Below are 115,343 nucleotides of genomic sequence, written 5' to 3'. Positions count from 1 at the left end.
TGGAGTGCGAGCTGTTCGACGAGACCGGCGGCATCACGCTCACCTTCTACGGCCGCCGCGCGATCCAGGGCATCCAGCCCGGCGCCCGGCTGCGGGCGGAGGGCATGGTCGGCAACACCGACGGCTTCCTGACCATCGCCAACCCCTCCTACGCGCTGCTGCCGCCGAAGAAGGACGAGCCGGAGGCGAACGCGTAGCCGACTCCGCCTCAGCGCCCCGGCCCCTGATGTCCGACACGACATCAGGGGCCGGGGCGTTCGCGGCTCCTGACCTACCTGTATTCGAACAATTCATCGCATGACCCCACTCGCAGGTGCTAATCTCAGCCGCTTTCGCCGCGCTTTCACGCGGCACTCACCTGAAACAGAAAGACGGATTCATGGCGATTCGACGGGCCAAGCAGAAGGCTCAGGTCATTGAGAAGCTCTCCCAGGTGGCGCCCCCCGGTGAGACCTTCATCGCCTGCGTGCACACCGAGACCGGCCCGAGCCCCTGGCTCAACGCGCTGTTCGACGAGATCCCGCTGGTCGGCCTGGTGGTCGCGTTCACCCGCAAGTTCTACTTCCTGACGCTCACCAACACCTCGGTCGTGGTGAACACCGCCAGCCGCTGGACCAACCGCCCGGGCGAGGTCGTCGCGGTCTTCCCGCGCTCCGCCTTCCCGGTGAGCAAGATCAAGCGGGCGCGGGTGTGGAGCTCGATCTACCTGCAGTTCCCCGGCGAGAAGTTCCCGCGCCGGCTCAACATCCACCGCTACTGGCGCAACGAGTTCGACCAGCTGCTGACCGCCGTGCCGAACGCCCCGATCCCCGGCCAGGCCTCGGGCTCGGGCACGTACGCCCAGCAGTAAGCGACAGGGCGGGTTCTCCGGATGCCGGGGAACCCGCCTGCGGGCCTGCGTCGGGCCGGTCAGTAGATCAGGTAGGCGGGCCGCATGCTCGCGTCCTCGATGTCACCGTCGGCCTGCGCGTGCAGCTTGCGGGCCAGCATGTCCAGCGCCCGCGAGGCCGCGACCTCCTCGCCGATCCGGTCGGTGGGGCGGTCGGCCGCGCTGCGCACCGACTCCGCGTGGGCGTTCAGCGCCGGCGCGCGCACCCCGACCAGCCGGGCGTCGCACGCCGTCGTGGTGCCGTCCTCCTCGAAGCTCAGCTCGATGTTCCACTCGTTGTGCATCGTGCGCCTCCTGGCCCCGGTCCGTCACCCCGTTCCCTCCAGCCTCCTCCCGACCCTCGCGGGCGGCAAGGACAGCAGGACGGACTCAGCTCGGGTCAGCCGGCGGGGTGGCCGCGGCGCGGCTCACCGCGCCGGTGGACTGCTTCAGCGCGTCCAGGATCGCCAGCCCCTGGCCGACGATGCCGGCGGCGACCTGGTTGACGCCCTCGGTGCCGTTCAGGATGGTCAGGTTCGAGCCCGCGATGCCCCGGGCCGCCGCGTCCACCAGGGCCGGCAGGTTCTCCACGACCCGGTTGGCGGCGATCAACTCCTGGTTGCCGTTCCTGAGCGAGGCCGCCCGGGCGTCGTTCGCGGCGGCCTGCGCCTCGGCGGTGGTCCGCTCGGCGTACGCGGTGCCGTCCGCCTGGACCCGGATCGCCTGGGCCTCGGCGGTGGCCAGCGTGGTGCGGCGGTAGGCCTCGCCCTCCGCCTCGAACTTCGCCCGGTCGCGCTGCGCCTCGGCCAGCGTGCGCTGGCGGTAGGCCTCCGCGTCGGCCGGGCGGCGGACCTCCGCCTCCAGCCGCTGGGCGGCCAGGTTGGCCTGGCGCTGGGCCAGCGCCGTCTGCTCCTCGATGACCTCCTGCGAGGCCTTGGCCGAGGCCAGCGGGCCGGCCTGGGCGGCCCTCGCGTTGGCCTGCTCGGTCTCGGCCACGAAGCCGGCCCGCTTGATCGCGGTGTCCCGCTCGTACTGCGCCTTCAGCGCCGCCGCCTCCTGCTCGCGCTGGGCGGCCTCCTGGTCGGAGCGCGCCTGGGCGATCCGGGCTTGGCTGGCCACCGCGGCGGCGTGCGGGGCGGCCAGGTTGGTGATGTACCCGGTGGCGTCCTCGATCTCCTGGATCTGCAGGGCGTCCACCACGATGCCCAGCTTCTCCATCTCGTTGTGGCTGCCGGCCTTCACCTCCTGCGCCACCCGGTCGCGCTCGCGGATGATCTGCTCCACCGTCAGGCCGCCGATGATCGAGCGCAGATGGCCCGCGAAGATCCGGCCGACCAGCTCCTCCATCCGGTCCTGTTCGGCCAGGAAGCGGCGGGCCGCGTTGGAGATGGACACCGAGTCGTCGCCGACCTTGAAGACCGTCACGGCACGGACGTTGAGGCGGATGCCCTGCTGGGTGACGCAGTCCTCGGAGATCTCCGCCTCGCGCAGGGCCAGCGACAGCATCCGGGCCTTCTGTTTGATCGGCATCACGAAGCTGCCGTGGCCGGTGACGATCCGGAACTGGGTGTCCTGGGCCTGGCGCTTGGAACCGGAGATCAGCAGCGCCTCGTTCGGCGCGGGAACATGCCAGAACAACATCGCGGGACTCCTCTGACGAGCTATGTGGACGGGAAGGGGACGACGATGACCGAACGGGCGGAGGTCCGCTCCACCACCATGACCTGGGCATGCCGGGCGATCGGTTGATCGGCCCAGGCCGCGAACGCCTCGGTCCCACCGCGCACCGGGACGAGGACCTCGCCCGGGCCGTCGGAGGGGATCGAGACGGTGACCCGCCCCACCGCGCCGACCGGACTCTGCTCCGCGTCGCCCGCCGCCTCCATCAAGCTCACCCGCCCTCCGCCACGGCCGAACCTCCGGCCTCCAATCTAACGATCGCGGGGACGAAAAGAGCCTCCCGCGACAGGCGACGCTCCGGATACCGGGCCGCGCCGCCTCACCCGCGGACGGCTGCCGCCCTGCACCCGTCGGACCCCCGTGCCAGGCTGGCCGCAGAGGAGCACGTCCCCACTCACCAGGAGCTGTCATGTCCTCTGTGAAACCCCTTCCCGACGGATACCCCCGCGTCTCGCCGTACCTGTTCGTCGGCGGCGCGGCCGCCGCGATCGACTTCTACACCACCGTCCTCGGCGCCGAGCAGCGCGGCGACCGGATGACGGGGCCGGACGGCCGGATCGGCCACGCAGAGCTGCAGATCGGCGACTCGGTGATCATGCTGGCCGACGAGAACGTGGAGATGGGCGCGCGCAGCCCCAAGACGATCGGCGGCACGCCCGTGCTGCTGAACGTCTACGTCCCGGACGTCGACGCGGTGTTCGAGGCGGCGCTGGCGCACGGCGCCACGGTGCTGCGGCCGCTGGCCAACCAGTTCTACGGCGACCGCTCCGGCTCGTTCGCCGACCCGTTCGGGCACCACTGGAGTGTGGCCACCCACATCGAGGACGTGTCGCCGCAGGACATGATGGAACGGGCCAAGGCCGCCATGGGCGGCGGCAGCTGAGCCGCTCCCGCCCATCTGTCGGACCCTCCGACCAGGTCGGAGGGTCTTCCCCTACTCTGCCGCCATGACTGTCATACGATCATCCGCCGCGGTGGATCGGCGGACCGGCGCCCATGGCTGACTGGGCGACCATCTCCTCGCTGGCGACCGCCGGCGGCACGCTGGTGCTGGCCGTCGCCTCGTTCGCCTCGATCCGCTCAGCGGACCGCGCCGCGCTCTCCGCCGAGCGCGCCGTCCAGGCCTCGCTGCGCCCGGTGCTGATCTCCTCGCGGGTGGACGACCCGGTCCAGAAGCTGATCTGGATGGACGGCCACTGGACGCGCCTGACCGGCAGCGCCGGGTACGTCCGGGTCGAGGACGGCCGGCTCTACCTCGCCGCCTCGGTGCGCAACGTCGGCGCGGGCCTCGGCGTGATCCACGGCTGGCGGTTCGCCGAGGACGCCACCTACGCCGACCGCCGGCCGGCCTCCCCGGAGTCGTTCCGCCGCCAGTCCCGCGACCTGTACGTCGCCCCCGGGGACATCGGCTTCTGGCACGCGGCGATCCGCGACCCGGCCGACCCCGACCACGCACCGATGATCCAGCGCATGAAGAACCGCGAGCGGATCAACATCGACCTGCTCTACGGGGACCACGAGGGCGGCCAGCGCACCATCAGCCGCTTCGCGATGATCCCGCGCGGTGACGACGACCAGGCCTGGTTCTGCCAGGTCGTCCGCCACTGGAACCTCGACCGGCCCGACCCGCGCTAGCTAACCCTTCATGATCACGTTCTCCAGCGGCTCGCCCTTGGCGAAGCGGGTCAGCTGGGCTCCGATCAGGCGCTTCGCGCGCGGCAGGAACGCCGAGCTGCTGCCGCCGACGTGCGGGCTGATCAGCAGCCCGGGCGCGTGCCAGAGCGGGTGGCCGGCCGGCAGCGGCTCGGGGTCGGTGACGTCCAGCGCCGCCCGCAGCCGCCCGGACGTCAGCTCGGCCAGCAGCGCGCCGGTGTCGACCACCGGGCCGCGCGCCACGTTCACCAGCAGGGCGCCGTCGGGCATCGCGGCCAGGAAGGCGGTGTCCACCAGGCCCCGGGTGGCGTCCGACAGCGGCACCGCCAGGATCACCACGTCGGCGCGCGGGAGCAGCGCGGGCAGCTCGTCGAGCGCCAGCACCGGCCCGTGCGGTGCGCTGCGCGCCGACCTGGCCACCCGCAGCACCTCGCACTCGAAGGGCCGCAGCCGCTCCTCGATCGCCGCGCCGACCGCGCCGTAGCCCACGATCAGCACCGTCCGGTCGGCCAGCGCCGGGTAGAAGCCGACCCGCCACTGCTCGGCGTCCTGGCCTCGGACGAAGCCGGGGATGTCACGCAGCGCCGCCAGCGCGAGGGTGACGGCGAGCTCGGCGGTGGAGGCGTCGTGCACGCCGCGGGCGTTGCAGAGCGTCACGCCGGCCGGGATGTGCGGGAGGATGTCGTCCACCCCGGCGGTCTGCGTCTGCACCACCCGCAGCCGGGGCATGGCGGGCAGCAGCGGCAGCACCGAGCCCGGGTGCAGATAGGTGTAGGGGACGACCAGGACGTCGGTGCGGGCCAGCAGCTCGGCCGGCGGCGGTCCGGGGCGGCCGTCGCAGGAGGCGTTGTCGAACAGGTGCACCTCCAGGTCGGCGGGCAGCCCGGGGATCGACTCGGCGGGGTAGGGCAGCAGGACGACGGGTGCGGTGGCAGCGGTCATGGTCCGCAATCTACCGAGCCGGCGGCCGGTGCCGTTTGGCCTCCCGCTGAGCACTCCGTACGATTCATCGAGTAATCGGGTGGGATCAGCGGATGAAGGAAGCAGCGAAGGCATGACGACGGCAGAGGAGATGCAGGACATCACGGAGACCGAGTTCGGGCCGGGGATCGACCCGGAGCGCCTGCAGTTCTGCCTCGACGTACTCGCCGAGCTGGACGAGCTGGACGTCGACCACCCGGACGCGATCACCGTGCGCCGCGCCGTCGCCGGCATCTTCCGCACCGTGAAGCAGCGCCGCCGCCAGGAGACCCGCGCCGCCAAGTCGGCCAACGACCGCGCCGTGACGGCCGCCACCGCGACCGGTGCGCCCGGCCGGATCGACGACGAGACCGCGGGCGTGTTCGGGCTCTCCACCCCGACCACCACCGAGATCGCCGGCATCCTGCAGCGCCCGCGCTCCTGCTACACCTGCAAGACCCGCTACATCGAGGTGGACGCCTTCTACCACCAGCTCTGCCCGCCGTGCGCCAAGGAGAACCGCTCGCGCCGCGACGCCCGGGCCGACCTGAGCGGCCGCCGCGCGCTGCTCACCGGTGGCCGGGCGAAGATCGGCATGTACATCGCGCTGCGGCTGCTGCGCGACGGCGCGCACACCACCATCACCACGCGCTTCCCCAACGACGCGATCCGCCGCTTCAAGGAGATGCCCGACAGCGCGGACTGGCTGCACCGGCTGAAGATCGTCGGGATCGACCTGCGCGACCCCGCCCAGGTCATCGCGCTGGCGGACTCGGTGGCAGCCGAGGGCCCGCTCGACATCCTGATCAACAACGCGGCGCAGACCGTGCGCCGCTCCCCGCGCGCCTACGCGGAGCTGGTGGCGGCGGAGTCCGCGCCGCTGCCCGCCGGGGAGCTGCCGGCCTCCGAGGTGATCGGCCACTTCGGCAGCGGCGCCGTCGAGCGCCCGGCCCTGCCCGGCCAGGCGGACGGCGCGCACGACGGCCTCACCGCCCAGCAGGTCACCTCGCTCGCGCTGGTCACCGGCTCGGCCTCGCCGGCCCGGATCGAGGCCGGCACCGCGATCGACGCCGGCGGCCTGGTCCCCGACCTGGACGCCACCAACACCTGGGTGCAGACGGTCGACGAGGTCGACCCGATCGAGCTGCTCGAAGTGCAGCTGTGCAACATGACCGCGCCGTTCCTGCTGGTCAGCCGCCTGCGCCAGAGCATGGCGGCGGCCAAGGCGCACCGCAAGTACGTGGTGAACGTCTCCGCGATGGAGGGCCAGTTCAGCCGCGGCTACAAGGGCGCCGGGCACCCGCACACCAACATGGCCAAGGCCGCGCTGAACATGCTGACCCGCACCAGCGCCAAGGAGATGCTGGAGACCGACCGCATCCTGATGACCGCGGTGGACACCGGCTGGATCACCGACGAGCGCCCGCACCCGGACAAGATGCGGCTGGCCGCCGAGGGCTTCCACGCGCCGCTGGACCTGGTGGACGGTGCCGCCCGGGTGTACGACCCGATCGTGCGCGGTGAGCTCGGGGAGGACATCTACGGGTGCTTCCTCAAGGACTACGCGCCCTCCCCCTGGTGACCACCGGGCCCAAGCCGCCGCTGATCGGGGTCGGCGTGATCGTGCCGGCCCCGGACGGGCGGGTGCTGCTCGGGCGCCGGATCACGGCCGGCGAGCAGCCCAGCTGGGGCCTGCCGGGCGGCAAGGTCGACCACGGCGGCGAGTCCTTCGAGCAGGCCGCCGCCCGGGAGCTGGCCGAGGAGACCGGGATCGTGCTGCCCTCGAGGCGGATGCGGGTCCTCGGCGTGCTGCTCGACCACCTCGACGGCCGGGCCCGACTGACCGCCGCCGTGCTCGCGCCGGTCTGCGGCGCGCCCGCGCTGGTCACCGAACCGCACGCCTGCGGCGGCTGGGACCGCTTCGCGCCCGACGCGCTGCCGCAGCCGCTGTTCGCGCCGTCCGGGTGGGTGCTGTCGCGCTGGCGGCCCGGGCTGGTAACGCTGCCGCCGGAGGTCTTCGGGTACCCGGTCGGCGGCCAGGCCGAGTCCGACTCCTGACTCCCGACTCCTGACTCCCTGATCCTGACGGAGAGTCAACTCCGCATCGCCCCGGCCGATCTGCCGGGGCGATCCCTCACCTTCACAACAGTGCAGGTCAGAGCCGCAGCGGCGGCAGTTTTCCGTCAGCGCCTGACAGTTCGGCGCGGCTAAATGATCACGACTCCTGACCCAGTGTGATCACTTTCGGATCACCGTCTACTGACTGGTAGCTGGATAGTTCCGAGAGGTACCTGAAGGTGGCGAGGGGTCAAAAGCCCACGAGGGCCCCACATGCGGACATCTGCCCTGAGTCGATCACAACGGGACCGTGCGGCTCGCGTGAACACCCCGTGAACACCCCGCCTGACCAGCGCTTTTTGCCCTCCGTGGGGACATGGACACCGCAGGTGACGACCCGGTAGGAACTGCTTGATCACCGGGCGATCCGACGCCCGGTCGCCTCGGAGGTACTCCTGGTGAAACACCGAACAGGGAGTTCGCAGCTGCGGACCCTTGCGGGAGCAGTCGCCCTGCTCATGGCGGTCGAGGCCGCCGTCACGGTCTCGGCCACCGGGCAGGCGGTCGCCGCCCAGCCCGCCAAGCGGCCGGCCGCGACAGCGGCCCCGACCCCGGCCAAGACCCCGTCCGGGCCGCTCTCGGCCGCCGACCTGCCGTCGGCGATCGCGACCGCGCGGCTGCGCAAGGCCAAGGTCGAGGTCCTGAGCCAGCGCAGCGCGCAGTCCACCACCTGGGCCAACCCGGACGGCACGCTGACCACGCAGGCCTACGCCGCGCCGATCCGCTTCCAGCAGGGCAGCGGCTGGAGCGACATCGACACCACCCTGCAGACCGCCTCCGACGGCTCGGTCGCGCCCAAGGCGCACCCGTCCGGCCTGAAGCTGGCCGGCGGCGGAAACGGTGCGCTCGCGAGCGAGGGCACCGGCGACCACAACGTCGCGGTGGGCTGGCAGGGCACCCTCCCCAAGCCGTCGCTGCACGGCGACACCGCGACGTACGCCAACGTCACGCCAGGCGCGGACCTGACGATGCAGGCCACCCGGACCGGCTTCGAGGAGAACGTCGTCCTCAGGAGCCGTCCTGCGGCGGGCTACTCCTTCACCGTCCCGATCTCGGCCAAGGGCCTGACGGCCAAGCAGGCCGCCGACGGCTCGGTGACCTTCACCGACGCCAAGGGCCAGCCGGCCGGCAGCATCCCGGCACCGCTGATGTGGGACTCGGCGGTCGACGCCAAGTCGCTGGAGCACCTGCACCAGGCGCCGGTGAAGATGGCCATGGTCCAGACCGGTGACACCGTGAACCTCACGCTCACCCCGGACGCGGCCTTCCTGACGGATCCGAAGACCCAGTACCCGGTCACCGTCGACCCGTCCACCAGCCTGTCCACGGTGCTCGACACCTTCGCCCAGATCAGCTACACCACCCCGCAGTACGCCTCGACCGACCTCAAGCTGGGCACCTACAACGGCGGCGGCGACGTGGCGCGGTCGTTCCTGCAGTTCCCGGTGCAGCAGCTGGACAACACCAAGATCCTCTCCTCCTCGCTCAACCTGTACGAGTACTGGTCCTCCAACTGCACCCAGAACTCCTGGGAGTTGTGGCAGACCAACGCCGCGAGCACGGCGACGGTGTGGACCAACCAGCCCTCCTGGACCACGAAGTACGCCACCACCACGCAGACCGCGGGCTACCCGTCCTCCTGCGGCGGCTCGATAGCCCCCGGCTGGGTGTCGATCGACCCGTCGACCTTCCTGCAGTACGCGGGTGACCACGGGTACAACTACGCCAACATCGGCCTGAAGGCGACCAACGAGAGCGACTCCAACAGCTGGAAGCGCTTCTACTCGGCCAACAACGGCACCGACGTCCCGTACCTGTCGGTGAACTACGCCTCGTACCCGATGGCCTCCACGCCGAACGTCGCTCCGGGCGTCTCGGCCACCACCGGCTCGACCACCACGCTCTACAGCAACACCACCACCCCGCAGCTCCAGGCGAACGTCACGGACGCCGACGGCGGCAACGTGATGGCGCAGTGGAACGTCTACGACACCACGAGCGGCGGCAACACCGAGGTCATCGCCAACCTGAACGGTGCCTGGACCGCCTCCGGCGGCATCTCCAGCGCCACCGTCCCGGCCGGCAAGCTGGTCAACGGCCACACCTACACGGCCTGGCCGTGGGGCTACAGCGGCTCGCTGTGGGCGCGCCAGACCGTCCCCAACGGCCTGGTCTTCACGGTCGACACCACCCTGCCCGGCACCTCGACCGTCTCCTCGACGGACTACCCCGCGGGTGCCTGGGCCAAGGGCGCCGGGCAGTCGGGCAACTTCACCCTCACCCCGCCGACCGGCGGCACCGACACCGCCGCCGTCGTGTGGCAGCTGGACGCCGGTGTGCAGACCTCCGTGCCCACCACGGGCAGCGCGGTCGTCGTGAGCGCCACCCCGGCCACCGACGGCCCGCACACGCTGACCGTCACCACCCGGGACCTGGCCGGCAACCTGTCGGCGCCGACGGTCTACTCCTTCGACGCGGGCAGCGGCGCGGTGACCTCGCCGATTTCCGGCGCCCGCACCGACCGGCGGCTGACGCTGACCTCGGCCGCCTCGTCCTCGACCTGGCAGTCCGTCAAGTTCCAGTACCGCCGCTCCGCCAGCGACAGCTGGAGCGACATCCCGCCCGCCAACGTGACCTCCGGCGGCAACACGCTGTCCGCCTGGCCGGTCGCCGTCACCAACGAGGTCTCCGCGCCGCTGGTCTGGGACGCCGCCACCACCCTGGGCGACGACGGCTCGCTGCAACTGCGGGCCGAGTTCACGGACACCTCCTCGGGGACCCACGACTCCTCGGCCGTCTCCGCGACGCTCGACCGGGTCGCCTCGCAGAGTTCCACCTCACAGGTGGGCCCGGGTTCGCTCAACCTGTCCACGGGTGACCTCACGCTCTCCGCCACCGACGCCTCCGCGTTCGGCATGTCGATCGGCCGGACGGCGGACTCCCGCACCCCGCAGGGCACCACGCCGGCCGGCCAGGTCTCCGCGTTCGGCCCCGGCTGGTCGCTGACCGGTGCCTCGCTCACCGCGCTGACGGACTACACCGAGATCCGGCCGGTGACCTCCACCGCGGTCTCGCTGGTCGAGGGGGCCGGCGCGCAGGTGTCGTTCACCGAGAACGCCGACGGCTCGTGGAGCCCCGAGCCGGGAGCCGGCTCGTTCACCCTGAGCTACAACAGCTCGGCGGACGCCTACACGCTCACCGACAACGCGGGCACCGTCACCGTCTTCACCAGGTCGAGCACCACGGCCGGTGTCTGGGCCGTCAGTTCGACCAGCCCGGGCGGCACCGGCACCGCGGTGCGCTACCGCTTCGACTCGGTGACCACCGGTGGCACCACCACCATGCGGCTGGCCCGGATCGCGGCGCCCACCTCGGCCATCTCCGACCTGGCCGGCTCCTGCCTGACCCCGGCCACGCCGGCGGTCGGCTGCCGGGTGCTGGAGCTCGACTACGCCACCGCGACCACCGCCACCGGCACCACCAGCGGCACGTTCGGCGACTACACCGGACAGGGTTCGACGGTCGCGCTCTGGGCCACCGATCCGTCCCTGGGTACGGAGACCTCCACCGCGGTCGCCCGCTACGCCTACGACTCCACCGGCCTGCTGCGCCAGGAGTGGGACCCGCGGATCAGCCCGACCCTCCCGGTCACCTACGGGTACGACACGGCGGGACACATCACCGGCCTGACGCCGGCCGGCCAGCTCCCCTGGACGCTGACCTACGGCACCGCCGGCACCTCCGGCGACACCAACACCGGACGCCTGCTGAGCGCCTCGCGCCCGACGCTGACGCCGGGTTCGGCGAGCCAGACCAACGGCACCGCCACGACCACCGTGGTCTACGACGTGCCGCTGACCACCGCCGCCGGCGGTCCCAACGCCATGGGCAGCACCGACGTGGCAGGCTGGAACCAGTCCGACGCCCCCACCGACGCCACGGCCGTCTTCCCGGCGGACCAGGTGCCGAGCTCCAACACCGGTACCGGCAACCTGGGTTCGGGGTCCTACACGCGGGCCACCGTGCACTACCTGGACGCCGGCGGTCGGGAGTCCGACACGGCCACCCCTGGTGGGCACATCAGCACCACCTACATCGACAGTGTCGGACGCACGGTCGGCCAGCTGACCGCCGCCAACCGTGAACTCGCGCTCGCGCCGAGCACGACCAACGAGCTCAACGTGCTCGGCCTGGCCGCCATGACCACGGCCCAGCGCGCGGCCCTGCTGTCCACCGAGAAGGTCTACGACAGCACCGACCAGAAGGTGACCGACGTCTACGGTCCGCTGCACGAGGTGACCCTGGGGCATGCCCTGGCCGCCTCCGGGACCAGTGCCGCGCTGGCGGCCGGCGCCGTGGTCGCCGCCCGCACCCACACCCACAACACCTACGACGAGGGCCGGCCCACCGACGGCTCGGCGACCATCGCCGACGCGGTGACCACCGCCGTGACCGGCAGCGCGATCGCCGGCTACAGCACCGACGCCGACACCCAGACCACCACGACCGGCTACGACTGGGTGCTCGGACAGGCCGTCAAGACCACCACCGACCCGGCCGGCCTGGCCATCATCACCACCACCGGCTACAACGCGGCCGGCAACGTCATCTCCAACGCGCAGCCGGCGTCGAACGGTTCGGACGCCGGTACCACCCTGACCAGCTACTACACCGCCACCGGCAGCGCGCCCTGCGGCGGACACCCCGAATGGGCCGACCTGGTCTGCCAGACCTCCCCGGCCGGCGCCATCACCGGCGGCGGAGCCAACCCCTCCCAGCGGGCCACCACCACGACCACCTACAACCTCTACGGATCCCCGGCCACCGTCGCCACCAGCGCCAACGGCGTCACCCGCACCACCACCACGTCCTACGACGCGGCCGGACGGAAGAGCTCGGTCGCCGTCACCGGCGGGATCGGCCAGCCGGTGCAGACCTCGACCACGGCGTACGACGCCGGCACCGGGCTGCCCAGCACCGTCAGCACGCCGGACGGCGCGAGCATCACGACCGCCTACGACCAGCTCGGTCGCGTCATCTCCTCGACCGACGCGAACAGCAACACCTCCACCGTCCAGTACGACGCGCTGGACCGGCCGACCCAGACCACCGACTCGGCGCCGTCGACCACCACCTACACCTACGACACCAGCAAGGACCCGCGCGGCCTGGTGACCAGCCAGACCGACTCCAACGCGGGTACCTTCGGCGCCACCTACAACGCCGACGGGAACATCGCGACCGAGAGCCTGCCCGGCTCCACCGCGCTCACGGTGACGACGGACGAGACCGGCCAGGCGACCTCCCGGGTCTACACCGACGGCTCCGGCAACGTGCTCGTCTCCGACCAGGCCGGGTTCACCGGCACCGGGCTGGAGGTCAGCCGCGCGCTGTCCACCTCCGGCGGCCTGGGCGTCAACGACAACTACGGCTACGACGCCGACAACCGGCTGACCGGTGTCGCCGAGACGGTGATCAGCCACCCCGCCAACAGCGCCGGCATCAGCACCTGCACCAGCCGGCAGTACACCTTCGACAAGAACTCCAACCGGACCGGTCTGACCACCGCCGTCGGCGCGGCCAACGCGGCCTGCCCCACCAGCGGCGGCAGCACGGCGGCGCACAGCTACGACAGCGCCGACCGGCTGGCCGACACCGGCTACACCTACGACGCCCTCGGCCGGGACACCGCTGAGCCGAACGGCATCACCACCTCCTACTACACCAACGACCTGGCCTACCAGCAGACCGCGGGCAGCAACCAGAGCACCTGGCAGCTCGACCCGGCCGGCCGGATCAAGTCCTCCACCAACGCCACCAACACCTCCGGCAGTTGGGTCCAGACCGCGGCCCGGACCGACCACTACGACGGCACCTCGGACTCGCCGGCCTGGACCACCGAGGACGCCCAGGGCCACTACACCCGCGACATCAAGGACATCGCCGGGAACCTGAGCACCGTCTACGCCTCCGCCAACGGCGACCTGCTGCTGCAGCTCACCGACCTGCACGGCGACGTCACCATGGAGCTGCCCACCAACGACGCCAACACCCCGGTCGTCGTGATGGCCACCGACGAGTACGGCAACCCGATCGCGGGCACCGGCACCACCCGCTACGGGTGGCTCGGCGGCGACCAGCGCTCCGCCGAGACGCCCACCGGCGACATCCTGATGGGTGCCCGGCTCTACAACCCCGCACTCGGACGCTTCGCCCAGACCGACCCGGTCTTCCAGGGCTCGGCCACCGCGTACGACTACGTCGACCAGAACCCGGTCACCGGACTGGACCTGGCGGGCACCAACGGCCGCAACGGCGGTTGGTGCGGCCAGAACAGCTTCTGGAAGTGGTGCGACATGTACGCGAGCGAGTACCGCACCCGGATGCTCATCGACGGCCTGTACTTCGGCGCCTCCGTGGCGGGTGCGTGCGGCCTGGCGGGGCTCACCTCCATCATCGGCGCCCCGGCGGCCGCGGTGTGCGGCGCGGTGGGCGCGGAAATGGGCATCTCCGCCGCCGGCCTGAGCTGGATCGACGACATCGGCGGGAACAACGGCCTCTACATGGAGGTCGACTTTTTCGCCCACTGGTCCTGGTGGTGGGGCTGGCACCGGACCTGGATCCCGTGCTGGGCGTACATCTGGCACCAGTAGCAGCTGAGTGACCGGCGGGGTGGGGGCCTCCCCCACCCCGCCGGTCCGCCATGACACCCTCACCGGTGAAACCGACCGCGATCATCCAGGTAGCTCGGGACCAGACATGTCACTTCACACCGCCGACCTCATCTGTTACACCGCCGTGTTCGCCCTGGCACTGGCTCTGATCGGCCTCGGGCTGCTCAGCCTGGCCGGAAAGGGCCCGGGGAGGCGCACGCCGCGCAGCAGGGCCGTGCCGCTGCTCCTGCTCGGCTCCGGGACGGCGCTCTGCACCCTCGCCCGCATCCCCGGCAGCGACCGCCTGCTGTGGGACGCCGTCCTCTCGGTGCCCGGGGTGCTGCTCGTCCTCGCGGGCCTCTACCGGCTGTGGCGCACGCGCTGAGCTTTCGCCGAACAGGCGCGGCGCGGCCGATCACCCTACAGTGGCGCTGATATGCCGTTTTCCCCTCCTGCTGCGTGAAGGGCTTGCTTCCGGAGACCGTCCCCCGCTGGAACGAATGGGGCTGGTGGAGATGACGAACGGGCACCGCTGGATGCGCCGGGCCGCCTTCGCGCTGGCACTCGTCGTGGTGCTGGTGGCCGCCGGCGGCACCTGGCTCTTCTTCCACCTGAACGGCGACATCCACCACTCGGCCCTCTACCTCGCGCCCGGCACGCAGAGCCCGGAGGCGAAGAACAGCGCCGGTCAGAGCCCGATGAACATCCTGGTGATCGGCTCGGACACCCGCGACTCCGCCGCCGACTGCGCGATCGGTGGCGACTGCGGGCCCGGCGCCAACGCCGACGTGGAGATGGTCGTCCACCTCTCCGCGGGCCGCACGGACGCGACGATCATGAGCATCCCGCGCGACACCGTGGTGGACGTCCCGAGCTGCACCGACCCCGCCACCGGCCACAGCTACCCCGCGCAGGCGCAGGTGCAGATCAACTCCAGCCTCCAGAACGGCGGTCCCGGCTGCACGGTGGCCGCCGTCCACGCCCTGACCGGCATCCCCATCGACCACTTCATGATGGTCGACTTCGCCGGTGTGGTGAGCATGTCGGACGCCGTCGGCGGGGTCGACGTCTGCGTCGACAACAACGTCTACGACCCGGACTCGCACCTGAAGCTCGCCAAGGGCACCCACACGCTCAAGGGCCTGGCGGCGCTGGAGTTCCTGCGCACCCGCCACGGCTTCGGCGACGGCGGCGACCTGGGCCGCGAGAGCGCGCAGCACGTGTTCCTCTCGGCGCTGCTGCAGAAGGCCAGGAGCGCCGGCACGCTGACCGATCCGGTGGCCCTCTACAAGCTCGCCGACGCGGCGACCAAGGCGCTGACCGTCGACAACGGGCTGGCCGGGGTGACGAACCTGACGTCAGTGGCCAGGCAGCTCTCCGACGTGCCGAGCGCCCGGACCACCTTCATCACCATGCCCAACGTCCCCTACCCGGCCAACGCCAACTGGCTCAGCCCGGCGCCCGACGCGCCGGCCGTGTTCCGGGCGCTGGCCGACGACCAGCCGCTGCCGCAGAGCGCGGGGGCGTCCCCGTCCGCCTCGCCGGCCGCGGCGCAGGGTCAGCCGCAGCTGTACCTCAAGCTGCCGACGGGACGCGGCGCCGCCGCCGCGGGCGTCCGGCCGCAGGACTTCGCCGCCCCCGCAGCCGCGCCCGGCGCCTCGCCGTCAGCAGACACGCATCCGCTCAACGGCGCGGCACCGACCGGCTGCGTGGCCGTCGGGACCGAGGACACCACGGTGTTCGGGACGCCTGTCGCCGCCTACGCCCTCAACCCGCAGATCCCCGACTCCGCACCCTGACCGCGCTCAGCGGGCGCTCGGTCTAAGACGCGGAGTCCGGCACGTTGGGGAACTTGGCGTAGGCCTGGATCGGCGTCATGCCGACGCCGTTGATCTTCTCGGTGTACTCGTGGCTGACCTGGGCACACTTGCTGCCGTCGTCGGCGGTGGCCGAGTTGGCGTCGCTCAGGGCGGCCTGGGTGTTGACGGGCGCCGGTGTCGCTGCGGCGCCGCCTGCGGCGGTGAAGGTGGTGCCGGTGGTCCAGTCGGTGCCGATGGTCAGCGTGATGCCGGAGCCGGCGCCGGGGACGACGGCGGTGGCGGGCAGGCCCAGCGAGGCGGCGACCTCCTGGGCGTCGCCCTCGCGGCCGGCGGTGTAGCCGACGGTGGTCCGGTCGCTGGCCGGCCCCTTGACGTCGGTGCTCCTGGCGCTGTAACCCTGGGCGATCAGCGCCGACTTGATCGCGACGCCGCGCCCGGTGACCTTGCTGCCGTCCTCGATGTGCACGGCGATCTCGCCGATCGGGGCGCCGGACGGCTTCGCCGCAGGCGGCGGCGTGGCGGGGGCGGCCGGATCGCCGGCCGTGGAGGTGGCCTGGGCGGCGGCGCTGGACTTGTCGCCGCTGCCGGTGGTCAGCGACTGGTCGTTGGTGATCGCGTTGAACAGGTTCCTGGCGGCCGGTGAGACCACCACCTTGGCCGCGTCCCTGGGGTCCGGGACGTTCTGCATGGTGGTGAAGGTGATCCGGTCGGCGGGCACCTTGTTGAGGTCGTCCGCCAGACCGACCATCTGGGGGATGCCGCTCAGGGCGTCGTCCACGGTCAGCGCCTTGGTGGCGGCGTCGGCCAGCGAGTACACGGCGGCGGGGTTGCTGAGGGTACCCGCGCTCTTGAGCTGGCGGACCAGCGAGCCGATGAACATGTGCTGGGTGACGGTGCGGCCCAGGTCGCTGCCGTCGCCGAAGGCGTCCCGGGAGCGGACGAACTGCAGGGCGGACATGCCCTTCAGGGTGTGCTCGCCCTTCTTCAGCTTGAGGTGCGAGTTGGCGTCGTAGACGTCGTCGCTGACGCAGACGGGCACGCCGCCCACCGCGTCGGACATCTTCACCACACCGGTGAAGTCGACGGTGATGAAGTGGTCGATCGGGATCCCGCTCAGCTGGTGGACGGCCGCCACCGTGCAGCCCGGGCCGTAGTCCAGGGTGCTGTTGATCTGGCCGTGCGAGACGGGCTTCATCGAGGTGTGGTTCTGTTCGTCGTTGCAGCCCGGCAGTTGGGTCATGGTGTCGCGCGGGATGCTCATCACGGTGGCGTTGCTGCGGTCCGCCGAGACGTGCAGGACCATCTCGACGTCCGCGTTGGCGCCCGAGCCGCAGTCGCCACCGATCTGGCAGTCGGCCGCGTTGTCGCGGGTGTCCGAGCCGATCACCAGGATGTTGAGCGGGGTGCGGCCGAAGGCGTCCGGCTTCTCGTGGCCGGCATCGCCCGAGGTGCCGGCGAACAGCGCGGAGTGGTGGATGTTCCCGCTGAGCGTCTGGTAGACGTACGCGCCGGCGCCGGCGGTGACCAGCACCAGGCCGGCGCTGGTGTAGGCGAGGATCCGCAGCCCCCGCCGCCGGGGTTTCGGACGGCTCCGGCGGGCCTGGGCGCGGCCGCCGCTCTGCTCTCCGGGTATGCCGGTCATCGGCGGACACCTCCCCGGCGCGTCGTCGTGCGGGGCCGGGAGCGGCTGCGGCCCCCGGTGGATTCATGCTGCTCGGACGTGACCGCGCCGTGGCCGATCATGTGCTCCCCCATCCAGAAGGCCGGCCGTTCCCGGCGTTCTCGGCATGCCCGCCGACCGGCGGGCGCCCACTACCGAAGTGTGACGTTTGATCAGCGCGGTTGGTTGCGTTCGTTCGTCGGCGATCCAGGCCTGCCCAGAGTGGAAGAAGTTCACACAGGTTTTACACGCGAACAGGTGTACGCGCGTAGAACGCTTCGCCAGCATGGGGTCATGACAATCAGGGGACTGCGGCTCGGCCGCATGGGAACGGCGCGGCGACCGCGGATCGCGGCGACGCTGGCGGCGGGGGTGCTCGCCGCCGCCGGGCTGGTGGGCGGGAGCGGGGCGGGCACTGCGGTAGCTGCGTCGCACAACTTCCAGCCGCCGAAGATCAAGCACGTGTGGATGATCATGCTGGAGAACAAATCGTACGAAGCCGCGTTCACCGGCCTCAACCAGAACAGCTATCTGTGGAAGACCCTGCCGCAGTACGGGGAGCTGCTGCGGCAGTACTACGGCACCGGGCACTACAGCCTCGACAACTACATCAGCGCGGTCAGCGGCCAGGCGCCCGCGCCCGCGACCCAGGGCGACTGTCCGCAGTACCAGAACGTCTCCCCCGGTACGCCGGCCGCCGACGGCCAGGTGCACGCGGCCTCGGGCTGCGTCTACCCGGACTCGACGTACACCCTCTTCAACCAGCTCGACGACAAGAACGTCAGCTGGAAGGCGTACATGCAGGACATGGGCAACACGCCCGGCCGCGAGGACCCGTACAAGTGCGGCATCCCCGGAGACCCGTCCGGCGCCGGGGTCGTGGACCCGGGCGGTGCGACGGCGGCCGACCAGTACGTGCCCAAGCACAACCCGACGGCCTGGTTCCACTCGCTGATCGACGACCCGCAGGAGTGCGCGCAGGTCGTCCCGCTGGACGGGCGCCCGGCGCAGCCCGGCCACGACGCGATGAGCGGGCTGGCCGAGGACCTGAAGAGCGAGTCCACCACCCCGCAGTTCTCCTGGATCACCCCGGACAACTGCTCGGACGCGCACGACTCCACCTGCAAGGGCGACAACGGCTCCGGCGACCCGAACAACCACCAGGGCGGCCTCTACGCCTCGGACCTGTTCCTGGAGAAGTGGATCCCGCAGATCATGGCCTCGCCCGCCTTCCAGGACGACGGCATGATCGACATCACCTTCGACGAGGCGTTCCCGCCGTACAAGCTGTACGGGAACTCCACCGGCGACTACACCGGGAACACCGACCCCACCCTCAACACCCCGACCGACACCGCGCAGTCCGTGATCGCCTGCTGCAACGAGCTGCCCGGCCCGAACACCAGCCAGCCCGGCGACCAGGCCTTCGGCCAGGACACCACCCCCGGCGGCGGCATCACCGGCTCGCTGCTGATCTCCCGCTACGTCAAGCCCGGCACGATCAGCGACCAGCCGTACAACCACTACTCCTGGCTGCGCAGCATGGAGGACCTCTTCCACGTCACCAAGGGCGGCATCGACGGGCAGGGGCACCTGGGCTACGCGGGCACTCCGGGCCTGCGGCCGTTCGGTCCGGACGTCTACAACAACCCGGGCGGACACGCGGTGGCGCCCGCGCCGCTGGGCAGCAACGGCGTCTACTCCGCCACCACCAAGCAGCCGCAGGACCAACCCGCGCTGCTGGCACCCGACTTCACCGGTGCCACCGCCGTCGACGACAGTCTGAAGGCCGGAGCCGGTAAGTGATCCAGCGCTTCACCGACCGAGGCCGCGCCCAGCACGGGCGCGGCCTCGGCCGCCGCCTCCCTGGTGCCGTTGCTGTGCTGGGTCTTCTCGTCGCCGCGACGAGTGCGTGCTCGTCGGCCGCGCCGGCCCGGCCGGACCTGGGCCGGGTGGCGATCCCGTCCGCCCCGGGGGCGCCGATCGTGCCGACCGCCTCCCCCGGGCACGCCCAGCTGGTCGCGATGGGCGACGCCGTCCATCTCGACCTCGGCGCGCAGCAGGGGCAGATCACCGCGACCGGTCCCGACCTCGCGCTGCCGGCGCCCGCGCCGGGGGCGGCCCCGGCCGCGCAGTCCCAGGGCAGCATCACGGTGACGCTGCGCGTCCCGGCGGGCAGCGAGGTGCTGAGCGGCGACGCGCTGGCGGTCAGCGACGAGCTGGGCCACGCCGTGCAGGTGACCGCCGACGCGGCGTCCGCCACCGCCGGGCCGGGACACGACGCCGTCCTCCACCTGGCCGGGACCTTCGCCGCGGGCCACTCCACGCTGACCTGGAGCAACGCGGGCAAGCCGCTGGCCACCTGGGACTTCGAGGTCGAGCTCGACTGACACAGGCAGTCAGGTGTCCGAGGTACGGTGAAGACCTTCGCGGGGCGGGCCTGCCGCCACGCTCGGCCCGCTGGAGGCACCTCCCTCATGCTGCTGCAGCACCTGGCGTACCTGCCCAGCCCCTCCCGGGGCGTCTGGCACCTGGGGCCGGTACCGATCCGCGCCTACGCGCTCTGCATCATCGCCGGGATCGCCGCCGCGCTGTGGCTGACCCGCAAGCGCTGGTCGGCGCTCGGCGGCAACCCGGACGACATCACCGACATCGCGGTCTGGGCGGTGCCGTTCGGGATCGTCGGCGGGCGGCTCTACCACGTGATCACCGACCCTGAGCTGTACTTCAAGGCCGGTGAGCAGCCGATCAGGGCGCTGTACATCTGGGACGGCGGCCTCGGCATCTGGGGTGCGGTCGCGCTCGGAGCGGTCGGCGCCTGGATCGGCTGCCGCCGCCGGGGCATCCGGCTGGCCGCCTACGCGGACGCCCTCGCCCCCGGCCTGATCCTGGCCCAGGCGATCGGCCGCTGGGGCAACTACTTCAACCAGGAGCTGTACGGCGACCCCACCCACCTGCCCTGGGGCCTGCTCATCGACCCGGCGCACCGGCCGGCGGCCACCCCGGACATCGCCACCTACCAGCCGACCTTCCTGTACGAGTCGCTCTGGGACCTGGGCGTGGTCGCCCTGCTGCTGTGGGCGGACCGGCGGTTCAGCATGCACTCCGGGCGGCTGTTCGCACTGTACGTCGCCGCCTACACCGCCGGGCGCGGCTGGATCGAGGCCCTGCGCGACGACCACGCCAACCACATCCTGGGGCTGCGCCTCAACGACTGGACCTCGCTGCTCCTCTTCCTGGTCGCCGTCGGCTACCTACTGGCCACCCGCAACCGCCCCGCCCCGGCAAGCACCCTCGGTGAGCGTGACGGGACTGCGTGAGCCGCGGTGCAGCAGGGCGAGCAGCGGTCCGGTCAGCGTGGTGGTGATCAGGGCCATCAGCACCAGGACGGTGTAGAGGTGGCGGCCGATCAGGCCGGCGCTCCAGCCCGCGTTCAGGGCGATCAGCTCGGTCAGGCCCCGGGTGTTCAGCAGCGTCCCGACGATCAGCGCGTCGCGCCGGGCCAGTCCGCCCAGCCGCGCCGCCAGCGCCGCGCCGCCGACCTTCCCGGCCGTCCCGAGCAGCACCACGACGGCGAGCACCAGCCAGTCCTCGGCGTCCAGTTGGCCGATCCGCACGGACAGTCCGGTGACCACGAAGAAGAGCGGCAGCAGGACGGCCCCGGCCTGCTCCACGGAGTGCTGGAGATGCCGGTCGCGGGAGCCGTCGGCATGGCGGGGCATCAGGAGCCCGACCGCCAGGGCGCCGAAGACGACGTGGAGTCCGAGCTCCGCGGTGCACCAGGCGGAGACCGCCAGCACCGCGACGACCACCGGAGCCCGGTCGTGCCCGGCCGACCAGGCCCAGCGCATCCAGCGGCGCAGGGCCGGCCGGACCAGCAGCGCCAGCACCAGTAGGTAGCAGGCGAACCCGGCCACCACGGCGGCGGGTTGGCGTCCGGTGCCGGCGGCCGCGATCGCGACGGCGAGCAGCAGCCAGCCGATCGCGTCGATCACCCCGGCGGCGGTCATCGCCAGCACGGCGGGGACGCTCGTCGTGAGCCCGCGCTCCCGGATGATGCCGGCCAGCACCGGGACCGCCGTGATGGACAGCGCCACGGCCACGAAGAGGATCGAGGGCCCGGACCGGACACCGGCGGCGGCGCCGAGCAGGTCGGCTCCGGACAGCGCCCACCCCAACAGCCCACCCAGCACGAGCGGGAGCAGCAGACTGCCCGCCGAGACCAGCAGGACGCCGCGCTGGCGGCTGCGCAGCACGCGCAGGTCGAGCTCGTAGCCGACCGAGAACAGGAAGAGTACGAGGCCCAGTTGGGCCAGGACGGTGAGGAACGGCAGGACCTCGGCGGGGAACAGCAGCTGCGTCACCCGGGCCGGCAGCAGACCGAGCGCCGTGCCGATCAGCAACTGCCCCACCACGAGGGGCTGTCCGAGCCTTCGGCAGACCGGAGCGGCCAGCGCGGTCAGCGCGGTGATCGCTCCGGTGCCGAGGATCGCCTGCGCCGCCAGGTGCTCGGTGTTCACCGCACGCCCCTCCCGTTCGTCAGTGCCCTTCAGCGCCCTTCGGCTGGTACCAGATATGCCGCGACGCTGCGCAACTTCTCGCAGGTCTCCTCCAGTTCACGCGCCGGGACGGACTGCGCCACGATCCCGGCACCCGCCCGCAGCCACGCCCGTCCAGCCTGCTCGAACACGGCGCGCAGCACCAGGGCGGCATCGAGCACGCCGGAGGCGTCGACGGCCAGCACCGCGCCCCCGTACATCTCGCGTGCCACCTGTTCGTGCTGCCGAACGGCTGCGACGGCGGCCGGCTTGGGCACGCCGGTCGCGGTGATCGCGGGGAAGAGTGCGGCGAACGCGTCCCAGCGGTCCAGGCCCGGCGCGAGTCGGCCGGAGAGCTGCGAGGCGAGGTGCTGCACGCTGCCGCGCTCCTTGACGACCATGAACTCGTCCACCGTGACGCTCTCCGCCGAGCACACGGCGCCGAGTTCGTCGCGGGCGGCCTCCACGGAGATCCGGTGCTCGTGGATCTCCTTGGCGTCGCCCAGCAGTTCGGCGCGCAGCCGCCGGTTCTCGGCGGCGGAGTCGGTGCGGGCCCGGGTGCCCGCCAGCGGCTGGGTCCGGACCAGGCCGTCGGCGGAGACGGTGACGACCAGCTCCGGGCTGAAGCCGGCCGCCCGCAGGCCGTCCATGCCGAGCAGGAAGGACCGGGCCGGGGTGTTGTGGCGCCGACCGAGTACGAAGGTGTCGACCAGGTCGATCGGGCCGGGCAGCGGGACGACCCTGCTGAGCACGACCTTGTCGAAGGCGCCCGCGGCGATGTCGGCCACCGCCTCGGCCACCAGTTTGCGGTACTGCCCGCCGTCGGCCGCCAGGTCGAGGCCGGGCAGCCCGCCCGCCCGGACGTGCTCGGCGGGCACCTCGGACTCGGCGGGCACCTCGGACTCGGCGGGCGCCTCGGACTCGGCGGGCGCCTCGGCGAGTAGCGCGGCGAGCCGGGCCTGCGCGTCCTCCGCGGAGGTGCGCAGCAGCGCGCGGCCGGCCGTGATCCGCACCTCGTCCCTGGGAACGACCAGGTGCAGCAAAGGAGTCGAGGCACTGCCCGGGTGCCCGCCGGCCAGCGCGGCGGCGAGCTCGAAGGCCGCCCAGCCGCAGGCGCGCCAGCCCTCCACCGGCAGTTCGTCCAGCAGGGCGGCCACCACGCGCAACGGATTCCCCTGCCAGGCGACGCTGCGCCGGTCCGTCCCGCAGGCGTAGTGGACGTGCTGCCGGTCCACCCGGATCTCCGCCAGCACCCCGAGACCGACGTACCACGTGTCGCCCTGCTCGTAGAGCACGTGCGTCTCGCCGCGGTGGGCCCTGGCCAGTCGCGCGGCCATGAGCAGCGGGTCGTACGGAGCGTCGACCTCGGTCTCCCGGTAGCACTGGCGTGGAGTCATGGTGTCTCTCCCTGGCGGCTCTTCGGATTCAGGTGCGTGCGAGTTCAGGTGCGTGCGAGGCGTTCGGCCCGCAGTCTCGCGGCGATACCGGTCGCGAGTTCGCGCTTGTCGACCTTGCCCGCGCCGGTCCGCGGGAGGGCGGGCACGACTTCGAGCCGGTCGGGCAACTTGTAGGCGGCCAGCCCCCGTTCGCGCAGGAAGGCGGACAGCTCGGGCAGCGTGGGCGCGGTCCCGTGCGGCACCACGTACGCGCAGGACCGCTCGCCGAGCAGCTGGTCCGGCATGCCGACCAGCGCGGCCTGGGCGACCGACGGGTGCGCCGACAGGTGGTCCTCGACCTCGGCGGCCGGCACCTTCTCCCCGCCGCGGTTGATGACGTCCTTGACCCGCCCCTCGACCACCAGGTGGCCGGTCGGGGTGATCCGCACCAGGTCGCCGGTGCGGTAGTAGCCGTCCGCCGTGAAGGCGGTGGCGTTGTACTCGGCTGCCCGGTAGTAGCCGCGGACCGTGTACGGGCCGCGGACCAGCAGTTCGCCGACCTCGCCGGGCGCCACCTCGCGCTCCTCGCCGTCCACCACCCGCAGTTGGTCCGCCGCGGAGAGCGGGCGGCCCTGGGTGGTGAGCACGGTCTCCTCGGGGTCGTCGGGCCGGGTGAAGCAGAGCAGGCCCTCGGCCATGCCGAACACCTGCTGGAGCCGGCAGCCCAGTTCGGGTCCGACCCGGGCGGCCTCGGCCCGGCCCAACCGCGCGCCGCCGACCTGGAGCAGGCGCAGGCTGGAGAGGTCGGCGTCCGTCCAGGCGGCCTCCGCCAGCCAGAGCGTGAGGAGCGGCGGGGTGAGCGCGGAGACCGTCACCCGCTCGCGGGCGATCAGCGGGAACGCCTGGTCGGGCGAGGCGTCCGGAGCCAGCACGACGGTGCCGCCGACGGCCAGAGTGCCCAGCACGCCGGGGCAGCCGAGGGCGAAGTTGTGCGCGGCCGGCAGGGCCGCCAGATAGACGGTGTCCGTGTCGAGCCCGCAGACCGCCGCGCTCTCGCGGATGTTGTAGAGGTAGTCCCGATGCGTGCGGGGAATGAGTTTTGGCGCACCCGTCGTCCCGCCCGACAGGAGGAGCAGGGCCAGGCCCTCCGACCTGGGATCGGGGAATTCCGATTCCGGTCGATAAGAGGGAAGTGCGGAACCGCCTGACGGCAGGAATAGCTCATCGAGATCGCCGTCCGGATGCCCGGCGACGATGACATGGCGCAACCCCGGATTTCCCTCGCGAACGGCCTCCGCCAGGGTGGTGTAGTCGAATCCGGCACAGCTGTCCGGGATGACGTAACCGACCGCCTCCGCCATCTTACACAGATGATCGATCTCGTTTCTCCGATGTCCGGGCAGGGCCAGGACGGGAATCACACCGAGTCGAAAAAGAGAGAAAATAAGAAGTATGAATTCGATACTGTTCGGGAGGTGGACGACCACACGGTCACCGGCGGCCAGCCCCAGGGCGGCCAACCGGCCTGCCAGCCGCCCGACGGCGGCGTCGAGCTCGCGATAGCCGACCCGTCGCTCCGGGGAGACCAGCGCCGTCCGCTCGGGGAGGCGCCGGGCCTGCGCACGCAGGACTGCATCAAGGGTGTCCGCTCTACGTTTCATCCCACTGATCCGAATATTCCCGAGGAGACGTGAGGAGGTGCAAGGCGGGGCGCATCATGCGGTCGTGCACAATCCAACCGCCGTGCCCCGGCGTACTTTAGCGCCATTTCCATTCACCGTCGGACACCGAGGTGACTTTTGCCGAGAGCGGGAAGCGTGGTGTATTAGTTTCTGGACGCACAACCTTCTGTGCGGCAGTAGGACAAGTACACTGCTATCCGAGCGATGGGCGAGGGATGCTTTCACCGCAGCACGGGATTTCGGCCACTGACCTCACACCGGACGCACTCAGAAATGCGGTCGCCGACCTGCTCGGCTGCGACGCCCGGGACCTGCGGGACACCGAGGACCTCGCCGAGCGCGGTATGGACTCGATCCGGACGATGACGCTGGCCGGCTGGCTGCGTCGGCGGGGGGTGCCGGTGACCTTCCCGGCGCTGGCGCAGGAGCCGACGATCGCCCGCTGGTCGGCACTGGCCGCCGCGCAGCTGCCGGAGCCGCGCAGCGGGCAGGCAGCTGATCGGACGGTGACGGAGCTGGATCCGCAGGCGCCCTTCGCGCTGACGCCGATGCAGCACGCCTACTGGATCGGGCGGCGCGAGGACCAGGTGCTCGGATCGGTCGGCTGCCACGCCTACTTCGAGTTCGACGGCGCGGACCTGGTGCCCGAGCGGCTCGAAGCCGCCGTACGCGCGGTGCTCGCCCGGCACGGCATGCTGCGGGCGCGGTTCCTGGACGACGGCACGCAGCAGATCATGCCGGAGGGTGGTTGGCCCGGCCTGCGGGTACACGATCTGCGCGACGCGGCCGAGCAGTTGAGGGCCGAGCGGCTGGCTGCCGTCCGGGACGCGCTCTCGCACCGCCGGTTGCGCGTGGAGCTGGGCGAGGTGCTGGACGTGCAGCTCTCGCTGCTCCCCGGTGCGGCCACCCGCGTCCACCTCGGCGTGGACCTGCTGGTCGCGGACGTCGAGAGCATCAGAATCCTGCTGGCCGACCTCGCCCGCGCCTACCAGTCTCCCGAACTCCCTTCAGCGGCATCAGAGTTCGAGTTCCCGCAGTATCTCGCCGACCAGTCGGTCCGGCGCGCCGAGGCCAGCCGGGAGGCGCAGTCATACTGGCAGGAGCGGCTCGCCGACCTCCCGGACGGGCCCGGCCTGCCGCTGGCCACCGACCCCGCCCGGATCGGCGCGCCGCGCTTCACCCGGCGGCGCTACCGCCTGGAGCCGGACGCCTGGCAGCGGTTCGGCCGCCGCGCGCGCCAGGGCGGCAGCACCCCGGCGATGGCGCTCGCCGCCGCGTACGCCGAGGTGCTCGGCGCGTTCAGCGAGAGCCCCCGATTCCTGCTCAGCCTGCCGCTGTTCAACCGCGACGCGGTCCACCCGGCCGTCCCCGGCATGGTCGCCGACTTCACCGACCTGCTGCTGCTCACCGTGGACGTCGGCGCCGAGTCCTCGTTCCTGGAGCGCGCCCGTGCGCTTCAGGCCGAGTTCAGGGCCTGCGCCGCGCACAGCGCGTACTCCGGCGTGGACGTGCTGCGCGACCTGGCCCGCGCGCAGGAGGCGCCCGGGGGCCAGCCGCGGCGCGCGCCCGTGGTGTTCGCCTGCACCCTGGGCAACGACCTGGTGGACGGCGAAGTCAGGGAGACCATCGGCGAGTTGGGCTGGATGATCTCGCAGACCCCGCAGGTCTGGCTGGACCACCAGGTGTACGAGTCGCACGGTGGCGTCGAGCTGTGCTGGGACGCGGTCGACGAGCTGTTCCCGGCCGGGCTGGTCGACGACATGTTCGCCTGCTACCGGGAGTTGATCGACCGCCTCGCCGCCGAGCAGTCCGTCTGGGACCGGCCGGTCCGCCCGGCCCTGCCGCCCCGCCAGCAGGCCGTCCGCGCGCGGGTCAACGCCACCGACGGGCCCCGCCCGGTCGTCCGCCTGCACCAGGGCTTCTTCGAACGCGCCGCGCAGCAGCCGGAGCGCCCCGCGCTGCTCTGGGGCTTCGAAGGCGAGGACTCGGCGATGACGTACGCCGAGCTGGCCCAGCGTGCGCTCGGTGTGGCCGGCGCGCTGCGCGCCCGCGGTCTGCGGGCGGCCGAGCCGGTGGCCGTCTCGATCGCCCGGGGGCCCGAGCAGATCGCGGCGGTGCTCGGCGTGCTCGCCGCCGGCGGCAGCTACGTCCCCGTGGGCGTCGACCAGCCGGCCCGGCGGCGGCAGCGGATCCTGGAGCGGGCCGGCGTCCGGCTGCTGCTGACCCACGGGCCCGCCCCCGCCGACCTCCCCGCGACGGTGTCGGCGCTGGACGTCGCGACGGCCTGCGCGCACCCGCCGCTCGCGGAACCCGTCCCGGTACCGGCCGAGGCGCCCGCCTACGTGATCTTCACCTCGGGCACCACCGGCGAGCCGAAGGGCGTCGCGGTCGCCCACGGCGCGGCCGTCAACACCATCGTGGACCTCAACGAGCGCTTCGCAGTCGGCCCCGAGGACCGGGTGCTCGCCGTCTCCGCGCTCGACTTCGACCTGTCGGTCTACGACATCTTCGGTCTGCTCTCCGCCGGTGGCACGCTGGTCCTGCCGCACGAGAGCGAGCGGCGCGACCCCCGGGCCTGGGCCGAGCTGATCGGCCGGCACGGGGTCACCGTGTGGAACTCGGTGCCGGTTCTGCTCGACATGCTGCTCACCACGGCCTCCCTGCGGCTGGACGGGCTGCGGCTCGCGCTGGCGTCGGGCGACTGGATCGGCCTCGACCTGCCCGGACGGCTGGCCGAACGGACCCGGGGGGCCTGCCGGTTCGTCGCGCTGGGCGGCGCGACCGAGGCGTCGATCTGGTCGAACCTCTTCGAGGTGACGGACGTCCCGGCGACCTGGACGTCCGTCCCGTACGGGTTCCCCCTGCGCAACCAGCGGTTCCGGGTGGTCGGGCCGGGCGGCCTGGACCGCCCCGACTGGGTGGCCGGTGAGCTGTGGATCGGCGGTGCCGGGGTGGCGCTCGGGTACCTCGGCGACCCCGGGCTCACGGCGGAGCGGTTCGTGCCGCACGAGGGCGGCCGCTGGTACCGGACGGGTGACCGCGGGCGCTACTGGCCGGACGGCACCCTGGAGTTCCTGGGCCGGATCGACCGGCAGGTCAAGATCCGCGGCGTGCGCACCGAGCTGGGCGAGATCGAGGCCGCCCTCCAGGCGCACCCGGCGGTCGGCCGCTGCACGGTCGCCGCGGTCGGCGACGGCCGGGCCAAGCGGCTGGTGGCGGTGGCGACACCGGTGGCCGGCCGCTCGGCCCTCCCGGCGGCACCTCCCCTGCCGGGCCCGCGTGCCGAATTCGAGCACGCGGAGGCGGACCCCGAGGCGCGCGTGGTCGAGTACGTCCTCACCCGGCTCGCCGCCGGTGAGGCGGGCATCACCGGCACGTCCGCGCCGCTCGCCGAGCTGGCCCGGCGCTGGGGGGCGCCGCCCGAGTGGCAGCCGCTGCTGAGCCTCTGGTTCGACTGGCTCGCCGCGCGCGGTGTGCTCACCGCCGACCGGGACGGCTACGCCGCCGGTCCGCGACTGCCCGCTGTCTGCCGACCTGCCTCCAGTGCTCCTCCGGTCGACGGGCAACTCGCTGTGGTGGCAGCACGGTTGGCCGAACGGATCGATGACCTGGCCGCCGTGGTACGCGGCGATCTCGACCCGCTGACGCTGCTGGACGACCCGGTGCTCGCCCCCGAAGCGCTCGCCGCCCACTCCCCCGGCGCGGATCGCGCGGCGGCCGCGCTGATCGCCGAACTGCCGGGTACGACCAAACCGTTGGAGATCGCCGTGCTCGGCGCCGGCGGCGGCCGCCTGGCCCGGCTGCTGGCCGCCGCACACGCCCGGCACCGGTACACCCTGCTGGACGAGTCCGGCACCCGGCTCAGCGCGGCTGAGGAACAACTGGCCGACTTGTCCGGCCAGTTCACCTATCGGCAGCTGACGGGCCGACTCGTCCCGGCCGAACTACTGGGCCGTTTCGACGTCGTGGTGGCCGACAACGCGCTGCACACCTACGCCGACCCGGCCGACGGCGCGGAGCTCAGCGCGCTGCTACTGGCGCCCGACGGCCTGCTGCTGGCGCTGGAGCGGACCGAACTCCCGCCGCTCGCCCTGATCGCCGCCGCCCTGCCCACCCTCGGCTTCACCCGGCTCGACCCCGTCCGCCGGCAGCGGCGCACCGCGCTGCTCCCGGTCGCGGAGTGGCACCAGGTGCTGGCGGCGGCCGGCCTCCGCCCGTCATCGGCCGCCCCGGACGAGGGGCACGTGCTGCTGCGGGCCGCCAAGGCCCCGGAAGCCGGGCTGCCGGACGAGGCCGCGCTGCGCGACTGGCTGGCCGTCCGGCTGCCGGCCGCGATGATCCCCGACCAGCTGTTCGGCGCGGCCGCGCTGCCGCTCACCGCCAACGGCAAGGTGGACCGCTCGGCGCTGGAGCGCCTGCTCCCCGCCGCCGCACCCGCCGGGTCCGCCGCACTCGCCGTCGGCGACCCGCCGTGCGGGCCGGTGGAGAGCGCGCTCGCCGCCGTCTGGTGCGAGGTGCTGGGCGTCACGCGGGTCGGCCGCGACCAGAGCTTCTTCGCGCTGGGCGGCGACTCGCTGCTGGCCACCCGGCTGGTGAGCCGGCTGCGCGCCGCCGGGCTGGCCGTGGAGCTGTCCGCGGTGTTCGCCTCCCCCGTCCTGAAGGATCTCGCCGCGGGCGTCACCAGGACCGCGCCGGACGCGCCGGGCACCGCCGTCGTCGCCGATCCCGCGCACCGCCACGACCCCTTCCCGCCCACCGACGTGCAGCGCGCCTACTGGACCGGCCGCGCCGCCGGGCTGCCGCTGGGCGGCGTTGGCGCGCACTACTACCTGGAGTTCGACGGTCCCGGGCTCGACCTGGGCCGCCTCGAAGCGGCCTGGAACCAGCTGATCGCCCGCCACGAGATGCTGCGGGCCGTCTTCGACGAGCACGGTGACCAGCGCATCCTGGCCGAGGTCCCGACGGTGGCGATCCCGGTCGAGCGGGCGGCGGCCGGGAGCGCCGAACAGGCGCTCGCCGCGTTCCGCGCGGCCATGTCGCACCAGGTCCGCGACCCGGCCCGGTGGCCGCTGCTCGACCTGCGCGCACTGGAATACGGGCAGGACGGCGAGCAGCGCACCCGGCTGGGGGTGAGCCTGGAGAACATCGTGCTGGACGGCCGCAGCATGATGATCGTGCTCAACGAGCTGGACCGGCTCTACCGCGATCCGCAGGCCCAACTCCCGCCGGTCGACGGCCTGTCGTTCCGCGACTACCTGCTCCAGGCCACGCCGTCCGCCGAGGCCTCCGAGGCCGCCCGGCGGTACTGGACGCACCGGCTGGCCGATCTGCCGCCGGCGCCCCAACTGCCTCTCGCCGCCCACCCGTCGGAGGTCTCCGCGCCGCAATTCGTGCGCCGCTCGGGGCTGCTGGAGGCCGACCGCTGGCAGGCCGTCACCGACCGGGCCCGGGCGTACGGGCTGACACCGTCGGCCGTGCTGCTGGCCGGGTACGCCGAGGTGCTCGGGCGGTGGAGTGCGCACCCCGAACTCACGGTCAACCTCACGCTGTTCGACCGGCAGGAGGTTGATCCGGCCGTCGACGACGTGGTGGGCGACTTCACCTCGCTGCTGCTCGTCGCCTACCGGCCCTCACCCGGCGCCGGGTTCCTCGACCGGGCCCGCGCCCTCCAGCAGCGCCTGGGAGAGGACCTGAGCCACCGCGCCTGGTCGGCCGTCCGGGTGGCGCGCGAGCTGGCCCGCTCGGCGGGCAGCGCGGAGCGGGCGATGCCGGTGGTCTTCACCAGCGCGCTGGGCACCCCGCACGACCTCTCGCTCGACCTCGCCGACTGGCTGCTGCCCCGGGTCTGGGGCATCTCGCAGACCCCGCAGACCTGGCTCGACAACCAGGTCTACGACTCGGCGCGGGGCCTGCACTACGACTGGGACGCGGTGGAACAGCTGTTCCCCGCCGGGCTGTTGGACGCCATGTTCGACGCGTACGGACGCCTGCTGGACTGGCTCGCCGCCTCGGACTGGGACGCGCCCGTCCCCGACCTGCTGCCCGAAGAGCAGCGCGCCGTCCGGGCCCGCGTCAACGCGACGGCCGGGCCGCTGCCGAGCGGCACGCTGCACGAGTCCTTCTTCGCCCGCGCCGAGCGGGAGCCGGAGCGCACGGCCTGCGTCTGGGACGGCGGCAGCCTCGGGTACGGCGAACTGGCGCTGCGGGCACGGCGGGTGGGCGCGCTGCTGGCCGCGAACGGCGTCCGGCCGGGCGGCGCGGTGGCCGTCCACCTTCCCAAGGGCCCGGACCAGATCGCGGCCGTTCTCGGCGTGTTGGCCGCCGGTGCGGCGTACGTGCCGGTCGGGGTGGACCAGCCCGCCGCGCGACGGGAGCGGCTGTACGGAGGGGCCGGGGTCGACTGCGTGCTGACCACGGCGGCGCCGGACGAACGGGCTCCCGACGGGGTCGCCGTGCTGTCCTTCGCGGACCACGAGCGGTACGAGCCGTTGGCTGCGCCGGTGATGGTGGCCGGCGACGCCCTCGCCTACGTCATCTTCACCTCCGGCTCCACCGGCGAGCCCAAGGGCGTCGAGATCACCCACCACGCCGCCCTCAACACCGTCCACGACATCAACCACCGCTACGACGTCGGCCCCGACGACCGCCTGCTGGCCCTCTCCGCCCTCGACTTCGACCTCTCCGTCTACGACATCTTCGGCACCCTCACCACCGGCGCCACCCTCGTCCTCCCCCACGAGAACGACCGACGCAACCCCGAAGCCTGGCTCACCCTCATCAACCACCACCACGTCACGCTCTGGAACAGCGTCCCCACCCTGCTCGACATGCTCCTCACCGCCACCCCGTCCGCTGAATCGAGCACCCACCTCCGCCTCGCCCTCGTCTCCGGCGACTGGGTCCCACTCGACCTCCAGCCCCGCCTCACCACCCACCACCCGAACTGCCGCCTCATCGCCCTCGGCGGCGCCACCGAAGCCTCCATCTGGTCCAACGCCCACGAGGTCCGCGACGTAGACCCCGCCTGGACCTCCATCCCCTACGGCAACCCCCTCACCAACCAACACCACCACACCACCAGCCCCCACGGCCACCAGACCCCCGACTGGGTCCCCGGCGAACTCTGGATCGCCGGCACCGGACTCGCCACCGGCTATCGCAACGACCCCACCCGCACCACCGAGAAGTTCATCCAGCACGACGGCACCCGCTACTACCGCACCGGCGACCTCGCCCGCTACCACCCCGACGGCACCCTCGAATTCCTCGGCCGCACCGACCACCAACTCAAGATCAACGGCCACCGCCTCGAACCCGGCGAGATCGAAGCCACCCTGGCGAGCCACCCGGGCGTGCGCCGAGCGGTGGTGACCGTCGACGACAGCGGTGCGCGGCGGCAGTTGGTGGCGCACACCGTGCCCGACACCGGCCACCAGGTCACCCCGGAGGCCCTGCGCGCCTTCCTCGCCGAGCGGTTGCCCCGGCACGCGGTGCCAAGCCTCATCGCGCCCTGGGACGAACTGCCGCTGACCGCCAACGGCAAGGTCGACCGGGCCGCCCTCGCCGCCCGCACCCCGGAGCCCGCAGCCGGACCGTCCGGCGGCCAACCGCCGCAGACGCCAGCCGAGTTGCTGGTGAGCGCCGTGTGGGCCGAGGTGCTGGGCGTACCCGCACCCTCGTGCGACGGCAACTTCTTCACGCTGGGCGGCGATTCGCTGCTCGCCACCAAGGTGGTGACCCGGCTGCGCGCGGCCGGCGTCGCGGGGGCCGCGATCAGCGCGCTGTTCACCGCGCCCCTGCTCGCCGAATTCGCCGCGACACTCAGTCCGGAGAGCGCGCCGCCGGCCGACCTCCGGCCCGCCGGTATCTCCGCCGATTCGGTGGCACGCCACCAGCCCTTCCCGCCGACCGAGTTGCAGCGCGCCTACTGGGTCGGGCGGTCCTCGGCCTTCACCCTCGGCGGCGTCGGGTCGTACTACTACTGCGAGTTCGAGGAGAGCGACCTCGACCTGGTCCGGCTCGAAGCGGCCTGGAACCGGCTGATCGCCCGGCACGAGATGCTGCGCGCGGTCTTCGACGAGGACGGCAGCCAGCGGATCCTGGCCGAGGTTCCCCCGCTCACCATCCCCATCACCACCGAACCCGCCGCGATGCGCGAGGAGATGTCCCACCAGATCCTCGACCCGTCGCGCTGGCCGCTCTTCGACGTCCGCGCCGTCCGGCACGGCGACGGCCGCACCCGGATCGGCATCGGCCTCGACTACCTGCTGGTCGACGGGCTGAGCATGATGATCCTGTTCTCCGAACTCGATCAGCTCTACCGCGACCCCGACGCCCAACTCCCGCCGATCGGCGTATCGTTCCGCGACTACGCCTGTCAGGTCGCGCCGGATCCGGGCGAACTCGACCGCTCGTCGGCCTACTGGCGCCGGCGCATCCCGCAGCTTCCGCCGCCACCGGCGCTGCCGCTCGCCACCGACCCCACCGCCGTCGCCCGGCCGCGCTTCACCCGCCGGGAGAGCTGGCTCGCTCCCGAGCGCTGGCAGTTGTTGCAGGACCGCGCCCGGCAGTACGGCTTCACTCCCTCCGCCGTGCTGCTCGCCTGCTACGCGGAGGTGCTCGGCAAGTGGAGCACCGATCCCGAACTGACCGTGGCGCTCACCCTGTTCGACCGCCGCGACGTACACGCCGACATCGAGCGCGTCCTCGGCGACTTCACCTCCCTGCTGCCAGTGGCCCACCACCCCGCGCCGGACGAGTCGTTCGAGGCCAGGGTCCGGCGGTTGCAGGACCGGCTGTGGCACGACCTCGACCACCGCGGCGCGCCCGTCCTCGGACTCCTGCGCGAGAGCGCGGGGCCCGCCGCCGCGACCGAGGCGACCCTGCCCGTGGTCTTCACCAGCGCCCTCGGGGTGGCCGACGCGCTCAGCGACGGTCTGCGCCGACCGGTGTGGAGCGTGTCGCAGACGCCGCAGGTCTGGTTGGACGAGCAGGTGATGGTCCGCGACGGCGGCCTGCTGATCACCTGGGACGCGGTGGAGGAGCTCTTCCCCACCGGACTGCTCGACGCGATGTTCGCCGCCCACGGCGACCTGCTCGACTGGGCCTGCCGGACGGACTGGTCCGCGCCGACCCCGGCGCTGCTCCCCGCGGCGCAGCGCGCGGTCCGCGACGCCGTCAACGCGACGGCCGGCCCGCTGCCGACCGGGACGCTGCACGGGGGCTTCTTCGCGCGGGCGGCCGCAGACCCCGACCGCTGCGCCCTGCGCTGGGGCTCGGATAGCCTTCTGACGTACGGCCAGTTGACGTACGGCCAGCTGGCCGAGCGCGCGCTGCGGATCGCCGCGCTGCTGCGGGCGCGGGACGTGCAGCCGGCCGAGCCGGTGGCGGTGACGCTGCCGAAGGGGCCCGACCAGATCGCCGCCGTGCTGGGGGTGCTCGCCGCAGGTGGCGCCTACCTGCCGATCGGGCCGGACCAGCCGAGCAGCCGGCGCGCCCGGATGCTGGCGACCGGAGGCGTCCGGCTCACCCTCGCGCAGGCCGAGATCGCCGCCGCGGACGGGTACGAGCCGTTGGCTGCGCCGGTGCCGGTGGCCGGCGACGCGCTCGCCTACGTCATCTTCACCTCAGGCTCCACGGGCGAGCCCAAGGGCGTCGAAATCACCCACCACGCCGCCCTCAACACCATCCACGACATCAACCACCGCTACGACGTCGGCCCCGACGACCGCCTGCTGGCCCTCTCCGCCCTCGACTTCGACCTCTCCGTCTACGACATCTTCGGCACCCTCACCACCGGCGCCACCCTCGTCCTCCCCCACGAGAACGACCGACGCAACCCCGAAGCCTGGCTCACCCTCATCAACCACCACCACGTCACGCTCTGGAACAGCGTCCCGATGCTCCTGGACATGCTCCTCACCGCAGCCGAGCCCGCGCAGCTCCCGGACTCCCTGCGCCTGGCCCTCGTCTCCGGCGACTGGGTCGGCCTCGACCTCCACCCCCGCCTCACCACCCACCTCCCCCACTGCCGCCTGACCGCCCTGGGCGGCGCCACCGAAGCCTCCATCTGGTCCAACCACCACGACATCACCCAGGTACCAGCCCACTGGACCTCGATCCCCTACGGCCGCCCGCTGCGCAACCAACACCACCGCACCGTCAACCCCCACGGCCACGACACCCCCGACTGGGTCCCCGGCGAACTCTGGATCGGCGGTCTCGGCCTGGCCGACGGCTACCGGGGAGATCCGAACCGAACCACCGAGAAGTTCGTCCAGCACGACGGCACCCGCTGGTACCGCACCGGCGACCTCGCCCGCTACCACCCCGACGGCACCCTCGAATTCCTCGGCCGCACCGACCACCAACTCAAGATCAACGGCCACCGCCTCGAACCCGGCGAGACCGAGGCGGCCCTCACGGCCCATCCCGACGTACGACAGGCCGTCGTCGTCCCCGTCGGCGAACGCGGCGCCTACCGCCTGCACGCCTTCGTCACCGCCGACGCCCCCGGCCCGCATCCGGCCGCGCTCCAGGAGTTCCTGGTCGACCGGCTGCCGCCGTACGCCCGGCCCACCAGCATCACCCTGCTCGACGCGCTCCCGCTGACCGGCAACGGCAAGGTCGACCGCACGGCACTCAAACCCCTGGCAGACACCGGGAGTTCGCTCACCGGCGAGGCCCCGCGCGGCCCGGTCGAGACGGCGCTGGCCGAGCTGTGGGGTGAGCTGCTCGGCACGGCCGCTGTCGCGCGCGACGCCACCTTCTTCGCCCTGGGCGGCGACAGCCTGCAGGCGACGCGCCTGGTCCAACGGCTGCGCGACCGCTTCAGCTGCGAGATCTCCCTGCGCCAGCTACTCGGCGCGCCCACCATCGCCGGGCTCGCCACGCTCATCGGGCCCCAATTCCTCGGCATCGAGGACGAAGACACGGAGGACGGTTCACTGTGACGGTCAGCGAACTCATCGGTGAACTCATCGGTGAACTTGAGAACATCGGCGTCCGGCTGTGGGAGGAGGACGGCGTCCTGCGCTACCGCGCCCCCCGGCACGTGATGACCGAGGAGCGACTCGCCCGGCTGCGGCAGCACAAGCCCGCCGTGCTCGCGGAGTTGCGGCGCAGCGCGGCCGGCCCGCGGCTGACGCCCGACCCGGCGGCGAGGTACGAGCCGTTCCCGCTCACCGACGTCCAGTCCTCGTACCTGCTGGGCCGCAGCAGCGCCTACGAGTTCGGCGGTGTCGGCTGCCAGGCGTATCTGGAGGTCCGGTTCCCGGCCTTCGATCCGGCGCTGGTGGCCGACGCCTGGCAGCAGTTGACGGATCGTCATGACGCGCTGCGGACGATCGTGCACCCGGACGGCTACCAGCAGGTGCTGGCCGAGGTTCCCGAGCAGCACGTCCCGGTCACCGACGCGTGCTTCGTCTCGGCGGCCGAAGAGCAGCAGGCGATCGAGAGCGCCCGGGCCGAGCTGTCCGCCCGCGACTTCCGCCCCGAGCAGTGGCCGCTGCACGAGCTGCGGGTCACCCGGACGGCGCTGCACGTCGTCGTCCACCTCGCGATCGACCTGCTGATCTGCGACTACGCCAGTGTCCAGCTGCTGCTGGGCGAGTTGGAGCAGCTCTGCCTGCGGCCCACCTCGCCGCTGCCCCCGCTGGAGATCGGCTACCGGGACTACCTCGCGGCCGAACGGCAGCTGCGCGACGGCAGGTTGGAGCAGGACCGCGCCTACTGGTGGAGCCGCCTGGACGAGGACGGGCCCGCGGGCGACACCAGGTCGCTGGCCCCCGCACCCGCCCTGCCGCGCGCCGCGCGGGTGCCCGCCGGTACGGCTGCGCGCTTCGAGCGCTTGCAGGCCCGACTGCCCGCCGACGCCTGGCAGCAGCTGCGCGCTCGGGCGGCCGCGCACGGGGTGACCCCGACCGTCGCGCTGCTCACCGCTTACGCGGAGGTGGTCGGCCGCTGGAGCGCCCGGCCCGTCCTCACGTTGGATCTGCCGATGTTCAACCGGCTGCCGCTGCACCCCGAAGTCGGCCGACTGGTGGGCGACTTCACCTCGGTCGAGCTGCTGACCCTGGACACCTCGGCGGGCGGGTCGTTCGCGTCCCGCGCGGCGGCCGCCCAGGCTCAGCTGTGGCAGGACCTCGACCACCAGGCCTGCTCCGGAGTCGAGATCCTGCGCGAGCTCGGTCGCCGGCGGGGCCAGGACGCCGCGCTGATGCCGGTGGTCTTCACCAGCACGGTGGGCGTCGGGGGCGAGGACTCCCCAACCCGGCTGCGCGAGGGCGAGATCGTCCTCGGTCACAGCCGCACCCCGCACGTGTGGATCGACTGCCAGGTCATGGAGCACCACGACTCCCTGCTGCTCGGCTGGGACGTCCGGCGGGATGTCCTCCCCGACGGACTGGCCGAGGACGCCTTCGCCGCCTTCGAGGCGGCCGTGCGGCGGCTGGCATCCTGTGACCAGGCGTGGGAACTCCCGTCGGTCGTCGAGCTGCCCGCCCCCCAGCGCGAGCGCCGCACCCAGGTCAACCGGACCGCTCGGCCACTGCCGGACGGACTGCTGCACGCCGGCGTGGTGGCCCAGGCACGCGCCACCCCAGACCGGACGGCCGTGATCGCGGGCGCCACCGAACTGACCTACCGTCAACTTCTGGCGCGTGCCGCTGCGGTGGCCGAGGAGCTGGCCGCCGACGGCGACCCGGCGGGCCGGGTGGTCGCCGTGCTGATGGACAAGGGCTGGGAGCAGGTGGTCGCCGTGCTCGGCACGCTGCTCGCCGGCGCCGCCTATCTGCCGGTCGACACCGACCAGCCGGCGGCCCGCCGGGACACGCTGCTCGCCGACGCCGGGGTCGCCACGGTACTCGTCCAGCCTTGGTGCGCGGCCGAGTTGCCGGGCCTGCGGGTGCTGACCGTCGACGGGACGACCGAGTCGCAGTCGCCGGTGCGGGAGCCGCTGCGCGACGCCGCGCCGGACGACCTCGCCTACGTGATCTACACCTCGGGCTCGACCGGCACGCCCAAGGGGGTGATGATCAGCCACCGCGCCGCACTGAACACCGTCAGCGACGTCAACGACCGCTTCGCGGTGGGCCCGGACGACCGCGTGCTCGGCCTCGCCGCCCTGGGCTTCGACCTCTCGGTCTACGACGTCTTCGGCCCGCTGGCCCGCGGCGGCGCGCTGGTGCTGCCCGACCCGCAGCGCCGCGCCGACCCCGCGCACTGGGCCGAGCTGATCGCCCGGCACCGGATCACCCTGTGGAACTCCGTCCCCGCCCAACTCCAGATGCTGGACAGCTACTTGGGTACCGACGGCGCCGACCCGGCCTCGCTGCGGCTGGCGCTGCTCTCCGGCGACTGGATCCCCGTCCCGCTGGCCGAGCGGATCGGCCGACGGCTGCCGCAGTGCGAGCTGGTCAGCCTCGGCGGCGCGACCGAGGCGGCGATCTGGTCGATCATCCACGCCATCGATCCCACCGCCGGCACGGCAAGCGTCCCGTACGGCACGCCGCTGGCCAACCAGGGCTGGCACGTGCTCGACGCCGACCTGCACGACCGCCCGGACCTGGTGCCGGGCGAGCTGTACATCACCGGCGCCGGCCTGGCCCTCGGCTACCTGGGGGACGCCACCCGGACCGCCGAGCGCTTCCGCACCCACCCGCGCAGCGGCGAGCGGATGTACCGCACCGGCGACCTCGGGCGCTACCTGCCGGACGGCGCCATCGAGTTGCTCGGCCGGATCGACGACCAGGTGAAGATCCGCGGGCACCGGGTGGAGCCGGCCGAGCTCGCCGCGGCCGTCGAGGCCCATCCGGCGGTGGCGTCGGCGGTGGCGCTGGTGTCCGACGACGAGCCGGCCCAGCGGCGGCTGGCGGCCTTCGCGACCACCCGGCCCGGCCAGCCGATGAGCTACGCCGGGACAGCTGTCGCCGCAGCCGAGGCCGCCGGTGCCGAGGTCGGCGCCGAGGTCGACCGCGAGCTGCTCGGCGAGTTCCTCGCCCTGGCCGACGAGGTCGCGCTGACCGCGATCGCCCGCACGCTGCGCACCGCCGGGCTGTTCGCCACACCCGAGAGCGCGCACACCGCGCAGCAGGTCGCGGACGGGCTCGGCGCGCACGCCCGGCACGCCCGAGCCGTCCGCCGCTGGCTGCGCGCGCTCACCCGGGCGGGCCGGCTGCGGCACGACCCGACCACCGGCCGGTACCGCGGACTGCCCGCCACCGATCCGGTGGACCCGGAGCAGGGTTGGCGGCGCGTCGAGCAGCTGGGCCGCCAACTGGACTACGGCGCCGACCTGCTGCGCCTGGTGCGGACCAGCAGCGAGCACCTCGCCGAGCTGCTGCGCGGCGAGGAGGACCCGCTGGAGCTGCTCTTCCCGCAGGGCAACCTCGACGTGGCCGAGGCCGCCTACCGCGACAACCTGGTCAGCCGCGCGCTGAACCGGGTCGCCGTCGCCGGGCTGCGCGAACTGGCCGCCGCGCGCACCCACCCCGGTCCGCTGCGGATCCTGGAGGTCGGCGCCGGCGTCGGTGGGACCAGCATCGACCTGATCCCGGCGCTGGCCGGGTTCGAGGTGGACTACCTCTTCACCGACATCTCGAAGTTCTTCCTCGGCGAGGCCCGCAAGCGCTTCGCCGCGTACCCGTGGGTGCGCTACGGCCTCTTCGACGTCAACGCGGACGCCTGCGAACAGGGCCTGACAGCAAACAGTTTCGACGTGATCCTCTGCGCCAACGTCCTGCACAACGCCAAGGACGCCGCGGTGGCGTTGCACCGGCTGCGCGAACTGCTGGCGCCGGGCGGCTGGTTGGTCTTCATGGAGGCCACCGTCGAGCGCCATCCGCTGCTGGTCTCGATGGAGTTCGTCGACGGGCTGAGCGGCGGCTTCAGCGACCTGCGCGAGGCCGCCGACCAGACCTTCCTGACCCACGCGCAGTGGACGGACCTGCTGGCCGCCGCCGGCGCCGACGTCCGGCTCTGCTTCCCGCCCGCCGACGACGTCCTCGCGCAGGCCGGGCAGCAGATCTTCTTCTCCCAGCTGAAGACCGACCGGGTCCGGCTGACCCGCGAGGAGCTGACCGGCCATCTGGCCGAGCGGCTGCCCGAACACATGCTGCCGGCGCACCTGGAGATCCTGGACGAGCTGCCGCTGACGCCCAACGGCAAGATCGACCGGTCCGCCCTGCGCCGGCGGATCCCCGCACCGGGCGGCGAACCCGGCACCGGGACCGCGCCGGCGGCCGAGCCCGCCGACGATCTCGAACGGCGGCTCGCCGCGCTCTGGGCCGAGGTACTGCAGTGCCCGCGGGTCAGCCGGGAGGACGACTTCTTCCGGCTCGGCGGGGACTCCCTGCTGGTGGCCCGGCTGGTCGGGCGTCTGCGGGAGGACGAGCCGGCGGCGGCCGGGATCGAGTGGGAGCACCTGCTGCGCCAGATGCTCCAGCGGCCGACGGTGGCCGCGCTCGCGGGCTTCCTGCGTGGCGCCGCTGCCCCCGAAGCCCCGCAGGCCGACGGTCCCAGCACGCCGACCCTGCTGGTCGCGGGCCCGGCCGACGGCCCGACCACCGTGCTGGTGCACGACGGCAGCGGCACCCTGCTGCCGTACCAGGCCCTGCTGGAGGAGTACCGCAGCCGGCCGGCCTCCGGCTCGGTGGTCGGCCTGGAGGCCGGCTCGGCGACCCGCTACCTCGACACCGACCCCGCCCTGCTGATCAACCGGCTGGGCGGGGAGTACGCGCGGCAGCTGCTGGCCGGCGGCGAGCGGCGCTTCGAGGTGGTCGGCTACTGCATGGGCGGGCTGATCGCCACCGAGGTGGCCCGGGCGCTGGCCGAGGGCGGGGCCGAGGTCGCGAGCCTGACCGTGATCAGCTGCTACCGCCCCTCGTTCGAGGTGCACGAGGAGCTGCTCGCCGAGTACACCTTCGCCCTCTCGCTGGGCGTCGACCCGGCGTCGGTGGGCTTCCCGGCGGACCCTGCGGCGCTCGGGCAGGCGATCGAGGCCGTGCTCGCGACCACCCCCGGGCGCCTGGACGCCGGACGGCTCGCCGCGCTGGACGGTGAGCACGCCAAGGTGGGCACGGCCTTCGCCGCGCTGGCCGAGCGCAGCGCCGAGGAGCGTCTCGCGGCCCTGGCGCACGCTGCCGAGTTGCAGGGAGCGTCGCTCGACCGGGACCAACTCGCCCGGAACTACCGGATCTTCCGGCACAGCCTGTTCGCGGTCACCCGGCACCGGCCGGAACCCTACGTCGGCGACCTCACCTTCCTGTCGCACACCGGGACGTACAGCTTCGTCCCCGGCCTCCAGGAGGACATGAACGCCTACTGGCAGCGGATCTGCCTGGGCGAGCTGCGGGTGCACGAGATCGAGGGCGACCACTTCGCCTGCATCGCCGGACACCGGGCGGCGGCCGTGCGCGGCCTGCTCGGCGGAGCCGGCTCATGACGGGCGAAGGGACGGGCGAAGGGACGGGCACCGCGGTGGTCGGGGTGCTGGGCGGATCCGGCGTGGTGGGGCGGGACGCGGCGCTCGCGCTGCGCGAACTGGGCGTCGAGCGGCTGCGGTTGGGCGGTCGGCGGCTCGACGCGGTGGCCGCGGTGGCGGCCGGCCTGCCGGGCGGCACGGCGCAGGCGGTCGCGGTGGACCTGGACGACCGGGCGAGCCTCGCGGCCTTCTGCGCGGGCTGCGCGGTCGTGCTGAACTGCGCGGGCCCCTCGTACGAGGTGCGGGGGCGGGTCGCCCTGGCGGCGCTGGCCGCCGGGGCGCACTGCGTGGACGTCGCGGGCGACGACCCGGCTTACGAGGAACTGCGCGAGGTGGACCTGGCGGGCGCCGGGCGCAGCGTGGTGCTGTCGGCGGGCATGCTGCCGGGCCTGTCCGGGCTGCTGCCGCGCTGGCTGGCCTCCGAAGGCCAACACCCGGGAATCGGCGGGCGGTTGACGGTCTGGGCCGGCGGCCTGGAGCGGTGCAGCCGGACGGTGGCCGCCGACCTGCTGCTCTCCGTGGACGGCGACCGGTCCGGGGGCAACCCGTTCGGCGAGTCGCTGGCCGCCTGGCGCCACGGCCGCCGGGTCAGCCGGGCGCTCTGCGCCCGGGACGCCGCCGAGCTGCCGTACTTCCCCACCTCCGTCTCCCTCCAGCCGTATCTGAGCACCGAGGCCGAGCGGCTGGCCCGGGCGCTGGGCCTGGACGAGCTGGACTGGTTCAACGTGTTCCCGGGCCGCCGGGTCCGCGATCTGCTCGCGGCCCTGAGCGGTGGCCGGGAGCCGCTCGCCACCGCCGCCGACCGGCTGGTCCGGGCTGCCGAGTTGGACCTGACGGGACGCCGGCCGTACTTCCGGATGGTGTTCGCGCTGGAGTCCCCCGCCGGCGCCGCCACGGCTGTCCTCGGCACCCGCGACAGCTACCGGCTCACCGCCACCGTCGGCGCCCTCGCCGTGGCCGCCACGCTGGCCGGCGAGATCCCGGCCGGGCTGCACTTCGCGGCCGAGGTGCTGGACGCGGGCGAGAGTGTCCGCCGGATCGCCGCGGTCCCCGGCACCACGCTGGACGTCTCGCGCGGGCCGCTCGAACTGGCCGCCGCCGTGGGCGCCTTGTGAACGGGCGTCCGCTGCGCACGGTGGTCTGCGGCACGGTGTTCGGCACCTTCTACCTCCAGGCCCTGCAAACCGCCTCGCCCGACTTCGAGTTGGTCGGCGTGCTGGCCAACGACAGCCCGCGCTCACGCCGTTGCGCGGCCGAGTACGGCGTGCCGTACTACACCGGCGTCGAGCAGCTGCCGGACGACGTGGACGTGGCCTGCGTGGTGGTCCGCGCGGCGGTGGCGGGCGGCGCGGGCGGCGACTTGGCGCGGGCGCTGCTGGCCCGCGGCGTCCATGTGCTCCAGGAGCAGCCCGCCCATCCGGACGAGGTGGCCACCTGCCTGCGGGCGGCGCGCGCGCACGGCGTCCGGTACCAGCTCAACGCGTTCTATCCGCACGTCGAGCCGGTTCGCCGCTTCCTCGCCGCCGCGCAGGCCCTGCGGGCCCTGCGGACCTGCCGGTACGTGGACGCCGCGTGCGCGAGTCAGGTGCTGCTCCCGCTGCTCGACATCCTGGGCCGGGCGCTGGGCGGGCTCGGCCCGTGGGCGTTCACCGATCCGGCGCCCGTCGCCGAGGTCCGGGCCGCCACCGGCGCGCCGGTGACCTTCCGGCTGGTGCACGGCGCGGTCGCCGGGGTGCCGCTGACGCTGCGGGTGCAGAACCAGCTCGACCCGGGCGACCCCGACAACCACGCCCACCTGCTGCACACCGTCTCGCTGGGCACCGACGCGGGCACCCTCACGCTCGCCGACACGCACGGTCCGGTGCTCTGGAACCCCCGGCTGCACGTCGGTCGGCAGCAGGACGGCCGGCTCGCACTGGACGGCCCCGGCACCGAGCACCTGGACCAGCCGACCGGCTCACCGTTGGGCGCCGAGCAGCCGCGCTCGTTCCGGCGGACCTTCGCCGAGCTGTGGCCCGACGGCATCCGGCACGCGCTGGGCGAGCTGCGCACGGCGATCCTGGACGACGGCCCGGGGTCCTCGCGCGGCCAGTACGACCTGACGGTGAGCCGGATGTGGCTGGACCTGACCACCCGGCTCGGCCGGCCCGAGCTGATCGGCGGGGCGCAGTCCCCGCCCGTCCACCCCGCCGACCTGATGCAGGAGCTACCGGTATGACAAGTTTGCGCTGCTACCTGCCCCGGCCCGACGCCGCCGTACGGCTGGTCTGCTTCCCGCACGCGGGCAGCGGCGCCGGCGCCTTCCGCGGCTGGCCGGAGCTGCTGCCGCCGTGGATCGAGCTGCTGGCCGTGCAGTACCCCGGCCGGGAGGACCGCTTCACCGAGCCGCTGGTCACCGACCTGACCACGCTGGCCGAAGCCGTCCTCCCGGAGGTGGAGGCTCTGGGGCCGCCTGTCGCGCTCTTCGGCCACAGCATGGGCGCCGCCGTCGCCCACGAGGTGGCCCTGCGGCTGCCGCGCCCTGCTCACCTGATCGTCTCGGCGCGCGAGCCGGTCGAGCACGTGAGCGCCGGATCGGTGCACCTGGGCGGCGACGCGGCCCTGCGCGCCGAGCTCGACCGGCTCGGCGGCACCAGCCGACTGCTGTTCGAGGACGCCGAGTTGTGGCAGCTGATGGCCCCCGTCATCCGGGCCGACTACCAGCTGATCGAGACCTACCGCCCGCCGCTGGGCCGCCGACTCGACTGCCCGGTGACGGCGTTCGCCGCCCTGGAGGACACCGAGCTGACGCTCGACCAGGCCGGCGACTGGGCGCACGCCACCACCGGCGCCTTCACCCTGCGGACCTTTCCCGGCGACCACTTCTACCTGGTGCCGCAGCGGCGCCAGGTGGCCGCAGCCCTCGCCGAATGCCTGCTCCCCCTCACTCTCACGATGCCGGAGGCCTGTTCACCGTGATCGACTACTACTCCCCCACCGCCGAGTTCTACGACCTGGTCGGCGTCCAGCACTGGACGCAGAGCGACCCGCTGCTCGCCGCCGCCCTCGCCGGGACGGACACCGGCTTCGGCCCGGTGCTCGACCTCGGGGCCGGCACCGGGCGGGCGACCGCGGTGATCGGACGCGTGCTGCCCGAGGCCCGGATCCTGGCCGTCGAGCCGTCGCCCGGCATGCGGGCCGCGCTGACCAGCCGGGTGGTCCGCGACGAGGACCTGCGGCGCCGGGTGACCGTCCTCGCCGCCACCGCCCAGGAGATGGAACTCCCCGACCGGCTCTCGGCCGCGGTGATCTGCGGGGTGCTCGGCTACCTGGACCGGGCCGAGCGGGCCGAGCTATGGAGCCAGCTGCTCGACCGCCTGCCCGCCGGTGCGCCGGTCCTGGTGGAGCTGATGGCGGTCCGGGCCCCGCAGTCGGTCGCGCCGATGCGGATCGCCCGCCAGACGCTGGGCGAGCAGGACTACGAGGCCTGGCTGTCGGGCGAACCCTGCGGTCCGGACCGGATGCGCTGGGCCGCCACCTGGCGGGTGCTGCGCGGGAGCCGGGTGGTGCGCGAGGTGGACGTCACGCACGAGTGGTACACCTTCGGCATCGAGGACCTGGCCGCCGAGACGGGCCTGACGGCCAAGCAGATCACCCCCGAACTGGGCGTCCTGGTCCGCTGATGACGCACCGATGGGCTGGTCCACCGCCGAGACGGCGGACCAGCCCATCACCGTGAAACGCGGGCGGGACTACGCGTCGCGGACCACCGTGAACGGGTACTTCACGGTGCCGCTCGCGGTCGGAGCGGAGACCTCGCCGCGGATGACGGCGACCTCGCTCGTACCGTCGTCACAGCTGATCTCCAGGCTGCGGTACTCCTCGGTGTCCACGCCCGTGGCCGGGCCGGCGACCAGGTCGGAGTTGTTCCACTTCACACCGCCGGCAGTGAGCTCGAAGGTGCCCTTGCCGTGGCCCGTCCAGCCCTCGACGGTCCAGTTCGTCTCGGCCGACTGGGGCGCGGTGAACGCGACGTTGATGGTGTCGCCGCTGGACTTGTCGAAGCTGCCCGAGAAGCTGCCGTTGTAGTCCTGGACCGCCGCGCCGCAGGCGCCGGCCCGGTGTTGCGCCGGCGCGAGGGCGACGGCGGGAGAGGCCACCACGAGCGCGGCGGTGAGGGCGGTGGCACACGCGAGGGGCAGCGCGAGCCGTCGGATTGACATCATGGGGAACGCCTTTCTACTGAATGCACATTGCAGCGGCCGAGGTGGTGCGACAGGCCGTCCGCCCGGACGGACGGCCCGGGACTACTGACGGTTGATCGTGAACGGGATCTCCGCCTTGCCGGAGTCGACGAGGCCGGCGATCGTGGCGACCGTGCTGCTGCCGTTGGCGCACGTGACGCTCACGCTGCGGTAGACCTCGGAGTCCACACCGGTCAGCGCGCCGTCGACGGTGTCGGAGTTCGTCCACTCCGGGCCGGTGGCGCTGAGCTCGTACTCGCCCTTGCCGGAGCCGTTCCAGCCCTGGACGGACCACTGCGTGGTGACCTTCTGCGGCGCGGCGAAGGTGACCGAGAGGGTGGCGGCGGCGTTGTTGTCGAAGGCGCCCGCGAAGGTCCCGTCGTAGTCCGCGGCCGACGCACCACAGGCGGCGCGGTGCGAGGCCGGCGCGCTCGCCACCGCGGGGGTCGCGGCCACCAGCGCGGCGGCGAGGGAGGTGGAGCACAGGACGGCCATCGCAAGCCGTCGGGTTGACGTCATGAGGGAACCCCTTCTTGTTCTACTTCTTGTTCTACGCGAACTGGAACGTGAACGCACAATGTCAACGACTGCCCACGCAAAGGTCGCCCCCGGCCGGAATCCGGACCTCAAAACGACGTGCGCGAACGAAAAGAACTATACCGGGACCTGACTGGGCGTCATGATCGAATCGACTCATCCATTCGCATGAACTCTGCGGAGACGACCATATGGGCTAACAACTCCACTCATACGAAGATCCCCGAGCGAAGATCACGATGCCCTCGACTGGCCTAACGGCGGATACGGCACTGGGCCGAACGGCCTCTAAGGTGGGCGCCAGTCCTGTGCGTAGACGATCTGATGGAGAGCCAAGTGGAGCCCACTACAACCTCGGTGAAAGTCCTGGTCATCGGCGGCGGTCCGGCCGGTTCACTCTCGGCCGCGCTGCTCGCCCGGGCGGGCGTCGACGTCCTCCTGCTGGAGAAGGAGGTGTTCCCCCGCTACCACATCGGGGAGGCCCTCGCCTCCTCCTGCCGAGCCGTCCTGGAGCTCGCCGGAGCCGTGGAGAAGGTGGACGAGTTCGGCTTCATGAACAAGCACGGCGGACTGTTCCGCTGGGGCGCCGAGAAGGACTGGTGTGCGGACTGGACCGAGATGTTCGGGCCCGAAGTACGTTCCTGGTCCGTCGACCGGTCGGAATTCGACCACCTGCTGCTGAACAATGCCTCGGATCAGGGTGCCAGGGTCGTCCAGAACGCCGCCGTCAAGCGGATCGTCTTCGAGGGCGACCGCCCGGTGGCCGCCGAGTGGGTCAGCGGTGACGCCCCCGACCAGCTGCACACCACCAGCTTCGACTACGTGGTCGACGCCTCCGGCCGGGCCGGTGTCCTCACTGCCCAGCACTTCCGCAACCGCACCCGGCACGAGGTCTTCCGCAACGTGGCGATCTGGGGCTACTGGGACGGCGAGGAGCTGCTGCCGGACACCCCCCAGGGCGGCAGCAACATCATCTCCTCCCCGGACGGCTGGTACTGGGTCATCCCGCTGCGCGGCGGCCGCCGCAGCGTCGGCTTCGTCATGCACGAGACGGCCTTCCGCGAGCGGCGCCGCGACCACGACTCCCTCGAAGGGCTGCTCACCGCGCTGGTCGAGGAGTCGGACACGGTCCGCTCGCTGCTCGACGGCGACACCCGGATCTCGGACGCCAAGGTCGAGCAGGACTACTCCTACGTCTCCGCCGACTTCTGCGGCCCGGGCTACTTCGTGGCCGGCGACGCGGCCTGCTTCCTCGACCCGCTGCTCTCCAGCGGGGTGCACCTGGCCTCGTACAGCGCCCTGCTCGCCGCCGCCTCCATCGTCGCCGTCCTCGACGGCGAGGTGGCCGAGAGCGAGGCGAACGCGTTCTACGAGTCGCTCTACCGCCACAGTTACACCCGGATGCTCGCCATGGTGGCCCGGATGTACGACCAGTACCAGGGCCAGGCCGGCTACTTCTGGCTCGCGCAGAAGCTCACCGGCACGCCCGCCGAGCAGGCGATCACGCCCAACGCGGCCTTCGTCGAGATCGTCGGCGGCATCTCCGACCTCTACGACGCCCAGCACGGCAGGGGGCCCGCCGAGTCGACTGCGGCCGCCAACGAGGACAACCTCCACCTGGTCGAGCTCCTGCCGCGCGACCTCTACGACACCGACTCCCAGCTGCGCCTGGTCACCTCCCCCCGGCTCGGCCTGCGGCGCGAGCAGGCCGACACCGCCCGGGTCCGGCCGCCGCGTCCCGCCGCCGACGCCGACCTGACCACGTCGAGGTGACGACAGCCATGACCACGAAGTCCCAGGTGCACCTGGTGGACCTGACCACCATCGCCGGCGCCACCTACAGCCCCACGCTGGGCTATCTGCAGGCAGCTGCCCAGGCCGTCCCCGAGGTCGCGGACCGCTGCACGTTCACCCGGCACGCCCTGCTCTCCCGCGGGCCGGTCTTCGAGCAAGCCTGCGAGCAGGTCCTCGCCGCGCTGGACGATCCGCTGGTCGTCGCGTTCACCGTCTACTTCTGGAACCGGGCCAAGTCCGTCGAACTCGCCCGCCGGGTCAAGCTGGCCTGGCCGAACTGCCGGATCGTGATGGGCGGCAACGACGTCAGCTACCAGCAGGACGCGCTCTTCGCCGAGGCGCCCTGGACGGACGTCCTGGTGCACGGGGACGGCGAGTTCCGCTTCGTCGAACTGCTCCGCGCCCTGCTGGACGACCGCGCGGACCTCGCCTCGATCGACGGGCTCAGCTACTGGTCGGGCACCGGCGCCGACCGGCAGGTGCTCACCACCCGGGCCGCCGACCGGATCACCGACCTGGCCACCGTGCCCTCGCCGATCTCGGTCTACTCGGACGCCGAACTGGCCACCACCACCCTGCTGGTGTACGAGACCAACCGGGGCTGCCCCTACAGCTGCGCGTTCTGCTACTGGGGTGGCGCGACCAACTCCAAGGTCCGCCAGTTCCCGATGGAGCGGATCGCCGCCGACCTCGACCGGATCATCCGGCTGGCCGGTCCGCACATGATGCTCGCCCTGGCCGACGCCAACTTCGGCATCCTGCCCCGCGACGTCGAGATCGCCCAACTGCTCGTGGACACCTGCCAGAAGTACGACAAGCGGGTCGACTTCTTCGTCACCTGGGCGAAGAACTGCAACAAGCGGATCGTCCAGATGGCCGGCCTGCTGCGGGACGGCGGGCTGCTGGCGCCGGTGACACTGTCGGCGCAGTCCTTCAGCCCCACCGCGCTCGAACTGGGCAACCGCTCCAACATCCGCCCCGACCACTTCCGCATCCTCCAGGCCGAGTTCCGCGACCTGGGCATCCCCACCTACACCGACCTGATCTGGGGGATGCCCGGCGAGACCTACGACAGCTTCCTCACCGGCACCGAAGAGGTGCTCAGCGCGGGCGGCGCGCCGATCATCTTCCCGCTGCTCCTGCTGAACAACACCGACTACACCCGGGAGAAGTTCAAGCAGGAGCAGAAGATCGTGGTCCGCCGGCTCCCGGTGGACGTCAGCGACCCGGAGCTGACCGGCGAGACCGTGGTGGCCCACGCCACCATGACCGAGGAGGAGTGGCTGCGCGGACTGGAGTTCCGGTTCTGCCTCTACCTCTTCCAGAAGTCCCTGCTGCGCTGCACGCTGCGGCTGCTGAACTCCGTTTCGGACGTCCGGGTGGTCGACCTGTGCGAACTGCTGCGCGAGTTCCTCTTCGAGGACTCCCCCGACCCGGTGGCCCACGCGATCGCCGTCAACTACCGGCGCTCCTGGCAGCAGCCCGAGTTGATCGACCGCCGGCTGATCGAGGACGAACTCGCCATCGAGGTCGGCAGCGGCGAGCTGTACGGTCGCCAGGAGACCCACTACGAGGCGCTGCTGCACCGCCTGGTCCGGGACGCCGACGGCCTGGAGCGCTTCCTGGAGGCGGCCGTCGCCGTGCTGCTGCGCTCACTGCCCGCTCACTCCCGCCCGGACGACGCAGACCTGCGCGCCGCCCTGGAACTGGACCTCGCCGCCGGCGGGGTCTTCCGCTCGATGATCACCGGCCAGGCCGAGCACCAGGACTTCCGCATCTCCGCCGACCTGATGACCCTGCTCCGCGACGCCGGCGACCTGCCCCCCGACCTCAGCTGCCCCGCCGGTGGCGAGGTCGCCGGCCGGATCGGCGCGGCACCCGTCCACCTGGAGGACTTCCAACCCAGCTACTCCTTCAGCCGCTTCGTCGTCCTGGTCTGGCGCGGCCTGGTCTCCCCCCTGCGCGAGGCCGCCGTCGACTGGACTGCGACTGACAGCCTCACCCCGGCCTGAGCTGTGCAGATGCCTGCCGACGAGTGACTCGTCGGCAGGCATTCGTTCTCACTGAACAGTGGTGAGTTCTCCCTGTTCAATGGCGTCGCGCAGGACGGCGGCGAAGTCCTCAGGCAACAGCTTGACGGTGTCAAGGGCAGCGGTGGTCAGCGGGATCTCCTCCAACAGGTACTCGCCGCGGCCTTCCTGGCTGAACTCGGGGCCGGTACGGTCCTCGAAGTTCCACTTGTCGACGGTGGCGAGGTAGAAGTCCTGGCGTTCGCCGTCGGTCTCGATGGTGTGCAGGAGGCGGACGATCTGGGCTTCGCCGCCAGTCTCCTCGCGGACTTCGCGACGCAGAGCGTCCTCGCGGCTGGCGTCGGTGGCTTCGATCTTGCCGCCGACGATGACCCAGTACGGCGGGATGCCGGGGCGGATGCGCTTGATGAGAAGCAGGGTGTTGTTCGGAGTGAGGAGGACGGCTCGGACACGCGCTTGCATGGTGGTCTGCTTTCTCTGTGGCGTTGCGGAGTTGGTCAGTTGAGGATCCATCCCCCGTCGACGTGCAACGACTGGCCGGTGACGAACGATGCGGCCGGAGCAGCGAGGAAGGCGACAGCCGCCGCGACGTCCTCCGGTCGGCCACGGCGCGGGACGCACTGGCGTCGGATCTGGTCCTCGGGTCGGGCACGGTGGTGGGTGGGCAGTGCGTTCTCCGCTTCGACCTGGATGGCTCCCGGCAGGACAGTGTTCACGCAGATGCCGTCGGCTCCAAGTTCCCTGGCCAGCGAGCGGGTCAGGCCGATCAGCCCGGCCTTGGCGGTGCTGTAGGCGGTGAGTCCGGCGCGTCCGACGCGGGCGTTGACGCTGCCGATGTTGACGATCCGGCCCCACCGGCGATCGGCCATGCTCGGTGTGACGGCCCAACAGACCCGGTAGTGGATAGTCAGATTGGTCTCGATGGCGTGGTCCCACTCGGTCTGGCCGAGCTGGTCCCACGGGATGCGCGGGTAGGCGCCCGCGTTGTTGACCAGGATGTCCACGGGGCCGAGTTCGGATTCGACCTGGCTGGTCATCATGGCGACGGCGTGCGGGTCGGTGAGGTCAGCGCTGATCTCGATGCCGGTACGGCCTTCGCGGCGCACGTGGGTGAGGACGGCGCGGGCTTGGGTGATCTGGGCGAGGTGGTTGACGGCGACCGTCGCACCGGCGGCGGCCAAGGCGCGGACGATGGCGGCGCCGATGCCGGTGGCGCCACCGGTCACCAGGGCCACGCGTCCCTGGAGAGGAAGGGCGGCGAGGGGCAGGTCATACAGCGCTGGTGTGGTCATTGTCGTTCCCATCCTTTGGATTGGACGGCTGGTAGCGGTCGGTGCGGGTAAAGGTCTCGCCGATCGTCCCGGGGTCCTGGGCCTCGGCGAGCTTGGCCAGCAGCAGGAGCAGGTCGCCTGCGGCGAGCCGAGCGGGCGGGAACACGCCGAGGATGCGCACGGCGAGGAAGTGCCGGATCTCGGCGAGGAAGCCGTCCGGGCTCAGGCCGGCGGCCTTGGCGAGGTCGGTCCTGATCCGGTCGGCGAGGCGGGTGATCGCGGCCTCACGCCCTCGGCCGGCTGGCCAGGTGTAGCGCATGTCCAGGTGCCGGTGGTGTGCGGAGTGCTCGACGTGGGTGAGGTGCGGTGTGGTGCAGGGCGGCAGGTGCAGGTGGAGCGTGCGGGCGTACACGTCGGGCTGGTAGGTCGGCACCAGCCAGCCGCCCATGGCCAACAGGTACCAGAGCAGATTGGCGATCTCGCCGACGAGGGTGTTGCGTCCGGCGTACTCGAAGTCGAGCCAGCACAGCGGGTCGGCGATGTTGGGCTCGGTTGGATCGCCTTGGGTGAGCGCAGTGTTCCAGCGGCTGTCAGGCCGCAGACCCGCGCGGGCGGCGAGGACGATCTGCGGCAGGTCGAGCCGCAACCGCAGGTCGTTGACCACGAGTTCGTAGCCGGTGAGTTCGGTCAGTGGCAGCGGTGTGCCGGTGGGCGAAGCGGGGATGCTGAGGCCTGCTCCGCCCAGGTACCAGGTGTCGATCCGGCCGCCGGGGCGGATGCGGTCGGTGTAGAGGCCCGGGACGCAGACCGACAGCCGTTCGCTGCGGCCTGTGGCCTCGACTGCCGCGAGGAGGCTGTCACAGACGGCGTCGATCAGCGCCTCGACGCGCGGGGCGATGGCCGGGTCGCGGTCGGCGACGGCAATGAGGTCGCCGAGCAGTACGTCGCACCGGCCACCCGCGAACACGTCCTGGTAGGCAACGAGGTGGCGGTCAGTCAATCGGGTCCGGCCCAGAAGGTCGGGCACCGGCAGGTGGCCCGCGACCTGCTGCCAACCGTTGGTCTCGGCCTCGGCGGCGGCCGGGGCGAGCACCTTTCGGAAGACCCTGTTCGTCCGTGGCTGTTGGGTGTTCACCGGCGGCTCGTGGGCAGAGCCAGGGTGGACAGCCAGTGGCTGAGAACGGTGCTGGCCAGCTCCGCCGCAGCGTCGCGATCGTCGCGGGCCTGGTGCCGCAGGTCCGCTCGGGTGCCCGGCTCGCGCTCCAGGAAGGCGGTCAAAGCATCGTCGTCGGAGGGGCACTCGGTGCCCTCGAAGCGGAGCATCACCTTGGCGAGCAGAGTAGTGATCTTAAACAGCGCCCGCAGGTCAGGGGCGCCCTTGAGAAGTTGGCGTCGGATTTCCACAGCCGCCTGGACGCCGGCCTCGACACTGGCAGCCACGTCTGCGGCCAAGTCCGGGGCGGGCAGCGCCAGGCCGGGGCGGCACCACAGCGGGGCGAGGGAGCCGGAACCGATCAGCGAAAGGACATGCAGCAGGCGGGAGGTGACCATGCCGGTGCGGCACTCGTTCTGCGTGAGGACCGTGATGCCGAGCTTGACGCCACCGAGTTCGGCTTCCAGCTCGGCGAGTTCCCGTCGCAGCCGGGGCAGCCCGGCCTGTTCGGCGACCACGAAGACGTCCAGGTCGCTCCAGCCGTGCTGGTACTTGCCGCGCGCTCCGCTGCCGGTGACCGCGAGGAGGTCGATGATCGCCGGGGTCTTCGTGGTGCGGTCCAACAGGGCGGACAGGTAGGACTCCAGGTTGACGGGCAGGCCGAGGCTGTTGACCGGTGCCGTGGCCGGGTGCCGCATCGGCCAACGGTCCGCCAGGGCGATCCCGTCCAGGCGCCGTTCCAACTGGAGGCGGGTGCCGTCGTTGTGGATGATCTCGTGGGCGAGCGTGGAGATCGCCGCCGCGCCCCGACGGGCCTTTACGGCGTCGCGCTCCACCACGTCGGCCGGTCCTGACGTGCCGCGCTTCTCCCGTACGTCGGGCGCGGTGTCCAAATAGAGGACGGTCAGCTGTCGGCCGAGCAGGCGCCGCAGTTCGGCGGTCGCGTCGTGGTCGTGCAGCGACTCGATGGTCACTCGGTCCAGGAAGTGGTGGGCCGAGCAGAACCGGTCGAGTCCGTCGACGAGGAGTTCGGCCCGCACGATGGCGCTGATCCGGTATGGGTCGGCGATCCCGACCCGATGGGCGGCGTCCTCGATGAGGTGCCCGATCTTGAGGCGGCCGTAGCCGTGGTGCGTGCGCAGGTACTCGCCCGCCGTACTCTTGCCGCTCTCGGACATCCCTCCGAGAGCGACCACCCGGACCTCGGGTAGGGCACGCGGTGGCACGACAGGGTTGAACGGGTGCAGGTGGCGGCGGATCTCGTCCTGCACGGCGATCACCCGGCGCTCGCCGAGGACGACAGTGTGGGCGAACCGGCCCTCACGCACCAGGCGGTGGATCTGCTGGTGGAGGTGGCGCTGGTAGTCCGCGTACGTGGGGGTAACGCTCCGCTCGTGGGAGAGGCTGCGGGCGGTGCCGATCACCGGATCGTCGTCGTGCAGCAGGACGATGCCGTACTCACCGGCCTCGGCTGCCCGCAGATCGTCACTGAAGGGCTCCAGCAGCGCGCGGGCTCGGTCGGCGGCCTGGTCTGCGTCGAGCTGTTCGCGGACGGCCACGGTAGCGGCGAGGGAGGCTTCCAGCATGGGGATGCCCCGGTCCATCAGTCGGATCGACGTCCTGACGGGCGTGCGGGCGCGCTCCAGGTAGGAGCTGGCGAGCACGTCGGCGACCTCCCCGACCGACCCGTTGCCGAACCACCAGGCGGCCATGCCCTTGTCCTTGATGGCGGCCCAGCGCGGGTCGTGGGCGTCCAGCGGGCCGGTGACCAGCGCGTCAGGGCCGATCCTGCGGGCCAGGATGCCGATCTGCTTGGTCTTGCCGGTGTTGTCCGGCCCGCTGAAGGCGATCGTGGCGGGCGGGATGTGGTTCGGGTCGTGCTCGGCGATGGACACGAGATTCCTCCACGGGAGTGCTGTCCTGCGTTGGTGAAGCGGTGGGACGGTCCCGTCCGGGGTCTGCAAGCGCTGATCGCGGCAGACCCCGGACGGGTTGAGTGCGGAGCGGCTACCGCCCGGCAGGGCCCGGCGGCTGCGGGACCGGCGGGGCCGGAGGAGCGGGCGGCGGGGGCGACGGAGGCTGCGGGGCCTCCAAGGTCGGTGTACTGGTTCGCGGCATGGCGAATCGCCTCTCGGTGAAGGGGTGGTAGTCCGTCCCGGCGGAGGGCCGGGCGGCTGGTGGTGCAGGGGCCTACGGCCCCGATGGCGGAGCGTGGCGCCGCCGGGCCTCGTGCGGGCTGGGCGTGCGCACGGCCAGCCGGAACGAGGAGATCAAGGAGGGTCAGGCGGTGGTGCTGCTCACTGCGGTCCGACCGCGATATCTGCCCAAACCGTCTTGCCCCTGGCCTCCAGGTCGGCGCCCCACCGCACGGTCAGGGCCCCGACCAGGTGCAGGCCACGACCTGACTCGTCGCCAGGTCCGGAGCCGACCACCACCGGAAGCGCCCGCGAGCCGTCCCGGACGGAGACCCGCACGACCGGCCCGGTGGTGGTGGCGACCAGGGCGACTGCAACGGTCATCCTGGTCCGGCAACCGGTCTTCGCAGCGTTGGCCGCGAACTCACTGACAACCAGCTCGGTGTCCTCCACGAGACCGGCCAGGTCCCACTCCAGCAACGTGTCCCGGACCAGTCGGCGAGCCAGGGCCGCCGACTGCGGCTCGTAGGGCAGCAATGCGACCGCAGGCCCAGTGGTGTGGTCATCAGTTCCCGGCGACAGCACGGTGGTCATGGGGTCCGCTCCTGGTCAACAGGGCCGACACCCTGGGCAGCGGGGGCTGTCCGGGCGGCAGCGATCGGATGCAGCCGCCCGGGAAACACCCCACAGTCGACGTCGACTTGCGACCCCAGGCAGCTGACACCAAGTCAACTCCCGTTCCTTCGTCCAAGGAGCTGCCATGGAGGTCCTGTTGTCTTTACCGTGTTTACTGCGCACCAACGGCGAGAAGGGGCACTCCATGGCCGCACCCGTGACGAACCACAAGCTCGAAGCAGCGATCACCGATGCGGAGATAACGTTCGACGGACTCGCACGTGGCGTGGTCATGGTGGCGGCCGAGGTCGGCATACACCTGCGGACCAACCCTTCGACGGTCCACAAGTGGCTGCGTGGAGCCGACCCGGACGGCGACACCCCTGCCTTCATCTGCGAGGCCCTGTTCCGCAGGACGGGACGGAGCTACACCCCCGCCGAACTCGGGCTACGGTCGGTGGAAGAATCCGACCCGGGCCTCGGGCTGACCATCGGGCCGGACCCGGTGGGCGTCCTCGCGAGGGTGTGGAGAGCTGATTTGGACCGTCGAAAGTTCCTGGCCGCGTCAGCGTTCTCCGTTGCCGCGATGCACCTACCCCTGGAGTACGTGCAGGAGAACGCCGAACGGACCGCTGCCGTCCGCCGTGGCTCGGTGGCCGGGACGGCCGAGGTCGCTGCCGTCCGCGACATGATCAGCATGTTCACCGAGATCGACGAACGCCACGGCGGCCAGCACGGCCGATCCGCCCTGATCCAGTACCTGCACTCCGACGTGGCCGCCCTGTGCCGAGGCACTTTCCGTACGCACGAGGACCGTCAGCAGATGCTGTCGGCGGCAGCCGTCGGCGTCCATCTGGCCGGCTGGAAGGCGTACGACGCCGGAGAACAGGGCCTCGCCCAGCGGTATTACCACCAGTCGTACGCCCTTGCGGTCGAGTCGGGCGTTGTCGGGCACGACGCCTTCGTCCTGCGGACCCTGGCGCAGCAGGGCATGAGGCTCCATCACCCCACCAAGACGATCGCGCTGTCCGACACGGCGCTCTCCCGCGTGGTCGGCCGAGTCGACGCGGCGACCGAAGCCCTGTTCACCGTGACCCACGCGCACGGCCTGGCGTCCACCAATCAACGCCGGGCGGCCGTCCAGGCTGTCCAGCGGGCCCGGGACCTGCTGGATGCCGCCGACACCGACGACATGCCGTACTGGGCGCGCTCCTGGGGGCCGGCCCGCGCGACCGTGAACTCCCGCAGTGCGAAGGTCTTCTCCCGCCTCGGCGACCGCAAGGGGGCAGCGGAGAACTACGCGGCGGCTGCGGCAACACGGCCTGCCGGCACGTACGCCCGCATCCAGGCACTCGACCTGGTGGCCCAGGCCAAGATGGAGCTGGCCGACGGCGGGATCGAGCAGGCCTGCGGCACCTGGCACCGGGCACTCGACAGCATGGCGGGCGTCCGGTCCGTCCGGACCCGCCGCGCGGTGCTGGAGATGCGCAAGAACCTGGCCCAGTTCAAGATCCGTGGGATCTCGGCAGCCCAGGAGTTGGACGAGCGCGCCGCTGTCTTCCTGGTCTGACCACGAGAGTCGGGAGGATCTCGTAGACCCGTTCGCTCGGTGGCGAACGGGTCTACAGACTGTTCGGACTCCGGCTAGGAGGTGAGTCGTCGCGTCAGGCGCAGGCCCTGGGCGGGGGTCAGGTGCGGGAGGTAGGCCTTGCCGATGGCGCGGGTGATGCCGGGCAGGGCTGCCGGGTCGGGGTAGGCCATGTACAGCGGGCGGTACTCGGGCTGGAACTTGGCCTTGAACGCGAGCAACGACCGGAAGCCGTAGACCGGTTCGAGTATTCCGCCCATCCCGTCGAGCATCCGCTGAAGTGCCTTGGGCGGCTCGTCCTGCTCGGAGCGGTCGGAGCGGGCCAGCGGAGCGCCGGAGAGGCTGAGGAATCGGGCGCCCTCCTCCTGGAAGGTGAGGGCGGCCGAGGCGATCAGGAACTCCATGACGCCCCGGAACCCGTCCGCGCGCCGGCGCATGAAGTCCAGCGTCCAGCCCACCGGTTGGCCGTCCTCGTAGACCGGCATCCAGCTGGTGAGCCCGTGCACCACGCGGTCGGCGTCGACCGCGACCAGCACCCGCACGGCCGGATCGGCCAGTTCGTCCAGGCCCCCGAGGGTGAACCCCATCTCCGGCAGGCCCTTCTCGCTGACCCACTCCTCGGAGATCGACCGGATCTGGTCGCGGATGGCGAGCGGCGCGTCGCGGTAGCTCCACCACTCGGCGGTGATGCCCTCGCGCTGCGCCTTGTTGAGCGAGGTGCGGATGTCCTGCCACTTGCGGCCGGTGAAGGCGAGGTCGGGCAGGGCGACCACGGTGTCCTCGGCGACCTGGAGCGAGCGCCAGCCCAACTCCTCGGCTGCTGCCAGGGTTTGCGGGGTGACACTGTAGAAGCAGGGTGTCCAGCCGCGGGCGTCGCAGTAGCGCGCGAAGCCCGCCACCGCCCGCCCGCGGGCGTCCGGTTCGCCGAACGGGTCGCCGGTGGTCAGCGCGACCGTGGCGAGCCCCAGCCCGGACAGCACCCGGTACGGCACGGCGGCCCGCCCGCCCTCGTCGAACCAGTAGTGGTTGCCCTCCCAGGTCGCGATGAACGAGAGCGTCGATCCCCCGTGCGCGGTGAGCAGCGCGCGGGCCCGGGCGGCGTCCTCCGCGTCGACGTGCACCCGGGGGCGGCTGAAGACGACCAGCAGGACGCCCAACGCGACGGCCCAGAAGAGCAGTCCGCAGAAGATCTCCAGGGACTGCGCGGTGCCGCCGACCGCGATCGGGCGGTCCGGCAGCAGGTCGCCGTACGCGGGCGGCAGCAGCTCGGCGGGCAGGCCGACCACCAGGCGCAGCAGCGTGGTGCCGGGTTCGTACTGGTCGCGGACCAGTCGGCCGATGCCGGTGTAGGCGTCGCAACTCACCAGCAGCGCACCGCAGATCGCGGCGGCCGACCGGCGGGCGTCCCGGCGGCGCAGCCGCTGGCCGAAGCGCCGGCGGGTGGCCAGCAGCAGGGCCAGTATCAGGACGGGCAGCAGCAGCGACTCTCCGATCACCTCATAGAGGTAGCGGGTGTAGCCCTCACTGACCGAATCGCCGTAGGAGAGCGCGAGCACCCGGCCGATGACGCCCGTCCAGAGCAGCTCGGCGACGATCGTGATCCACCAGGCCGACCGAAGTCCGCGCCGCAGCCCGCCGGCGAGCACCAGCAGCAGGCCGGGGACCAGCGCCGCCATCAGCCGGCCCGGGGAGGCGTAGAAGCGCTGCACCGAGTGCACCCGGGCGCAGGCACGGACGGATTCGTCGCAGGCGTCGGCGATGTCCTGGGCGCTCGGGACGTGCGAGAAGTAGAGGTCGCCCAGGCTGTTGAACGGGCCGCCGGCGTCCTGGTAGAGCGAGGCGACCAGCGGCCCGAGCGCGGTGGCCGCCACGCAGAGCGCGACCAGCACCCGGGCCTCGGTGTGCGAGACCCGGCGCGGCAGGGCCGGCCCGCGGCGGTAGAGCAGTGCGCCGACGACCAGCCCGACCAGCACCGCGGCGACCCGCTGCACGCCCGGCAGATGACCGACGTAGAGCATCATCACCAGCGGGACGAGCACCACGAGCAGCCGCAGCCGGCGGCGCCAGAGCACGGTGAGCCGGAAGCTGAGCACGGCGGCCAGCCCGAGGATCCCGGTGAGCGGGCCGACCGTCAGCTGGTCCTGGATGTCCAGCGTCCACTGCAACTGAGCGGCCATGCCGAGCCGGACGGCGCCGATGCCCAGCAGAGCGCCGAGCACCTGGGTGCCGAGCAGCACCGCGGCGCTGAGCCGGGTGCCCAGCCGCCGCTCGGCGACCGGCCCGATCGCCAGCAGCAGCACGCTGGTGACCACGTACGAGCTGAGGCCCGAGCACCAGAGCAGCGAGGTGGCCGGGCTCCACCAGTGGCCGTCGGCGAGCGCGGGCAGGCCGGTGGCGACCCGTTCGGCCAGCTGGGCGGCCACCCGGTGCGTGATGCTGCCGCTGGCGGCCCCGACCACCCACAGCAGCACCAGCAGCGTGAGGGTCAGCGGCGCGCCGCGCAGCCGGGCCAGGCACGCGCCCAGCCGCGGCCACCGACCCTGGTAGCCGGCCTCGGGGCACGGGAGCACGGGGAGTGTCCCGGTCACGGGAGGATTCCCGTCTGCCGGGCCAGCCACGGGATGTTCCCGCCCAGTGCCGCGCGGAAGGTGCCCCAGTCGTGGCCGCCGGGGACGGTCCCGAAGGTCGCCTTCATGCCGGCCTTGACGGCGGCCGCGTACGCCGTCTCCTGCTGCGGACGGAACTCGCCGTCGCTCGCGCCGGCCACGAAGGAGGCGGCCGTGTCGGGGAAGCTCTGCCGGGCCATCACGTGCAGCGGGTCGACGGCGTCGAAGGCCGCCTCGTCGCCGCCGAACGCCTGGTCCACGGTCTTGCCGTGGCTGCCCAGGGTGGGTTCGCTCTGGCCCGAGATGTCCAGGAAGGAGCCGTACACCTGCGGGGCGTTGACGGCGAGTTGCAGGGAGCAGGTCCCGCCCAGCGAGAGCCCGCCGATCGCCCGGGCGGTGCGCCCGGTGGCGGTCTGCAGACGGGTGGCGATCCAGTCGGGGACGTCCTGGGCCAGATAGGTCTGCTCGTTGGCGATCCTGGAGTCCATGCAGAGCGTGTTGTTCCAGAGCGAGCCGATCTGGTCGACCACCACCACGATCGGGGCCAGGCCCTGGTGGTCCGCGGCGAAGGCGTCCATCTGGTCCTGGAGCCCGCCCGCGCCGACCCAGTCCACCGGGGAGCCGGGCTCGCCGGCCATCAGCACCAGGACGGGCAGCAGCGGACGCGGGCTCATCCGGTAAGCGGGCGGCAGGTAGACGTAGGCGTCGCGGGCCTTGAAGCCGGACTTGACGCCCGGGATCGCGGCGGTGGAGATGGTGCCCGCGGCCGGTATCCGCGAGGTCGGGTGCCAGACCTCCGCGAGCGGCCGGCCGGGCGGCGCGGCCACCGTGTGCGGCTCCCAGGCCGTGGTCAGCGCGGTGGTCCGGCCGATCCAGGGGTCCAGCAGGACCCGCGAGGTGGGGTACTGGTCGAAGAGCCGGTTGATCTGCGAGAGCGACATCAGCATCACCAGGGCGGCGCCGAGCACGGCGGCGGCCCGGATGCGCCGACGCGCGCCGGGTATCCGGAACGCGGCCAGGCACACCCCGAGGACGCCGACGCCCGCCCAGAGCGTGACCCGGTGCGGCAGCCGGTCGGGCAGCGGCTGCCACCAGTCGTCCACCGCGACCTGCAGCAGCACCGCCGATGCGGCGCCCAGCGCCACGGCCAGCGGGAGGCGCCGGCTCCACCAGCGGCTGCGGCGCGAGGCGGCCAGCGCGATCAGCGCGGCCAGTCCCCCCGCCAGGACGAGGTGCGGAACCACCCCGTGGGTCAGGGACCAGTCGAGCGGGTTCCACCCCGCTGTCGGCCGGCTCATCGTGCTCCTTCTTCGGGGTGTCCACCGTTCTCGACCCGCTTCTCGCGCAGGTCACAGGCATTGTCCGAGGTGGTAGATGAGATTTTGGTGAGGACGGTTCCCTGACGGATCGATAGTGTTCACCGACACATTTTGTGATCATCTGAACGGGGAACTGCTGCAGCCCGGGGATCCGGGCACCTCGCAACGTCGGCCGGTCCGCCCCCGTCGGGATCGGGCCGGCCGACGTCGCTCAGGTGCGGTCCGGCACCCGGCCCAGGGTGCGGATCGGGCGGGCGAGCAGCAGGGCGGTGGCGGTGAGGAGCGCGGACACCGCGCCGACCAGCAGCACCCCGTGGGTGCCGAACGCCCTGACGGCGGGACCGGCCAGCGCGCTGCCGACCGGGTACAGGCCGACCGAGCCCGCGACCTCGTAGGCGTGGACGCGGTTGAGAACCTCGCCCGGCACCTGGGTCTGCACGCTGGTGGCCCACATCACGCCCCAGACGCCGATCCCGGCCCCGACCACGACCTGGGCGGCGGCGAGCAGCCAGACCGGCCAGCCGAGCACGATGCCCAGCGGGTAGAGCGGGTAGGCCATCATCGCCACGGCCCCGGCGGCGAGCGGCCGCCGGGGCTTGAAGCGGATCGCCAGCAGACCGCCGGCCACCGTGCCCGCGCCGAGCGCGCAGTTGATCAGCCCGAAGGCGGTGGCACCGTGGGCGGGCACGATCACCCCGGCGGCGATCGACAGCTGCGGCCCCCAGGAGAGCACGGCGAAGAACATCCAGATCACGATCACGCCCCAGAGCCAGCTGCGGGCGCGGAACTCCTGCCAGCCGACCACCAGGTTGCGCCACAGGCTCTCGCCGGCCGGCGGGGCGGGCGCCACCCCGAGCCGCAGCGCGAACAGGCAGAGGGCGCTGGTCCCGTAGGCGACGGCGGAGATCACCATCACCCAGCCGGTGGAGGCGGTGCCGACCAGCAGACCGGCCAGCGCCGGGCCGCCCAGCCCGGTGAGCGCCTCGGAGATCCGCAGCACCCCGTTGGCGCCCTGCACGTCGCGGGCCACCAGCGGGACGGTGGAGGAGGCGCCCGGCTGGAACATCGCGTTGGCGGTGCCGGCGACCATCAGCAATGCGTACAGCTGCCAGAGGTGGTCGATGCCGTGCAGGAAGAGGAAGGCGAGCAGCACCTGGGTGGTGAGGTTGGTGAGGTCGGCGCCGATCATCATCCGGCGGGCGGTGAAGCGGTCGGCGAGCACGCCGCCGAAGAGCACCAGCGCGGCGAACGGGCCCACCAGGAACGCCATCGCGTACCCCGCCGAGCTCAGTCCGTACCCGGCGCGGAGCAGCCCGGCCGAGACCGCGACCGGCAGCATGGCCCAGCTGAGCAGGCCCGCGCTGCGGGCGGTGAAGTAGAACCGGAAGTTGCGGGACCAGATCGCCGGTTGTTGATCGGGCAGAGCCGCTGTGCGGTCGGTCAGGAGTTCTTCCATGGGGGTGCGATCCTTCGGTCGTAGATCGTTCACGGTGCGGGCAGTTCTCCCACGGTGACCAGGTCCAGGCCGCGATCGAGCAGGCCCTCGATGATCGACGGAAGGGCCTGTACGGTCTGGCCGCGATCGCCGGCGCCCTCGTGCAGCAGCACCACCGAACCCGGCCCGGCGGCGTCCAGGACGGTCGCGGCGATCCGCTCGGGCCCGGGCCTGGACCAGTCGCGGGAGTCGACGTCCCACAGCGTCAGGGTGGTCGGATGCCCCTCCAGGGCGGCCAGCACCTCGGGGCTCAGCGCGCCGTACGGCGGTCGGAACCGGGTCGGGACCTGGCCGGTCACCCGGACCACCGCCTCCGCCGTCCGGTCCAGCTGCTCGCGCAGTTGATCCGGCGTCAGGTCGAGCAGGAAGGGGTGCGACCAGGTGTGGTTGCCCAGTTCGTGGCCGGCCGAGGCGATCCGGCGCACCTCGTCGGGCAGCGCCGCGACATGGTGACCGACGCAGAAGAAGGTCGCCCGCGCGCCGTAGCGCTCCAGGATCTCCAGCACCTGGCGGGTGTGCACCGGATCGGGGCCGTCGTCGAAGGTGAGCGCGACCCGCGGGGTGTCCCGGCGGCCGTGCTCGAAGCAGCGTCCGGCCGCCGTCAGCGCCGCCCGGATCGGCTCGCCGCGCCGCACGCCGTCGAAGTACTCCTCGGCGCGGCCGGTCAGGCTGCCCCCTTCGGCGGTCACCCGGGTCAGCCTGCCGGGCGCGCTGCGGGCCAGCTCCACCAGCCGGTCGGCCGGGACGGACCCGAACCGCGGCCGGGGCGGCAGCAGCCAGGGGTCCGCGCGGTAGACCTCCAGACCGGCCGCCGTCATCGGCCCGTCCAGCAGGCCGTTGGTGCTCTCCAGCACCACGGCCGGCGTCGGCCCACCCGCCAGGTCCCGCAGCCAGGCGATGAGTTCGGCGACCCGGTCGGCACCCCAGCTGCTCGGCTCAACCGCCCGGCGCCCGGCGCCGTCCAGGACCTCGACCCGGTAGCCCGCGCCGGTCCAGGCGATTCCCGCGTACCGCACGGTCATCCGTCCCCCAGCGCGATCGCCTCGCCGACGACCAGCCCCTCGACCCCGCGCAGGAACCGCTCCATCCCCTCGCGGGTCAGGACCGCCGGGTCGGCGGTCATCGCGAGGTCCAGGGCGCCCGGGGCGGTCAGCACGTCCACCGCCACCGAGACGTTCCTGCGGGGCGGGAACTGCGTCGGCCAGCTCAGCTCGGTCCGCCCGATCAGCTCGCCCAGCGCGGCCCGCGGCTGCTCGACGGTGTCGAACGGCCCGACGCCCGGGTCCCGGGTGTCGTTCCACCAGTACGAGTGGTCGGCCGCCTCCCCCTTCTCGACCAGCTGCGCCACCTCCCGCTCCAGCGCCCACTTGTCGTACCCCGCGTGGCGGAACGCGCTGAACGAGACGGACCGCGTCCGCCGCACCACGTCCGCCAAGTCCCGGTCAGCATCCGTGAGCAGGAACACCGCCTCCTGCGCCACCGTGCTGACCGACGCGGCGGCGGCCGGCTGGAATCGGTTTCCCACCACCACCTGGAAGAGCACGTCACTGCTCCCGGACATCCTGGCCAGCTGATGCGAGGCCGCCCCCAGCAGCACCGCGGCGTCGCTCACCTCCAGCCCGGCCGCCACCCGCCCGACGGCGACCGCCAGCGCGGGCGAGCGCAGCACCGCGTTGGGGAAGCGCCGGTCCGGATCGGCGGCGAGTTCCGGCGCTGCCGGCTCGCGGAACATCCGCCGGGGGCCGGCGGCCAGCTGCTCGCACCAGTAGCGCCGGGCCGCCTCGTCCCGGCGCCGGCCGATCGGCGATGCCTGGAACTCCGCGGCCTCCAGCGGCTGTTGGGCCGGGCGGGAGCGGCGCAGCGACTCGGCACTCTCCCCTGACTCGATGGACTGGAGGTCGCGGAGCAGCCGGCCCAGCCCCCAGTAGTCCATCGCGGCGTGCGAGGCGGCCAGCACCAGCCGGTGGACCGCGCCCTCGCACTCCACCAGGCCGACCCGCAGCGGCCACTGCCGCGCGTGGTCGAAGGAGCGCCCGGCCAGCTCCTGGAGCAGATCGGCACTGACGGCCGGGGCCTCGGCCGCAGCGCACTGCCGGACCTGCACCGCGAGCTCGCCGCTGCCGTCCACGACCTGCTCCAGACCGTCCGCGCCGTCCGGCAGGAGCCTGGTGTGCAGGCTGTCGTGGAGCCGGAGCAGCTCCGTCAGGTCCGCGAGGACGCGGGCCACCGGGCGGGGCGGGGTGACGGGCAGGTCGATCGGCAGGTTGTACCGGGGTGCGTCGTCACCCAGTCGGGTGACGACCCCCCAGATCGCCCGCTGCCCCCAGGTGGCCGGGCCGGTCCCGGCTCGCGCGGAGTCCAGTCTGATGGTCCGCTCGTTGACCGTGGTCATGGTGTTCCGACCTCCCCTTCGGTTGCGAAGAGTGCGACGTGGCTGCGGCCGGAGCGCGGGTCGGTGTCGCACAGCACGATCCGCCGGTAGGTCTGCTGCCACTCCTGCCAGTGGTCGGCCAGCTCCAGCCAGAGGCTGGTGCAGTAGCTGCCCGGCGCCGCCCGGTGCACCGCGGTGCACTCCGGGACGGACTCGGTGACCCAGGGGCCGAGCACCAGCAGCGTGCCGTCCTCACCGACGTCCCGGCCCAGGGCGCCCTCGCCGAGGGCGGCCGCCGCCGAAGCGGCCGAGTGCGCCCGGACGAAACGCAGGCCGTCCCCGGTGGAGGCCCCGAGGACCAGCGCCGCGGCCGAGTCGACCAGCGGGGTCTGCTGGACCAGCGGGAAGGCCGTCGGCAGGGTGGTCTGCTCCAGCACCGCCAGCACCACCTCCGCGGCCCGCCCCGCGCTGTGGTACACCGAGGCGATCCGCAGCGCGGTGAAGGGTGCGGCCAGGCCCTGCTGGCCGATCGCGAAGTTGGTCGCCCGGCCGCCGAGGCGATCGGTCAGGTACGGCGCGACGGCGGTGAACGGCACCACGTCCGGGAGGGCGTGGGTGACGATCAGCAGCTCCGGCCGGCTGCGGCCGACGCCGACGTCGGCGGCGAGCAGGTCCGCGAGGTCGCGGTGGTGGACGTGGGAGCCGCGGCTCAGCAACTCCTCGTCCGGCTTCGCCCCGAAGGGAGCGAGCAGGTCGCGGTAGTAGTCGAGCGCGGCCGGGGCCTGGCCCGGTGCCCGGCCCTGCGGCGAGCGCACCGCGGCGGCGGCCCGGACGGCGAGTGCGCTCATGAGGTCCCCTTCGCGCTGCGCAGTGCGGCCTCGACGTAGTCGGCGAAGGAGCGCATGGTCCGCAGGTGGTCGATGTCGAGCTTCTCCGGGTCGACCGAGATCCCGGTCGCCTCCTCGACGGTCATCAGCAGCCCCAGCACGGCGAGCGAGTCGAGGTGCAGCTCGTCGAAGAGCGCGGTCTCCTCCGTGAGCCCGGAGATCGGCCGCTCCAGCACCTCGCTGAGCGCCTTCTCGATGACGGCCAGTACTTTCTGACGGTTCATCAGATCCCTCCCGCCGCGCGGTGGGTGATCACCATCGCGCCGAAGGTGGCGCCCAGGCCGACGGAGACCAGCAGGTAGTGGGCGCCGTCCACCAGGCGGCCGGCGTCCCGCAGGGTCGTGTAGTTGACGAAGACGTCCGAGGCGAAGGTGTGGCTGAAGCGCGGGACGTTGTCCAGGAACACCTTCTCCGTTGCTACGTCCAACTCCTTGACGGTCTGCCGCCAGGCCAGCTTGTTGACGTTGTGCGGGATCACCAGGTCGACCTCGTCGAGCGTCAACCCGGCCTCCGCCAGGGCCTGCTGGATGACCTCGGCGATCCTGGCGCCGTACTGCTCGCCGAACTCGGTGTTCTGCTCGGGGGTCAGCTCCAGCCACTGGGCGTACTCGCCCAGGGTCCGCAGGGCGAAGGACCGGACCACGTCGCCGGCGCCGTCCAGGGTGATCAGGCAGGAGGCCGAGGCGTCGGCCATGATCGCGGTGTTGGGGACGTGCTGGACGATCGGCGAGTACGCCTGCTCGCCGGTGACCATCAGGGCGTACGCGCCCTCGCCGCCCTCCGCGCGCAGCAGTTCGCCGAGCACCTCGATGGCGCCCAGGCTGCTGACACAGGCCTGGTGGCTGAGGCCGAATGCCTCGGTGCCGGCCAGTCCGAGGTCGTCGGCGACCAGCTGGGCGATGTCCACGTCGGCCGGGGCCACCGCCTGGGTGACGTGGGCGTAGGCCAGGTAGTCCACCCGGCCGCCCTCGGGCAGGGCGGCCAGAGCGCTGCGCGCGGCGGGCCGCAGCAGGTCGAGCAGCGGGAGTTCGGGATCGAAGCGGAGCGTGTCCAGGCCGTAGAACTTGCGGAACACGCCGAGTTCGGCCCGGCGCAGGCCCAGCCGCTCGCCCAACTCCTCGATCCGCACACTGCGCTCGGGCAGGTACGACTCGATCCGCTCCAGGGTGATCCGGCGATCGGCGATCGGACGGCTCATCAGGCCGTCGCGATCTCGGCGCGGATCAGCCAGAGCCGGTTGGCGCCGCGGCGGTTCCTCGGCTGGACCTGGTACGGCCAGCGTCCCTCGCCGGCGCCGGGTTGGCCGGGCTCGCGCAGGTCGGTGGTCTTCCAGCCGTTCGCCGTCAGGAACTCCTCGGGCTCGTCGGTGCCGAAGATCCACGGCGTCCCGTCGGCGGCGAGGGTGTCCAGGAAGGGCTTCGAGAACGGGCTGCGCAGCAGGGCGCGCCCGAGGATGTCGAAGGCGAGCTGGCTGCCGGGGGCCGAGGCGGAGGCGAGCAGGCGCAGCAGTCCGGCGGCCTGCTCCTCGGTGAGGAAGAAGGTCAGCGCCTCGGCGACCCACAGGGTCGGGCGGTCGCGGTCGAAGCCGGCTGCCTCCAGGGCGGGCAGCCAGTCCTGGGTGAGGTCGGCGGAGACCTCGCGCCGGTCGGTGCGCGCCTCGGCACCCAGCGCGTCGAGCCGGCGGCGCTTCTCGGCGATCAGCAGGGCGTGGTCGACCTCGTAGACCTCGGTGCCCTGCGGCCAGTCGAGCCGGAACGCGCGGGTGTCCATGCCCGCCGCGATCAGCACCACCTGCTGGATCCCGCTCTCGGCGAGGATCTCCCGGATGGCGTCGTCCAGGAACCTGGTCCGGATGGAGATGAACGGCAGCAGGCCGCCGCCGGCGTAGCGCTCGATCAACTCGAAGCCCCTGGGCGCGGCCAGTTCGCGAGCCAGCGGGTCGACGAACAGCGCGTCATCGCGCTCGGACTCCTGCGCGCGGGCCGCGGCCATCCACTGTGCGGTGTACGAGACTGCATCCATGGTGAAGACCCCTCCTCGGGATCAGGCGAAGAACGCCTTCTCGATGGTCGCCAGGGTCTGGAAGTCCTCGATGTCGATGGCGTCGAAGTCGATCTCGATGCCTGCGGCATCCTCGATGGTGTAGACGAGTTCGACGAAGGCGAGCGAGTCGACCAGCCGGCTCTCGATGAGGTCGACGTCGGCGGCAAGCTCGGTGCGGTCGGGGTGGCGGCCGAGGATCCAGTCCCGGACCTTGTCGATACCTGCGGAACTCATGGCATTCCCTTCGGAATCAGTGATCTGCTGAGGTGGTGGCGGCCGCGACGGCGATCGCGAAGCCGCCGTCGTGGCTGATGCTGACGTCGATCGGGCCGAGTCCGACGCTGGTGGCCAACTCGGTTGCGCTGCCGGAGAGTCGGACCACCGGCCGGCCACCGGGACCGCGCAGGATCTCGATGCCCTGCCAGGGCACCGGCCGTCCGACGGCGCCGAACAGCTTGAAGACGGCCTCCTTGGCGGCCAGCCGTCCGGCGATCCCGGCGTGGTCGGGTGCACCGTCCGGGGTCCGGGAGGCGGCCGACTCCTCGGCGGAGAGGAACCGCCCGAGCACCGGCCCGACTTCGGGATCCAGCAGCTCGCTGACCCGGGAGAGCGGTACGAGGTCGACGCCGATCCGGGGCCGGCTCACGACGGGTCGGCGGCGGCGCGCACGGCGGCCAGCGCGGCGTCGAGATCCTCGTCGAAGTGCTCGGTCAGGACAGCGAGCCAGCGTTCCAACCCGAAGGCCACGCAGGAGGTGTAGGCGTGCTCGCCGGACTCCAACCGGATGCCGCACCGCTCGCCGAAGAAGTTGCGGTGGGTGTTGACCGAGGCGATCGCCAGGTCGCCGTACTGGAACTCGTACTTGACCGGACTGAGCTTCTGCAGCAGGGCGCGGCCGCTGTCGTTGCGGAAGAACGGGTCGGCGGCCGGCACCCTGCCCAGGTCGATCCCGAGCGCGGCGGCGAAGGACTGGATCCGCTCGGTGAAGCGGGCCAGTACCTGCTGGGTGTGCTGGAAGCTGCCGAGCGCGACGATCTCGCGCATCTGGAAGCTGGCGAGGCGGCGCAGCCCGCTGTAGTGATCCTCGTTGCGGAAGCAGCGGTTGACCAGGGTCACCAGGGTGTCGTCGGCGACCTGGTCACCCTCGTGGAAGAGGTACGCGCCGTAGCAGGTCGCGTGCGGCAGTCCGTACCGGGCCTCGCTCACCGCGCCGGGTCCGAACCTGCCCTCCACCGGCTTGAACTGATCATTCGTCAGATCGAGCGAGCCGGCCACCCAGGCGAGCTGCGGGAAGTTGGTGTAGACGTCGAACTTCTCCAGGTCGGTCACCGGGAAGAGCGGCGGGGCGCTGATCTCCTCGGCGCCGGCCGCGAGGCCCCATGCGGCGAAGACCCGGTCGAGCTCCTTGACGAGCCGGGTGGCCTGCGGCCCGAGGATGGCCAGTGCGGGTGCACCGTCGCTCCCGGTCAGGCGGTTCATCGGATGAGTCCCGTCCTTTCGAGGTACCTGGTGGTCTTGCGGAAGGTGCGCAGCTCGGCCTCGGCCCGGGCCGGCGAGTCCAGCAGGGCCCGGCGCAGCTCGTGCGGGCGCTCCAGGCCGGCGTCCCGGTAGACCTGCGGGTGGTAGAGCGAGTCGAAGCTGTGCTTCAGGTAGCGGCGCAGGTAGCCGGAGATGTCGGCCAGCTCCTGCTCGGTGGCGGTCTGCAACAGGTCCTGGTGGAGCAGGTCGACCAGCTCGCGGCCGAAGGCGATGTGCCGGGACTCGTCCTGGTGGTGGATCCGGTTGATGCCGCGGATCGTCTCGTGCAGCCGCTCGTCCTCGGCCATCGCCGAGTTGAAGTGGTCGACCAGCTCCTCGAAGATCAGGATGCGGGCGAACACCAGCAGGCTCTGGATCTTGGCCGAGGAGGCGGTCGCCTCCGCGCCGGCCGGCTGCCGGTAGATCTTCCCGCCGTAGCGCAGGCAGAATTCGGCGAAGAACCACATGTGCTCGTTCTCCTCACCGATGAAATGGTGGAAGAACTCCGACGGCGTTTCGAAACCGGCGGTGTGGATCCGGCCGACCACCTCGATGAGCAGTTCCCGGATGCCATGCACGTTGAGGCTGTAGAAATTGATGCTCTCGTGCTTGGAAAGCGTGCGGAGCTGCTGCGGAGTGAGCTTCTCGGCCCATTCCGTCCCGTACGTGGTGGTGAGCTCCGGGCTCATCCACCACATGTCCTCGGGGAGTCGGTCCGGCCACTCGAACAGCCGGTACGGGTTGTAGTAGTCGTCGATCGACTTGGTGGCGAGCCGGTCCAGGATTCCCCGGAACCGGTCGTCTCGGTCGATCACATCGCTGACCATCGCGCGATGTCTCCGTTCGCCTCGGGGGCTCTTTGGTGATTCCAGCGTATGGATTCCGGTACCGGCTTCTCAATGCCCGAAACCGGCTGCCGAATTCGGTCAGTGAACGCGAGGCGGGCGAACCGGCTCATGCGGCGCTCCTCAGGACCAGGTCGACCAGGCCGGTCCGGGCGGCCAGCACGCCGGCCTGGAAGCGGCTGGTGGCCGACAGGTCCTGCATGATCGTGGCCATATGGCGGCGGAAGGTCCGCTCGGACATGCCCACCCGGCGCGCCACCACCTCGTCCTTGGCGCCGGAGGCCAGCAGGTCGAGCAGAGTCGCCTTCAGGTCCTCCAGCGTCCCGGCGTAACCGGCCGCGCCGGAGTCGACGTCGAAGGCGGACTCCCAGGCCCGGGCGTGCAGTCCGGCCAGGAAGGCCGCGACCGCGCCCTCGTAGACGACGGCGATCGCGTCGCCCTCACCGGCCGGGATGAACGCAGTCCTGCGGTCGAAGACCAGGAAGCGGTCGTGCACCTCCTTGGTGGTGCGCACCTGCCCACCGGCCGGCAGGAGTTCGCCGATGTGCGCGCGGGTGTCGGAGTCGCCGCGGGCGGTGTGGGGGTAGAGGATCCGCCCCTGCGCGCCGCGCCGCAGCGCCTCCAGCACCAGCGGACGGGCCAGCTGCAACTCGCGGGTCTCGCGGGCCACGCAGGGCTGCATCACCAGGACCTCGGTGGTGCAGCCCTGCGCGGCCTCCAGCAGCCGCAGTTCGATCTCCTCCGGGTCGTCGGTGATCACCACCGCCTCGGCACGGCTCCTGGCCTGCTTCTGATACGCCGCCACGAAGGAGCTCAACTGACCCTTGAATCCGGCCAGTCGGCGACGGCTGTCGTGGATCTCCCACTCCAGCGGGACCAGCAGCTCCATCTGGGCGGCCTCCGGGCTGACCGCGACCAGCCGGTCCGCGCCGCCCTCCACCGGCTTGACCAGGCGCAGTTCGCGCAGCACGCCGACCGCCTGCTCGGCGCGCCGCAACGGGACACCCAGCTCCTCGGCGATCCCGGACGGGGTGAAGTCGGCGCGTCCGATGGCGCGTTCGTAGAACGCGACCGCGAACTCGTCCACCTCGCCGACCCCTTCCTGACGTCTGGGCTGTGCGGCGAAGGGCACCGTGAGCTCTGACAACGTGTCACCTCATGAATCGGCACGGGGAAACGGTCCTTGGGTGCCACCACCGTACGGAGCCCGCCTGGTCGGGCCCCTACAGTCGGACCAGAGGACCGGCAGTCCCCGGGAGACCGACCCGGGCCGAACGTGCCGCTGCTGACCTGCGGTTCTGCCGGTCGCCGCCGCTCGTCCCACGGGAACCGGCAGAACTCGGGCAACTGCCGGAGCAGTTGTGACCGGGCCGGCGTTCAGCGGATCCGGACCCCGCCCATCGCCCGGGAGAGCCGCAGCATCTCGCGCCAGTGCTCGAACGCCTCGCCCCGCGCGCCGAGGGCCGACTGCGCGTAGCCGAGCGCCAGTTGGCTGCGCGCCTCGCCCGGCCGGTGCCCGGTCTCGCGGTGCAGGGCGAGCGCGTCGCGTCCGATCTCCGCAGCGCTCCGCGAGTCGCCCAGCCGTATCCGTACGCAGGCCAGGACGTTGAGCGCGCAGCCTTCGAGCATCCGGAACTCCGCCTCGCGGGAGAGCGTGACGGCGCGCTCCGCGGTGGGCAGGGCGGCCTGCGGCTCCAGGCGCGCCTGGACCCCTCCGAGCCCGACGAGCGCGGCGACCTGCGGGAAGCGGTCGTTCACCACCTCGGCGAGGTGGACCGCCTCCCGGTAGCTGTCGGCCGCCTCGGTCAGATCGTGTGCGCGCTCCTGCGTGGCGCCCAGGACGAGGAATGCGTTGGCCTCCAGTCTCCGGTTGCGCAGCGCCTGCGCGGCGGAGAGGGCCGTGTGGGCCAGCAGCCGTCCGGTGGAGTGGTCGCCCAGGTCGGTGTACGCGCCCGAGAGGCCGCACAGCGCCACCGTCTCGCTGAGCCTGTTGCCGTTCCTCCGGTGGATCGGCAGGGTCTCGCCGAGCACCCGGATCGCGTCCCCGGGACGTCCCAGCGCGCGGTAGGCGATCCCCAGGTTGGTCTGCGAGACCGCCTCCCCACCGGAGGAGTCGAGGTCGCGGAAGAGCTGGGCCGCATGCGAGAAGTGCTCGGCGGCCTCGTGCAGCCGCCCGAGCTTCCAGCAGATCAACCCCAGGTTGGTGACGTCGTCGGCGGTCCCCGCGCCGTTGCCGGGCCGGGTGAGGTCACGGGCCCGGGACAGGTAATCGGAGGCCAGCCGCATGGCGCCGCTCTCCTGGTGCGCGGCGCCGATCCGACGCAGCGCCAGCGCCTGCCCGTCGAGCCAGTCCGCCTGCCGCGCCAACTCCAGCGCACTGCCGAACAGTTCCAGGGCCTGCGCGTTGTTCGCCAGCACCCAGTGGCATTCGCCGCGCCGCAACTGGGCGGCGGCCTGAGCCCGCAGCTCGCCGTCGGCGACGGCGGCGAACAGGCTGGCGGTCGCGACCTTGAGGCAGTCGCCGGTGTACTTCCCCACCGAGAGATAGCCGTGCAGGCTCTCCGCCAGCCGCCAGGCGACGGCGGTGAAGCCGGCGCCGGACGCCTGGAGGACGGCGCCGGCCAGGTTCTCCCGCTCGCTGTCCAGCCACTGCGCGGCCTGGCCGTGGTCCGAGAGGACCAGCGCGGCCGAGGGCGCCGCGCCGGCGCACGGGTCCGAGGCCGGCTCCGCCGGGTACAGCAGTCGGGCCGCCGCTTCGGTGTGGTAGAGGTACCAGTCGAAGAGCCGCTGCCGGGCGGCGTGCGCCTCCTCCCTGCTGACCAGCTCCCGGGCGTAGGAGCGCAGCAGGTCGTGCAGCCCGAACCGGCTCGCCGCCCGTTCCTGCACCAGATGGGCGTCCGTCAGACTCACCAGCAGTCCGGCCGATTCGGCCGAGGTCGAGTCCGCCAGCGCCGCGGCGCCGTGCACGGTGAGATCCGGGCCGGGCATCAGACTGAGCAGCCGGAACACCCGCTGGGCCGCGGCCGGGAGCGCGCGGTAGGAGAGGTCGAAGGTGGCCCGGACCGTCGAGCGCCGGTCCCCTTCGATGTGCAGCCGGCTGAGCATGTCGTCGCCCGCCAGCTCGGCGCAGTAGTCGGCGATGGCGGCGTCGCGGGCCAGCAGGTTGGCACCGGCGATCCGGATGGCCAGCGGCAGGCCGCCGCACACCTTCACGAGCCGGTCGGCCGCCTCCTGCTCGGCCGCGACCCGCCTCTCGCCGACGGTGCTGGCGAGCAGTTGGCGGGCCTCGTCCGGATCGAGCACGTCCAGCACGAGCTGGCGGGCACCGTCGCTCGCGACCAGCCCGGCGAGCCGGCTGCGGCTGGTGATCACCACCGCGCAGCGCTGGGCGCCCGGGATGAGAGGCCTGACCTGCTCGGAGTCGCGCGCGTTGTCCAGCACGATCAGCATCTGCTTGTCGGCGAGCAGCGTGCGGTACAGCGCCGCGGCCTCGTCCTCGTCCGCGGGCAGCTGGTCGGGCGGGGCGCCCAGGGCCCGGAGGAACTGGGCCAGGACGTCCGCGGGACGCAGCGTCGGGAGCGCGGAATGGCCGCGCAGGTCGACGAAGAGCTGCCCGTCCTCGAAGTGCTCGCGCCGCGCGTGCGCCCACTGGGTGGCAAGGGCGGTCTTGCCGACTCCGGGCGCGCCGACCACCGCCACCACGTGCGAGCGCCCGGCCGGGTCGGGCGAGACCAGGGCGTCCAGGTCCCGCAGCTGCCGCCGCCGCCCGACGTAGGGGCCGGTCCTGGCGGGCAGTTGGGCGGGAAGCGCCATGCGTTCGGCGGGCGCGGGGTGCTCGGGGCGCTGCGCGAGGGGCAGTTGCTGGCGCAGCACCCGCAGGTGGGCGTCGCGGACCTCGGCGCTGGGCGCGATGCCCAACTCCTCGTCGAGCCGGTCGCGCAGGCGGCTGAACACGTTGAGTGCGGCGGCCTGCTCCCCGCAGCTGGCGAGGGTGAGGATCAGCCGGGCGTGCAGACCCTCGTGCAGCGGCTCGGTGTTCACCATGTCCCACAGGACCCGGACGGCCTCCTCGGGCCGCCGCAGCAGCAGCGCCGTGTCGGCGTGCAGCAGCACCGCCTCGACCCGCCGCTCGTTGGCCGCCACCGCGGCCGGATGCAGGCGCAGCACCGGGTCCGCGTCCGCCAGCACGGGCCCCCGCCACCGCTGGAGGGCCTGCGTCAGCGACTCGTACGCGGCCCTCGGGTCGGGCGCGCGGTGCACGTGCTTCGCCTGGGCCAGCAACTCGTCGAACTGGCCCAGGTCGATCTGGTTCCGGGACGCCTGCAGCAGGTATCCGGTGGGCGTGCGGACCACGGTCGGCGGCGGGGCGGTCCGCAGACCGGCGGGCTCCAGCAGCTGGCGGACCTGGCTGATGTAGGTGTGCATCAGGCTCTGGTGCGAGCTCGGCGGCCCGGACGGCCAGAGGGTGTCGGTGATCTCCTGCTGGGTGGACGGCTCGGGGTGCTTGAGCGCCAGCAGTCCGAGCAGGCGGCGCAGCATCGGGCTGCTGACCGGTACGGGCGTCTGGCCGCGCTGAAGGGAGAGCGGGCCGAGGATCAGCAGGCGCGGCCGCCCGTCGACGCGCGGTGGCGCGGTACGGGCGGCCGCCAGCAACTCCGCCAACTCGCCGCCGGTCAGCCCCAGCACCTGGCCCAGACGCTGGAGAGTGCGCGACTGGGGCCGCTGGACCCGGCCGCGCTCGATGTCGCGCAGCGCCCTGGTGCTGATCCCGGCCCGTAACGCGGCCTCCTCCTGGCTCAGCCCGGCCCGCCTGCGGAACGACTGGATCTCCGGGCCGAACGGACCCCGCTCTCCCGCCGGACCTCCCCAGGGAAGCCCCGTGGCCGACGTCCTCTCTGACATGGCATCCCCTCATCCGATGACCGCGACCGGTCGACCGTGACCGGCGGCGGCGGCATTGCGGGCCGTGCGCGGCCGCTCCCGCAGGGGATCCGACCGACGATCAGTTTGGACTAGACCAATGCGCCAGGCAAGGGAAATCGCACCATGCACCCACTACAGCTGGCTCAGGATCGTCGGGTCCGTGATCTTCGTGTCGTCGGCCAGCATCATCGCCTTACTGAGGATCACGGCCAGCATGCGGTCGCCCTCGAAGGGAAGGTAACCAGCCTGCGGGGCGGCCGGGTCGGACTTCGGGACGATGCACAGGTACTGGTCGTTCGGCGTCCTCAGGATGTTCCCCGAGCCGAGGTGGATCTTGTACGTGTGGCGCTCGCCCTTCACGTGCAGGAAGCGGCCTTCGATGGTGCAGCGGTCGGCGATCGCCAGCCGGGGTACCAGCCGCTCCAGCAGCACGCGTCGCGTCTCGGCGCTCTGGTTGAGCTCACCGAAGCCGTACGACGTCCAGTACTCCCGGAAGCGGCCCTCCGGTCCGCCGTCCTGCCAGGTCGGGTCGTTGCCGACGCTGGCCACGCCCACGAACAGGTCGACGTCGCGCAGGACTTCGGACAGCACGAGCGGCGGGACATCGGCGATCGGGACGGGCTCCACCGGCTCGACACCGGCCCCCAGCCACACGCCGTACTCACCGCCGTAGCAGCTTGCCGAGTTCTCCGGCGCACCGATCGGGTAGAAGCGGACCTGGTCGGTGGTCAGGCGCAGATAGCTGCCGGACTCGGTGGTGTCGACGCCGTAGTCGTCACCCTCCCCCTGGATCCAGTACTCGGCGCGCAGCCCCCACTGCGGCATCCGCCGGGTGGCGGGCGGGGCCGTGTCGTCGACCATCAGGCGCAGCTTGTTGCGCCAACCCCGGATTGCGGCAAGTGAGTTGAACTGGTGCTGGCGCAGGATGTGCGCGGCGAAACGGTTGGAGTACGTTCCCGTCGCGCGCTCGGCGTCGGTCAGCAGATACACCTCGCGGTGGGCCTGCTTGAACGGCTGCGTGATCCCGTGCCGCTCCAGCCAGTCGCGCCAGGCCACGATCTCGGCGCTCTCGTGGCCCACCGGGTGCCAGAGCCGGACCTCGACCCCTTCGCGGGCCGGGGCGTCGGCGAGGGTGCGCAGCTCGCCGTCGGCGAATCCGACGGTCGTGCCGTCGACCGTCCACAGCAGGCGGCGGGCCAGGGTGCCGACGAGGGGATGGTCGAGATACCGCTCGCGCCAGGTGGTGTAGGACCAGGTGCGGCGGGCGAGGAACTGCCGGTCCAGGCGCTCGCTCTGGGCGGAGAGCATCTTGTCGATGTCCTTGACCGCCGCCTTCAGCTCCTTGAGCTCCTCGGCGTGGTCGCGCCTGACGGCGGCGGGCACGCTCCTGACCGCCTTGCCCGCGGAGTTGCGCCAGCCGAGGACCGCCTTGGTGCCCGTGACCTCCAGGACCGCGGTGACCTCGCCCAGTTGCTGCTCGGCGCGGCCGACCTCGGTCAGTCCGTAGGCGGGGACCGCGAGTTCCTCGATCTCCTCACGGGACAGGCCCAGCGCCTCGGCCCGGGTCTGCAACGCGGTGTCGAGCAGCTTGAGCGTGCCCTTGTAGGTCACCCGGGTGGCCAGGCGGGCGAGTTCGGCGAGGGCAGGTTCGCTGCCGATGCGGGAGAGCGCGGTGACAGCGGCGTTGGCGACCTTCGGGTTGCGCGGACCGAGCCCGGACACCTTCCTGAGCGACGTCTCGACCAGCGTGCCGAGGGCGCGGGCGGTGTCCGGGTGAGCGGGCAGCAGGGCGAGCAGCCAGGTCAGCCCGCGCAGGGCGTTGGCGTTGTAGGGGTCGTAGCTGCTGTTGACGTCGGGCTCGTACTCCTGGCGGTCCAGCTCGAAGGTGCGGCGGCCGACGAGGGCGAGCCAGGGCAGCAGGGTGGTCCGGACGCGGTCGGCGCCGAGGGGGTGGATCAGGATGCGGGCCCGCTGCTCCCACTGGCGGCTGGGCCTGCTGGCCGTGGCCGTCGTCGCGTGCCGAAGGAGGTCCTGCCAGTCCGGGCTGCCCTGGGCGTCCCGCAGGGCTTGCTCGGCCCATTCCTCGCCGACGTTCAGGACGGGCTCGGTGAGCCTGTCGGCGAGCGCCAGGACCGACCCGTCGCCGTAGGCCTGGAGGGCCGAGCGCCGGAAGACGGCCACCACCTCGGGTGCGAGGGGGCGGCCCGCGTCGAGTTCGGCCTCGGCAAGGACCTCGTGACGCTCGCCGTACCACAAGGTGTGCCGGCGGCCGAGCTCGTCGAGCCTCTTCAGGCGCTCCACCGAGAGCCGGTCGCCGGGCAGTCCGCGCGCGATGACACCGATCAGGGTCAGCGCGTTGCCGCGGGAGACCGGGCCCGCCTCGGCCGCGTGGTACCGCGCCACCAGGGCGTCGGCGAGCGTGGTGCGGGTCTCCGACGGCAGCGCGCGCACCTCGGCGAGCACGCCGTCCCACGGCCTGGTCCAGTTACCCCTGTTGCCGACCGCCAGCTTCAGCAGTTCGACGGCGAGTTCGTCCGCCTCCCCGGCGGCTGCCGCGCGCTGCCACAGCAGCTCCTTGATCCTCTGGATGTCCACCATCGTCATCCCCCCACCAGGGCCACGAGCTTCAGGAACGTGACCTCGGTACCCAGCACCAGCTCGATCTCCTCATCCGGGTCGACGACCTGGCGGTCCCCCACCAGCACGAGGAAGCCGTTCCCCGCAAAGGCCCTGAGCGCCAGCTCGGTCTGCACCTCGGGGTCTATCCGGCGGGGAGTCCGCAGCACGTACCCGTTCAGCACACGCTCGGCATCCTGCGGCTGCACGAGCCCCTGGAACACCTGCGGTGTGCGCGCGTTGTACTCGGCGACCTCCTGGAAGACCCGGCGCCGGATCAACTCACGCACAGTGAGCCTCTCCTCGGCGATCTCCAGGCCCCACCCGTCGCTCCGGTCCCCCGCCGTCGTCTCGTCGACGAACATCACGATTGCCATGCCGTGGACAGTACGGGCCACCAGTGACACCGCGACCGCAGGGGGCGCGACCCCATCGAGAGAAGAGCGGCCCGGCCACTGACGGGCTGGTTCCGACGGTGTCGGCGACTGCGACCTGCCCACGCCGCCGGCGATCGTCGCCGCCATGCAGCTGGCCGTGGAGCAGCCGGAGCTGCACAAGTACCCTCCCTACCAGGGGACATCGCAGCTGCGCAGCGCCGCCTCGGACTTCTTCGACCGCCGTTTCGGCCTACGTCCCGACCCCGACCGGCAGGTCCTGGTGACCCTCGGCAGCAAGGAGGCGATGGCCCACCTGGCGCTGGCTTTCGTGGACCCCGGCGACGTGGTGATCGTCCCCGACCCCGGCTACCCCGTCTACGCGACCTGGGCCAAGTACTGCGGCGCGCAGGTGTACCGCATGCCGCTGCGCCGCGAGAACGGCTTCCTGCCCGACCTGGACGCCATCCCCGCCGAGATCGCGCGCCGCGCAAAGCTGCTGTGGGTCAACTACCCGAACAACCCCACCGCCGCCCTGGCCACCGGCGACTTCTACGATCGGCTCGCCGCCTTCGCGCTCCACCAGTCATCCTGACCGAGGCCCTGGCCGCGCCGCTCAGGAACGACATCCGGATGGGCCGGCGGATGACCCGCCTCGTCCAGAGCGACCACGGGGTCCGCATCGAGACCACCGCCGAGAGCGGCACCGAGGAGTCCTGCGACGGCGCACCGATCCACCCCACCGAGTCCTTCGAGGGCAACTACGCGATCGTCACCATCCCGTTCAGCGCACTGCGCTTCTGCACCGTCGAACCGCTGATGTCCTACCCCAAGCGCCGGGCCGTCAACGAGCTGCACTACGACTCCGCCACCAAGGTGCTGCTGGAGTTCAAAACCCGCTTCTGGGAGCAGGGCAAGAACGGCTTCACCGGCGGAGGCTGCACCTCCGACAGCCCCAGCCGCAAAACCTACCTGCCCTCGCACGCCCCGGCCGGATCGCCGGGCGGCGTGGTGCTGGCCTCGTACAGCTGGTCCGACGACGCCATGCGCTGGGACTCCCTCACCGAGGGCGAGCGGGTCGCGTTCGCCCTGGACGACATGGAGCGGCTGTTCGGCCCGGTCGTCCGCTCCTCGTACGCCGGCGTGGGCGTCAGCCAGTCCTGGGCCAGGGCCCGCTACGCGCTCGGCGAGGCGGTCATCTTCACCCCGGGCCAGCTGCACGAACTGCACCCCGCCACCCGCACGGTGGAGGGCCGGGTGCACTTCGCGGGCGAGCACACCAGCCTGAAGCCGGCCTGGATCGAGGGCGCCCTGGAGTCCGCGGTCCGCGCCTTCCTGGAGGTCCATCCCCGCTGAATGGCGTGCCCCGCACCGCACTTGTGAGACCGGAAAGTCCGAGCCCGCCTGAACGGAGGCAGGTTCGGACTCCCCGGTCCCGACGGGCAGCGCCAACTGTGATCACCCGTCGAGTGGATCACGGCGGCGTGGGTTGGTCTTCCGCGACCGGGCTTGAAACGATCAAGGTGCCGTCGGCATAGACAGCTATTGAGCGGCACGAACGTCCTCCCGGAACAGCGGATCGCAGACCGACCGGCCTACGATCCACCGCAACCCGGCGCGCCGCCTCACAGGCACATACGCCAAGATCAGCGCGCCCTTCCCCGTGGTTTCATGGGCAGTTGGGGCACCTCGGGCGCGGCCAGCCGGGCGCCGTCGTAGCCGTGCACCTCACCGAACCTGGTCCCGGTCATCCAGTCCTCGCGCGCCTGCCTGATATCCTCATCAGTCCGTCCCAGGAAATTCCACCACATCAGGATCTCCTCCTCGAACGGCTCCCCGCCCAGCAGCAGCACCGAGCTGTCCGTGCGGGCCAGCAGCGGGAGTTCGCGCCGGCCGCAGCCCAGGTAGAGGATCGAACCGGGCTCGACCCGGACGCCGTCCACGTCGACGCTGCCGGTCATCGCCAGCACCGCGTACTCGAAGCCGGGGTCCAGCGGGAGGGCGGCGGCGGTGCGTTCGGTGAGGGTGAGGTCGACGCCGACCAGGGGGGTGAAGGTGGTGCCGGGCGAGGCCGCGCCGTCCAGTTCGCCGAGGATGACGGTGCCGTGCAGGCCGGGTGCCGTCACCACGGGCAGGTCGGCGTGGTGCTCGAAGGCGGGCGCGGTGCGCCGGTGCGCGTCCGGTAGGGCGACCCAGAGCTGGGCGCCGTGCAGGAACCGCGCATGCGAGCGCGGGGACTCCTCGGAGTGCGAGATGGCGCGGCCGGAGGTCATCAGGCCGAGCTCGCGCGGGCGGACGGTCTGCAGGCTGCCCAGGCTGTCGCGGTGCAGCACCTCGCCCTCGTGCAGCCAGCTGACGGTCTGCAGCCCCAGGTGCGGGTGCGGGGGCACCTGCATCCCGGGCTCGTCGGCGATGTCGTCCGGGCCGTAGTGGTCGACGAAGCACCAGGCGCCGACCATCCGCCGGGGCAGGTTCGGCAGCAGTCGGCGCACCTGGGTGCTCTCGCCGAGCCGGACGGACCGACCCGTCATCAGCTCCCGTACCGGGCCCGTGCTGGCGTCGCCGCCGCAGAGGGCGGTGACGGGCTTGAGATCAAGGTTGCTCACAGGATCCCACGGTAGCTGACGACGGCGCAGCGATCGCGTCTCAGTGCGCGCAGGCCCAGGGCGCGCCCGTGGTGGCGGCATCGGCCTGGGCGCGCAGGGCGCGCACCGCCTCGGCCGGGTCGGCGGCGCCGTAGACGGCCGAGCCGGCCACGAAGACGTCGGCGCCGGCCTCGGCGCAGCGCTCGATGGTGGACGCCGAGACGCCGCCGTCGACCTGGAGCCAGAGTTCCAGGCCGTGCTTGGAGATCAGCTCACGGGTGCGGCGGATCTTGGGCAGCATGATGTCCAGGAACGCCTGGCCGCCGAAGCCGGGCTCGACCGTCATGATCAGGACCATGTCCAGCTCGGACAGCAGGTCCTCGTACGGCTCGATGGGCGTGGCCGGGCGCAGCGCCATCGCGGCGCGGGCGCCCTTGGCGCGGATCTCCCGGGCCAGCCGGACCGGCGCCGCGGCCGCCTCGACGTGGAAGGTCACCGAGCCGGCGCCGGCCTCGACGTACTGGGGGGCCCAGCGGTCCGGCTGCTCGATCATCAGGTGGCAGTCCAGCGGGGTGTCGGTGGCCCGGGCCAGCGACTCCACGATCGGCACACCGAGTGTGAGGTTCGGGACGAAGTGGTTGTCCATCACGTCCACGTGCAGCCAGTCGGCCCCCCGGACGGCCTCGGCCTCCTGGGCGAGGCGAGCGAAGTCCGCGGACAGGATGCTGGGGTTGATCTGCGCCATTTCCGATACCTTCACCACTCGGTACGGGCCACCACCGCGGTCGCCTCGCCCCCATCATCCCCCGCGTCCCAGGTGCTCCCACACGGCCCGGGCCCGGCGCGGACGACGGCGCGAACCACGGCGCGGACGACGGCGCGGACGACGGCTCGGCCCGCGGCGCCCGGCTGAATCATTTCCGGTCGCCCGGGATTCCGCGGAATAGGCCGTATATGGACGATCCCCGCGCCTCGCGAGAGTGCACCCGGAACCGATTAACCGACCAACCAAACCGACCAGCCGAAAACCGATCCATCGGTTTATTTTCTCAGCCGGTGCGACGGAAGGCGAGAACCGCGTTGTGCCCGCCGAAGCCGTAGGAGTTACTCAGCGCCACATCCCCGCCGCGGGAGAGCGGGCGCGGCGCCCCGACGACGACGTCGAGGCCTATCTCGTCGTCCGGATTGTCACAGCCGACGGTGGGCGGGATAAGCCCGTGATGCAGGGTCAGCACGGTGGCGATCGCCTCCACCGCACCGCCGGCCCCCTGCATGTGGCCCAGGGCGCCCTTGGGAGCGGTGACCGCGACGTCGCCGATCCCGGCGCCGAAGACCGCGTGCAGCGCGACCGCCTCCGCGGCGTCCCCGTTCGGGGTCGCGGTGGCGTGCGCGTTCACGTGGACCACGTCGCCGGGCTCGGCGCCGGCGTCGGCCAGCGCCTTGGCTATCGCGTCCACGATCCCCTCGCCGTCAGGTCGGGGGGCGACCATGTGGTGAGCGTCGGCGGACAGGCCCCACCCGGCCGCCTCGCAGTAGATCCGCGCCCCGCGGGCCAGCGCGTGCTCCTCGTCCTCCAGGACCAGCAGCCCGGCGCCCTCGCCGACGACGAAGCCGTCCCGGTTCTTGTCGAAGGGCCGGGACGCGCCCAGGGGCCCGTCCTCGCCCAGCGACAGCGCGCGCATCGAGGCGAACGCGGCCAGCACCACGGGGGTGATCACCGCCTCGGTGCCGCCGGCCAGCACGACGTCCAGGTGGCCGTGCCTGATCCGGTCGATCGCCTGGCCGATCGCCTCGGTGCCCGAGGCGCAGCCGGCCACCACCGTCCGCGCCTCACCGCGGATGCCGAGGTCGATCGCGATCTGCGCCGCGGCGCCGTTGGGCACGGTCATCGGCGCGGTGTGCGGCGAGACGAATCTCGCCCCGCGCTGCGACAGCACCTGGTCGGCCGCCACCAGCACCGGCGCGCCGCCGATGATGGTGCCCATCGACACCCCGACCCGCTTGGCGTCCAGCTCGCCGTCCCGCATCGCCGAGTGGGCGAGACCGGCGTCCGCCCAGGCCTCGCGCGCGGCCAGCAGCGCGAACTGCGCGCTGCGGCCCATGGTCCGCGCCTGGGTACGGGGCAGCCGGTCGGCCGGGTCGATCGCCGCGGGGGCCGCGATCCGCACCGGCAGCCCCTCGAACTCCGCCCCGACCAGCGGCCGCACACCGCACTCCCCCGCCAGCAGCCCCCGCCAGGTCGAGGCGGCGTCGCCACCGAGCGGAGAAATCACTCCCACTCCCGTGACGACCACTCGTCGGCGGTCGCCCGACCGCTGATTCGCGCGGATCCCGAACTGCTGCTGATGACTCGTGCCGGACGACCGGTCTCTCATTGTTCGATCCCTTTTTTTGCCGTTGGCAGAGGCGCTGGAACTTTAACCGAGGCACCAGCACAACGGACAGCTCCCCCCGAGTGATTCCATTTCATCAGCAGGTGATCATCCAGGCAAACGCGGGGGGCAGCGGGGAACTACTCGGATGATTCGACGAAACCGACCGATCGCATTCCTCGCGGAGCCGTTTCGCGCGGGCGCTCCAGCACCACGAGGTCGTACCGCTCACGTACGGGCTGCGCCGCCGCCGCGCGCCGCGCATCGAGCGCGTCCGCGCTCAACCTGGCCAGTCCCTCGGCGAACTCGCGCTCGGTCAGCGCGAGGAACTTGGACTGCGGACGGTCGGTCAGCCGGTCCCGGAACTCGCCCAGGTCACGGGCCACCGCCAGCGCCTGCGAGAACACCCGGTGCACCGTGAACCCGGCCGCCGTGAAGTCCGCCAGCACCTCCCGCTCGGCGGGGAACCGCCCGGCGTCGGTCTCCCGCAGCCGCGGCCAGTAGGTGTAGACGAGCGCGTCCAGCCGCTCGCGGAAGGTCGTCCGGATCACCAGCCGCCCGCCCGGACGCAGGACCCGCAGCATCTCCCGCGCGGCGGCCGGCCGGTCCGGCAGATGGTGGACGACGCGGGAGAGCAGCGCCAGGTCGAACCCGGCGTCCGCGACGGGCAGCGCCTCCGCGCTGCCCGCCAGATAGCGCACCCGCGGACGGGCGTTGCGCCGCACCGCCTCCGCGAGCATCGGCGCGGCGGGCTCGATGCCGACCACCAGCGCACCGTCCGCCAGGTCGGCCAGCGCCGCACAGAACATCCCCGTGCCGGCGCCGACCTCCACCAGCCGCAGACCGACGGTCCCGGACGCCGGCACCGGCGCCTCCCGCAGGAAGAGCTCGGCCCAGCCCCGCAGCGAGTCGGCCGGCATCTCGTTGCCCGACTGGTAGGCGGCGGCCAGCCGCTCGTCGGTGTAGCTGTTCACCAGGCGTAGTCCTCCGGCGCCGGGCGGCGGCCCGGGAAGATCTCGTCCAGCTGGTCCAGCGTCTTCTGGTCGAGCGTCACGTCCAGCGCCCGCACCGCCGCGTGCAGTTGCTCCACCGTGCGCGGGCCGACGATCGGCGCGGTGACAGCCGGGCGGGTGAGCAGCCAGGCGAGCGCGATGTCGCCGGGCTCGTGGCCGATCTCGGCGGCGAGGTCCTCGTACCGGGCGATCTGCTCGCGCTTGACGCCGAGCGTCTCGACGGCGCGGCCGGAGACCCGGCGGACGCCCTCGCGCTCCTTGCGCAGCACCCCGCCGAGGACGCCGCCGTGCAGCGGGGACCAGGGGATGAGCCCGATGCCGTAGTGCTCGGCGGCCGGCACCACCTCCAGCTCGACGCTGCGCTCCAGCAGGTTGTAGAGCGACTGCTCACTCGTCAGCCCGAGGAACCCGCGGGCCTTGGCGGCCTCCTGGGCCTGGGCGAGGTGCCAGCCCGCGAAGTTGCTGGAGCCGACGTAGATGATCTTGCCCTGGGTGACCAGGACCTCCATGGCCTGCCAGATCTCCTCCCACGGCGTGGCGCGGTCGATGTGGTGCATCTGGTAGAGATCGATGTAATCGGTCCCCAGCCGCTTGAGGCTGGCGTCGACGGCCCGGCGGATGTTGAGCGCGGAGAGCTTGCCCTCATTGGGCCAGGACCCCATGTCGCCGTAGAGCTTGGTGGCGAGGACGGTCCGCTCGCGGCGGCCCCCGCCCTGGGCGAACCAGCTGCCGATGATCTCCTCGGTGCGGCCCTTGTTCTCGCCGAAGCCGTAGACGTTGGCGGTGTCGAAGAAGTTGATGCCCTGCTCGTGGGCCACGTCCATGATCTGGTGGGCGTCGGCCTCTTCGGTGTGCGGGCCGAAGTTCATGGTGCCCAGGCAGAGGCGTGAGACGCGAAGGCCGGTACGGCCGAGGTAGGTGAACTCCATGGGGTCACCCTCTGCCGCACCCGTCCGTTTGTCCAGACTGACTGCCAGTCAAGTCCCTCGCCGAGCCGACCGGTCAGATCCATCGGATCCATCAGATCCAGCTGTCGAACCAGATCCGGCTCTCCCAGGCCGAGACCGTCTCGGCCTGCCCGGTGTAGAGCGGCAGGAACCAGGCGAAGTTCACCACCACCGCGACGGTCAGCAGCCCCGCCACCGCCGGCCGCGCCCACCGCACCGACCGCCGCCCCGGGCCCCCGTCCGGTGAGGACGGCAGCCGGCCCGGCCGACCCGCGAGGTCGGCCAGCAGCATGGCCACCGCCAGGCACAGGAACGGCACGAAGGCGACCGTGTAGAAGGAGAACAGCGTCCGGCCCTGGTAGAGGAACCACGGCAGGTAGCCCGCCCCCACCGCGGCGAGCACCGCGCCCGCCCGCCAGTCGCGCCGGCGCAGCAGCCGGTGCAGCAGGTAGCCGAGGGCGACCACCGCCGTCCACCAGAGCAGCGGCGTGCCGAGCGCGAGGATCTCGCGCGTGCACCCCTCGGTGCGGCAGGCCGCCGAGCCGGCCGCGGAATCCCGGAAGAAGTAGGAGACCGGACGGGTCAGCAGCAGCCAGTCCAGCGGATCGGACTGGTAGCGGTGCGGCGTGGAGAGCACGAGGTGGAAGCCCCAGATCTCCTGGTGGTAGTGGACCAGGCTGATCAGCGACCCGGGTACCCAGGAGCCCAACGGCCCGATGCTGGACAGGTCCTGACCCACCGCCCAGTCCCGTGCGTAGCCGCCCTGCCCCAGCAGCCAACCCGTCCAGGACGCCAGGTAGGTCGCGAAGGCGACCGGCACCAGCGCCGCGAACGCCGGCACCGCCTGCCGGACCAGCGCGACCCGCCACGGCCGGACGGCGCCGGCCGCCCGGTAGGCGCCGACGTCCCAGGCCACCGTGAGCAGGCCGAAGGCGGCCAGCGAGTAGGCCCCGCTCCACTTGGTGCCGCACGCCAGTCCCAGGCAGACCCCGGCGGCCAACCGCCAGGGCCGCGAGGCCCGTTCCTCCTCGCTCGGCTGCCGACCGCAGTCGGCGTTCAGCCGGGCCCGGAAGGCGTCCCGGTCGATCAGCAGGCAGCCGAAGGCGGCGAGCACCCAGAACATCAGCACGATGTCCAGCAGTGCCGTACGGCTCATCACGAAGTGCAGCCCGTCGAAGGTGAGCAGCAGCCCGGCCAGGCAGCCCCACACGGTCGAGCGCAGCAGACGGCGGCCGATCCGGCAGAGCATCAGCACCGAGAGTGTCCCCAGCAGGGCCGGCACGAACCGCCAGCCGAACGGGGTCAGCCCGAACATCGCCTCGCCCAGCGCGATCAGCCACTTGCCGACCGGTGGATGCGCGATGAACTCCGGCGCGGCGGTGAGGTCGATCCGCTGCGGCCGGGCCAGCAGGTCGACGTCGGCCCCGGCGCCCCAGGTCCCCTCGTAGCCGTACCGCAGCAGCGACCAGGCGTCCTTCGCGTAGTACGTCTCGTCGAAGACCACGGCGCGCGGGCTGCCCAGGTTGGCGAACCGCAGCACCCCGGCGAGCAGCGTGACCAGCGCCGGCCCGACCCACCCGTTGAGGGCGGCGAGCCTGGCGGCCCGGGCGGGTGGGATCCGCAGCAGTTCCCAGGGCCGGGGTGACGCAGGCGGCAACGGCTCCAGCAGCATCCGCCCATCATCGGCGGGCGGCACGGCGCCGAGGGCGCGCCGTGCCACGCGGGGCCGGGCAATCCGCCCGTTCGCCGGAACAGCCTCTAACACCAGCAACGGTTCATCGCCCGTGCGTCGAGTACTTCCGGGCGGCCAGTGGCGCGAACACCGCGAGCAGCACCGCGCTCCAGAGCAGCGTGGCCACCACCGGATGCTGCAACGGCCAGGCGGAGGCCGGGGCGCTCGGGTTGCCGAACAGCTGCCGGCAGGCCGCGACCACCGCGCTGGCCGGGTTCCAGTCGGCGATCACCCGCAGCCAGCCCGGCATCCCGCCGGTCGGCACGAACACATTGGTCACGATGGCGGGCGGGAAGGTCAGCACCGCCAACTGCCCGGCCATCTGCTCACTGCCCGCGGCCAACCCGAGGAACGTGCCCAGCCAGGTCATCACGAACCGGAAGAGCACCAGCAGCGCGAACGCGGCCAGCGCGTCGGCGAGGCCGTTGCGCATCCGCCAGCCCACCGCGAGCCCGACGCCGACCAGCGGGACCAGCACGGCCACCCCGATCACCAGGTCGGCCAGCGCGGAGCCGAGCAGCACGCCGAAGCGCGAGACCGGCATCGAGCGCAGCCGGTCGGTGGCACCCCGTTCGACATCGCGGGCGACGCCGACCATGGTCGGGGTGATGCCGTTGATCGCCACCATCGCGAAGAGCCCGGGCATCAGGAACTCGCGGTAGTCGCCGCTGCCGGGGACCTGCATCGCGCTGCCGAAGACGTAGCCGAAGAGCACCACCATCACCACCGGAACGGCGAGCGAGACCGCGAGCAGGGCGGGCGAGTGCCGGTAGTACAGCAGGACGCGGGTCGCCGAGGTGGCCGCGTCCAGGGCGGTGCGGCGCAGCGGGCCGGGGGTGCTTCGATCAGCCGGGGCGGCAGGGCGGGGAGAGAGGGTGGAGACGGACATCAGGCGGCCTGCCTTTCGGCGGTGAGGGCGAGGAACACGTCGTCCAGCGACGGGGTGCGCAGGGCGACGTCCCGGGCGGCGACACCGGCGGCGTCGAGTTCGCGCACGAGCGCGGGCAGCAGCACCTCGCGGCCCGGCAGGGAGAGTGTCTCGACCTGTCGGCTGTCCCGGTCGCTGATCGGCTCACCGCCCGTGACGGCGGCCAGCACCGTTGCAGCGACGTGGAGTTGGGTGACGTCGTCGACGACCACCTGCACCCGGGTGCCGATCTCGGCCTTCAGTCGGCCCGGGGGTCCCTCGGCGATGGTGCGCCCGTGATCGAGGACCATCACGGTATCGGCCAGCCGGTCGGCCTCGTCCAGGTACTGGGTGGTGAGCAGGACGGTGCTGCCGCCGTACGTCAACTCCCGTACGGCGTCCCAGATCTCGCCCCGGCTGCGCGGGTCGAGGCCGGTGGTGGGCTCGTCCAGGAAGAGCACCGGGGGCTGGGTGATCAGGCAGGCGATCAGGTCCAGGCGCCGCCGCATGCCGCCGGAGTAACCGCGCACCAGGCGGTCGGCGGCCGCGGCGAGGCCGAAGCGCTCCAGCAGGGCGTCCGCGCGCAGCCGGGCCTCGCGGGCGCCGAGATGGTGGAAGCGGCCGACCAGGACGAGGTTCTCGCGTCCGGTGATGCCCTCGTCCACGGCGGCGTGCTGCCCGGCGAACCCGATGCTGCGGCGCACCTGCTCGGGCTGCTCGGCCACGTCGAAGCCGGCCACCCGCGCCGACCCGGCGTCGGGGGTGGTCAGCGTCGCGAGCAGCCGGACGGCGGTGGTCTTGCCGGCGCCGTTCGGGCCGAGCAGGCCGTAGACCGTGCCGGCCGGGACGGCCAGATCCAGGCCGTCCAGCGCCACGGTCCTGCCGAATCGCTTGCCCAATCCATGGGCGGATACCGCGAGTTGTTCTCGGGCTGTGCGGGACATGGCAGGGCCCTCCCCTTCTAGGTACGCCGTACGTAAAGGCGTGCTGTGCAGCAGCGTACTACGTACGGCGTACGTTGCTAAGATGGGTTCCGAGGTGATCTTCCGTGCCGTCCAGCAAGACCCCGTCCAGCGCCAGCACTCCCGAGCTGATCTGGCTGCGCCCCGAACGCACCGGACGCGGGCCGCGACCCGCGCACAGCCGCGCCTCGATCGCCGCCGCCGCGGTCGCGCTGGCCGACGCCGAGGGCCTGAGCGCCGTCTCGATGCGCCGGATCGCCGCCGAGCTCGGCGCCGGGACGATGTCGCTCTACAACTACGTCCCGAAGAAGGAACACCTCTTCGACCTGATGGTGGACGCGGTGACCGGCGAGTACCGGTTCCCGGACCGGCCGTCCGGCGATGTCCGGGCCGACCTACGGGAGTTGGCACACCAGCAGCTCGCCATCATGCGGCGCCACCCGTGGGCGGCGACCGTCGTGGTCACCCGCCCCTCACTGGGACCGAACGGCCTGCGCTTCGCCGAGTACTACCTCGCCGTGATGGACCCCGTGCCGTTCGACAGCGGGACGAAGCTGGAGGTGATGTCCCTCCTGAACGGCTTCGTCTGCCAGTTCGCCGAGTGGGAGCGCGGCGGCCTCTCCCCCGGGCAGGATCGCGAACAGGGGCAGCGCGAGCTGGTCGAGTACATGGTCCAGGCCGTGATGACCGGCCAGTATCCGCAACTGGCCGCGGCGTTGTCCTCCGGCGGCGCCCCGGCCGACCCGGACAGCGTCTTCGAGCGCTCGCTCTGCCGGGTCCTCACGGCGATGCTCAGCCCGCTCGACCCGCACTGACCCCCTGGCCCAGCGCCGCGGCGATCCCGGCCCGCATCACCCGGCGGGTCTCCACCGCGCGCCGCCGCCGGCTGCCCCAGCCGAGCCGCTCGGGCTTCCCGTAGCGGCGCTCGTGGATGTCCCGCACCAGCCAGGCGGAGACACCCAACTCCCCCAGCAACGGGATGGCCTGACCCTTCGTCAGCAGCCGCCCGTCGCGCAGCGTCGTGGTACCGCGGGCCAGCGTGAGCAGACCCACGTCCACCCAGACGTCGTCCAGCCAACGGCGCCAGGCCTCGGTGGCCGGCAGCCAGTACTCCCGCAGGTCGGTGCGGATGAACTCGGCGAGCACCTGGTCGCTCACCGGCGGCACCATCGCCTCAGCGTGCTCACCGTGCAACGTCCGCCCGCCCAGCAGCAGTTCGCGCCGGGTCACCGGCGTCACCGGGCGCTCCAGCAGGTCCTGGTGGGCCCAGGTGAGGTGACGGCGCTCGGGGTCGGCCAGCTCGTCGCGCACCAGGTACGAGCAGTTCAGCCGGGCCGCGAGCGGCAGTTCGGCCTGCAGGGCCCGGTGCATCGTGCACAGGGCAGCCCGCAGGCGCTCGTCCGGCGCCGACTCGACCACCGCGAGCATGTCGAGATCACTGCGGCCCTGCCGGTAGTCCCCCAGCGCCAGCGACCCGTGCGCCCAGACCGCCGACACGGGTGCCACATCGACCAGTTCGTCGACGAAGCGCCGGATCAGCTGCTCGGTCTCCTCGTCCCGCACGTCCCCCATGGTGGCAGTCTGCCACCACCACCGGGGTCTGCGGGCCCGCTCAGCCGATCAGGACGTGCGGCGCAGCAGCGCGAGGTACATCGCGTCGGTGCTGTGCAGGTGCGGCCAGAGCTGCACGTCCGGCCCCGCGCCGAGCGCGGGGACACCGGGCAGCAGCGGCCGGGCGTCGATCCACTCCAGACCCACCTCGCCGCGCAGCACGTCGTCCACCACCGCGCGGGTCTCGGCCAGGTGCGGCGAGCAGGTCGCGTAGCCGATCACCCCGCCGACCCGCACCGAGTCGATCGCCGAGCGCAGCAGGTCGCGCTGGAGCTGGCCGAAGCCCGCGATGTCCTCGGGCCGGCGCCGCCAACGCGCCTCCGGGCGACGGCGCAGCGCGCCGAGGCCCGAGCACGGGACGTCCACCAGCGCCCGGTCGAAGCTGCCCGGCCGCCAGGCCGGCCGGGTGCCGTCGGCGGCGATCACCGTGTACGGACCGGGGTTGCCGTCCAGGGCGCGCGCCACCAGTCGGGCGCGGTGCGGCTGCTTCTCGGAGGCCACCAGGGCCGCGCCGCGCTCGGCGGCCAGCGCGCCGAGCAGCGCGGCCTTGCCGCCGGGGCCCGCGCAGCCGTCCAGCCAGAGCCGGTCGGAGCCCTCGATCGGCGCCGCCGCCAGCGCGAGGGCGACCAGCTGGCTGCCCTCGTCCTGGACGCCGACCCGGTTCTCCTTGATGACGTCCAGCTCGCCCGGGTCGCCGCCCTCGGCGAGCCGCACCGCGTACGGCGACCAGCGGCCGGGCTCGCTCTCCGGCAGCGCCTCGGCGAGCTCGGCGGCGGTGGCGCGACCGGGCCGGGCCACCAGGGTGACCTCGGGGCGCTCGTTGTCGGCGCGCAGCAGTTCCTCGATGTCCGCGCGCCCGCAGGCGTCGGGCTGCCAGCGGCCGAGCGAGTCCCAGAGCGAGGAGACCACCCAGCGCGGGTGCGAGTGGACGACGGCGAGGTGGTCCTCGGCGTCCTTCTCGAAGGGCGGGGCGACCTGGGCGATCCAGGCGTCCAGGTCCTTGGCGCTGATCCGGCGCAGCACGGCGTTGACGAACTTCGCCTTCCCGTCGCCGAGCACCGCCCGGGCCAGCTCGACGGTGGCCGAGACCGCCGCGTGGCTGGGGATCCGGGTGGCGAGCAGCTGGTGCGCACCCAGCGACAGCACGTCGAGCACCGGCGGGTCGACCTCGCGCAGCGGCCGGTCGATGCAGGCGGCGATGATCGCGTCGTAGCTGCCCTGAAGGCGCAGCGTCCCGTAGACGAGCTCGGTGGCCAGGGCCGCGTCGCGGCGGTCCATGCCCTTCTGCTCGGCCTCGCGCAGCAGCGAGGGCAGGATCAGGTTGGCGTAGGCGTCGCGCTCGTCGACGGCCCGCAGGGCCTTGAACGCGACCAGGCGCGCCGGGTCCTTCTTGGGACGGCGGTGCGGACGCGGGGGGCGCTTGGCGCTGGCGGCGGGGGTGCTCACGGGAAACCTCAAGGTGCTACGGAGTTATCGGGAAACAGGGGTTCAAACAAGCGGTCAGACGCCGAGCAGTTCCCCGCTCTCGATCCGGACCCCACGCGCCCAGTCTGCCGCCCGCATCGGCTTCTTGCCCTGCGGCTGGACCTCGCCCAGCTCGATCTCGTGGCTCCCGGTGCCGACCCGGACGCTGTTCTTGCTCACCGCGAGCTCGCCGGGGGGCAGCTCGCTGCTGTCGGTCAGCAGCTTCACCGGGCCGGAGAGCTTGAGCCGCTCGCCGCGGAAGGTGGTCCAGGCGCCGGGCGCCGGGGCGCAGCCGCGCACCAGGCGGTCGATCCGCAGGGCCGGGTGCGTCCAGTCGATCCGGGCGTCCTCGACGTTGATCTTGGGGGCGAGGGTGATCCCCTCGGTGGGCTGCGGGACGGCCTGCAGGACGCCCTCGGCGATGCCGTCCATGGTCGCGGTCAGCAGCCGGGCACCGGCGTGCGAGAGGCGGGTGAGCAGCTCGCCGCTGGTGTCGGTGGGCCGGATCTCCTCGGTCAGGATGCCGAAGACCGGACCGGAGTCCAGGCCCCGCTCGATCCGGAAGGTGGAGGCGCCGGTCACCTCGTCGCCGGCCAGCACCGCGTGCTGCACCGGGGCGGCGCCGCGCCAGGCCGGCAGCAGCGAGAAGTGCAGGTTGACCCAGCCGTGCCGCGGGATCTCCAGGGCCGGCTCGCGCAGCAGCGCGCCGTAGGCGACCACCGGGCAGCAGTCGGGGGCCAGCTCGGTCAGTCGGGCCAGGAACTCCGGTTCGCTCGGCTTCGCGGGCTTGAGGACCTCGATCCCGGCCTCCTGCGCACGCTGCCCCACCGGGCTGGCCACCAGCTTGCGGCCGCGCCCGGCGGGTGCGTCGGGGCGGGTCACCACGGCGACCACCTCGTGCTGGTCGGAGGCGAGCAGCGCCTCCAGGGCGGGGACGGCGACCTCGGGGGTTCCGGCGAAGACGAGACGCAAGTCACGGGCCTTTCAAGAAAGTGGAGGGGAGTCGAGGATCTTCAGCGGACCGAGCCGAAGGTGCTGTGCGGCGATATCCGCACCTCGGGGACCGGACCGCTGCCCCAGTCGGCCTCGCGGATCGCCCGCAGCGCCTCCTTGCGCAGCTCGCGGTCCAGCCGGTCGATGAAGATGATCCCGTCCAGGTGGTCGGTCTCGTGCTGGATGCAGCGGGCCAGCAGCTCGGTGCCCTCGATGGTCACCGCGTCGCCGTACTGGTTGAAGCCGCGGGCCACCACCCCGTACGCGCGCTTGGTGTCGAAGCGCAGCCCGGGCAGCGAGAGGCAGCCCTCGGGGCCGTCCTGCTCCTCCTCGGTGAGCGAGAGGTCGGGGTTGATCAGGTGCCCGATCACGCCGTCCACGTGGTAGGTGAACACCCGCAGCGAGACGCCGAGTTGGGGCGCGGCCAGGCCTGCACCGGGGGCGTCCAGCATGGTCTCGGTCAAGTCCTTGACCAGGGTGCGCAGTTCCTTGTCGAAGGTGGTGACCGGTTGTGCCGTGGCACGCAGGACCGGGTCGCCGAAGATCCGGATCGGCTGGATCGGCACGGTGGCGGGCTCCTCGTCGGGGGTCGACTGCTGGGGTTTCTCGATGGCTTTCAACGGCAGCACACCAGTCTATGCGGTGCTCCGAGCGGTCCGGTCGACAGATCTGGCATATCCCGGATCGGTGTGACGCGTGACCCCGGACCCTGCTTCGGCGTTGGTCAAGTGAGATTGACCGTGAGTTCACCGGGCCGGCGCGAGGCCCCATTCACTTGCACGGAAGGTGGCCTGAGCACGATGGCCGAGCAGATCAACCACGACACCCGGGCACGGGCGAGCCTGCACCTGCTGGTGCGCGACATCGAACGCGTCCGCCGCCAGGTCGACGCCCTACGCACCCTCACCGCCCAACTGGGCAACGTCTACCGGCCGCGGCGCCCCAGCAGCTCCGGCGGCTTCGTGGTCTACGGGCGGGCCCCGGCCCCGACCGTGCGCCTGGCCCAGGAGCTGCGCGAGAGCGTGGAGACCCTGGTCGCCGCGGCCGTCGAGTTCGACCGGGCGCTCGGCTTCTCCTGGGACTCGGTGGGCTCCGCCCTCGGGGTCACCAAGCAGGCGGTGCACCGGCGGTACGGCATGCGCCGCTCGGCGACCGAGCTGCTGGGTGCGGCCGGCGCGCCGCTGACCGCGACGGTCCCGGCCCCGGGCGGGCCGCGCGACGACTGCCTCTCGGAGGAGTCGGCGCCGATCACCCCGGCGGCGCTGCGCGAGGAGGCGGCCGCCAACCCGATGCCGCTGGCCCGGGCCGTACCGGCGGCCCGGCAGGGCGGGATGCCGCAGCACCCGGGGGCGCGCGTGGGCCGCTGAGCGCCCCACACTCCGCGGAGTGCTCCAGTTGGAGCGCCCCCGCCAGGGCCGTCAGCCGATGTCGATCGGGTCGATCCTGACCTTGACCGGATCGGGTGTGCGCAGCGCCACCCGGGCGATCTGCGCCGCCTTCAGTGCAGCGGCCAGCGCGCCGCCCTGACCGGGGTTCACCCGCAGCAGCGCACGCTCCTGCTCCTCGCCGCGTCCCCCCGGGGCGGGGAGCGGGATCGGGCCCAGGATGTCGGTCCCCTCCGGCAGCCGGGTGAGCGCCAGCAGATCGGCGACCGCGCTCGGCGACCCGGCCACCGAGGCCATCCGGGAGACCGGTGGGAAGTGCAGCTGGGCCCGCTCCTCCAGCTCGACGGCCGCGTGGCCGGCCGGGTCCCAGCGGACCAGCGCCTGCACCGGCCGCGCCGTCGGCTCCGCCACGACCACCACCACACCCCCCGCACCGGCCGGCCGGACCAGCGCGGCCGCCGCCAGCCAGAGCCGCAGCGCCTCCTCGCCGGCCCGCAGGTCGGGACGGCCGAGCAGGGCCCAGCCGTCCAGCAGCAGGGCCGCGGCATAACCGCCCTCGGCCACCGGTTCGGCGCCGGGCGTGCAGATCACCAGCGCGGGCTCCGGGCCGACGGTGGCCAGCACCGCGTCCCGCCCCGAGGTGCGCACCGGGGTCTGCGGGAACGCCTTGCCCAGCTCCTCCGCCGTCCGCCGGGCGCCCACCACCTGCGCCCGCAGCCGGAACGATCCGCACTCGGCGCAGTGCCAGTCCGCCTCCTCCACTCCGCACCAGGAGCAGCACAGCGCGCGCCCCGCCGCGGTGGCCTCCAGCGGGCCGACGCAGTGCCGGCAGCGGGCCGGAGTCCGGCAGCGGTCGCAGGCCAGCCGCGGCACGTACCCGCGCCGCGGCACCTGGACCAGCACCGGACCGCTGCGCAGCGCCTCGCGGGCCACCTGCCAGGCGACCGACGGCAGCCGGGCGGCCTGCGCGGCGGCGTCCCGCGCCTGGTCGCCGTCGCCGACGGTACGGACCCGGGGCGCGGCCTCGCGCACCGCCGCCCGGTCGGCCGCCAGCGGCCGGGCCCAGCCGGTGCGCAGCAGCTGCGCGCCCTCCACGGTCGTCGCGAGGCCGCCGAGCAGCACCGCGGCGCCCTCCTCGGCCGCCCGCAGCAGCGCCACCTCGCGCACGTGCGGATGCGGGGCGCGCGGGTCGCTGTGGCTACTGTCACCGTCCGACCAGACCACCACCAGGCCGAGGTCGCGCACCGGCGCGAACATGGTGGCCCGGGTGCCGATCGCGGCACGCACCGAGCCGCGGCTGACGGTCAGCCAGCGCCGGTAGCGCTCCTTGGGGCCGAGGTCGGCGGTCAGCGTGGCGTGCCGACCGGGGCCGAGCAGCGCGGTCAGCGCCTCGTCCACCCGGGCCACCGCGCGCCCGTCCGGCAGGACGACCACGGCGCCGCGCCCGGCGGCCAGCGTGTTGGCGACGGCGAGCGCGATCTCACCCGGCCAGTCGGGCCCGGGCAGCGCCGTCCAGACCGCGCGCGGGGCGTGGCCGGCGGCGAGCGAGGCGAGGAACTCGGGCCCGTGCGGGTAGCGGCTCCAACTGCCCGGCGGCAGCGCGGCGGGGGGCGCCAGCGGCTCGGGTGAGGGCTCGGCCTCGGCCTTGGCGTGCCGGGGCGGCACGGCGAGCTGGAGCACGTCGGCGAGCGTGCCCGCGTAGCGGTCGGCGACCTTGCGGCTGAGCCGCAGCAGAGCGGGCGTCAGGACCTGCTCGGGCGAGAGCACCTGGGCCAGCGGGGCGAGCGGCCCGGCGTAGTCGCTGGCGGCCAGGCGCTCGACCACGAAGCCGTCGTGCAGCTCGCCGCCCTCGCGGCGGCCGGCCACCACCCGCGCGCCGAACCGGACCCGGACCCGGGTGCCGGGCTGGGCGTCCTCGGCCATCGTGGCCGGCACGGCGTAGTCGAAGAACTGGTCGAGGTGCAGCAGGCCCTTGTCGACCACCACCCGCGCCACTGGCAGCTCGGCCGCCCGCTGCGCACCCCGCCACGTCCGGGGCTTGGCCTTGCGCACCGTCTCCCGGATGAGCGCGAGCTGCTCGGGAGGCCCGCCGGCAGTGGGGTCGTCGGTGCTCATGGATCCAGTCGTACCAGAAAGCTCTGACAGAAACGCCACGGGCGGCGGCCACCCCAGCCGGGGTGGGCCGCCGCCCGCGGATCGGACTCGAATGCGTTACGCGCCCGCGGCAGCCTTCAGCAGCTCCGCGCGGTCGGTGCGCTCCCAGGTGAAGTCCGGCAGCTCACGGCCGAAGTGGCCGTAAGCGGCGGTCTGGGCGTAGATCGGGCGCAGCAGGTCCAGGTCGCGGATGATCGCGGCCGGGCGCAGGTCGAAGACCTGGGTGACGGCCTCCTGGATCTTCAGCACCGGGACGGTCTCGGTGCCGAAGGTCTCCACGAACAGGCCCACCGGCTCGGCCTTGCCGATCGCGTACGCGACCTGCACCTCGGCGCGGGTGGCGAGGCCCGCCGCGACGATGTTCTTGGCGACCCAGCGCATCGCGTAGGCGGCCGAGCGGTCGACCTTGGACGGGTCCTTGCCCGAGAAGGCGCCGCCGCCGTGGCGGGCCATGCCGCCGTAGGTGTCGATGATGATCTTGCGGCCGGTCAGGCCGGCGTCGCCCATCGGGCCGCCGATCTCGAAGCGGCCGGTCGGGTTGACCAGCAGCCGGTAGTCGCCGACCTCCAGGTCGATGCCGTCCTCGGCGAGGCGCTTGAGCTCCGGCTCCACGACGAACTCGCGGATGTCGGGCGCGAGCAGCGAGTCGAGGTCGATGTCCGAGGCGTGCTGCGAGGAGACCACCACGGTGTCCAGGCGGAACGCCTTGTCGCCGTCGTACTCGATGGTGACCTGGGTCTTGCCGTCGGGGCGCAGGTACGGGATGGTCCCGTTCTTGCGGACCTCGGAGAGCCGGCGGGCGAGGCGGTGGGCCAGCGTGATCGGCAGCGGCATCAGCTCGGGCGTGTCCGTGCACGCGTAACCGAACATCAGGCCCTGGTCGCCGGCGCCCTGCTTGTCGAGGTCGTCCTCATCACCTTCGACGCGCGACTCGTACGCGGTGTCGACACCCTGGGCGATGTCCGGGGACTGCGCGCCGATGGACACCGAGACGCCGCAGGAGGCGCCGTCGAAGCCCTTCTTCGAGCTGTCGTACCCGATCTCCAGGATCTTCTCGCGCACGAGCTGCGCGATCGGCGCGTACGCCTTCGTGGTCACCTCGCCGGCGATGTGCACCAGGCCGGTGGTGATCAGCGTCTCCACGGCGACCCGGGAGGTCGGGTCGTCCTTGAGGAGGGCGTCGAGGATGGTGTCGCTGATCTGGTCAGCGATCTTGTCGGGGTGTCCCTCGGTGACGGACTCCGACGTGAACAGGCGGCGAGACACAGCGCTCCCTGGGGTTGCAGCGGCTGCTGACTGAACGCTCCCGGCCGGGCCGGGGCATCCGGAAAGACTTGATGCCTGGAGTGTAACGGGCAGGTCCCGGCGTTCGACACTGTCTCCATCACTTGGCCGGTTCCCGTCTCACCCACTGGTCACTTGAGTCGCTGCGCCACCAGGTCCCAGAGGATGTCCGCCAGGGCTTCCTTCGGACCGTGCGGGACGACCGTCTCCGAGCCGTCCGACCCCAGGATGACGGCTTCGTTCGTATCAGCACCAAAAGCCCGGCCCGCGCCGACCTCGTTCACCACCAGGAGGTCGCAGCCTTTTCGGGTGAGCTTGGCCCGTCCGTGTTCCAGGGCGTGGTCGGTCTCGGCGGCGAAGCCCACCACCAGCTGGGCGGCGGACGCCCGGTGCGCGGAGAGCTCCGCCAGGATGTCGGGATTGCGGACCAGCGCCACCGGCGCGGGCTCCGCGCCCTCGACCTTCTTGATCTTGACGGCGGCGTACTCGGCGGGCCGGAAGTCGGCCACCGCGGCGGCCATCACCACCACGTCGGCGTCGGCCGCGGCCGCGAGGGCCGCCTCGCGCAGCTGGAGCGCCGTCGAGACCTTCACCACATCGACGCCGGCCGGGTCCGGCAGCTCGGTGTTGGCGGCCAGCAGAGTGACCCGGGCGCCGCGCGCGGCGGCGGTGGCGGCCAGCGCGTAGCCCTGCTTGCCGGAGGAGATGTTGCCCAGGAAGCGCACCGGATCCAGCGGCTCGCGGGTGCCGCCGCCGGAGACCACCACGTGACGGCCCGCCAGGTCCAGCGGCAGACCGCCGCGGGCCAGCACCAGCCGGCAGGCCTCGAAGATCGCCCCCGGATCGGGCAGCCGGCCCTTGCCGGTGTCCACCCCGGTGAGCCGGCCGACCGCGGGCTCCAGCACGATCGCGCCGCGCCGGCGCAGCGTGGCGACGTTCTCCTGGGTCGCGGGGTGCTCCCACATCTCGGTGTGCATCGCCGGGGCGAAGACCACCGGACAGCGGGCGGTCAGCAGCGTGTTGGTCAGCAGGTCGTCGGCCAGGCCGTGGGCCGCCTTGGCGAGCAGGTCGGCGGTGGCGGGTGCGACCACCACCAGGTCGGCCTGCTGCCCGATCCGCACGTGCGGGACCTCGTGCACCCGCTCCCAGGTCTCGGTGGCCGCCGGGCGGCCGGAGAGCGCGGCCCAGGTCGCCTCGCCGACGAAGTGCAGCGAGGCCGCGGTGGGCACCACGGTCACCTGGTGGCCGGACTCGGTGAACCGGCGCAGCAGTTCGCAGGCCTTGTACGCGGCGATCCCGCCGCTGACTCCGAGGACGACACGGGGCTGGTGCATGGGCTGGTCCACTCCTCCACTGGGCTCGTGGTCACCCTATGGCACCACAGCAAAAGGCCCGCCGGAGGATCTCCAGCGGGCCCTTCACATAGGAAAATCAGGCGACGTCGACGGCCTCGGCCGTGAGCATGCCGGCGTTGATCTCGCGCAGCGCGATCGACAGCGGCTTCTCGTGCACGTGGGTGTCGACCAGCGGGCCGACGTACTCCAGGAGGCCCTCACCGAGCTGCGAGTAGTAAGCGTTGATCTGACGCGCGCGCTTGGCGGCGTAGATGACCAGGCTGTACTTCGAGTCGGTGGCCTCAAGAAGCTCGTCGATCGGCGGGTTGATGATGCCCTCGGGAGCAGTCATGGAAGAGGACACGCGAAAACCTTCCGAAAGATGGAAAAACAGAAATCTCAGCGAGCTGGCTCGATCTGATCGGGATCAGGAGAGATCACCATCAGAAGGATCAGATCAGGCTACACCGAGCAAGGTTAGCAGTTCGGCCGCCACCTGCTCGACGGAGGTGTTGACCAGCGTGGTGTCGAACTCCGGCTCGGCGGCCAGCTCGACCTTCGCCGCCGCCAACCGCTGCTCGATGACGTCCCGCTTCTCGGTGCCGCGGCCGGTGAGCCGGCGGACCAGCTCGTCCCAGCTCGGCGGGGCCAGGAAGACCAGCTGCGCCTCGGGCATCGACTCGCGCACCTGGCGGGCACCCTGCAGGTCGATCTCCAGCAGCACGGGTTCGCCGCGCTCCAGCCTCTCCTGCACGGCGGAGCGGGGTGTGCCGTAGCGGTTGCCGGCGAACACCGCCCACTCCAGCAGCTCGCCGTTGGCGATCAGCTTGTCGAACTCGTCGTTGTCGACGAAGTGGTAGTGGATCCCCTGCTGCTCGCCGGGCCTCGGGTGGCGGGTCGTCGCCGACACCGAGAGCCAGACCTCGGGGTGCTGCTGCCTCATATGAGCGACGACCGTGCTCTTGCCGACCCCCGAAGGGCCGGAGAGCACGGTCAGCCGCGGACGTTCACTCATGCCCCGATTATCCCGGATCGCGGACGAACCGGAGACCACCGGGTGGCGTCAGGATGCAGCGCCGCCGAACTCGCGCTCCAGGGAGGCGATCTGGTTGGTACCGAGGCCGCGCACCCGGCGGCTCTCGCTGATGCCGAGCCGCTCCATGATCTGCTTGGCGCGGACCTTGCCGACGCCCGGAAGGCTCTCCAGCAGCGCGGAGACCTTCATCTTGCCGATGACCTCGTTGTCGGCCTTGCCGGCCTTGATCACCTCGTGCAGGGAGGCTCCGGAGTGCTTGAGCCGGTTCTTCACCTCGGCGCGCTCCCGGCGAGCCTCGGCGGCCTTGGCCAGCGCAGCGGTGCGCTGTTCAGGGGTAAGGGGCGGAAGAGCCACGCCGTTCACCTCAGGGTCTGGAAGGAAATGAAGTGCTAGGACAGGTGGTGCCAGGGGCCTGCCGAAGTCGCTGGGGACTCCGGCCGAAGTGCGGCCACGTCGCTCTGACCTGCGAGAGCAACGCGAATCGCACCTCCAAGGGCACCTACCGCCGGACACTACCCGCATTGTGCGCCCACGTCAGGAAAAGAAGCCGAAAAGTCCTGGTCAGCCTAGGTAGGCCAGGACTTTTCGGGAGAAATCGGCCGGGTTTGGCCCCTGTTCGTCAAGCGACTGTGACGGGCCTCACATCGCCGCCGCGGCGTACTCCTCGACGAAGCGCTGCGCGGCCTGGCGCAGCGCGCTCACCGACGGCCCGTGCTTGAGGACGTCCCGGCTGACGCTGGGCACCACGTTGCGGACCTCGGCACCGAAGACCCGCGGCAGGTCGGCCATGGTCGCCCCCTGGGCGCCGATGCCGGGGGCCAGCAGGGGTCCGTTGATCGCCAGGTCCGCGCCCGCGTCGGCCAGCGTCGCGCCGACCACCGCGCCGAAGGAGCCCAGCGGCTCGGCGCCCTTGTTCTCGGCCGCCAGCCGGTTCAGCACGCCCTGCGCCACGCTCACGCCGTCCGGACCCACCGCCCGCTGCACCTCGAAGCCCTCGGGGTTGGAAGTGAGGGCCAGCGCGAAGACGCCGGCGTCGTTGGCGCGGGCCAGGTCCAGCGCGGGCTGCAGCGAGCCGAAGCCCAGGTAGGGGCTGACCGTCACGGCGTCCGAGAAGAGCGGGCTGCCGGGCGACAGGAAGGCCTCCGCGTAGGCGGCCATGGTGGAGCCGATGTCGCCGCGCTTGGCGTCCATCAGCACCAGCGCGCCGGCCGCCCGGGCGTCGGCCACGCTGCGCTCCAGGACGGCGACGCCCTTGCTGCCGAAGCGCTCGAAGAAGGCGGCCTGCGGCTTGAGCACGGCGACCCGGTCGGCCAGCGCCTCGACCACCGTGCGGCTGAACGTCTCCAGACCGGCCAGGTCGTCGCCCAGCCCCCAGGCGGCGAGCAGCGCTGCGTGCGGGTCGATGCCGACGCAGAGCTGGCCGCGGGTGTCCATCGCGTGGCGCAGCCGGGTACCGAAGGTGGTCATGAATGCCTTCCAGACTCTAGAGAGGGCGGTGGGCGAGTCCCACCGCGTCGGTGTACTTGGCGAAGCCCCGGGCAGCCAGCTCGGCGCGCAGCTCGTCCAGGATCCGAAGCGGGGCGCCGGGGTCGTTGAAGAGCGCGGTGCCGACGGCCACCCCGGAGGCCCCGGCGAGGGTGAACTCCAGCGCGTCCCGCCCGCTGCGGATGCCGCCCATGCCGAGGATCGGCACCGGCGGGATCCGCTCGGCGAGCATCGCCGCGTGCACCTGGTAGACGCAGCGCAGCGCGATCGGCCGCAGCGCCGGGCCGGAGAGCCCACCGGTGCCGTCGGCCAGCGCGGGGCGCATGGTCTCCAGGTCGACGACCATCCCGAGGGCGGTGTTGATCATCGAAAGCCCGTCGGCCCCGGCCTGCACGCAGGCCGCGGCGATCTCGGTGATCGAGGTGACGTCGGGCGAGAGCTTGGCGTAGACCGGCAGTTCGGGGTCGGTGACCTTGCGGACCGCGCGGACCACGTCGTACGAGGTGGCGGGGTTGCTGGCGAAGAACAGGCCGCGGTCGGCCGTGTTCGGGCAGGAGATGTTGAGCTCGATGCCGGCCACCCCGGGCTGCCCGTTCAGCCGCTCCACCAGCGCGGCGAACTCCTCGAGCCGCTCCCCCGCGATCGAGACCAGCACCCGGGCGCCGCGCTCGGCCAGCCAGGGAAGCTCCTGGCGGACGAAGGCGTCGATGCCCGAGCCCGGCATCCCGATCGAGTTGAGCATCCCGGACGGCGTCTCGGCCAGCCGCGGGGTGGCCCGCCCGGAGCGCGGGTACGGCATGATCGTCTTGGTGGTGACGGTGCCCAGCGCGTCCAGCGGCACGAAGCGCGCCAGCTCCCGCCCGTACCCGGCGCAGCCGGCCGCGGTGCTCAGCGGGTTGGGCAGCACCGTGGAGCCGAGCGGGGCACTGAGGTCGACATCCTGCGGCTGCATCAGCTGACTCCCATCGCAGCGGCGCCTTCGAGGTCGGGGGGAACGGTACCGATGTCGGCCCAGCGGACCCGGGCGCCGTCGAAGACCGGCCCGTCGGTGCAGGACCGGACGAAGCGGCTGACGCCGTCCTCGCCGACCACCGGCAGCACGCAGGTCATGCAGATCCCGACCCCGCAGGCCATCGCCGCCTCGACCGCGACGTGACTGCGCACCTCCAGCTCCGCCGCGATCTCGCCGACCGCCCGGAGCATCGGGATCGGTCCGCCCGCGTAGACGACGCTCGCCTCGATGGCGCCGACGGCCTGCGCCAGCGGGTCGGTGACCTGGCCGGCCATCCCGGCCGAGCCGTCCGCGGTGAGCACCAGGACGTCCCGGGTGAGCTCGCGGGCCTGCGCCACGCCGAGGAGCCGGTCCGCGGACGCAGCGCCGAGAATGAAGCCGACCTGCCCGCCGCGCCGCTGGATCTCGGCGGCCAGACCGAACAGCACCGCGCTGTGGTGGCCCTCGGCCACCAGCAGGGCGCTGACCGGGCCGTCCGGCAGCGGGAACGGGGTGCCGAGCGGGGCGATCAGGTCCAGCGACTCGCCCGGCTCGGCCGCGGCCAGCCGGCGGGTGCCCGCGCCGCGCGCGGCCACCACCAGCTCGATCGTCCCGGCCTCGGGGTCGGCGCGGTGGATCGAGAACGCCCGGCGCAGCAGCATCGCGGAGTCCGGCCCGCCCACCGCCAGGGTGGCGAAGTGGCCCGGCCGGGCCCGCTCCGGCACCCCGGGGGCGCGCAGCACCAGGCGGTGGTACGCGCCGTCGGGGACGCATCTGAGCACCTCGGCCCGCAGGTGCAGGGGATTGGCCATGCGAGGACACCTTTCGACGGCCGTGAGCCCGGTTGGCGTTCGAACTCTCCCAAATCCGTCCACCAGCTGTCACATCCCCCCAGGCTGTGACGAACCGTCAGGCCTTGGTGCCGACCGCCTCGGCGATCGTGCGGAAGCCGCTGGCGCGCAGGTGGGCGCCCAGGCCCTTGTGCACCTTGCGCATCCAGAACGGGCCCTCGTAGATGAAGGCGCTGTAGCCCTGCACCAGGTCGGCGCCGGCCGTGATCCGCTCCCAGGCGTCGTCGGCGGTCTCGATGCCGCCGACCGAGACCAGCGTGAGGCGGCCCTCGGTGCGCTTGCGCAGGCGCTTGAGCACCTCCAGCGAGCGCTCCTTGAGCGGCGCGCCGGAGAGCCCGCCCATGCCGATCGCCTCGACCCGGTCGGCCGGCGCCAGCAGGCCGCCGCGGCCGATCGTGGTGTTGGTCGCGATGATGCCGTCCAGGTGCAGCTCCAGGGCGAGCTCGGCGACCGCGTCGATGTCCTCGTCGGCCAGGTCGGGGGCGATCTTGACCAGCAGCGGGACGTGGTACGGGGTGGCCTGGTCGGCGGCCTCGCGGACGGCTGCGAGCAGCGGGCCCAGGTGCGAGACGGCCTGCAGGTTGCGCAGCCCGGGGGTGTTCGGCGAGCTGACGTTGACCACCAGGTAGTCGGCGTGCGCGGCCAGCCGCTGGGTGCTCTTGACGTAGTCGGCGATCGCGTCGGCCTCCTCGACCACCTTGGTCTTGCCGATGTTGACGCCGATCACCGGGGTCGAGCTGGTGTGCGGGCGGGCGGCCAGCCGGGCCGCGACCCGGGCCGAGCCCTGGTTGTTGAAGCCCATCCGGTTGATCAGCGCGCGGTCCTCGACCAGCCGGAAGAGCCGCGGCAGCGGGTTGCCCGGCTGCGGCTCACCGGTGACGGTGCCGATCTCGACGAAGTCGAAGCCGAGCATCGACAGGCCGTCGACACCCACCGCGTTCTTGTCGAAGCCGGCGCCCAGGCCGAACGGGCCCGGCAGGTCGAGCCCGAGCGCGGTGGTGCGCAGCGCCCGGTCCTGCGGGGCCAGCACCAGCTTGACCAGCTGACGCAGGCCCGGCACCGAGGCGGCCAGCCGGATCCAGAAGAAGCCCAGGTGGTGGGCCTTCTCGGGGTCCATCTTCCGGAACACGAGGTTGAACAGGATCTTGTACAAGCTGGGAGGCCTTCCTCGCATGACGCGCATGACACATGACAGTGGGAGGCACCGGACCTTCGGTGCCCCCCACTGATGATGGAGCTACTTACGCGCGGAGTTGATCAGCGCCGCGTGCTCCTGCAGAGACATCACACCGACGTCGCCCCGGGTCAGCGCGTCGATGCCCTGGACGGCCGCACCCATCGCCTGGACGGTGGTCAGGCACGGCACGCCGCGCGAGACGGCCGCGGTGCGGATCTCGTAGCCGTCGAGGCGGCCGCCGGTGCCGTACGGGGTGTTGATGATCAGGTCGACCTCGCCGTCGTGGATCAGCTGCACGATGGTCCGCTCGCCGTTGGGGCCCTCGCCCTCGCTGTGCTTGCGCACCACGGTGGACGGGATGCCGCCGCGCTGGAGCACCTCGGCGGTGCCGGAGGTGGCGAGCACCTCGAAGCCCAGCTCGACCAGCGCGCGGGCCGGGAAGACCAGGTTGCGCTTGTCGCGGTTGGCCACCGAGACGAAGACCTTGCCCTTGGTCGGCAGCGCGCCGTACGCGCCGGACTGCGCCTTGGCGTACGCGGTGCCGAAGACCGTGTCGATGCCCATGACCTCACCGGTCGAGCGCATCTCCGGGCCGAGCACGGTGTCCACGCCGCGCCCGTGGATGTCGCGGAAGCGGCTCCACGGCATCACGGCCTCCTTGACGGAGATCGGGCAGTTCGCCGGCAGCGTGCCGCCGTCGCCCTCGGTCGGCAGCATCCCCTCGGCGCGCAGCTCGGCGATGGTGGCGCCGAGCGAGATCCGGGCGGCGGCCTTGGCCAGCGGGACGGCCGTCGCCTTGGAGGTGAACGGCACGGTCCGCGAGGCGCGCGGGTTGGCCTCCAGGACGTACAGGATGTCCCCGGAGAGCGCGAACTGGATGTTGATCAGACCGCGGACACCGACGCCGCGCGCGATCGCCTCGGTGGAGGTGCGCAGGCGCTTGATGTCGTAGCCGCCCAGCGTTATCGGCGGCAGCGCGCAGGCCGAGTCGCCGGAGTGGATACCGGCCTCCTCGATGTGCTCCATCACGCCGCCGAGGTAGAGCTCGGTGCCGTCGAAGAGCGCGTCGACGTCGATCTCCACCGCGTCGTCCAGGAAGCGGTCGATGAGCACCGGGTGCTCGGAGATCAGGCCCGCGTGCCGCTCCAGGTAGGAGGCGAGCGAGGGCTCGTCGTAGACGATCTCCATGCCGCGGCCGCCCAGCACGTAGGACGGGCGGGCGAGCACCGGGTAGCCGATCTCGTCGGCGATCGCCTTGGCCTCCTCGAAGGAGAACGCGGTGCCGTGCTTGGGGGCCGGCAGGCCCGCGTCGCGCAGCACCCGGCCGAAGGCACCGCGCTCCTCGGCCAGGTCGATGGCCTCGGGCTGGGTGCCGACGATCGGCACGCCGTTGTCCTTGAGCGCCTGCGCCAGGCCCAGCGGGGTCTGGCCGCCGAGCTGGACGATCACGCCGGCCAGCGGTCCGGCCAGGGTCTCGGCGTGCACGATCTCCAGCACGTCCTCCAGCGTGAGCGGCTCGAAGTAGAGCCGGTCGGAGGTGTCGTAGTCGGTGGAGACGGTCTCCGGGTTGCAGTTGACCATCACGGTCTCGTACCCGGCCTCGGCCAGCGCGAAGGAGGCGTGCACGCAGGAGTAGTCGAACTCGATGCCCTGGCCGATCCGGTTCGGACCCGAGCCGAGGATGATCACGGCGGGCTTGGTGCGCGGCGCGACCTCGCTCTCCTCGTCGTAGGACGAGTAGAAGTACGGGGTGTTGGCGGCGAACTCGGCGGCGCAGGTGTCGACCGTCTTGAAGACCGGGCGGATGCCAAGCGCGTGCCGCACCTCGCGGACCACGTCCGGCTTGAGGCCGCGGATCTCACCGATCTGCTGGTCGGAGAAGCCGTGCCGCTTGGCGTGCCGCAGCAGCTCCGGGTCGAGCCGGTCGGCCTCGGCCACCTCGGCCGCGATCTCGTCCAGCAGGAAGAGCTGGTCCACGAACCAGGGGTCGATCTTCGTGGACTCGAAGACCTCCTGCTGGGTGGCGCCGGCCCGGATGGCCTCCATGACCGTGTTGATCCGGCCGTCGGTGGGCACGGCGGCCTTGGCCAGCAGCGCGTCCTTGTCGCCGATCTCCCCGATCCAGGAGAACTGCGAGCCCTTCTTCTCCAGCGAGCGCAGCGCCTTGTTCAGCGCCTCGGGGAAGTTGCGGCCCATCGCCATGGCCTCGCCCACCGACTTCATGGTGGTGGTCAGCGTGGCGTCGGCGGAGGGGAACTTCTCGAAGGCGAAGCGCGGGACCTTCACCACGACGTAGTCGAGGGCCGGCTCGAAGGAGGCCGGGGTCTTCTCGGTGATGTCGTTGGGGATCTCGTCCAGCGTGTAGCCGACGGCCAGCTTGGCGGCGATCTTGGCGATCGGGAAGCCGGTCGCCTTGGAGGCCAGCGCGGAGGAGCGGGAGACCCGGGGGTTCATCTCGATCACGATGATCCGGCCGTCGTCCGGGTTGATCGCGAACTGGATGTTGCAGCCGCCGGTGTCGACGCCGACCTCGCGGATGATCGCGATGCCGATGTCGCGCAGCGTCTGGTACTCGCGGTCGGTCAGCGTCATCGCCGGCGCGACCGTGATGGAGTCGCCGGTGTGCACGCCCATCGGGTCGAAGTTCTCGATGGAGCAGACCACCACGACGTTGTCGTTGCGGTCGCGCATCAGCTCCAGCTCGTACTCCTTCCAGCCGAGGATGGACTCCTCCAGGAGCACCTCGGTGGTCGGCGACAGGGCCAGGCCCTGGCCGGCGATGCGGCGCAGGTCCTCCTCGTCGTGCGCGAAGCCGGAGCCGGCGCCGCCCATCGTGAAGGAGGGCCGGACCACGACCGGGTAGCCGCCGAGGGTGTCGACGCCCGCCATGATCTCGTCCATGGTGTGGCAGATCACCGAGCGGGCCGACTCGCCGTGGCCGATCTTGGCGTTGACCGCCTCGACCACGCCCTTGAAGAGCTGGCGGTCCTCGCCCTTGTGGATCGCCTCGACGTTGGCGCCGATCAGCTCCACGCCGTACTTGGCGAGCGTGCCGTTCTCGTGCAGCGAGATCGCGGTGTTGAGCGCGGTCTGCCCGCCGAGGGTCGGCAGGAGCACGTCGGGGCGCTCCTTGGCGATGATCTTCTCGACGAAGTCGGGGGTGATCGGCTCGACGTAGGTGGCGTCGGCGATCTCCGGGTCGGTCATGATCGTGGCGGGGTTGGAGTTCACCAGGATCACCCGCAGGCCCTCGGCCCGCAGCACGCGGCAGGCCTGGGTGCCGGAGTAGTCGAACTCGGCGGCCTGGCCGATCACGATCGGACCGGAGCCGATGACCAGGACGGACTTGATATCAGTGCGCTTGGGCACGGGTCAGCTCCCTGCGTTGGCGTGCGACGCCGTCATGAGGTCGACAAAACGGTCGAAGAGGTAGGCCGCGTCGTGCGGACCGGCGGCCGCCTCGGGGTGGTACTGCACGCTGAAGGCGGGGACGTCCAGGCACTGCAGGCCCTCGACGACGTTGTCGTTGAGGCAGACGTGGGAGACCTCGGCCCGGCCGTACGGGGTGTCGCTGACCTTGTCCAGCGGCGCCTCGACGGCGAAGCCGTGGTTGTGCGCGGTGACCTCCACCTTGCCGGTGGAGCGGTCCTGCACCGGCTGGTTGATGCCGCGGTGGCCGTACTTGAGCTTGTAGGTGCCGAAGCCCAGCGCGCGGCCGAGGATCTGGTTGCCGAAGCAGATGCCGAAGAGCGGGGTGCGGCGCGCCAGCACCTCCTGCATCACGGCGACCTGGTGGTCGGCGGTGGCCGGGTCGCCCGGGCCGTTGGAGAAGAACACGCCGTCGGGGGCGACCGCGTAGATGTCCTCGACCGTGGAGTTGGCGGGCAGCACGTGCACCTCGATGCCGCGCTCGGCCATCCGCTGCGGGGTCATCGCCTTGATGCCGAGGTCGACGGCGGCGACGGTGAAGCGCTTGGCGCCCACCGCCGGCACGATGTACGGCTCGGTGGTGGCGACCTCGGCGCAGAGGTCGGCGCCCTTCATCTCGGGCGCCTGGAGCACCCGGGCGAGCAGCTCGCTCTCCTCGGCCAGCGCGGGGCCGGAGAAGATGCCGACCCGCATCGCGCCGCGCTCGCGCAGGTGGCGGGTGAGCGCGCGGGTGTCGATGCCGCTGATGCCGACGACGCCCTGGTTCGCCAGCTCCTCGTCCAGCGAGCGCTTGGAGCGCCAGTTGGACGGGACCCGAGCGGGGTCGCGGACCACGTAGCCGGCCACCCAGATCCGGGCCGACTCGGGGTCCTCGTCGTTGACCCCGGTGTTGCCGATCTGCGGGGCCGTCATGACCACCACCTGGCGGTGGTAGGACGGGTCGGTGAGGGTCTCCTGGTAGCCGGACATGCCGGTGTTGAAGACCGCCTCGCCGAAGGTCTCGCCGGTCGCGCCGTACGCCTGGCCGCGGAAGGTCCGGCCGTCCTCCAGGACGAGCACGGCGGGCACGCGCTCCCGGCGCGCAGCCCGGGGCTGCCTCGTAGTGAGGGGGGCAGGTGCGGTCATGGTGTTACGCCTTCCGTCTTCGTCGTACGTGTTGCGAGTTCGGTGACCCAGCGGGTGTGCTCGTCCGGGTGGTCCAGCCGGAAGCCCGAGTCCAGCGCGCGGCCCTCCAGCGTCCAGGTGACGACCAGCAGCCCGGCCGGGACGACCTTGCCGGCGATGCCGGAGTCGGTCCGGGCGCCCGTCAGGCGCTCGGCGGGGATCCACAGGTCGTCCGCGCCAGGGCGGGCGACCAGCAGGCCGCGCTCGGTGAGGGTCAGCTCGGCCAGGCTGCGGACGCCCAGGCCGTGGGCCACCACCCGGTCGAGCCAGTTCCCGGCGGTGGTGCTGCCGTGGTAGCGGCCGCTGCTCTCCAGAATGGCCGGGCCGAGGTCGCTCGGCACGGCGGGCAGGGCCGGTAGGTCGGACTGCAGGTGCCGTCGCCAGTTCCAGCCCTGGCGCATCAGCCAGTAGACGATGCCGACCACGATCGCCAGGCCCACCGCCCAGCCGATGTAGTTGGGCCAGTTGCTGACCTTGGCCTGCTGCATGCCCAGCAGGAGCGGGCTCATGCGAGCTCGCCCGGCTCGACCAGCTCGCCGGCCAGCACGGTGGGCACCCCGCGCAGGAAGGTCGCGTGCACGCGACCGGGCAGTTCGAGCCCCCGGTAGGGAGTGTTGCGGCTGCGGGTGGCGAAGCTGTCGGGGATCACGGTGCCACGGTAGCCGGGATCGAAAAGCACCAGGTTGGCCGGCTCACCGACCGAGACGGGACGCCCGTGGCCGGACAGCCGCCCGATCCGCGCCGGGCGGTGCGACATCCGGTCCGCGACGCCCTCCCAGTTCAGCAGGCCGGTCTCGACCATCGCCTGCTGGACCACCGAGAGCGCGGTCTCCAGGCCGACCATGCCCATCGCGGCGGCCGCCCACTCGCACTCCTTGTCCTCCATCGGGTGCGGGGCGTGGTCGGTGGCGACGGCGTCGATGGTGCCGTCGGCCAGCGCCATCCGCAGCGCGTGCACGTCGTCGGCGGTGCGCAGCGGCGGGTTGACCTTGTAGACCGCGTCGTAGGAGCGCACCAGCTCGTCGGTGAGCAGCAGGTGGTGCGGGGTCACCTCGGCGGTGACCGGCCAGCCCTTGGCCTTGGCCCAGCGGATGATCTCCACCGAGCCGGCCGTCGAGACGTGGCAGACGTGCAGCCGGGAGCCGACGTGCGCGGCGAGCAGCACGTCACGGGCGATGATCGCCTCCTCGGCGACCGCCGGCCAGCCGCCCAGGCCCAACTCACCGGAGACCTGGCCCTCGTTCATCTGGGCGCCCTCGGTCAGCCGGGGCTCCTGGGCGTGCTGGGCGACGACCCCGTCGAAGGCCTTCACGTACTCCAGCGCGCGGCGCATGATCACCGCGTCGTCCACGCACTTGCCGTCGTCGGAGAAGACCCGGACGGCCGCGGCGGAGTCGTGCATCGCGCCGAGCTCGGCGAGCTTCTTGCCCTCCAGGCCGACCGTGACGGCGCCGATCGGCTGCACGTCGCAGTAGCCGGCCGCCTGGCCGAGGCGCCAGACCTGCTCGACCACGCCCGCGGTGTCGGCCACCGGGAAGGTGTTGGCCATCGCGTGGACGGCGGTGAAGCCGCCCTTGGCGGCGGCCTGGGTGCCGGTCAGGACGGTCTCGGCGTCCTCGCGGCCCGGCTCGCGCAGGTGGGTGTGCAGGTCGACCAGGCCGGGCAGCGCGATCAGGCCGTGCGCGTCGATGTCGACGTCGGCCTCGACCGTGAGGTCGGTGCCGATCTCCTGGATGACGCCCTCGGAGATGAAGATGTCCTGCGCGGCGCCGCCGAGGATCTGGGCGTTGCGGATCAGGTAGCTGCTCATGCGGCGTTCTCCGGGGCTTCGGTGCGGGGGGCGTCGGCGAGCGTGGCGCCGCCGAGCAGGAGGTACAGGACGGCCATCCGGATCGAGACGCCGTTGGCGACCTGCTCGACCACGGTGCAGCGCGGGGAGTCGGCCACCTCGGCGGTGATCTCCATGCCGCGCACCATCGGGCCGGGGTGCATCACGATGGCGTGCTCGGGCAGCCGGGCCATCCGGGTGCCGTTCAGGCCGTAGCGGCGCGAGTACTCGCGCTCGGTCGGGAAGAACGCGGCGTTCATCCGCTCGCGCTGGACCCGCAGCATCATCACCGCGTCGGTCTTGGCGAGCGTGCTGTCGAGGTCGTAGCTGACCTCGCAGGGCCAGTTCTCGATGCCGATCGGCAGCAGGGTCGGCGGGGCCACGAAGGTGACCTCGGCGCCCAGGGTGTTCAGCAACAGCACGTTGGAGCGCGCCACCCGGCTGTGCAGGACGTCGCCGACGATGGTGACCCTGCGCCCGGCGAGGTCGTGCCCCAGGCCCGGGTTGAGGTGGCGGCGCATCGTGAAGGCGTCCAGCAGGGCCTGGGTGGGGTGCTCGTGGGTGCCGTCGCCGGCGTTGATGACGCTGCCGTGCAGCCAGTCGGACTGGGCGAGGCGGGCCGGCGCACCGGAGGCGTGGTGGCGGATGACGACGGCGTCGGCGCCCATCGCCTGGAGGGTCAGCGCGGTGTCCTTGAGGCTCTCGCCCTTGGAGACCGAGGAGCCCTTGGCGGCGAAGTTGATGACGTCGGCGGAGAGCCGCTTCTCGGCGACCTCGAAGGAGGTCTTGGTGCGGGTGGAGTCCTCGAAGAACAGGTTGACGACGGTGCGGCCGCGCAGCGTGGGGAGCTTCTTGACGGCCCGGCCGGAGAGCTGGGCGAGCTCCTCGGCGGTGTCCAGGACCAGCAGCGCGTCGTCGCGGCTGAGGTCGGCGGCGGAGACGAGGTGGCGCTTCACGGTGCTTACTCCGGCAGGATCGGGTCGGCGGCGAGCGCCTGGGACGAACGGGCGGCGTAGTCGCGGTCGCCGACCAGGACGGCGTCGTGCCCGTCGGAGTCGGAGAGCCGGACCTGGACGGCCTCGCGCAGCGAGGTGGGCAGGTTCTTGCCCACGTAGTCGGCGCGGATCGGCAGTTCGCGGTGGCCGCGGTCGACCAGGACGGCGAGCTGGACGGCGCGCGGCCGGCCGATGTCGCCGAGCGCGTCGAGCGCCGCGCGGATGGTGCGTCCGGAGAAGAGCACGTCGTCGACGAGGATGACGAGCTTGCCGTCGATGCCGCCGGAGGGGATCTCGGTGTGCTCCAGGGCGCGGGCGGGCTTGAGCCGCAGGTCGTCCCGGTACATCGTGATGTCCAGGGTCCCGAGCGGGATCTCGCGGCCGGTGATCTGGGTCAGCCGGGCGTGCAGCCGGCGGCCGAGGTGGACGCCGCGGGTGTGGATGCCGAGGAGGACGACATCCTCGGCGCCTTTCGCGCGCTCCACGATCTCGTGGGCGATCCGGGTGATGACCCGGGAGATGTCCGCGCCGTCCAGAACCTGGTGCGGCGGACGTGGCTGGGTGGAGTCAAGTGATGCGGTCATGCCGAAGCCGACCTCCTTCCCCGCCTCACGGGACGGGCCTTAAAGGATGCCTTGGGGGGTGGCTGCCCAGTCGTGCCGGAAGCCTCATCCACACTACCAGGGCGATCACCCCGATACCGGTCGACCTTTATGTCGTGTTCACGCAGAGGTAGCAGACCATTCGCACGACTGCCCCATTCGGCTTGACGCAGCTACCTTACTCTACGTAACCTCACAGTGAGTTACGGAACAGACGTCGAACCCACCGGTAGGACGCTCTGGGTTGTGAGGCACCCCTCACTCCCCCGTGACCGCCATTGAACGCGAAACAAACTCGTCCGGGGAGACCAATGTCCAGCGACTACGCGAAGCAGCTCGGAGGCAAACTCCGAGCGATCCGCACTCAGCAGGGGCTCTCCCTGCACGGCGTCGAGGAGAAGTCCCAGGGGCGCTGGAAGGCGGTCGTCGTCGGCTCCTACGAGCGCGGCGACCGTGCGGTGACCGTGCAGCGCCTGGCCGAACTGGCCGAGTTCTACGGGGTCCCGGTGCAGGAGCTCCTGCCGGGCGGCACTCCGGGCGGTGCGGCCGAGCCGCCGCCGCGCCTGGTGCTGGACCTGGAGAGACTGACCCAGGTTCCGTCCGAGAAGGCCGGCCCGCTCCAGCGCTACGCCGCCACCATCCAGTCCCAGCGCGGTGACTACAACGGCAAGGTGCTGTCGATCCGTCAGGACGACCTCCGCACGCTGGCCGTGATCTACGACCAGTCGCCGTCGATCCTCACCGAACAGCTGATCAGCTGGGGCGTGCTCAACCCCGACGCCCGTCGCGCGGTGCGCGACGAGGACGCCGGCTGACCGTCCGCGGTAGCAGGATTTGCAGAAACGTCACGGCGCGGCCCCGGGGGGCCGCGCCGTACGTATGCCGACAGGGTGGCCGACGCGCGTCGGCCACCCTGTTGTCACGAACATGTAACTGAGAGTGAGATCATTTCCCGCGGGGCGCACGCGGGGCGCGGGCCAGCTGACGGGACTGGGCGACCAGGCGACCCGACTCGTCCCAGATCTCCGCGTCCTCCTCGAAGTACCCGCCGGCCAGGTTGCGGGTGGAGTGGCTGACCCGCAGCCAGCCGGGGACCGGACGCGCCCGCAGGTGGACCGTCAGCTCGATGGTGGGGGCCCAGCCGGGCAGGCCGAGGTCGAAGGTGACCGGCGGCAGCGCGTCCGCCACCAGCAGCAGCGCCAGCGGGTCGGGCAGGCGGCCGTCGGCGAAGCGGAACCAGCCCTGGATCCGGCCCTGCTTGGACGGCTGGCCGACCGCCCACCCGACGGTGGCCGGGTCGAGCCGCAGGTCGAAGCGCTGCAGCAGCTCGGCCTGCTCGATCAGCGACGGCGGCGCGTGCTCCATGCCGATGCACTGCTCCGGCGGCGGCATCACGGGCGGCGCGGCGGCGGTGTGCACCTCGCCCTCCTGGTCCGCCAGGTCGCCGAAGCTGGCAAGCACTCTCAACCGCTCGACCGAGCCACTGTCCTCGTCCTGGTAGAGCGAGGCGGTGGCGGTGGAGAGCGAGCGGCCGCGGCGCACGACGTCGGTGCGCACGCTCGCCGGGCCCGAGCGGGAGGCGGAGAGGTAGTAGCAGCTGATCGAGACCGGGTCGGGGTGCTCCGGCAGCTCCTGGGAGATCGCGTTGGCGGCGACGGCCAGCAGCAGGCCGCCGTTGATGCCGCCGCCGATCCGCCAGCCGGCGCCCAGCTCGCCGCGGTGCAGGCCATCGGGGCCCGGATGCAGGGCGATGGCCTGGTCGAACTCGCTGCTGCCGGTCGCGGTCACAGTCGTCATGGTGGGGCGCCCTTCGGGAAGCTACTGGTCAGTAGCCAACATACGCCAGCCCCGTGAACGCCCGATGGCCGCCGGACCAGGAGGTCCGGCGGCCATCGAAAAAAAGGGGTGTTACTGCGCCCGCCGAATGGAGGGCTTGAGCTCCATGAAACGGGCCAGCAGGCCGTTCACGAAAGCCGGGGAGTCGTCCGTGGAGTACTCCTTGGCGATCTCCACCGCCTCGTCCACGACGACGGCGTCCGGGACGCCGTCCTCCCAGATCAGCTCGTAGGCACCGATCCGCAGGACGTTGCGGTCCGCGATCGGCATCCGGTCCAGGGTCCAGCCCACCGAGTACGTGGAGATCAGCTCGTCGATCCGACGAGCGTGCTGGACGTAGCCCTCGACCAGCTGCATGGTGTACTCACCGACCTGCGGAACACCCTCGTCCGGCTTGGGGTCCCGTGCCCGGGCGACCCAGTCGGCGAGCACCGACAGCGGGTCGACGTCCCGGTGGTCGGCCTCGAAGAGGATCTGGAAGGCGCGCGTGCGGGCCTTGGTACGTGCGGCCGACACTTAGTCCTTCACCCGGCCGAGGTAGCTGCCGTCGCGGGTGTCGACCTTGATCTTCTCACCGGTGACGATGAAGAGCGGGACGGCGATCTCGGCGCCGGTCTCCAGGGTGGCCGGCTTGGTGCCGCCGGTGGAGCGGTCGCCCTGCAGGCCCGGCTCGGTCTCCTGGACGATCAGCTCGACCGAGGCCGGGAGCTCGATGTACAGCGGCGCACCCTCGTGCACCGCGACGAGGGCCTCGAAGCCCTCCAGCAGGTACTTGGCGTTGTCGCCGACGACGTCCTTGCTGACGAACATCTGGTCGTAGGTGTCCGTGTCCATGAAGACGAACTGCTCGCCGTCCATGTACGAGAACTGCATGCCGCGCTTGTCGACATTGGCGGTCTCGACCTTGGTGCCCGCGTTGAACGTCTTGTCGACGACCTTGCCGCTCAGCACGTGCTTGAGCTTGGTGCGCACGAAGGCGGGGCCCTTGCCCGGCTTCACATGCTGGAACTCGACCACGGACCAGAGCTGGTCGTTGTCGAGCTTGAGGACCATGCCGTTCTTGAGATCGTTCGTGGAAGCCACGGGCGCACTTACTCCTGCATCTAGCTGTCAAGGAACCAAGGGATGCGGCCTGGCCCCACGCGAGTGGGACTACAGGGCGAGGAGCTCCTTGGTGGTGATGGTGAGCAGCTCGGGCCCGCCCTCTTCGAGGGGGCGTACGACGAGCGTGTCCTCGATCCGGACCCCGCCCTTGCCCGGGAGATGGACCCCTGGGCCGACGGTGACCGGCACGCGGTTGTCCAGTTTACCCATGTCTGCCGGTCCCAGACGCGGCGCCTCCCTCACCTCCAGCCCTACACCGTGTCCCAACGGC

At 72.2% G+C, this 115,343-nt stretch carries 89 protein-coding genes (1 of these 89 running past the window's edge); 25 read left to right on the top strand and 64 right to left on the bottom strand.

Annotated features, from left to right (window positions below):
• Positions 1 to 379 precede the first annotated feature (379 nt).
• Positions 380 to 850: a hypothetical protein gene (locus tag P3T37_RS03120; protein ID WP_280721826.1), complete on the top strand. Its 471-nt coding sequence runs from the start codon at positions 380 to 382 to the stop codon at positions 848 to 850.
• A 59-nt stretch (positions 851 to 909) separates the two neighbouring features.
• On the opposite strand, the gene P3T37_RS03115 is transcribed toward P3T37_RS03120, so the two are convergent.
• From P3T37_RS03115 to P3T37_RS03105, 3 genes are all read right to left on the bottom strand, one after another.
• A complete protein-coding gene (locus P3T37_RS03115; protein WP_280721825.1) occupies positions 910 to 1,173 on the bottom strand; it encodes a dsRBD fold-containing protein in 264 nt (87 codons plus the stop codon).
• Positions 1,174 to 1,258: 85 nt separating this feature from the next.
• The gene (locus P3T37_RS03110) at positions 1,259 to 2,509 is read right to left on the bottom strand and encodes a flotillin family protein (RefSeq protein ID WP_280721824.1); all 1,251 of its coding nucleotides are present in this window, start codon (positions 2,507 to 2,509) and stop codon (positions 1,259 to 1,261) included.
• Positions 2,510 to 2,529: 20 nt separating this feature from the next.
• Complete coding sequence (locus P3T37_RS03105) at positions 2,530 to 2,754, bottom strand: hypothetical protein (RefSeq protein ID WP_280722106.1); 225 nt, start codon at positions 2,752 to 2,754, stop codon at positions 2,530 to 2,532.
• A gap of 203 nt (positions 2,755 to 2,957) precedes the next feature.
• Between P3T37_RS03105 and P3T37_RS03100 the strand changes: the two genes are divergently transcribed.
• A complete protein-coding gene (locus tag P3T37_RS03100) occupies positions 2,958 to 3,431 on the top strand; it encodes a VOC family protein (protein ID WP_280721823.1) in 474 nt (157 codons plus the stop codon).
• Positions 3,432 to 3,544: 113 nt separating this feature from the next.
• Positions 3,545 to 4,183: a hypothetical protein gene (locus P3T37_RS03095; RefSeq protein WP_280721822.1), complete on the top strand. Its 639-nt coding sequence runs from the start codon at positions 3,545 to 3,547 to the stop codon at positions 4,181 to 4,183.
• Here the strand turns inward: P3T37_RS03095 and P3T37_RS03090 are convergent, their stop codons facing one another.
• Positions 4,184 to 5,143 (bottom strand): 2-hydroxyacid dehydrogenase, encoded by a 960-nt coding sequence (locus P3T37_RS03090; protein ID WP_280721821.1) that lies wholly within the window; start codon positions 5,141 to 5,143, stop codon positions 4,184 to 4,186.
• A gap of 112 nt (positions 5,144 to 5,255) precedes the next feature.
• On the opposite strand from P3T37_RS03090, the gene P3T37_RS03085 reads away from it, so the two are divergent.
• From P3T37_RS03085 to P3T37_RS03065, 5 genes are all read left to right on the top strand, one after another.
• Positions 5,256 to 6,743, top strand: coding sequence for an SDR family oxidoreductase (locus P3T37_RS03085; protein ID WP_280721820.1), 1,488 nt, complete (start codon positions 5,256 to 5,258; stop codon positions 6,741 to 6,743).
• Entirely contained in the window at positions 6,740 to 7,219 is a 480-nt protein-coding gene (locus tag P3T37_RS03080; protein ID WP_280721819.1) for an NUDIX domain-containing protein, read from the top strand. The genes P3T37_RS03085 and P3T37_RS03080 overlap by 4 nt, the downstream gene beginning before the upstream one ends.
• A 458-nt stretch (positions 7,220 to 7,677) precedes the next feature.
• A complete protein-coding gene (locus tag P3T37_RS03075; protein ID WP_280721818.1) occupies positions 7,678 to 13,932 on the top strand; it encodes an RHS repeat-associated core domain-containing protein in 6,255 nt (2,084 codons plus the stop codon).
• A gap of 106 nt (positions 13,933 to 14,038) precedes the next feature.
• Entirely contained in the window at positions 14,039 to 14,317 is a 279-nt protein-coding gene (locus P3T37_RS03070; protein ID WP_280721817.1) for a hypothetical protein, read from the top strand.
• A 130-nt stretch (positions 14,318 to 14,447) separates the two neighbouring features.
• On the top strand, positions 14,448 to 15,731 hold the full coding sequence (locus P3T37_RS03065; protein ID WP_280721816.1) for an LCP family protein: 1,284 nt from the start codon (positions 14,448 to 14,450) through the stop codon (positions 15,729 to 15,731).
• 22 nt (positions 15,732 to 15,753) lie between these two features.
• Here P3T37_RS03065 and P3T37_RS03060 read toward each other — a convergent pair whose 3' ends face one another.
• Positions 15,754 to 17,394 (bottom strand): LCP family protein, encoded by a 1,641-nt coding sequence (locus P3T37_RS03060; RefSeq protein WP_280721815.1) that lies wholly within the window; start codon positions 17,392 to 17,394, stop codon positions 15,754 to 15,756.
• Positions 17,395 to 17,706: 312 nt separating this feature from the next.
• On the opposite strand from P3T37_RS03060, the gene P3T37_RS03055 reads away from it, so the two are divergent.
• The 3 genes from P3T37_RS03055 to lgt all read left to right on the top strand — a co-directional run bounded on the left by P3T37_RS03055 (position 17,707) and on the right by lgt (position 20,732).
• The gene (locus P3T37_RS03055) at positions 17,707 to 19,218 is read left to right on the top strand and encodes an alkaline phosphatase family protein (protein WP_280721814.1); all 1,512 of its coding nucleotides are present in this window, start codon (positions 17,707 to 17,709) and stop codon (positions 19,216 to 19,218) included.
• A complete protein-coding gene (locus P3T37_RS03050) occupies positions 19,215 to 19,802 on the top strand; it encodes a hypothetical protein (RefSeq protein WP_280721813.1) in 588 nt (195 codons plus the stop codon). Before P3T37_RS03055 ends, P3T37_RS03050 begins: the two co-directional genes overlap by 4 nt.
• A gap of 87 nt (positions 19,803 to 19,889) precedes the next feature.
• Positions 19,890 to 20,732, top strand: a complete 843-nt coding sequence (gene lgt, locus P3T37_RS03045) for a prolipoprotein diacylglyceryl transferase (protein ID WP_280721812.1) — start codon at positions 19,890 to 19,892, stop codon at positions 20,730 to 20,732.
• Here the strand turns inward: lgt and P3T37_RS03040 are convergent.
• From P3T37_RS03040 to P3T37_RS03030, 3 genes are read right to left on the bottom strand one after another with little or no spacing between them, the layout of a single operon-like run.
• A complete protein-coding gene (locus P3T37_RS03040; protein ID WP_280721811.1) occupies positions 20,667 to 21,932 on the bottom strand; it encodes a cation:proton antiporter in 1,266 nt (421 codons plus the stop codon). The two genes, lgt and P3T37_RS03040, sit on opposite strands and share 66 nt — an antisense overlap.
• A 29-nt stretch (positions 21,933 to 21,961) precedes the next feature.
• Positions 21,962 to 23,347: a salicylate synthase gene (locus P3T37_RS03035; protein WP_280721810.1), complete on the bottom strand. Its 1,386-nt coding sequence runs from the start codon at positions 23,345 to 23,347 to the stop codon at positions 21,962 to 21,964.
• Between the two features lie 44 nt (positions 23,348 to 23,391).
• Positions 23,392 to 24,987, bottom strand: a complete 1,596-nt coding sequence (locus tag P3T37_RS03030; protein WP_280721809.1) for an AMP-binding protein — start codon at positions 24,985 to 24,987, stop codon at positions 23,392 to 23,394.
• 236 nt (positions 24,988 to 25,223) lie between these two features.
• On the opposite strand from P3T37_RS03030, the gene P3T37_RS03025 reads away from it, so the two are divergent.
• The 6 genes from P3T37_RS03025 to P3T37_RS03000 are packed head-to-tail and all read left to right on the top strand — an operon-like array spanning position 25,224 to position 45,150.
• A complete protein-coding gene (locus tag P3T37_RS03025) occupies positions 25,224 to 35,960 on the top strand; it encodes a non-ribosomal peptide synthetase (RefSeq protein WP_280721808.1) in 10,737 nt (3,578 codons plus the stop codon).
• Positions 35,957 to 41,449 carry a non-ribosomal peptide synthetase gene (locus tag P3T37_RS03020; RefSeq protein ID WP_280721807.1) on the top strand — a complete coding sequence of 1,831 codons (5,493 nt, stop codon included), beginning with the start codon at positions 35,957 to 35,959 and terminating at the stop codon, positions 41,447 to 41,449. Before P3T37_RS03025 ends, P3T37_RS03020 begins: the two co-directional genes overlap by 4 nt.
• Positions 41,446 to 42,603 carry a saccharopine dehydrogenase NADP-binding domain-containing protein gene (locus P3T37_RS03015; protein WP_280721806.1) on the top strand — a complete coding sequence of 386 codons (1,158 nt, stop codon included), beginning with the start codon at positions 41,446 to 41,448 and terminating at the stop codon, positions 42,601 to 42,603. The genes P3T37_RS03020 and P3T37_RS03015 overlap by 4 nt, the downstream gene beginning before the upstream one ends.
• On the top strand, positions 42,600 to 43,706 hold the full coding sequence (locus P3T37_RS03010; protein ID WP_280721805.1) for a Gfo/Idh/MocA family oxidoreductase: 1,107 nt from the start codon (positions 42,600 to 42,602) through the stop codon (positions 43,704 to 43,706). Before P3T37_RS03015 ends, P3T37_RS03010 begins: the two co-directional genes overlap by 4 nt.
• A complete protein-coding gene (locus P3T37_RS03005; protein WP_280721804.1) occupies positions 43,703 to 44,446 on the top strand; it encodes an alpha/beta fold hydrolase in 744 nt (247 codons plus the stop codon). The genes P3T37_RS03010 and P3T37_RS03005 overlap by 4 nt, the downstream gene beginning before the upstream one ends.
• Entirely contained in the window at positions 44,443 to 45,150 is a 708-nt protein-coding gene (locus P3T37_RS03000) for a class I SAM-dependent methyltransferase (protein WP_280721803.1), read from the top strand. Before P3T37_RS03005 ends, P3T37_RS03000 begins: the two co-directional genes overlap by 4 nt.
• Before the next feature lie 69 nt (positions 45,151 to 45,219).
• On the opposite strand, the gene P3T37_RS02995 is transcribed toward P3T37_RS03000, so the two are convergent.
• Together P3T37_RS02995 and P3T37_RS02990 are read right to left on the bottom strand one after the other, a co-directional pair.
• On the bottom strand, positions 45,220 to 45,693 hold the full coding sequence (locus P3T37_RS02995) for a hypothetical protein (protein ID WP_280721802.1): 474 nt from the start codon (positions 45,691 to 45,693) through the stop codon (positions 45,220 to 45,222).
• 81 nt (positions 45,694 to 45,774) lie between these two features.
• The gene (locus tag P3T37_RS02990; protein ID WP_280721801.1) at positions 45,775 to 46,230 is read right to left on the bottom strand and encodes a hypothetical protein; all 456 of its coding nucleotides are present in this window, start codon (positions 46,228 to 46,230) and stop codon (positions 45,775 to 45,777) included.
• A 354-nt stretch (positions 46,231 to 46,584) separates the two neighbouring features.
• Between P3T37_RS02990 and P3T37_RS02985 the strand changes: the two genes are divergently transcribed.
• Together P3T37_RS02985 and P3T37_RS02980 are read left to right on the top strand one after the other, a co-directional pair.
• Positions 46,585 to 48,021 (top strand): NAD(P)/FAD-dependent oxidoreductase, encoded by a 1,437-nt coding sequence (locus P3T37_RS02985; protein WP_280721800.1) that lies wholly within the window; start codon positions 46,585 to 46,587, stop codon positions 48,019 to 48,021.
• Positions 48,022 to 48,029: 8 nt separating this feature from the next.
• Positions 48,030 to 50,054: a radical SAM protein gene (locus tag P3T37_RS02980; RefSeq protein WP_280721799.1), complete on the top strand. Its 2,025-nt coding sequence runs from the start codon at positions 48,030 to 48,032 to the stop codon at positions 50,052 to 50,054.
• A gap of 48 nt (positions 50,055 to 50,102) precedes the next feature.
• Here the strand turns inward: P3T37_RS02980 and P3T37_RS02975 are convergent, their stop codons facing one another.
• The 5 genes from P3T37_RS02975 to P3T37_RS02955 form a co-directional block, all read right to left on the bottom strand.
• Complete coding sequence (locus P3T37_RS02975; protein WP_348533207.1) at positions 50,103 to 50,585, bottom strand: NUDIX domain-containing protein; 483 nt, start codon at positions 50,583 to 50,585, stop codon at positions 50,103 to 50,105.
• Entirely contained in the window at positions 50,570 to 51,364 is a 795-nt protein-coding gene (gene fabG, locus P3T37_RS02970; protein ID WP_280721798.1) for a 3-oxoacyl-ACP reductase FabG, read from the bottom strand. The genes P3T37_RS02975 and fabG overlap by 16 nt, the downstream gene beginning before the upstream one ends.
• Complete coding sequence (locus tag P3T37_RS02965) at positions 51,342 to 52,478, bottom strand: hypothetical protein (protein WP_280721797.1); 1,137 nt, start codon at positions 52,476 to 52,478, stop codon at positions 51,342 to 51,344. The genes fabG and P3T37_RS02965 overlap by 23 nt, the downstream gene beginning before the upstream one ends.
• A complete protein-coding gene (locus P3T37_RS02960) occupies positions 52,475 to 54,391 on the bottom strand; it encodes a nucleotidyltransferase domain-containing protein (protein ID WP_280721796.1) in 1,917 nt (638 codons plus the stop codon). Before P3T37_RS02960 ends, P3T37_RS02965 begins: the two co-directional genes overlap by 4 nt.
• A 402-nt stretch (positions 54,392 to 54,793) precedes the next feature.
• A complete protein-coding gene (locus tag P3T37_RS02955; RefSeq protein ID WP_280721795.1) occupies positions 54,794 to 55,225 on the bottom strand; it encodes an ATP-binding protein in 432 nt (143 codons plus the stop codon).
• A 166-nt stretch (positions 55,226 to 55,391) separates the two neighbouring features.
• On the opposite strand from P3T37_RS02955, the gene P3T37_RS02950 reads away from it, so the two are divergent.
• Positions 55,392 to 56,816: a hypothetical protein gene (locus P3T37_RS02950; RefSeq protein ID WP_280721794.1), complete on the top strand. Its 1,425-nt coding sequence runs from the start codon at positions 55,392 to 55,394 to the stop codon at positions 56,814 to 56,816.
• A 74-nt stretch (positions 56,817 to 56,890) separates the two neighbouring features.
• On the opposite strand, the gene P3T37_RS02945 is transcribed toward P3T37_RS02950, so the two are convergent.
• From P3T37_RS02945 to P3T37_RS02865, 17 genes are all read right to left on the bottom strand, one after another.
• The gene (locus P3T37_RS02945) at positions 56,891 to 59,422 is read right to left on the bottom strand and encodes a DUF2156 domain-containing protein (RefSeq protein WP_280721793.1); all 2,532 of its coding nucleotides are present in this window, start codon (positions 59,420 to 59,422) and stop codon (positions 56,891 to 56,893) included.
• Entirely contained in the window at positions 59,419 to 60,738 is a 1,320-nt protein-coding gene (locus P3T37_RS02940; protein WP_280721792.1) for an alpha/beta hydrolase-fold protein, read from the bottom strand. Before P3T37_RS02940 ends, P3T37_RS02945 begins: the two co-directional genes overlap by 4 nt.
• Before the next feature lie 232 nt (positions 60,739 to 60,970).
• Positions 60,971 to 62,215, bottom strand: a complete 1,245-nt coding sequence (locus P3T37_RS02935; RefSeq protein ID WP_280721791.1) for an MFS transporter — start codon at positions 62,213 to 62,215, stop codon at positions 60,971 to 60,973.
• Positions 62,216 to 62,244: 29 nt separating this feature from the next.
• Positions 62,245 to 63,276: a polysaccharide deacetylase family protein gene (locus P3T37_RS02930; protein WP_280721790.1), complete on the bottom strand. Its 1,032-nt coding sequence runs from the start codon at positions 63,274 to 63,276 to the stop codon at positions 62,245 to 62,247.
• Positions 63,273 to 64,646, bottom strand: a complete 1,374-nt coding sequence (locus P3T37_RS02925; protein WP_280721789.1) for a condensation domain-containing protein — start codon at positions 64,644 to 64,646, stop codon at positions 63,273 to 63,275. The genes P3T37_RS02930 and P3T37_RS02925 overlap by 4 nt, the downstream gene beginning before the upstream one ends.
• On the bottom strand, positions 64,643 to 65,473 hold the full coding sequence (locus tag P3T37_RS02920) for a hypothetical protein (protein WP_280721788.1): 831 nt from the start codon (positions 65,471 to 65,473) through the stop codon (positions 64,643 to 64,645). The genes P3T37_RS02925 and P3T37_RS02920 overlap by 4 nt, the downstream gene beginning before the upstream one ends.
• The gene (locus tag P3T37_RS02915; RefSeq protein WP_280721787.1) at positions 65,470 to 65,736 is read right to left on the bottom strand and encodes an acyl carrier protein; all 267 of its coding nucleotides are present in this window, start codon (positions 65,734 to 65,736) and stop codon (positions 65,470 to 65,472) included. The genes P3T37_RS02920 and P3T37_RS02915 overlap by 4 nt, the downstream gene beginning before the upstream one ends.
• The gene (locus P3T37_RS02910) at positions 65,736 to 66,710 is read right to left on the bottom strand and encodes a 3-oxoacyl-[acyl-carrier-protein] synthase III C-terminal domain-containing protein (RefSeq protein WP_280721786.1); all 975 of its coding nucleotides are present in this window, start codon (positions 66,708 to 66,710) and stop codon (positions 65,736 to 65,738) included. Before P3T37_RS02910 ends, P3T37_RS02915 begins: the two co-directional genes overlap by 1 nt.
• Positions 66,710 to 67,534 carry an SAM-dependent methyltransferase gene (locus tag P3T37_RS02905; RefSeq protein ID WP_280721785.1) on the bottom strand — a complete coding sequence of 275 codons (825 nt, stop codon included), beginning with the start codon at positions 67,532 to 67,534 and terminating at the stop codon, positions 66,710 to 66,712. The genes P3T37_RS02910 and P3T37_RS02905 overlap by 1 nt, the downstream gene beginning before the upstream one ends.
• 21 nt (positions 67,535 to 67,555) lie before the next feature.
• Positions 67,556 to 67,789, bottom strand: coding sequence for a phosphopantetheine-binding protein (locus tag P3T37_RS02900; protein WP_280721784.1), 234 nt, complete (start codon positions 67,787 to 67,789; stop codon positions 67,556 to 67,558).
• A 16-nt stretch (positions 67,790 to 67,805) separates the two neighbouring features.
• A complete protein-coding gene (locus tag P3T37_RS02895) occupies positions 67,806 to 68,201 on the bottom strand; it encodes a holo-ACP synthase (RefSeq protein ID WP_280721783.1) in 396 nt (131 codons plus the stop codon).
• Complete coding sequence (locus P3T37_RS02890; RefSeq protein WP_280721782.1) at positions 68,198 to 69,034, bottom strand: hypothetical protein; 837 nt, start codon at positions 69,032 to 69,034, stop codon at positions 68,198 to 68,200. The genes P3T37_RS02895 and P3T37_RS02890 overlap by 4 nt, the downstream gene beginning before the upstream one ends.
• Complete coding sequence (locus P3T37_RS02885; RefSeq protein ID WP_280721781.1) at positions 69,031 to 69,900, bottom strand: diiron oxygenase; 870 nt, start codon at positions 69,898 to 69,900, stop codon at positions 69,031 to 69,033. Before P3T37_RS02885 ends, P3T37_RS02890 begins: the two co-directional genes overlap by 4 nt.
• Before the next feature lie 127 nt (positions 69,901 to 70,027).
• Positions 70,028 to 71,065 carry a LuxR family transcriptional regulator gene (locus tag P3T37_RS02880; protein WP_280721780.1) on the bottom strand — a complete coding sequence of 346 codons (1,038 nt, stop codon included), beginning with the start codon at positions 71,063 to 71,065 and terminating at the stop codon, positions 70,028 to 70,030.
• A gap of 230 nt (positions 71,066 to 71,295) precedes the next feature.
• Entirely contained in the window at positions 71,296 to 74,820 is a 3,525-nt protein-coding gene (locus P3T37_RS02875) for a BTAD domain-containing putative transcriptional regulator (protein WP_280721779.1), read from the bottom strand.
• Positions 74,821 to 74,973: 153 nt separating this feature from the next.
• A complete protein-coding gene (locus tag P3T37_RS02870; protein ID WP_280721778.1) occupies positions 74,974 to 77,439 on the bottom strand; it encodes a DUF4132 domain-containing protein in 2,466 nt (821 codons plus the stop codon).
• 2 nt (positions 77,440 to 77,441) lie between these two features.
• The gene (locus P3T37_RS02865; RefSeq protein WP_280721777.1) at positions 77,442 to 77,981 is read right to left on the bottom strand and encodes a hypothetical protein; all 540 of its coding nucleotides are present in this window, start codon (positions 77,979 to 77,981) and stop codon (positions 77,442 to 77,444) included.
• Here P3T37_RS02865 and P3T37_RS02860 point away from each other — a divergent pair.
• Both P3T37_RS02860 and P3T37_RS02855 read left to right on the top strand, forming a co-directional pair.
• Complete coding sequence (locus P3T37_RS02860; RefSeq protein WP_280721776.1) at positions 77,980 to 78,426, top strand: aminotransferase class I/II-fold pyridoxal phosphate-dependent enzyme; 447 nt, start codon at positions 77,980 to 77,982, stop codon at positions 78,424 to 78,426. The two genes, P3T37_RS02865 and P3T37_RS02860, sit on opposite strands and share 2 nt — an antisense overlap.
• Before the next feature lie 50 nt (positions 78,427 to 78,476).
• Positions 78,477 to 79,187: an FAD-dependent oxidoreductase gene (locus P3T37_RS02855; protein WP_280721775.1), complete on the top strand. Its 711-nt coding sequence runs from the start codon at positions 78,477 to 78,479 to the stop codon at positions 79,185 to 79,187.
• 290 nt (positions 79,188 to 79,477) lie between these two features.
• On the opposite strand, the gene P3T37_RS02850 is transcribed toward P3T37_RS02855, so the two are convergent.
• The 8 genes from P3T37_RS02850 to P3T37_RS02815 form a co-directional block, all read right to left on the bottom strand.
• Positions 79,478 to 80,437 carry a pirin family protein gene (locus P3T37_RS02850; protein ID WP_280721774.1) on the bottom strand — a complete coding sequence of 320 codons (960 nt, stop codon included), beginning with the start codon at positions 80,435 to 80,437 and terminating at the stop codon, positions 79,478 to 79,480.
• Positions 80,438 to 80,477: 40 nt separating this feature from the next.
• Positions 80,478 to 81,161, bottom strand: coding sequence for a ribulose-phosphate 3-epimerase (gene rpe / locus P3T37_RS02845; RefSeq protein WP_280721773.1), 684 nt, complete (start codon positions 81,159 to 81,161; stop codon positions 80,478 to 80,480).
• Positions 81,162 to 81,465: 304 nt separating this feature from the next.
• A complete protein-coding gene (locus P3T37_RS02840; RefSeq protein ID WP_280721772.1) occupies positions 81,466 to 82,689 on the bottom strand; it encodes a beta-ketoacyl-[acyl-carrier-protein] synthase family protein in 1,224 nt (407 codons plus the stop codon).
• Between the two features lie 239 nt (positions 82,690 to 82,928).
• Positions 82,929 to 83,762 carry a class I SAM-dependent methyltransferase gene (locus P3T37_RS02835; RefSeq protein WP_280721771.1) on the bottom strand — a complete coding sequence of 278 codons (834 nt, stop codon included), beginning with the start codon at positions 83,760 to 83,762 and terminating at the stop codon, positions 82,929 to 82,931.
• Positions 83,759 to 84,730, bottom strand: a complete 972-nt coding sequence (locus P3T37_RS02830) for an aldo/keto reductase (RefSeq protein WP_280721770.1) — start codon at positions 84,728 to 84,730, stop codon at positions 83,759 to 83,761. Before P3T37_RS02830 ends, P3T37_RS02835 begins: the two co-directional genes overlap by 4 nt.
• A 91-nt stretch (positions 84,731 to 84,821) precedes the next feature.
• A complete protein-coding gene (locus tag P3T37_RS02825) occupies positions 84,822 to 86,420 on the bottom strand; it encodes a phospholipid carrier-dependent glycosyltransferase (protein WP_280722104.1) in 1,599 nt (532 codons plus the stop codon).
• A gap of 103 nt (positions 86,421 to 86,523) precedes the next feature.
• A complete protein-coding gene (locus P3T37_RS02820) occupies positions 86,524 to 87,369 on the bottom strand; it encodes an ABC transporter permease (RefSeq protein WP_280721769.1) in 846 nt (281 codons plus the stop codon).
• Positions 87,369 to 88,331, bottom strand: coding sequence for an ATP-binding cassette domain-containing protein (locus P3T37_RS02815; protein WP_280721768.1), 963 nt, complete (start codon positions 88,329 to 88,331; stop codon positions 87,369 to 87,371). Before P3T37_RS02815 ends, P3T37_RS02820 begins: the two co-directional genes overlap by 1 nt.
• Positions 88,332 to 88,435: 104 nt before the next feature.
• Between P3T37_RS02815 and P3T37_RS02810 the strand changes: the two genes are divergently transcribed.
• Positions 88,436 to 89,164 carry a TetR/AcrR family transcriptional regulator gene (locus P3T37_RS02810; protein WP_280721767.1) on the top strand — a complete coding sequence of 243 codons (729 nt, stop codon included), beginning with the start codon at positions 88,436 to 88,438 and terminating at the stop codon, positions 89,162 to 89,164.
• Here the strand turns inward: P3T37_RS02810 and P3T37_RS02805 are convergent.
• The 4 genes from P3T37_RS02805 to def are packed head-to-tail and all read right to left on the bottom strand — an operon-like array spanning position 89,142 to position 92,983.
• Positions 89,142 to 89,921: a nucleotidyltransferase domain-containing protein gene (locus P3T37_RS02805; protein ID WP_280721766.1), complete on the bottom strand. Its 780-nt coding sequence runs from the start codon at positions 89,919 to 89,921 to the stop codon at positions 89,142 to 89,144. The two genes, P3T37_RS02810 and P3T37_RS02805, sit on opposite strands and share 23 nt — an antisense overlap.
• A 48-nt stretch (positions 89,922 to 89,969) precedes the next feature.
• Positions 89,970 to 91,406 (bottom strand): transcription antitermination factor NusB, encoded by a 1,437-nt coding sequence (locus P3T37_RS02800; RefSeq protein ID WP_280721765.1) that lies wholly within the window; start codon positions 91,404 to 91,406, stop codon positions 89,970 to 89,972.
• A gap of 54 nt (positions 91,407 to 91,460) precedes the next feature.
• A complete protein-coding gene (gene fmt, locus P3T37_RS02795) occupies positions 91,461 to 92,396 on the bottom strand; it encodes a methionyl-tRNA formyltransferase (protein ID WP_280721764.1) in 936 nt (311 codons plus the stop codon).
• 41 nt (positions 92,397 to 92,437) lie between these two features.
• On the bottom strand, positions 92,438 to 92,983 hold the full coding sequence (gene def, locus P3T37_RS02790) for a peptide deformylase (RefSeq protein ID WP_348533209.1): 546 nt from the start codon (positions 92,981 to 92,983) through the stop codon (positions 92,438 to 92,440).
• A 234-nt stretch (positions 92,984 to 93,217) separates the two neighbouring features.
• On the opposite strand from def, the gene P3T37_RS02785 reads away from it, so the two are divergent.
• On the top strand, positions 93,218 to 93,784 hold the full coding sequence (locus P3T37_RS02785) for a hypothetical protein (RefSeq protein ID WP_280721762.1): 567 nt from the start codon (positions 93,218 to 93,220) through the stop codon (positions 93,782 to 93,784).
• A 51-nt stretch (positions 93,785 to 93,835) separates the two neighbouring features.
• Here P3T37_RS02785 and P3T37_RS02780 read toward each other — a convergent pair whose 3' ends face one another.
• From P3T37_RS02780 to pyrR, 16 genes are all read right to left on the bottom strand, one after another.
• A complete protein-coding gene (locus tag P3T37_RS02780) occupies positions 93,836 to 95,917 on the bottom strand; it encodes a primosomal protein N' (protein WP_280721761.1) in 2,082 nt (693 codons plus the stop codon).
• Between the two features lie 96 nt (positions 95,918 to 96,013).
• Complete coding sequence (gene metK, locus P3T37_RS02775; protein WP_280721760.1) at positions 96,014 to 97,222, bottom strand: methionine adenosyltransferase; 1,209 nt, start codon at positions 97,220 to 97,222, stop codon at positions 96,014 to 96,016.
• A gap of 149 nt (positions 97,223 to 97,371) precedes the next feature.
• Positions 97,372 to 98,574: a bifunctional phosphopantothenoylcysteine decarboxylase/phosphopantothenate--cysteine ligase CoaBC gene (gene coaBC, locus P3T37_RS02770; protein ID WP_280721759.1), complete on the bottom strand. Its 1,203-nt coding sequence runs from the start codon at positions 98,572 to 98,574 to the stop codon at positions 97,372 to 97,374.
• Between the two features lie 97 nt (positions 98,575 to 98,671).
• On the bottom strand, positions 98,672 to 98,938 hold the full coding sequence (gene rpoZ, locus P3T37_RS02765; protein ID WP_035795751.1) for a DNA-directed RNA polymerase subunit omega: 267 nt from the start codon (positions 98,936 to 98,938) through the stop codon (positions 98,672 to 98,674).
• 93 nt (positions 98,939 to 99,031) lie between these two features.
• Positions 99,032 to 99,589: a guanylate kinase gene (gene gmk / locus P3T37_RS02760; protein ID WP_280721758.1), complete on the bottom strand. Its 558-nt coding sequence runs from the start codon at positions 99,587 to 99,589 to the stop codon at positions 99,032 to 99,034.
• Positions 99,590 to 99,637: 48 nt separating this feature from the next.
• On the bottom strand, positions 99,638 to 99,964 hold the full coding sequence (gene mihF / locus P3T37_RS02755) for an integration host factor, actinobacterial type (RefSeq protein ID WP_035795753.1): 327 nt from the start codon (positions 99,962 to 99,964) through the stop codon (positions 99,638 to 99,640).
• A 285-nt stretch (positions 99,965 to 100,249) separates the two neighbouring features.
• Positions 100,250 to 101,077, bottom strand: a complete 828-nt coding sequence (gene pyrF, locus P3T37_RS02750; protein WP_280721757.1) for an orotidine-5'-phosphate decarboxylase — start codon at positions 101,075 to 101,077, stop codon at positions 100,250 to 100,252.
• A gap of 16 nt (positions 101,078 to 101,093) precedes the next feature.
• Positions 101,094 to 102,047 carry a dihydroorotate dehydrogenase gene (locus P3T37_RS02745; protein ID WP_280721756.1) on the bottom strand — a complete coding sequence of 318 codons (954 nt, stop codon included), beginning with the start codon at positions 102,045 to 102,047 and terminating at the stop codon, positions 101,094 to 101,096.
• Complete coding sequence (locus tag P3T37_RS02740) at positions 102,047 to 102,898, bottom strand: dihydroorotate dehydrogenase electron transfer subunit (protein WP_280721755.1); 852 nt, start codon at positions 102,896 to 102,898, stop codon at positions 102,047 to 102,049. The genes P3T37_RS02745 and P3T37_RS02740 overlap by 1 nt, the downstream gene beginning before the upstream one ends.
• Before the next feature lie 97 nt (positions 102,899 to 102,995).
• Complete coding sequence (locus P3T37_RS02735) at positions 102,996 to 104,090, bottom strand: quinone-dependent dihydroorotate dehydrogenase (RefSeq protein WP_280721754.1); 1,095 nt, start codon at positions 104,088 to 104,090, stop codon at positions 102,996 to 102,998.
• An 84-nt stretch (positions 104,091 to 104,174) separates the two neighbouring features.
• Positions 104,175 to 107,483 carry a carbamoyl-phosphate synthase large subunit gene (carB, locus tag P3T37_RS02730; RefSeq protein WP_280721753.1) on the bottom strand — a complete coding sequence of 1,103 codons (3,309 nt, stop codon included), beginning with the start codon at positions 107,481 to 107,483 and terminating at the stop codon, positions 104,175 to 104,177.
• 3 nt (positions 107,484 to 107,486) lie between these two features.
• Positions 107,487 to 108,668 (bottom strand): glutamine-hydrolyzing carbamoyl-phosphate synthase small subunit, encoded by a 1,182-nt coding sequence (gene carA, locus P3T37_RS02725; RefSeq protein WP_280721752.1) that lies wholly within the window; start codon positions 108,666 to 108,668, stop codon positions 107,487 to 107,489.
• A complete protein-coding gene (locus P3T37_RS02720) occupies positions 108,665 to 109,216 on the bottom strand; it encodes a hypothetical protein (protein ID WP_280721751.1) in 552 nt (183 codons plus the stop codon). The genes carA and P3T37_RS02720 overlap by 4 nt, the downstream gene beginning before the upstream one ends.
• Positions 109,213 to 110,517 carry a dihydroorotase gene (locus tag P3T37_RS02715; RefSeq protein WP_280721750.1) on the bottom strand — a complete coding sequence of 435 codons (1,305 nt, stop codon included), beginning with the start codon at positions 110,515 to 110,517 and terminating at the stop codon, positions 109,213 to 109,215. Before P3T37_RS02715 ends, P3T37_RS02720 begins: the two co-directional genes overlap by 4 nt.
• Positions 110,514 to 111,491 (bottom strand): aspartate carbamoyltransferase catalytic subunit, encoded by a 978-nt coding sequence (locus tag P3T37_RS02710; RefSeq protein ID WP_280721749.1) that lies wholly within the window; start codon positions 111,489 to 111,491, stop codon positions 110,514 to 110,516. The genes P3T37_RS02715 and P3T37_RS02710 overlap by 4 nt, the downstream gene beginning before the upstream one ends.
• Positions 111,492 to 111,496: 5 nt before the next feature.
• Positions 111,497 to 112,114 (bottom strand): bifunctional pyr operon transcriptional regulator/uracil phosphoribosyltransferase PyrR, encoded by a 618-nt coding sequence (gene pyrR / locus P3T37_RS02705; RefSeq protein WP_280721748.1) that lies wholly within the window; start codon positions 112,112 to 112,114, stop codon positions 111,497 to 111,499.
• Between the two features lie 329 nt (positions 112,115 to 112,443).
• Between pyrR and P3T37_RS02700 the strand changes: the two genes are divergently transcribed.
• Positions 112,444 to 112,947, top strand: a complete 504-nt coding sequence (locus P3T37_RS02700; RefSeq protein ID WP_035795779.1) for a transcriptional regulator — start codon at positions 112,444 to 112,446, stop codon at positions 112,945 to 112,947.
• Positions 112,948 to 113,077: 130 nt separating this feature from the next.
• On the opposite strand, the gene P3T37_RS02695 is transcribed toward P3T37_RS02700, so the two are convergent.
• The 4 genes from P3T37_RS02695 to P3T37_RS02680 form a co-directional block, all read right to left on the bottom strand.
• Positions 113,078 to 113,929, bottom strand: a complete 852-nt coding sequence (locus P3T37_RS02695; RefSeq protein WP_280721747.1) for a thioesterase family protein — start codon at positions 113,927 to 113,929, stop codon at positions 113,078 to 113,080.
• Between the two features lie 111 nt (positions 113,930 to 114,040).
• Positions 114,041 to 114,484, bottom strand: a complete 444-nt coding sequence (gene nusB, locus P3T37_RS02690) for a transcription antitermination factor NusB (RefSeq protein ID WP_280721746.1) — start codon at positions 114,482 to 114,484, stop codon at positions 114,041 to 114,043.
• The gene (efp, locus tag P3T37_RS02685; RefSeq protein WP_280721745.1) at positions 114,485 to 115,051 is read right to left on the bottom strand and encodes an elongation factor P; all 567 of its coding nucleotides are present in this window, start codon (positions 115,049 to 115,051) and stop codon (positions 114,485 to 114,487) included. It lies immediately after the preceding gene.
• Between the two features lie 69 nt (positions 115,052 to 115,120).
• Positions 115,121 to 115,343, bottom strand: the 3' portion of a protein-coding gene (locus tag P3T37_RS02680; protein WP_280721744.1) for an aminopeptidase P family protein. The gene runs 884 nt beyond the window's last position; only the last 223 of its 1,107 coding nucleotides appear in the window; the start codon falls outside the window, past its right edge; its stop codon occupies positions 115,121 to 115,123.

This window comes from Kitasatospora sp. MAA4, from assembly GCF_029893355.1.
Taxonomy (GTDB): domain Bacteria; phylum Actinomycetota; class Actinomycetes; order Streptomycetales; family Streptomycetaceae; genus Kitasatospora.
Note: the sequence above shows the minus strand (reverse complement) of the source record. Positions and strands in the feature narration are given on the sequence as shown.

Bases quoted from the DNA above. Each gene is read 5' to 3' on its own strand.
- P3T37_RS03120 (WP_280721826.1), top strand. From the start codon at position 380: ATGGCGATTCGACGGGCCAAGCAGAAGGCTCAGGTCATTGAGAAGCTC.
- P3T37_RS03115 (WP_280721825.1), bottom strand. From the start codon at position 1,173: ATGCACAACGAGTGGAACATCGAGCTGAGCTTCGAGGAGGACGGCACC.
- P3T37_RS03110 (WP_280721824.1), bottom strand. From the start codon at position 2,509: ATGTTGTTCTGGCATGTTCCCGCGCCGAACGAGGCGCTGCTGATCTCC.
- P3T37_RS03105 (WP_280722106.1), bottom strand. From the start codon at position 2,754: ATGGAGGCGGCGGGCGACGCGGAGCAGAGTCCGGTCGGCGCGGTGGGG.
- P3T37_RS03100 (WP_280721823.1), top strand. From the start codon at position 2,958: ATGTCCTCTGTGAAACCCCTTCCCGACGGATACCCCCGCGTCTCGCCG.
- P3T37_RS03095 (WP_280721822.1), top strand. From the start codon at position 3,545: ATGGCTGACTGGGCGACCATCTCCTCGCTGGCGACCGCCGGCGGCACG.
- P3T37_RS03090 (WP_280721821.1), bottom strand. From the start codon at position 5,143: ATGACCGCTGCCACCGCACCCGTCGTCCTGCTGCCCTACCCCGCCGAG.
- P3T37_RS03085 (WP_280721820.1), top strand. From the start codon at position 5,256: ATGACGACGGCAGAGGAGATGCAGGACATCACGGAGACCGAGTTCGGG.
- P3T37_RS03070 (WP_280721817.1), top strand. From the start codon at position 14,039: ATGTCACTTCACACCGCCGACCTCATCTGTTACACCGCCGTGTTCGCC.
- P3T37_RS03065 (WP_280721816.1), top strand. From the start codon at position 14,448: ATGACGAACGGGCACCGCTGGATGCGCCGGGCCGCCTTCGCGCTGGCA.
- P3T37_RS03060 (WP_280721815.1), bottom strand. From the start codon at position 17,394: ATGACCGGCATACCCGGAGAGCAGAGCGGCGGCCGCGCCCAGGCCCGC.
- P3T37_RS03055 (WP_280721814.1), top strand. From the start codon at position 17,707: ATGACAATCAGGGGACTGCGGCTCGGCCGCATGGGAACGGCGCGGCGA.
- lgt (WP_280721812.1), top strand. From the start codon at position 19,890: ATGCTGCTGCAGCACCTGGCGTACCTGCCCAGCCCCTCCCGGGGCGTC.
- P3T37_RS03035 (WP_280721810.1), bottom strand. From the start codon at position 23,347: ATGACTCCACGCCAGTGCTACCGGGAGACCGAGGTCGACGCTCCGTAC.
- P3T37_RS03030 (WP_280721809.1), bottom strand. From the start codon at position 24,987: ATGAAACGTAGAGCGGACACCCTTGATGCAGTCCTGCGTGCGCAGGCC.
- P3T37_RS03025 (WP_280721808.1), top strand. From the start codon at position 25,224: ATGCTTTCACCGCAGCACGGGATTTCGGCCACTGACCTCACACCGGAC.
- P3T37_RS03015 (WP_280721806.1), top strand. From the start codon at position 41,446: ATGACGGGCGAAGGGACGGGCGAAGGGACGGGCACCGCGGTGGTCGGG.
- P3T37_RS03005 (WP_280721804.1), top strand. From the start codon at position 43,703: ATGACAAGTTTGCGCTGCTACCTGCCCCGGCCCGACGCCGCCGTACGG.
- P3T37_RS02995 (WP_280721802.1), bottom strand. From the start codon at position 45,693: ATGATGTCAATCCGACGGCTCGCGCTGCCCCTCGCGTGTGCCACCGCC.
- P3T37_RS02990 (WP_280721801.1), bottom strand. From the start codon at position 46,230: ATGACGTCAACCCGACGGCTTGCGATGGCCGTCCTGTGCTCCACCTCC.
- P3T37_RS02980 (WP_280721799.1), top strand. From the start codon at position 48,030: ATGACCACGAAGTCCCAGGTGCACCTGGTGGACCTGACCACCATCGCC.
- P3T37_RS02975 (WP_348533207.1), bottom strand. From the start codon at position 50,585: ATGGATCCTCAACTGACCAACTCCGCAACGCCACAGAGAAAGCAGACC.
- fabG (WP_280721798.1), bottom strand. From the start codon at position 51,364: ATGACCACACCAGCGCTGTATGACCTGCCCCTCGCCGCCCTTCCTCTC.
- P3T37_RS02955 (WP_280721795.1), bottom strand. From the start codon at position 55,225: ATGACCACCGTGCTGTCGCCGGGAACTGATGACCACACCACTGGGCCT.
- P3T37_RS02950 (WP_280721794.1), top strand. From the start codon at position 55,392: ATGGAGGTCCTGTTGTCTTTACCGTGTTTACTGCGCACCAACGGCGAG.
- P3T37_RS02940 (WP_280721792.1), bottom strand. From the start codon at position 60,738: ATGAGCCGGCCGACAGCGGGGTGGAACCCGCTCGACTGGTCCCTGACC.
- P3T37_RS02935 (WP_280721791.1), bottom strand. From the start codon at position 62,215: ATGGAAGAACTCCTGACCGACCGCACAGCGGCTCTGCCCGATCAACAA.
- P3T37_RS02930 (WP_280721790.1), bottom strand. From the start codon at position 63,276: ATGACCGTGCGGTACGCGGGAATCGCCTGGACCGGCGCGGGCTACCGG.
- P3T37_RS02925 (WP_280721789.1), bottom strand. From the start codon at position 64,646: ATGACCACGGTCAACGAGCGGACCATCAGACTGGACTCCGCGCGAGCC.
- P3T37_RS02920 (WP_280721788.1), bottom strand. From the start codon at position 65,473: ATGAGCGCACTCGCCGTCCGGGCCGCCGCCGCGGTGCGCTCGCCGCAG.
- P3T37_RS02915 (WP_280721787.1), bottom strand. From the start codon at position 65,736: ATGAACCGTCAGAAAGTACTGGCCGTCATCGAGAAGGCGCTCAGCGAG.
- P3T37_RS02910 (WP_280721786.1), bottom strand. From the start codon at position 66,710: ATGAGCCGTCCGATCGCCGATCGCCGGATCACCCTGGAGCGGATCGAG.
- P3T37_RS02905 (WP_280721785.1), bottom strand. From the start codon at position 67,534: ATGGATGCAGTCTCGTACACCGCACAGTGGATGGCCGCGGCCCGCGCG.
- P3T37_RS02900 (WP_280721784.1), bottom strand. From the start codon at position 67,789: ATGAGTTCCGCAGGTATCGACAAGGTCCGGGACTGGATCCTCGGCCGC.
- P3T37_RS02890 (WP_280721782.1), bottom strand. From the start codon at position 69,034: ATGAACCGCCTGACCGGGAGCGACGGTGCACCCGCACTGGCCATCCTC.
- P3T37_RS02885 (WP_280721781.1), bottom strand. From the start codon at position 69,900: ATGGTCAGCGATGTGATCGACCGAGACGACCGGTTCCGGGGAATCCTG.
- P3T37_RS02875 (WP_280721779.1), bottom strand. From the start codon at position 74,820: ATGTCAGAGAGGACGTCGGCCACGGGGCTTCCCTGGGGAGGTCCGGCG.
- P3T37_RS02870 (WP_280721778.1), bottom strand. From the start codon at position 77,439: ATGGTGGACATCCAGAGGATCAAGGAGCTGCTGTGGCAGCGCGCGGCA.
- P3T37_RS02860 (WP_280721776.1), top strand. From the start codon at position 77,980: ATGCAGCTGGCCGTGGAGCAGCCGGAGCTGCACAAGTACCCTCCCTAC.
- P3T37_RS02865 (WP_280721777.1), bottom strand. From the start codon at position 77,981: ATGGCGGCGACGATCGCCGGCGGCGTGGGCAGGTCGCAGTCGCCGACA.
- P3T37_RS02855 (WP_280721775.1), top strand. From the start codon at position 78,477: ATGACCCGCCTCGTCCAGAGCGACCACGGGGTCCGCATCGAGACCACC.
- rpe (WP_280721773.1), bottom strand. From the start codon at position 81,161: ATGGCGCAGATCAACCCCAGCATCCTGTCCGCGGACTTCGCTCGCCTC.
- P3T37_RS02830 (WP_280721770.1), bottom strand. From the start codon at position 84,730: ATGGAGTTCACCTACCTCGGCCGTACCGGCCTTCGCGTCTCACGCCTC.
- P3T37_RS02825 (WP_280722104.1), bottom strand. From the start codon at position 86,420: ATGCTGCTGGAGCCGTTGCCGCCTGCGTCACCCCGGCCCTGGGAACTG.
- P3T37_RS02820 (WP_280721769.1), bottom strand. From the start codon at position 87,369: ATGTCCGTCTCCACCCTCTCTCCCCGCCCTGCCGCCCCGGCTGATCGA.
- P3T37_RS02815 (WP_280721768.1), bottom strand. From the start codon at position 88,331: ATGTCCCGCACAGCCCGAGAACAACTCGCGGTATCCGCCCATGGATTG.
- P3T37_RS02805 (WP_280721766.1), bottom strand. From the start codon at position 89,921: ATGGGGGACGTGCGGGACGAGGAGACCGAGCAGCTGATCCGGCGCTTC.
- P3T37_RS02785 (WP_280721762.1), top strand. From the start codon at position 93,218: ATGGCCGAGCAGATCAACCACGACACCCGGGCACGGGCGAGCCTGCAC.
- P3T37_RS02780 (WP_280721761.1), bottom strand. From the start codon at position 95,917: ATGAGCACCGACGACCCCACTGCCGGCGGGCCTCCCGAGCAGCTCGCG.
- coaBC (WP_280721759.1), bottom strand. From the start codon at position 98,574: ATGCACCAGCCCCGTGTCGTCCTCGGAGTCAGCGGCGGGATCGCCGCG.
- gmk (WP_280721758.1), bottom strand. From the start codon at position 99,589: ATGAGTGAACGTCCGCGGCTGACCGTGCTCTCCGGCCCTTCGGGGGTC.
- pyrF (WP_280721757.1), bottom strand. From the start codon at position 101,077: ATGACCACCTTCGGTACCCGGCTGCGCCACGCGATGGACACCCGCGGC.
- P3T37_RS02745 (WP_280721756.1), bottom strand. From the start codon at position 102,047: ATGCAGCCGCAGGATGTCGACCTCAGTGCCCCGCTCGGCTCCACGGTG.
- P3T37_RS02740 (WP_280721755.1), bottom strand. From the start codon at position 102,898: ATGGCCAATCCCCTGCACCTGCGGGCCGAGGTGCTCAGATGCGTCCCC.
- carA (WP_280721752.1), bottom strand. From the start codon at position 108,668: ATGACCGCACCTGCCCCCCTCACTACGAGGCAGCCCCGGGCTGCGCGC.
- P3T37_RS02720 (WP_280721751.1), bottom strand. From the start codon at position 109,216: ATGAGCCCGCTCCTGCTGGGCATGCAGCAGGCCAAGGTCAGCAACTGG.
- P3T37_RS02715 (WP_280721750.1), bottom strand. From the start codon at position 110,517: ATGAGCAGCTACCTGATCCGCAACGCCCAGATCCTCGGCGGCGCCGCG.
- pyrR (WP_280721748.1), bottom strand. From the start codon at position 112,114: ATGACCGCATCACTTGACTCCACCCAGCCACGTCCGCCGCACCAGGTT.
- P3T37_RS02700 (WP_035795779.1), top strand. From the start codon at position 112,444: ATGTCCAGCGACTACGCGAAGCAGCTCGGAGGCAAACTCCGAGCGATC.
- P3T37_RS02695 (WP_280721747.1), bottom strand. From the start codon at position 113,929: ATGACGACTGTGACCGCGACCGGCAGCAGCGAGTTCGACCAGGCCATC.